Here is a 91,469-nt window from a genome sequence, read left to right as displayed (position 1 = left end):
CCGCCACGTGAGTGGACCATGGCCAAGGCCCAGTTCGCCGTCATCTTCGGCGAGCGCTTCATCAGAGCCATGGCGGCATAATATTCAAACCGCCCGCCACACACGAAATTCCTGACAGTCCCTTCGCGAAGATCGTGGAGCGCCTGGACGCAAGACAAGCAAGCTTCGTCTCGGTCACACAGGCCTTCAACACGACCACGAGCATGGGACGCCTCACGCTCAATGTCCTCCTTTCCTTCGCCCAGTTCGAGCGCGAGGTTACTGGCGAACGCATCCGCGACAAGATCGCCGCCTCCAAGAAGAAGGGGTTGTGGATGGGAGGACCGGTTCCGCTCGGGTACGAGGTGGTCGAGCGCAAGCTCGTACCTGTGCCGGAAGAGGCTGAACGCGTTCGGCACATCATGCGCCGCTACATCGAAGCGTCTTCCGCGAGCGCGCTTCTGGCCGAACTTGAGGCAGAAGGGATACGAACCAAGGTTCAGCGCAGGACGAGCGGACCGCATCGTGGCGGCATTCCGTTCCGCCGGGGCAGCCTCTTTCATCTGCTCAAGAATCCCGTCTACCGCGGAATGATCGTGCACAAGGGCAAGACCTATCCCGGCGAGCACGAGGCGATCGTCCATGAAGAGCTCTGGACCGCCGTGCAGGCCCGCCTGGCGACCAAAGCGCCTCCGAGAAAGCGCTCGACCAATGACCGGCAGGATGCGTTGCTCGCACGACTACTGACCGATCATCAAGGACGTCCGATTGTACCGACCTTCACCTGCAAGGGAACAAGGCAGTACCGCTATTACGTAACCCGGCGGGATCTGGCCCGGCCCGGCAGCCCAGCTGCAACACGGTTCGCCATGCGCAGCCTCGACCGGTATGTGATCGACGAACTTCGCAAGCTGCTGGCGGACGAACATGCACTGCGCCGCTGGCTGAAGCTGGATGAGGCGCAGACGCTTCGGAGGGTGATCGACCAGGCCGGGCAATTGAAGGACCGGCTCGCGAGCGAGGGCAACTGGCCGGAAGTCGTGCGCACGCTCCTCTGTGCGATTCGCGTGAGCAATGATCATCTGGAACTTCTTATCTCTTCCGATGCTCTCGAACTGAAAACACCGGGTGATCCCTTGCCGCTGAAGCTCCCTCTCCCCGCTCGCAAGCCATTCAGGGAAGCCAAGCTAAAGCTGAGCGGCGGCAATGCCTCAAACGCTCCAGATCGCGCGCTGGTGAAGCTCTTGAGGGAAGCCCACAAAGTGAAGCAACTACTCCTTGCTGCACCGGGAGAATCCCTGAGCACCGTCGCAGCGCGCGAAGGGCGTTGCCGCAAGCAAATGGCGAAGCTGCTTCGCGTGAGCTGGCTCAGCCCTCAAGTTGTGGAAGCGATGATCGACGGCAGGCTCGCGGATCGATTCGACCGCAAGCAGCTGCTCGAGATGGAGATCCCGTTCAGCTGGTCCGAGCAGCACACACTGTTCGGTCTGGTATAGCGTCCTCAGGAACTGCCCCAGGTACGCCCGCCCGAGTTGAGGCGGGCTTTTTGCTGGCAGAGACTGCGGGCGAAATGCTGCCTGAACGTCTCGGTTTGCCCGTATCTCCCGGCCTCAGCTGTCGATCGGCCCACCCGCAAGGGCCGCAGAACTGCGCGCCATCGGGCAGCAGCGTCGCCCGAAGGCGTAAACCTATTTTGTCAGAAGACTGTATGGTGCCCTTGCAGTAGACTCGAACTTCTTGTGTCTGCTCACCCCAACTCCGAATCCGGCAGAAATTCTCTCGCACTTTCCGCAGGTTAGACGGAGCAATCTGGAAGGCTTACGGATATTTGTATTCAGGAGACTGGTTGGATCTGTCTGTTTGCTACCCTCTCAGTCCCGCAGGCAATCCTTGGGCACCGGAGGATGATCAGCAATTGCATCGGATCGACGCTGCCAGGAGTTGAGGCGAGAATCTTTGCGCGGGAGACTTCTGGGTGAGAAACCGTTTTTGGGCGACGCCTGAGAAATCTCCTGGCCTCACCTTCCGAAAGCACCGGGCCGGAGACCCGCAGAACTGCGCGATCTCCGGCTTGGTTTCGCAATTTCTTGGTTCTAAGTCAGCTACTTAGACTGTTTGGTGCGGTCGAGAAGACTCGAACTTCCACGGGCTTTCGCCCACAACGACCTCAACGTTGCGCGTCTACCAGTTCCGCCACGACCGCATCATGCTTGCGGCGGGATGGTCTCCCGCCGGGTAGGAGGGCGCCCTTAGCAAAGCGGTCGTACGGCTGCAAGCACGCTGGTGCGAAGAATCGTCATTCCCGCCATATTGTTATCCGCGCCAGAGGGGCCCGGAAAAAAGCGGTTCGTCGAACCCCGGCGTCCGCTGGCGCCGCGCGGCTTGCAGTGCGGGAACAGCTGGCCCATCTTGGGCGCCAGAAAACCGGCCACAAATCCGGGGCGCCCGGAAAACAGAAGCGCCGGAAAACCGAAGTAGGAGCGATGAGCGCATGGCCAGCACGCCGACAGGGACCACAACTGCGACGGGAACCGACCTGAAACTGACCCCGCCCGATCCTGTCCCGCAGGTCAGCGCAGAAAAGGCCGTCGGGCTCGTGCCGGTCAGTGAGGAAAAGAAGTCCAAGCTGGACGAGAAGGTCGAAGGCTTCGTGTCCGAACTGGTCGCGCTCGATTCGAATTCGCCCGATTTCGGCAAGAAGGTCGACCAGCTGACCAACATGGGCCGGACCGAGATTGCGGCGGCGGCCAAGATGTCGAGCCGCTTCCTCGATCGGCCGGTCCGCGCGATGGACCAGGACAGCGGCGTCGGCACCGATCTTGCCGAGCTGCGCCGTACCGTGGAAGAACTCGATCCCGCGCGCCAGGGCAAGCTTTCATCGGGCCGCAAACTGCTCGGCATCATTCCCTTCGGCAACAAGCTGAAGAATTACTTCGACAGCTACACTTCCGCGCAAGGGCACATCCAGGCGATCCTTGCCCGCCTCGCCAGCGGCAAGGATGAGCTGCTGATGGACAACGCCGCGATCGATGTCGAACGGCAGAAGCTGTGGGAAGCGATGGGCAACCTGGAACAGATGATCCACATCGCCCGTACGCTCGACACCCGGCTGGAGAACAAGGCCGAGGAGCTCGACGCGACCGATCCGGCCAAGGCGAAGGCGATCCGCGAAACCGCGCTGTTCTATGTCCGCCAGCGGGCGCAGGACCTGCTGACCCAGATGGCGGTCAGCGTGCAGGGCTATCTCGCGCTCGATCTCGTCAAGAAGAACAACGTGGAACTGGTGAAGGGCGTCGACCGCGCCAGCACGACCACGGTTGGCGCGCTGCGCACCGCGGTGACGGTCGCCCAGGCGATGACCAACCAGCGGCTGGTGCTGCAGCAGATCACCGCGCTCAACACGACGACGGCCGGGATCATCGATTCGACCGGGAAGATGCTGCGCGAGCAGACCGGCAAGATCCACGAACAGGCAGCAAGCTCCACGATCCCGCTGGAAACCCTGCAACGCGCGTTCCAGAACATCTACGACACGATGGACGAAGTCGATCAGTACAAGCTCAAGGCGCTGGATTCGATGAAGCAGACCGTCGATGTCCTGTCGGGCGAGGTCGAACGGTCCAGGGGCTACATCGCCCGTGCCGAAGGGCAGGCGCAGGCCCAGAAGGCGGCCAGCGAGCCTTCGCTGCTGTCGCTGGACTAGGAGCGGCACCTTGGCCGGAGAAGCCCACCAGAGCCAGGCGATCATCGAAAGCGCCAGCCGGTCCCTGCAGCACCAGCGGCAGGGCGGGCGGCGCGCGCCTTCGATCGGGCGCGGTTCGGCCGAACTGAAGCGCCGCGCGCTGGTGCGCCGGGCCAAGCTGATCGCGGCCTCGGTCGCGGCGATCCTGCTGGCGGCGATCGCTGCCGGGCTGGTGGTCGGCGGGATCGGCCTCACGGGAGTGATGCTGGTCGCGCTGGCGATCGTCGCCGCAGTGGTGGTATTCGGCGCGTTTCCGACGGCAAAGACCCCGCGCCGGGAGGATCTCAACCGCGGGGACGTGCGGCAGATGGTCGGGCGGACGGAATTGTGGCTGGAACACCAGCGCCCCGCCCTGCCCCCGCCCGCAGTGCAGATCGTCGACACGATCGGGGTCCAGCTCGATGCCCTTGGTCTGCAGCTGGAAGGCGTCGATCCGGTTCATCCCGCTGCGATCGAAACGCGCAAGCTGGTGGGCGAAACGCTGCCGGGGATGATCGACGCCTATCGCAAGATCCCGCCCCACCTGCGCAAGGAAGAACGCGTGGGATCGACTCCCGAACGGCAGATCGTCGAAAGCCTCGGCAAGATCAGCCAGGAAATCGACGAAGTCACTCGCCAGCTGGCTGACGGAGCGCTGGACGACCTCGCGATCCGCACCCGCTTCCTGGAATACAAGTACGGTACGGGCGATGAGCCCATGGAGAATCCCTGATGCGCGTTGCCATTCCCCACGATCTCGACAAGGCGACAGTCCGGCAGCGCCTGCGGGGCAACAGCCACACGCTGGGCGATCACATCCCGGGCGCGCAAGTCGCCACGTCGTGGCCAAGCGAGGACCGCATGACGATGACCGTCAGCGCCATGGGGCAAAGCTTTGCCGGGGACGTGGAGATCGAGGAGCGGCAGGTCGTCTTCACGCTGGCGCTACCGCCCGCACTTGGGTTCATCGAGCCGATCGTGGAAGGCGCGATCCGCCAGCAGGGCCAGAAGCTTCTCGCCCCGCCCACAGGTAGTTGACCCAAGTGGCTGGAGTGCACGCATAGAGGCAGACCGCTTCCGGCGGCACGACCCTCCGGTCAATCGACCGTCAGCTGGGCGCCCTGAAGCGTAACGCGCCGGAGGAATTCCCCGAAGACCCGCAAATCGCCACGCTGGCGCGTGCGATCTGTCGTCAGCTCCATCGTGTAGATGAGCGCCGGGCCATCGTAGGTGAACAGCTGGTTGCGGGTGCGCGGCATCGCTAGAAAGGTGACCGCAACCGTATCCGGCGCGGCGTTCGCGGGAACGCAGGCGACCACGCGGCCCGCATCCTGCCGGACCTGAACCGTGAACGGCGCGGGCGCCGATCCCGCAGGGCAGGCAATCCGCGCCAGTTCATCCCAGCTGCGCCGGTCGTTGTTGAACTGCGCGGCAATAGACAAGCGGCGGCGCGCCTGCGGATCGGGACACGTCCCGCCGAGCACTTGCTCGAACCCGTATGTCCGCTCACCGGAGCGGAGCGCACACACCGGGTCGGCGGAGGGAAACGCGGCATTGAGCGCGAATTCGTCCAGCGTGCCGGTGCGCCATGCCGGCGCGGCTTCGGCCGCGCAGCCGGACAGCGCAACCGATGACAAGGCCGCCATCAGGCAGGCAACGCGCAACGACACCCGGTTCATAGCTTCCGCTCCAGCTCAAGGTAGGTTTCCGGGATGCGCAGCGCCTCGGTCGCCTGACGCACTTCGCGCAGGAACAGCAGCAGGGCCGAAACCAGCAGGATGATGGCACCGCTGAACACGCTCGCGATCATCCCCTTGAGGTTCAGCGCGGCGAATTCTTCCACGAACAGCATCATCACCACGATCCCGACGCCGAGCCCCGCCAGTACCAGCAGCAGGATTGCCCGGCCGATCAGATGGATGCGGCGATCGACCATCCGGATCTCGCGCACGATCGCGTCGTGTTCCGAGCCCTCTGTGCCGGCATGGCGTTCCTGCAGCTCGCGCGAGCGGTCCACCACCCGCCCGAGCCGGGAGGAAAGCGTGTTCATGAAGTTGCCGATGGCAACCATCAGGAACGCCGGGGCCAAGGCCAGCTGGATCGTCTGGGCAATGACCGGCGCATCCTTCATTGCCGCGATGCGCCTCCCAGCTTGCCCACTTTTTGCGCGCCGGTCATTGTGGTGACGAGCACATCGTTGCCGTCGATCACGATGGCAATGTCCTCCAGCCCGATCACGGAGACGCGCGGCCCGTCGCTTTCGACCAGCACGTTGCGGCAATCGACCAGTTCGGCTTCCCCGCGTGCGCAGTTTCCGGTTTCGTCCCGTTCGCGCGCGTCGCGCAGCGCCTGCCAGTTGCCGATATCGGACCAGCCCATCGAAGCCGGCACCGTAGCGGCGCGGTCGGTCTGCTCCATCACCGCATAATCGACCGATTCGCTTTCGATCGCGGCGAAGCTTTCCGGATCCGGATGGAACCGCAGCCCGTCCTGCCGTCCGCGACCGACTGCGGTATGCACGGCGTCGGCGATGCCCGGCCGGTGCCGGGCCAGTTCTTCAAGGAAGCGCCCTGCCTGGAAGGCGAAGATTCCGCCGTTCCAGCTGTATTCGCCGGACGCGAGGAATTGTTCCGCCCGCGCGAGGTCCGGCTTTTCCACGAACTGGGCGATGCGGAATCCTTCCTCCAGCGGCTCACCCCGGCGGATATAGCCGTAGCCCGTCTCGGGCATTGTCGGTTCGATGCCGAGGGCGACCAGCCAGCCTTGTTCCGCCAGCCGGGCCGCGGCCAGCGCCGCATTCCGGAAGGCAGCGACATCGGCAATGTGGTGGTCGCTCGGGCAGACCAGCATGATTGCGTCGGGCGCCAGGCGTTCAGCGGCCAGCGCAATCGCTGCGGCGGTGTTCTTCGCTTCCGGCTCGACGATGATCGACGCGCCATCGACGTTGCCGCCCTGCGCTTCGACGTGGGCAAGGTGGTCCTTGCCGGTGACGATGATCGGGGGGGCGAATTGCGCAGCATTGTTCGACCGGTCGAGGGTCGCCTCGAACAGGGTCATTTCCCCAACCAAGGGCAGGAACGGTTTCGGCTTGGTCTTGCGGCTGCGCGGCCACAAGCGCGTGCCGCTGCCACCGCAAAGCACGATCGGCGTGATCTTGGTCATCGTTCCCCCTGAATCGGAATATCCCTGCCGATGCTCTAGCAGATTGTGCGGCGCATCAAAACCATTGCTGGCGCCACAGGAACCGGCCCGGGATGGGATTTCCCGCTGCGTCGAGCGCGGGCCGGAACCGGAACCGCTCGATCGCAAGGCGGCAGGTAATCGCGTCGGCTTCCGGGTCGGGGCTGGGATCCGTCACGCGGCAGCCGGTCACACGTCCGTCGGTGCCGACGGACAGCTCAATTACCACATCCTGGCCCTTGCGCGCCGCGCGGCCGGAGCGCGGGTAATCGCGTGCGTCGCTGATGTTACCTGCGGTCTTCTCGAGCGGACGGGCTATTCCGCCCGATCCCGCGCCGCTCCCTGCATTGCCGCTGCCGGTTCCTTCGCCTTCCCCGCCGCCGCCGGTGCCCGTGCCCTGATCGGCCGCGCCGGAAGCGTTTTCCGACCCCGTTGAGGCGACGGGGGGAACGGGGCTGGCGCGGGAGATGGGGATCGCCGGCTCCGGCGCGGCAACTTCCTTCGGGATCGCCCGCGGCGCTTCAGGCGCGGCGGCGCCTTCATCGGGAACCGCGGCTGGTTCAGGCGTGGGCGCGGGTTCGGGAAGCGGCTCAGGCTCCGGTTCGCGCGTGCGGACCGTCACGGTGACGAGCGAGGTCGCCTGGCGGATCGCCTGAGTCGTGAAATCGGGCGCGAACGCGCGGGCCAGTCCGAAGATCGCAGCGACGTGCAGCAGAACGATCAGCGCCAGGGTGCCCCAGTTGATCTTTCGGCGGGGACCGGTCGCAGGCAGCAACGCTAAGGATTTCCGTTATCTGGGCAAAAAAAGTGAACGACCCCGCTCCCGGCCGGTTCCGAAGCCCCTTGTCCTGCGCAGCCCGATAGCCGACACTGGCGAACACGCTGAAAACAGCGAAGAGAGGATGCAATCATGAAGCCTGCGCGTCGGAGCCGCCTGGGAGTTCGCCCCAGCATTCACCTGGCTCTTCTCCCTGCCCTGCTGCTGGCACCCGCAGCCGCCCAAGCGCATCATTCCTTCGCAGTGTTCTTCGATCCGTCGAAGACGGTGACGGTCACCGGCAAGGTCACCGAATTCCGATTCACCAACCCGCACGGTACCCTGGCGCTGGAGGTACCCGGAAAGGACGGAACGATACAGCGCTGGCGGGTGGAGACCAACGCACCGGTCGTGCTGGCACGGCGCGGCTGGTCACGCGGCGCGCTCAAGCCGGGCGACACGGTGACGGTCGAAGGCTGGCCGGCGCGCGACGGCAAGCCCTACCTGCGGCTGAGGCGGGCTACCGATGCCCAGGGGCAGCCGATCGGCCAGCCTTTCGGACAAGGAGACGGATGATGCGGTCGCAGCTCCTCGTCCTCGCGCCGCTGGCGCTGATCGCCGCGCCGCTCGCGGCGCAGGACCATCCCGACTTGTCCGGCTTCTGGTCACCGGCTTCCGGCGACAACCCCGATCCGGCCCTGATGGACAAGCTGCCGCCGGAAACCGCGGTGCTGGACGACACCGGGATCGCCGAGTTCCCGAAAGGCGAATTCGGCGGCCTCAAGCTCAAGCCTGAAGCATCGGCCCGCGCCCAGCAATGGAACGCGGAGGACGAAATGACCCTGGCACGCGTCTGCGCCGCGCCCTCGATGGTCTATTCGCTTCAGGGCCCGTTCCCGTTCGAGATTCACCAGACGCCCGAACTGATCGTGTTCAAGCACGAATACTTCGATCAGGTCCGACTGGTGTTCATGGATGGGCGCGGACACTTGCCGGCCGATGCGCCCCATTCCAAAACCGGCCATTCGATCGGCCACTGGGAAGGGGACGAACTGGTGATCGACACCACTCACCTTGCCCCTGCCACGATCACCAACAACGGCCTGGATCACAGCGCGGCCGTCCACATGGTCGAACGCTACAAGCTCAGCCCCGATGGCACGACGCTGATGGCCACCCAGTGGTTCGAAGACCCCGAGGTGCTCGACAATACCGGCGCCCGCTACATCGCCTGGACGCGCAAGCCGGGGGAACACGTCTATCCCTATGACTGCGATCCGTCTTTCGCCGTGCAGTACCAGCAGGCCGGCGCGTCCGCACCCTAGCGGACGCAGGCCTTACCCGGCGGGCAGGCGGTATGCCTCTGCCGCGTATTCGTGCATCGGGCGGATCGCGCTGAAGCGCGGGCCGACGGTCGCCACCGCGTCGCGCATCATGCAATGCCACCGGTCGCGGTGCTCGTACCATTCCGGCAGGACCTGCTTTTCCAGCATCTCGAGCAGCAAGGGACCGTGTTCGTCCGGGTCCCCGCCTTCCTGGCCGATCGCCCAGCCATTGCGGCCCTCGCGGTAGCCTTCCAGCCACCAGCCGTCCCGGGTGCTGAGGTTGAGGACGCCGTTCACCGCGGCCTTCATCCCGCTGGTGCCCGACGCTTCCAGCGGAGGGATCGGCACGTTCAGCCAGACATCGGTCCCGGCGACCAGCTTTGCCGCAAGCTCAAGGCCATAGCCGGGCAGGAACACCACCGAAAGGCGCCCGCGCGAATCCCGCGCCGCCTGATGGATGCGGGCGATTTCCGCGTGACCGGTATCGTCCTTCGGGTGGGCCTTGCCGGCCACCAACACGCTGAACGGCTGCCGTTCGGCAATCTCCAGCAGCCGCTCCAGATCATGGAACAGCAGCGCGGGCCGCTTGTAGCCCGTCATGCGGCGGGCATAGCAGAGGATCGGCGCGTCCGGATCAAGGGCAATGCCGCTCAGCCGCTCGACTTCCCCGATCAAGTGCGTCCGTGCCTTGCCATGCGCCTTGGCCACTTCCTCGGGCTCGATTCCGGCAATCCGGCGCAGGCAATCGGGATCGGTTCGCCAGCCCGGTGCGTCCCGATCGAACACGTCGGCCATCGCCGGAGCCGTCCAGCGCCCGAGATGGACCCCGTTGGTCACCGCGTGGATCGTCACGCCCGGGTACATCTCCTGCGCGGTTTCGGCGTGGCGGCAGGATACCGCGTTGGAATAGCGGCTCATCCCGAGGGCGAGCAGGGTCATGTCCAGTTCGGGCTCACCCGGCACCAGCCGTTCCAGCAGGCCGCGGGTCTGTGGGCCAAGCACGCGCTCCGCCAGCGACAAGGGGAACCGGTCACGCCCGGCGGCCACAGGAGTGTGGGTGGTGAACACGCACCGATCCCGGGCCTCGTCCACGCTTGCCCCCTTTCGCACCAGCTCCACCGGCAGCAGGGCGGCATGCCCCTCGTTGAGGTGGAAGGTCGCGATCGTGCAGCCGAGTGCCTTCAGGATATGCGAGGTGGCCATTCCAAGTACGGCTTCCTGCAACAGCCGGTAGCGCTCGTCCCCGCCATAGAGGCGTCCAGTCAGCTTGCGGTCCTCTGCGCTGTTTTCCGGCAAGTCGGTGTCGAGCAGCAAGGTCGGGATGCGCGCGCCGCCTTCCCCTTGCAGCTCATGCACCCAGGCGCGCACCGCGACCTGGCGCCCTTCCAGCACGATCCGCACCACCGGGTCGAGCGGCTTCGCCCATTTTTCGAGGTCCCACGGATCGGGTACGTCGATCTGGTGCCCCTGGGCATCGATCCCCTGCCGGACATAGCCTTCGCGGCTGGCGAGGGTGACGAACACCATCGGCAGCCCGATATCGGCCGCCGCCAGGGCATAGTCCCCGGCCAGCACGCCCAACCCGCCGCTGTAGCAGCGCATTCCGGGCTCAAGCGCGATTTCCATCGTCACAAAGGCGATCGAGGCAGATTTCAGGCAGTCGGTCACAGCAGGCAAGACAAGTCCTCATGTTTGGAGAGGGAGAGGCGAATGGGTCGGATGATGACCCAATTCCTCACATTTGCTGATGTTCCGCGGCGGCTGGCACATCCGGGGCAGCAGCCGGAGCGCCGCGATCAGGCCCTGCGGCGCGCGGCGATGTCCTTGGCCAGCCAGCCGCCTTTCTGGCGGGTGTTGAGGGCTTTCAGCTCGCTTGCGGCGCGCTGGGAACTGATCCGCTCGTCAGCCAGCTCGCGGTAGATGAAATCGGCCTTCTTGCGCCGCCGGACGGCATCGCTCCCATCCAGGAATGCTTCCAGCCAGACGATCGCCCGCCGGGTACCCGCCCGGCCGGCTGGCGTCCCGCCGCTTTCCGCATCCGGGCCGCTCTGCACCCGCAGCTGTTCTTCCAGCCGCCTCTCGATCAGCCGCAGCTGCGCCTGCGCGATTTCCCCTTCGTTGCCCTGGCGGGCACGCAGTTCCCGAATTGTTGCCCCGACCAGCTCCGCTGACAGCACGCCGTACTCGCGAAAGCCCGCCAGCCCATCGAGCCCCCGGTGGACCAACGCAGGATTGTCGCTCAGCGCCTGGGCGCAGGCGCGGTGAACCGTTTCCCATGCATGCCAGCGGTAGACGAAATCCAGACCCGTCCCCTTGATGTTCTGCATCCCCATGATCCGGTTCCGAAAACCTGGCGGGGTCAGGCTGGCCAGCTGTCGGACAATCTGCTCCCCGGTGGCGTGGTAGTTCTCAACCACCACGATCTTGCGCTGAAACCATTCGCGCGCCCGCTCACGCAGTTGCGCATCGATCGCGGCCGGATCCCTGCCGGAACGCAGCGCAGCCTCCAGTGCCTGATACTCCTGCAACTGGAGCAGACATCCCCGGTAATGGTCCGCAATGCCTTCGGCTTCGGGCAAACCGCTTTGCCGCAGGAGGTCCGGCACGGCCGCCGCGTCTGCCGACTGCGCACGGTCGAGCCATTCCTGCCCGCCCGGCTGGGCGCGAAGCATGGCGAACAGCACCGCCTGCAGCTGGTCGGGCCGGTGAACCACCCGCAGCCGCCGCGCCCAACCCTCCAGTTCCTGCGCCGGATCGGCTTCCCGGTTGCCTGGCCACAAGCTGATGCCCGGGGCGAATTCCTCCCACGCTTCGGCGATGAAGCCCTGCAACCCTGCCAGGTTCGATCCGATCAGCACGTGGCGGTCGGCGGAGATATCCTTGACGATGATCGAGGCGAACACGCGGGACCGCGGGACCCGGTCTGCCCGGTTGTTGATCACGGTGGTGATCCACACGTCCGGCTCCGCAACGGGATCGTGCCGGTCGAACCCGACGCGGACCCAGTTGCCCAGCGCGCCGAACCGCTCATTCGCGGAATTGCCGAGAACGAACTCCAGCCGGCGGGAGCGGACGTGCGCCTCGGGATAGACCTTCAGTGCGCCGATGTCCTGCACCACCCGGTCGGCCATCTCCTTGATGGCGAAGTCCGGCTCCAGCCCCAGCCGCGTCGCCATTGCGGTGACCAGTGCGATGTTGGACGGGTGTTCCTCATAGGGAAAGCGAGCCAGCAGTTCATCCGGGATCAGCTCCGCTTCCAGCCAGCCAACCGAATCGAATGCGGTCTTCAGCCCATGGGCCGCATCGCGCAAGATCGGCCGCATCTGCTCCTCGCTGGTGATCAGCGCGCCGCCCGGCGGGATGAAGTTGGTCATCACCTCGGGAATGTTGCGCCCGGCGGGGCCCTGCACGTCCTCGTGATCGGGATAGGTGTTGGTGATGGTGGAGATATCGTCCCGCATCCAGTCGCGCTGCAGCACTTTCACGTAGGACGGCGTCAGCCCCATGCATTCCCACAGGAAGACCCGGGCGCGCAGCTTGCTGGACAGCAGCACCAGGTTCATCTGCTCCCAGATCGTCGCCTTGTCGTAAGGGCGAAACAGGAACAGCTCCCGCACTTCGCCGAACGGGAGCGCGAACAGGAACATCGCCTCGTTGCCCGTCGTCTTGGACACGAACGGATGGCCGAGCGCGCTGAACACCGCCGCCTTCAGCCGCTCCGTCCCTGATTTGCCGCGCGTGCCCCAGCCGCCGACCACCAGCGCGATTCCTTCGCGCGCCTTGCGCAAGGACCGGCCGCGCACGAAGTGGCTGACCAGGAAGTACGCGCCGATCGCCAGCAGGAACAGCACCAGCTGCCCCAGCGTGTTGGCATAGACGGAGCTGAAATAGGTCTGCGCCCGTTCCCAAAACGCAGGGATGGCCAGCAGCGGCGCCGGAGCGACGGAAAAGAACTGCGCCGCGTGCGGGTCCAGTTTTCGCCCGGAATGGGGCCGGATCGACAGTTTCACACCCAGCTTCGCCAGCGCCCGTGCATAGGCATCGGGCGGGGTTCCGCTGCCTCCGGCCCAATTGCGCAGGGCCGCGTAGTCGGCAAAGCGCCAGCTCAGGCGAAGCCGCGCGCGCAGCCGGTCGGTAAAGCGGCCGGGCGTGCGGATATCCGTTACGCCTTCGGCCGAATAGACGGAAACCACGCCGCCGGTGTCGATTGCCGACAGGACCATGTCCGGCAGCGGCAGCCAAGGCCGCCAGTTGCCGTCCGCCGGCTGGAACAGCGGCTCCCCCGGGACTCTGGTGGGCGCCAGCTCAGCCATAATCGCGCTCGGCGCGATCGTGCGGCCGCACCACACCCGGCCAATCCCGTGGGAAAAACCCTGCCGCTTCTCGGAGCCGGGATTGCGCCATTCGTGCAGAACGCGCCAGCTGCGGAACACGAAACGCTCCCCGCGCCGCACTTTGCCGCTTGGCAGCAGCTCGAACCCGAAGTCGCGCTGGGCCAGCACGGACAGAATGCGGCCGACGTGCTCCGGATCGCGCGCGATGTCGTCTTTCAGCCCGGGAACGGCAGCCGCCCGTCCTTCCGGCAAGATCCCGACTGCGGCCTGAATACGTGCGGCGATATCGCGGGCGGACGGATCGGCGGCACACCATAACTGCTCCGCCGCCGCGGCAGCCCAGCGGCGCACCTTCAGATCCTCGTGCCCGACATGGGCGGACGCGATCGCCGGCTGGAGCGTGTCGCGCAGGGCACCGGCGCGTGCGGTGTCGGCCCAGGCCCATTCACACGCGGCGTGCAGGGCGCTGCGCACCGCCAGCGGGCTTTCGTCCCGCTCGATCGCGTCCCGCAACAAGCCCGTCGCAGCCTGTTCACCGATTCCTTCGCACAAGCCCGGGACCTGCAGCAGCGCCATTGCCCGAACTTTCGGGTCTTCGTCGCTGGTCAGCGCAGCGGCGAGCCTAGCCGCTGCGGGTCCGATCCGGGCGAGCTGCTCGGCCACGCACTGCCGGACAGCCGCGCTTGAATCTTTCAGGGCAAGCGCCAGCAGATCGTCGCGGGCGGCTGCAAGCTGCGGGGATCGCGCCACCAATCGGACCGCGTGGCGGCGGAGGAACACGTCGTCCCCGCCCGCCGGATGGGCCAGCCGGCGCCGGATCGCTTCCATCGCGGATTCGGGAGAAGCCAGCGCGAGAGCCGAAAGGGCTTCGCACTGGGCCCAGGTCGTTTCCGCCGGTTGCAGCGCGGCGCGCTGCGCCTGCCACAGCATGGCTTCCGGGCAGCGGGCGGCATCTCCCTCCAGCGCGGCCCGCAAGCAAGCGAACCCCGCCTCCCGGACGCGCGGATCGCGCTTATAGGCCCACGCCTGCCCGATGGCCTGTTCCACGTCCTTGCGCGCCAGCTGGCCGGCCGCCGCAGCTCCGAGCGCGCGCAGCGCGAAGACGATCGCCCGCTCCTCTTCGCCGACCCGCCAGCGAACGCGCTGGATCACCGCTTCGCGGTCGAAATACCGATTGAGCGCCTGAATATCGCCCTGCAGCTGCTTGCCGGAAGCGCCGATCCGGCGGGCAAGTTCCAGGATGGCGGCTCGCCGCTCCCGCGCATCGTAAGCGGCCTGGTACCGGGTCTGGAACTCCGCCTCGCCTTCGGCCAGCTCCGCGATGTGCGCAAAGCGGGCACGGACCCAGGCGGCGATCGCCGCCGCATCGGGCGCAGCGCCAAGATCGCGGATGAAGCGGGCTTCGAGGTCCTGTTCGATCCGGCGGATTCCCGCTTCGGCTTCCCTCACAAGCCGGCCTCAAGGCATTGGCCGAGCTGCGCCCGGAGGCTGGCATCTCCGGCCAGTTCCTGCCGAAATGCGAGCGACAGTTCCACATGGACGAACCCGCCGAAACCGGCGGAACGCAGCGCCTGTCCCTGGGTGTTGGTCCGCGCCCCCAGTTCCTGCGTGTCGACCGGGAACAGCAGAACCGGATGGTTCGGCAGTTCCACCTTCAGGCAATCCCCGACCGCCTGCACTGCCGGGGTGACGCGGTCGGTCCCGCCGCTGAGGATAACGGCCGAAGCGCGCGCGGGGGCCGTCGTGCGGCGGTTCACGTCGAAACCGTGGATCTGGACCACGCGTCCTGCGGGATAGGCTTCGGCGAAAGCGCTCGAAAAGGCGGTAAAGAAATGCCGCCGGATATGGGCGATATCGCTTCCGCCCTGGCCGCATTCGCCGTCGGCCCGGCGCGGGATGCTGTTCCACGCCGCCGCCGCCGGGTTTCTTTCCAGGAACAAGCGGTAGGTGATCGTGCCGGTCAGGCGGTCCGCCCCCCGGTGCGGCGCGCCGATGAACAAGGGGAGCGGATCTTCTGCGGGGGGCCGAACGGCGTAGATGCCGCCGCCGCGGCAGCCATCCACGGTCGGCTCCAGGACGGTGCCGCTGAACGACTGGCTGAACGGCGCGACGAACGCTCGCGAGAACACTTGCGGGAACGAGGGTGGGGCCGACGGGGTAATGGACGCGAAAGCAAACCCTGTCGGCGGCACCGTGTCGCCAGCCAGGAGGCCGCGAAAGCGGGTTTTCGCAAGGTCGTAATCGCCTTGATCGATCTCGATTGCGCTGCTCCGCTCGAGTGCGTCGGGAAACAGGGCAGCGCTCATGGCCAAGGCTCCTGTGGCGAGAAGGGAAAGCGCGCGAAGCGGCATGGCTCTAATCTTTCCGGTCCAGAAGCTGCCGTCTGCGGCCGGGGCGTTCATACAGCGCACTGAGCCGGTAATCGCGCCCGCGAACGCCGGATGGCCCGACCGGATGCCACTCGCGCCTGAGGATTCTCTCCTGTTCCGCCACGCCCACGCGATCGGGGCCGAGCGGGTTTCCCGCGGTGAGGCTCTCCCGTTCGTCGGCGCTCATCCGGTCCCAGCCGACCTCCAGCTGACGCGCCGATACGGGCCGGTACTCCTGCACCCGGGCGAGTATCCGGCCTACGCCCGGTCCCAGCGCAACTTGCGCCAAGCGGATGGAAGACACCGGCCGCTCAAAATCAATCAACATCGCATCCCCTCCTGAAGGTACCAATCCACTTTCATCGCCGGTGAACGCATGGGGAAGCAGCCGCCCCTCGGACTCGCGCCCATCAGGCCCGCGAACGTAAAGCCGGACAGAACGCAGGTATATGTTACGGTCCACTACCGTGCGCCCCTGTTCGTCCCGGGCTTCGACATGGTAGGCGTAGGTCGGCTCAGGCCCCACCGGCACCGCATCGGCGTTCGTCAGCAGCCGGACGTGTTCCTGCGGGCGGCTGAAGACGAACTCCGTCGGTTCGGCTCGCAGGGGATAAACCAGGCTGGGGACCACGTCCTTGAAGCGTTCGCCCCTGTCCGGCGTGACGGACAGCCAGTCCGGCAGGCGCGCCCAAAAGCCCAGCGCCAGCGCTGCCACGACGCTGCAGACGAACAGCGCCAGCAGCAGGCGGCCCAGCAATCTCATGCGCCGTCTCCCGACGAAACCGGGACCCAGAGGATCGCCACTCGCGCGTCCAGCGCTTGCCGGGCGTAACGCAGCTGCGGCGCCGGCCCGATCTCCAGCCCGGCCGTGGCCGCACCCCAGTCCAGCAGCCGGACATCCAGGCCAAGACGGCGCAGCCTCTGCGCCAGTCGCTGTCCGAACCCGCCCACAGGCTCCATCCGGTCAGCGGCCAGCACCAGTCCGGTGGCGTCGGCACCTTCCGCAGCGCCCCCGCCTTCACGAGTGGGCCGGGCGCGGACCTGCAGGATGAATCGTTCCCCGGCCGGTTGCCGGAGCAAGGCCTGCGTGACGAGATCCGGTACCCGATTGCTGCGCTCGTCCAGCCGGTCTTCGTTCGAAACCACGATCAATGCCCGCGCATCCAGCTGGCGCAGCAGGGTGAGGGCGCGCTCCATCAATTCCGGGTCGGCGGGCACTTGCAGGACCGGGCCGGACGCGCCGGGACGCAGGAGATAGCGTTCCTCCGCCTTGCCGCGCCGATCGATCGCCACACGCTGCCTTGCTTCTCCTTCCGCTTGCGCCGTGACGGCAAAGCCAAGCGCCGCGGCGGCCGGGTTGACGGCCGGAACGGCACCGGCACCTGTCCGCAGCAGCGGGCCCAGCACCTCGAAGTCGAAGAAGGCGAGCTCATCTGCGGTCAGCGGGCGCGATTCCGCAACCCGGTTCCCGGCGGGAGCCCGCACGAGCAGGTGGCGAACCGCGTCGTGTGTCAGCAGGAGCCGGGATGATGCCGCCGCCGAAGGCGCCGCGAAGCGGAGCCGAAAGCGCGGAAAGGCCGATTGCAGCCGCGCCAGGTCCAGCCGCGTGCCCATGTCGCCTACCAGTTCCAGCGCCGCGCCGCTCCCTTGCGCCCCCGCGATCTGCAGGCAGTCCGGCACGGCTTGCCCGAACAGCCTGGCGGGCGCTCGCGCCACGTTGCGGCCGGATGCCAGATCTCCCCCGATTGCCAGCCAACGTGCCTGCTGAAGATCGGCCAGGCGAACCGCGGCCGTGCCGAGCCCCGGCAGGCTCACCGGATCGCGCAGCTGAAGGCAGAGGGAACCCGGTGCCGAAGGATCGAACAGGAACGCGGCCCCCCTCCCTGCAAGCGGGGTCACCGCCAGCCGCCCCCCGGCCACCGGTCCGACCCGGTACCCCGCCTCGCCCAGCAGGGGATCGGCTTCGGCCGCACGGCCCGCGTCGACCAGTGCGATGCCGCTGCGAAAGTCGTCGATTGCGGAAAGCGGTATCCGGCCCGCGTCGCCCCGTTCCCGCCGGGCGGCGCCGATAGCCGCCGCCGCGATCCGGCCCGGAACGGCAACGGAGCCGGAGCCGCCCGGCTGCGCGATCGCGACGTCTGTCCGGGGAAGAGCCAGTGCCAGCGCGAATCCGATGGCGCTGCCAAGCACCGCCCCGAGAAAGCTGGTCTGCACCGTCAGGCGCATGACCCGCGTCAGGATTCCCTTGTCGTGCGCCTTCAGCGCGATCAGCGTCGGCAGCAGGTAACCGAAACCGTAGTAGTCGTTGATCCGGTCCTCGACACCCGCCCAGCCGAGCGCGTGTCCCAGGACCAGCCGGTAGGCGAAGCTGATGTTGAAGAAGAGCAGGATCTTGCGCGCACCCTCGACCGTGCTGCCCGCGAACATACGGCTGGACAGCAGCGCGCTTCCCAGCCCGAAGATGATCAGCGCCTCTGCCACCGACGTCAGGATCTTCCACGGCTGATACCATTGGAGCGCCAGCAGAGCGGGGATCAGGATGCCGCTGAAGTCCCATCCGTACCGCAGGTTCAACCGCGAGGCGATCAGGGCCGTGGTGATCAGGATGATGTAGGCCTTGGGGCTGGCAAGGATCGAGCTGGCGAAATTCTCGTACAGATAGGCGACCGACCCGATCCGGAAGTTGGTGAATTCCATCAGCCCGAAGCGGACGATCAGGAACGTCGCCCCGATCGTTACCAGCGCCTGCGTCATTCCCCTTGCGAAGCCGGGCTTCCACAGCTGATTGGCCAGCAAGGCCACCACGATGAGGCCGAAGCTGTGGAGGTTGTTCCCCCAGTCGAAATCGAGGCCGTAACGGCTGTCGATCGCCTTGGCGGCAAGCGGCAGCAGCCATCCGTCCAGCAGCAGCCGCACCGCGACGCTCACCAGGATCAGGCCCATGAACCGGTCGCGGCCGAAAAAGCTGCTCCAGCGCGTCGGCCCGGAAAACCGTTCCGACAGCAGCCAGAACAGGCCGTAAGTGATCGCGCCCTCGATGATCACCACGACGCCCGATACGGGCTTGGAAATCAGCAGCGGGACGAGGTATCCCGGCACGACCAGGCCCGAAAGAACCCAGCCGAACCGCAGGTTAAAGAACGTGACCACCAGCACGCCGACCCAGACGGTGGTGATGACCGAACTGGCCAGGCTGCCGTCGGGCAGGATCGGAAGGGCGAACCCGTTCATGCCCCGCCGTTGCTTTTCCCGGCGTTGCCCGTGCCTGCTTCGCTTTGTTCACGCTCCAGCAGCGAACGCACGAGGCCGAGCAGCTCTTCCTGATCGATCGGCTTGCGGGCAACGGCCGCAGCCCCGGCCCTCAGGGCGCGATCGGTCATGTCCGGTGTGGTGCTGGCGGACAGCACAAGCACCGGCGGCCGGCGCTCTGCGCTCCGGCGGAACTCTTCCAGAAATCGCATGCCGTCCATGACCGGCATCAGCAAGTCGAGGATCACGAGATGGAACGCATCGCGTTCCGCCTGCTCCAGCCCGGCAGCGCCATTGTCGGCGCAGGCGACGGAATACCCCTCGACCTCCAGCACCATCTCGACCAGCTCTCGCAGGAGGGGATCGTCCTCTACCAGCAGTATGCGTGTCGTGCTCATGTCTTCCTCAACCGCAGAACGAACCGGTAACCCTGCCCCACGTCGCTTTGCGCGGTCAGCTCGGCTCCCCATGCGGGAAGCTGGCGCATTGCCCGCTGAAGGATCCGGAACGGAGAGCGGTGATCCTGCTGCGGCGCGTGCAGGGAGTCGGCGAACCGGGCCGCGGGAAGACCGAAGCCGCCCTGCATCGCGATTTCACTGCTCTCCTTCCGCTCGATCAGGTCGACAGCGATCTCCGAACCGCGGGAGCTGTCGCTGACGATGATCTGCAGCATCGCCTCGATCAGGCAATCGAGCTGGTCGGGCTCAGCCAGCACCAGCGAGACAAGCTCCGGCTGGTGCACGCGCACGTGCGCTCCGGCCCGTTCCGCGTCCGGCCCGATCCTGGCCAGCGCCCGGTCCAGGGCCGACCGCGGATTGAGCGGGTAGGCCCGGGTTTCATTCTCGAACAGGGAGGATTCCACCAGGTGGTCCAGCGACCGGAGCGTGCCACCTGCACGCTGAGCCGCCTGCGCGATCATCTGCAGGGCCCGGGTACGCCGTTCGGGGGCAAACCGTTCATCGGCCGCGAGCCGGGTGGCCAGCGTGATCGCTTCCAGATCGTTGCGCAGCTTCGCGTCGATCTCACCGGCCAGTTCTGCCTCGATCCGGGTCAACCGCTCCAGTTCGGTGACGTCGTTCACCTCGAACAGGAGATCCCCTTCGATGCGCGCCGCGCGGACCGTGTAGTGCCGCCCCCCGATTTGCGTGCGGGTGCCAAGGCGCGCCTGGCCGCCGTGCCGGACCAGGTATCCCAGCGTGCGGCGGGCGTCCTCCATCTCCAGCCCGGCCGCCGCCACCGCAAAGTCGACCGGAGTGGTACGGGACAGCGAAAGCCCGGCCTTCTGCAGCAACCGCTCCATACTCTCGTTCGCCTGGAGCGGAACGCCGGCCGGATCGAACAGGATGATCGCAGCCTGCAGCCCGGCAAATGCCCGCGCCACCTCGTGATTGCGCGTGATGATCCCGGACAGGGCCCGGTCGAGCCGATCCTCCGGCTCCTGCCAGTCCGCGTGGGGCCGGGCCCGGTCAAGCCGCTCAAGTGCATGGCGCGCCAGCCGTCCGGCGGCGGCCTGGACGTGGTCCCGCTCCGCCGAGGCCTGCGGAGTGGTAAAGACCCAGTAAAGCCCCGCCTCCCCTCGGGAATTGAGCCGGACGACCTGCACATCGCCCCGGCTGCCGATGCCGGACGCGATTACGGGTGCCCCCGGCACAGCGTCGGCGCGGTCGAAATCGCGCGAGCGAGCGAGGCTTCCCTCCGGACTTCCACTCTCGTGAAGGGGCGCACCGAACACCGCCAGCGGATGGAAGGCGCCCTCTGCGCTCTCGCTCAGGACCAGGCTGTTCTCCACCCCCGTCAGCCGCGCTGCGGCCGAAAAGAATTCCGCCCACCGCTCCTCGTCCGGAATGCGGTGGGGAGAACGAAGTTGGGCCGCCGACCGGTCACCCAGCAGCAGCAGCTTGCGCCGGATGGCCGCTTGTTTGCGAAAGGCAGCCCTCAGCGCCAGAACCAGAGCGATCAGGATGATTTCCACCAGCGGCAGCAGCAGTCCGGCCGTGCCGATCAGCGCCATGCCCCCCGCCACCGCAAGGGCACCGGCAAGAACAATGCCCGGCACTTGCCGCCGAAGGGGCGCCAGCCCTCCGATCGCGCCGGCGAGCAGTGCAAAGAGAACCAGCAGCACGGCGGAAGGCAGACCCCGGATCGCGATCACCGTCCGCTCGGTCAGGACGCTCTGCAGCGCCCGTGCGTGGAATTCCGCCGCGCTGACCATCGGCGCGCCCGGCAGGGTCGATACCCGGTAGCGCTCCGCATCCTGGAAAGCGGGCGGGCCGACTACTACGATGAGGCCGGTCAGGCTGCCGGGCGGCAGGTGCCCGGCAAGCACCTGCGCTCCCTCCAGCACCGGCATGATCTCACCCGGCGGCAACCCGGCCAGACGCTCCGGATGGGAGGAGATCCCGGTGGTCACGATCCCTTCCAGGGTGGGAATGGGACCGTCTTCTCCCAGCAGCCATAACAGGAACCGGCGGGTGGTCCTCTGCCCGGGCGGGACGATTTCGGCCGCTACCCGTCCGATCGGCTTCGCCGGCAGGACCCAGACTTCGCCTCGCGGGTGCTGGTCCGGCTGTACTCCGGCCACCGCGCCTTCCGGCACGGGAGCGCTGGCATCCGGCAGGACGAGCATCACGCCGTCGGCCCCGAGGCCGCGCAACCGTTCAGTGATGCGAGCCGCGTCCTCCGGTTCAGCGCGGACTACCAGCACCTGCGGCTTTTCCGGGGACACGCGGGCGACCGCCAGATCGAATAGAAATCCGTTGCCAACACGCAGCAGGCCCAGTTCGCCGATCGCGGCCACGGTCAGCCCAAGCAGGACAGGAAACAGGGCAAGGCTCAGGAAAGGATGGCGCAGCGGCCCCCACCCCTTCTCTCCCCCAGCGGCGCGTTCCACGTCTCCTGCCGTCTAGAAGGCGTGCCGGAACGTCAGCGTAAGGCGGTTGCCGTCGCGATCGAACCGGTCATCGTTGGAGCGGCGCAGGACCCTGCGGTAATCGAGATCGATCGAGTCGTCCCGGCTCAGCCCGTGCATCAGGCGCGCCTGGGGAATCCACAAACGCTCCCGCCGGGTGTCGCCACCCGGCGCGAAGCGCTGGTCCCAGGTCCAGCGACGGTGAACCAGCCCCGCCCGCACCCGCGTGCGCCGCGCCAGCGGCCGGGTGTAGTACGCCCCGGCGATCAGCCGCTCGTAATCCAGAGTATCGCGATCGGCTTCGGTCCATTCCTTGCGGACGGTCGCCACCACGTTATGCCAGCTGCCGATGCGGTAGCGGTAGCTGGCTTCGACATAGGGAGCCCAGGATTTCGCGCCGTCTTCGTACCAGCGCCGGCGCAGACCCGTCTCCAGAGCGGCCCGGTGGTCGCTGCGCTCAACCTGCAGTTGCCCCGCAAGGCTTGCCTGATCGGTGCCGCGCCGTTCCAGCGTGATGATGTCGGTCGATCCGGCCGCTTCGATGCCCAGCTGGACTCCGTCGCCCAGCCGGACGAGCTGGTCCACCGCAAGCCGGTTGGTCCAGCGGTCCTCCCGGGTGGTGTAGCCGTAATAGCCGCTGGATACCTCGATCTGCGTGGTATCCCCCGCGGGGTCGAACTGCACCCCGGCGTATGCCCGCCCGACGATGGCCGATCCGTCCAGTTCCTCATCCACCGTGCGCGCGGCATCGCTGGAATAGACACCGCCGACCGACACCCCGCCGTAAGGGTCGGGCGCAGCCAAGGCCGGGTTGGCAAGCCCCCCGGCGATCACCGCCGTCATCGCGACAATCCGAACGCGGAATCGGGGCCGAAACCCGGCTTGCCTTCCGGCCTGCGATCCGCAGCGCGGGCCTGCCGTCATTGCTGGTCTCCTTCGGCCTTCAGCAGCGCGGAAAGCCGCTGCACGGCAGCCTCGCACGTGCCCGGGGACGCGTCGGCATCCAGCGTGCGCTCGACTTCGGCTGCGGCCGCGCCGATCTTCGGATACCCGAAGCTGGGGGCCGATCCGGCCAGCTTGTGCGCTTCCTCCCGCACCGTGTCCGTGCTGCCTTTGCGCCAAGCGTCGAGCAGGGCCGTGCGGTCCCGCGACAGACGTTTTCGGAAACGCCCGCGCAATTCTTCCATGCGCCGCCGCAGGAGATCTTCCCGATCCTCGGTTTGGGTAGCCGGCTTCATGTGTCTTATGATAAGAAACTTTATTCCGATCCCGCCCATGAACGTCAGAAAATTGCTTCAAGAATGAACCTAGCGGCCGTTTACCTGTTGCCTCTCGTGCTGAAGGATGGCGACCATGGAAAATGACGGCATCGAGGAAGCGCGTCAGCGCGCGATAGAGCGGTACCGGCTCGGCGAGGGAAGAGAGGCGGAATTCGAAACCGTCACCCAGCTTGCCTGCGACATGTTCGAAGTGCCGATCGCATCCATCACCGTGCTGATGCGGGAGCGGCAGATGATGCAGGGCATATCCGGACTGGATGTGGACGAGACACCGCGCAAGATCGCCTTCTGCAACTTCACGGTGGAAGAATCCGGCATCTTCGTCGTCGAGGATGCGCGGGAGGATCCCCGTTTCTGCAACAACGTGGCGGTAACCGGTGAACCGCACCTCCGGTTCTATGCCGGGGCCCCGATCCGCGTCAAAGATGGCGTACCGATCGGGGCGCTGTGCCTGATCGACAGCAAGCCGCGAACGCTGTCGCCGGAGGACCGCCGGCGCCTGGAACTGCTGGCACAGACCGTGTCGGATCTGATCGAGCTGCGCATCGGAAGCCGGATAAGCGAGGAACGCGAACGGCAGCTGCAAGCCCAGACGGAACTGCTCTACGCCACCGTCAACCAGGCCCAGCAGGGGGTCGGTGTGTTCGGACCGGAAGGGGAACTGGTCTTGTCGAACGAGCGGCTGTTCAGCTTGCTGAACCTTGATCCGGAGCGGTTTTCGACCTGGAAGCCCTGTTTGGAAGAGCTTTTGTCCATCGCGGTCAACAGCGGGGCACTGGGAACGGAAGAACCCGAAAAGCTGGCTGCCTGCCTGCTGCTTCCCGAAGGGGCGCGGTACGAGCTGCGCGGAGCGGGAGGCCGCGTGCTGGACGCCTGGCACAGCGCAATGCCGGATGGGCGGACCATCCTGACCGTGGAGGACACGTCGGAGCGACGTCAGGCCGTACGGCTGAAGGACGATTTCATCGCTACCGTCAGCCACGAACTGCGCACCCCGCTGACGGCGATCCGGGGAGCGCTTGCGGTCCTCGGCTTCAAGACCGGCAGCACTCTTGAGCCGCAGAGCCGCCAGATGCTGGAAATGGCGACCCGCAATACGGAACGGCTGACCAGCCTTGTCAACGACATCCTGGACATCGAAAAGCTGGGTTCCGGCACTGCCGTCCTCATCCTGCAACCCATCGATCTTCGGCAGGTACTGATCGATGCCTGCGAACAGAACCAGCCGTACGCCGACGCGCACCAGGTGAAGATTCAGCTCGTCGCGGAGGAGACCCTGCCGGTCCTCGGGGATTCCCGCCGCCTCATCCAGGCGGTGACGAACCTGCTGTCCAACGCCTGCAAGTTTTCCCCGCCCGGATCGACGGTGACGGTCGCCGGCCTGCGCGAGGACGGCCGCGTCAAGGTCACCGTGGCCGACCGCGGCCCCGGCATCCCGCTTGAATTCCGGCAGCACATCTTCCGCCGGTTTGCCCAGGCTGATCCGGAACACCGGTCCGGCACGTTCGGCACCGGCCTGGGACTGGCGATCACCCGGACGATTGTGGATCAGCACAACGGAGAGATCGGATACGACAGCGAACTGGGCAAAGGGACCTGCTTCTGGTTCGCTCTCCCGCCCGAAACCACGGGGGCAGACGATGCGCGAGCTTGAGCGGGTCCTCCTGGTAGAAGACGATGCCGACATCGCGGAACTCGCGCGGATCGGGATCGAAGGCATCGGGGAGCTGATCTTTACCCACTATGCCTCAGGCGCCGACGCACTGGCGCACATCGAACAGGATGAGCCGGACCTGATCGTCCTCGACTACCGGATGCCCGGAATGAACGGCATCGAAGTGCTGGCGGAGCTCCGCACGCTGCGTGGCTGCAGGGACACCCCCGTAGTGTTCATGACCGCAAGCGTGATGCCCCAACATGTTGCGAGACTGCTTGGACTCGGCGCCGCCGCCGTGATCGAAAAACCGTTCGATCCGATCACGCTGGCCGATCGGCTGCAGGCGATCTGGCGGGAGCAGGCCTGACTGCCCTCATCCGGCTGACGCGGAGTGCGCCGGGACCCTTCCCGCATGTTGCGCGCCAGTGTTCCGGTCATGCCTTCGGCCGATCGCGAAGCCCAGCAGGGCCCAAATGCCGGCCAGTGCCGCGCCCCCGACCGCGGCGGCCGATGCCGTGCCGATGAGCAGAATTGCCGAATTCAACCAGGCGCTGAGCATGTCCCCGCCGCGATAGACCACGGTGTCGATCGCGTTCTTGGCCTTGTACTTGGCTTGTGGATCGAGGCTGGCGAACAGCATCTCACGTCCCGGGCGCACCAGCGCGTATTCTCCCACCCGGCGCAGGATCACCACGCCGGCCAGCACCGGGAACGTCGCCGTCACCGCCAGAAGACCGAAGCCGAGGATCATCAGCAAGGGGACGATGCCCAGCAGCACGCCCACCCCCAGCCGCTTCGCAATCCGGCCGGTGACGAACAGCTGGATGCCGATGGTGAGGGACTGCACCGCCGCGTCGATCGTGCCGAAGACTTGCGTCTGGCGTACCGGATCGGGAAACGTCGCATCGACGATCCGCGCCTGCTCCATGTAAAGGAAGGTCGATACGGACGCGAGCAGCAGCACGAAGCCGCTGATGCCGATCAGATACGGGGAGCGGGCGATCAGCGTCAGCCCGGCCCACACGCTGCCGCCGACAGGGCGCTGCGCGGGCTGGTCCACCGCTGCGGATGCGCCGCTCCACCGCAGCAGGAAGCGCACGCACACAAGGGTACCGAGCAGCAGCGCGGTGGACAGCAGCAGCAATCCCGCATGGCCCACCGTGCCCACCAGTCCGGCACTCAGCAACGGTCCGGCCAGTCCGCCCAGGCTGGCCCCGGCGGCGATCTGCCCGAACAAGCGGTGCGCCTGATCGGCCCGGAAAAGATCGGCCATCAGGCTCCAGGCAATCGAGATCACGAACAGGTTGAACACCGACAACCAGATGTAGAACGCTCGCGCGACCCACACGTTCAGCGGATCGAGGTACAAGGCGGCGGCGAACCCACCCATCACCATGCCCGAAAACCCATAAGTCACCGGCACCAGCGCCCGGCGCGCAACCGTGCGGCTGATCCAGCCGTACACCGGCACCACTGCAAGCGTGGCGACGAACGTGCCCATGAACAGCCACTGGATGTTCTCCACCCCGCCCGCGATGCCGAACGTCTCGCGCACCGGCCGCAGCATGAAGTAACTGGCGAACAGCAGGAAAAACAGCAGGAACCCGCCGATCACCGCCGGGATTTCCTCCGGCTCCGCAACGATGATCCGGGAAAGGGGCCGCGTCCGCCGCTTGCCCCCCGCGTTCATCCTGTCAGAGCGCGTCAATGAACCGCTCCATCCGCTGCCGCATCGCGGCATCGGGGAGCGGACCGCGCGCGGCGGCCAGGTTGTCGTCGACATAGCGCGTCTGCGCCATGCCCGGGATCGCGATGGGCCGCGACGGGTGGGAAACGATGTACTTCAGGAACACCTGCGCCCAGCTGTCCGCGCCGATTTCCGCCGCCCAGGCCGGCAGCGGCTTGCCGCGCGTCGCTTCGAACAAGCGGCCCCGGCCGAACGGGAGGTTGATCATCGGGGCAAGCCCCAAGTCCTGCGCCAGCGGCAGGATGCGCTCGCCCGCGTTGCGGTTGTCGAGCGCGTAATCGACCTGGATAGCGTCAATCGGCTCACGCCGTATCAGCGCCTCGAAATCCGAATACTGCGGATCAAAGGACGTCGTCACTCCGATTGCGCCGATCCGGCCCGCCTGTTTCAGTTCGCGCAAGTACGCCAGCTGGTTGGCGGAATCGCGCAAGTTGTGGACCGCAATCAGGTCGATGTACCCGGTGCGCAGCTTGCGGAAGGAATCCGCGATCTGCGCCCGGCCTTCCTCCGGACTGTCCGCGCCGACCTTGGTCGCCAGGAACAAGCGGTCACGCACCCCAAGCTCCTCGATCAGTTGCCCGATCACCTCTTCTGCCCGGCCATAGGACGGCGCCGTGTCTATCACCTTGCCGCCCAGTTCCGCAAACCGGGCGATGGTGGCGCGCAACGGAGCCCAGTCCTCCGGCGCCTGCGGGTCCTGGTAACTGCGAGCCGTGCCCATGCCGACCAGGGGCAGTGCGCCCGCCCGGCCGATCGGCCGCGTGTGATACGGCAGGTCGGGAGAAACGGCGAACAGCGGCGCCGAATGGGCAAGGATCGGAAGCGATGCCAGCGCGGCGATGAAGGTCCGGCGGTCGGTACAAGTCATCGAATGCTCCTTTCGCGATTTGCGCAGAAACGGGCGTGCGGAACGGAAGACTCGCGGCAGCTTACTCCAACCGCTGCTTTTGCCTAGCCGGCATCAAGATTGGTATCTGATTGAACACTCTGGCGATTTGCGCGTTAGGTCTACATATCGCCCGTTACGCCAGGATTATCGCCCATAGGAGAAACCTTTCCGCAGTGCCCTTTGCCCAGATTTCCCGACCCATTTCCCTGCTCCTCGTGCTCCCGCTGATGCTGGCCGGCTGTGCCAAGGAGGAAACGGACGAGCAGAAGCTGGCCGCCTCGGCCGTGTCCAACACCTCCACGCGGAGCGGTCCCGCAAGGCAGGAGCCGAAGCCTCCGCCCGAACCGGTCCTCCCGGACCCGCCGCGCAAGCCCCAGACCGAAGCGGAAAAGAACCTGCAGCAGCAGATCAACCAGCTTGGCCGCCAGTTTGACGGCAAGGTCGGCATTGCGGTGCGCGATGTGCAGAGCGGCTGGACCGCGGCCTACAACGGGCGCGAATGGTTTCCGCAGCAAAGCGTCAGCAAGCTGTGGGTCTCCCTCACCGCGCTCGATCAGGTGGACAAGGGCAAGCTCAACCTTTCGAAAGAGGTGACGGTCGAACGCAAGGACCTGGCCGTTTTCTTCCAGCCGATCCGCACGCTCGTGCTGCGCGACGGCGGCTACGAGACCACGCTGGATGACTTGATGGAGCGCGCGATCACCCGCAGCGACAACACCGCGAACGATTTCCTGCTGTGGCGCACGGGCGGGCCGCACGCCGTGCAGGACACACTGGCGGACAAGAACATCAAGGGCATCCGCTTCGGCCCCGGGGAACGCCTGATGCAAAGCAGCATCGCCGGGCTGGAATGGAAGCCGGAATATTCCATTGGCAGCGCGTTCTGGGACGCGCGGGACAAGGTGCCGCTGGACCAGCGCCGCGAGGCGTTTGAGGACTACATCGCCGATCCGGTCGATGGCGCCACCCCGGTCGGGATGGTCAACGCGCTCGCCCGGTTGAAGCAGGGCAAGCTGCTCTCCTCCGAGTCGACCGAAAAGATGCTGGATATCCTGCACGAAACCCGCAGCGGACCGCGCCGCCTCAAGGGCGGAGTCCCGGGTGGCTGGAAGATCGGCCACAAGACGGGAACAGGTCAGGTCCTGGAAGGCGAGCAGGCCGGGTACAACGACGTGGGGATCGTCACGGCCCCTTCCGGCAACAGCTATGCCGTGGCCGTCCTGATCGGCCGCACCAGTGTTCCGCTTCCCCAACGCATGGACATGATGCAACGCACCGTCCGCGCGGTCGTGAACTACGAACGGCAGATCGACTGAGCTCAAGGCGCCGGCGTGCTCGGCCGACGCCTTGCTGGCTTCGCATCATGGCAAGTACGTCAGGCCGCAGCTGCGCAGGAACTCGAACGTGCCATCATAGAACCGGGATGGACGTGTCCAATCGTCCCCTCGTCCTTCTGGCACAAGGATAACCATGCCCTGACGCGCACGGGTCAGCAGCACGCGATAGGCATTTTTAAGGTAAAGCTTCCGACTTTCGTCCTCTGCCGGCACCCGTGGTCCACGACGGCGAGTGGCACATTACCTCAGAGCAGCCATGCTCTGGAGAACTGCCGCGTAGTAGTCCGACGAAAGGGAACTGCCCGCAGGAGTTCCGGTGACGAGCGATACGATGGCCAACACGCCTTCCGACGCAGAGTACTCGGCCACCTCGCCTGTTTTGACATCGACCCAAGCGGGGACGAACGCACCGGCCGCGAGCCGGCTGCGCCAATATTCTGTCACGGGACGGGCAAGGCCGGACCTGCCGGCGAGGGCGGCATAGAGTGGCACGCGTACGGCATCGAAGCCGAAGCGCGGCTCCCGGTCGGGCGCGGGGCGAACTTCCCCGGTGTCCAGCATCTCCACCCAGTCGGTTGGAAGCCCCGCGGGCCCGAAACGGGCTCGCGTCAGAAACGCGGAGCCATCGATGATGATCTGCTGCCAACCTTCTCCGGGAGCCACACGGGCGAACGACTCCAGGGCCGGCCAGACATAGTATGAGGGGTTCAAAGTAGCTGCCCCCTCCCGCAAGAAGCCCTTCTCCCCCGGCAGGAGCAGCTTCAGACCGCCAAGATCGACGGTAAGTCGAGCCAGAACCGCTTTCCGGATGACCCGCGCTTCCGTGAGGAGGGAGGGGACACCCCAAACCTGGCCAGCTTCCCCTAACGCCCAGGCAATCAGAAGGTCGCCATCTGTTGCGTTGTTGGGATCGGAGACCGGTTGCGGGAGGCGCGGATCGTAGCGCCAGGCGAAAAGCGGGTTTCCGCCCTGCCGCAGGTTGTTCTTCGTCCAGCGCCAGATCTTGTCGAAAGCTGGTCTGTCTCCGGCTTTGACAGCGAGAACCATCCCGTAGCCCTGGCCTTCGCTGTGGCTGATCCGGTTGTTTCCGGTGTCGACGATGCGCCCCGAAGAATCCAGAAAACGTGTCTTGAACAGCGGCCAATGCAGCGACTCTTTCGCCGCAGTGGCGCGAGGCGCGCCGATGGTACAGGCAGTCGACAGCCCGGCCAGAAGGAAGGTTCCAAACTTTCGTCTGCCGATGCGCATTGGTGCAGTCCAGGCCATTGGGTTCAGCAATTCAAGCTGGCGCACTGCAGATTGCTCGAGCTGGCGCCCGCCATTCTGCCGTCTTCGCTGCCGAACGTCTGCTTGATGCCGATCCAGGATTTCAATTCGTCGTACCTCCCGAAGGTGTTCACGTCGGCGGACCAGATCAGACTGGTCTGCGGGCCGACATCGTAGCTGGCTCGGGCACGTCCGGAGAAGGCCAGGCCGGTCTTGCTGATCGCGTCGTAGCCGGTACGTACGTCTGTGTTGGAGAGCTTGAGGAAGTCCAGCCCGGCTTGTGCAGCCGCATCTGTCGGATAAAGCGCGGCGGCATCCTGCTCGAAGCTCTGGAAGCCGGGAGTGCCTTCGATTTCAAGCTCGAGCTTGTCCCCCATGAAGGCGTAGCGGATCGGAAAAGCGGCCGCCAGGAACATCTGCGGGCTGAAATAGCCGCCGTGCCCGAAGGTGAAGAAGTTCTGGTTGTTCGCAAAATCCTGGTAATTGATGTTCGCACCGGCAGTCAGTCTCGATCGACCTTGCTCGTGCAGCAGGAAGTAAGCGCCAGCGTTCAAGGCAAACCCTGAGTTGCGATTGACGTTTTCACCCGAGTAGCGATGGAACGAAGCATCGCCATAGATGCCGGTGCCTCCCTCGTCATAGGAAACGGCGACGCCGCCTCCGACCTTCATCACTTGTCCCCAATACGCTCCGCTCTCGGGGTCGCGCATGCCGGCATAGGACAGGACGCTATCGGTGACGGGCTTCCTTTCGAACCATGCCCGGCTATTCAGGCCCACGGGTGACGAAGGATGCGCTTCAACCCGAAAGGTGACATCCTTCTTGTCGAAGCCGAGGGGCGTGCTGCCGATTTCAGCGTCAACGAGATCACTTCGATACGTGATCGACGGAGCAACCCCGGAGGCGTGCTGGATCCCCGCTGGCGCCAGTTCGGCGGGCGCCTCATCAACGATCGCTTGCGCCTCACGGGTGGCATTGCGGCCCAGGCGCGCAAGGGCCGATCGGTCGGGCGTCCCTGCATCGAGCACGACAGCCTCGGCCCGCAGGCCAATTCTGCCGGCCCCGACGTGAGTCGAGATTTCGGCCTTGGCAGACACTTCGTCCAGGGCGCTGAGCCCATTCTCGCCCGACCGTTGCCGGTAGCCGGTGCTTATCTCCGCCTGCGGGCCGCGCCGTCCTGACAGCGACGCGATGTCCTGTTGGATCCGCACCAGCGTGGAGTCAGGCTGGCCAGCTTGAAAGGCGGCACCCTCAGCCGCACCAGGCAATCCCGGAGCGCGGCGCCCGACCGGGTCCAATTCCACGAGTCCGGACCGCGAGGCAGGCGAAGCAAAGGCATCCGCGCTCGCGCTCACCCTCTGGGGCAATCGCGTGTCGGCTCCCAAAGCGAAAGGATTCACGGCTTCCGCCCGGGAAACCGCTGGGCGGAAGGGGTTTGCATCTGCCAGTCCTGTGGCGAACGGGTTCTTCGCGGAGAAGGCGCCCGCGCCAGAGGCGGTCTGGCGCGCGTAGAGCTCCCGGGCCTTTTCAAGGTAGCGCAAGGCGCGGCCTTCACGCCCTCTTGCTTTCTCGATGTCAGCTCCGGCGAGGTAGACTTCGTAGTCCTCGGGCGCGGCCCGGACTGCCCGTCCGAACGCGTTGCCGGCAAGATCGTGGTCCTTTGCTGCCGCTGCCGTTCGGGCGAGGCCGAGTAAAGCCCCCTTGTTGTCCGGCTCTTTCTGCAGGAACAGCTGGTACGTTTGCGCGGATTTCGCCGGAAGTGAGCCCGCCTGGTAAAGTTGGGCCAGCTCAAACAGGATATCAGCGCTTTCGGGAGCGCTCATCCACGCGGACTGAAGCAGGTCGAATGCGGCTGCATACTGCCCGCCCTCCCGCAACGCTCCGGCCTGCGTGACCGCGAGAACGGCGGAAAGCCGATCCACGAGCGCCTGGTCCTGCTTCGACGAGCTCGCCTGTTCGCGAGCGGTCTGAAGGGCCATCCTGGCTTCGGCCTGCATCCCTGCCTTGGCGAGCACCCGGACAACAGGTTCGTAGGCCTGAAGATCGGCCAACCCCGAACTGAGCGCCGACCGCGCTGCCGCGACGGCGTTTTGCTCATCTCCCAGTTCGAGGAGAGCGTTCGCAAGAGCGGCCGACTTTGCAGCCGGCAGGGCTGCCCCCTCCCTTAGCTCTTGCAGACGAGCCACGGCTTGAGGCGCCCTTCCCTGCGCGGACAGCTCCCTTGCCCATTCGATCTCGCGATCCACCACCAGTCCCTGCGCGAAGGATGTAATCAGGTCGTCTCGCTCATCGTCCGGGATGCGATCGATGAAGGCCTGCGATTGGCGGAGATCGCCTCTCTGGTGGCTCAGAAGTGCGGCTGCGTAGAAAGCGTCCGCACTACCGATTGCCGAGAGAGACGCGACCATGGAATCCGCCTCGGCAATGCGCCCTCGATCGGCGAGGTAGCGGCCGAATTCGTATCGGATCCAGGGGTCCCGCTCGTCGAGCATGAGCCCGGCGACGAACTCCTGCTCGGTCCGATTGTCGTCCCCGAACTGGGCTGCCTGAAGCGCACGGTTGCGTGCCGCTCGGCTTCGCAGACGATCCCGTTCCTGCGATCGCATCCCGCTTGCGTGTTCCAGGACTTTGGCAGCATCAGCGAAGCGACCCTGCTTCTCGTAAACATCCGCAAGCAGGAGGAAGGCCGATGAGCTGTCTTCGAAGCTGGACCCGACGAGTTCCTCCGCCAGCCCCTCGGCCTGCGCCAGATTCCCCGACCGGAGCGCCCCAAGAGCCTCTTTCATCCCCGCGTAGAACCGGGCGGCCTCCAGGGCTGGGCTCCACTGGGAAGCGTTCCCGAGCGTCGTCGCGCGCTCAAGCAGGTCTCGGGCTTCTCCGAAGCGCTCCTGCCGAAGCCGAACGATCCCGAGGCCGCCGAGGGTTTCAGCGTCCGAGGGGCTGCGGGAGAGGGCCGCCTGGAATTGCCGGGCAGCCCCCTCCAGGTTCTCCTGATCAAGATACTGGAAGCCGGCCGCTCGATAATCGGCCGCAGCAGGCTTTGCGGCTGCAGGCCTTGAAGCAGCGGGCGTTGCGCCGCCGGTTCGCGCCGAACTGCCGAGCGATAACGGGGCAGAGGGTTTCGCGGTGACGGCTCTTCGTGGCTGCGCCTGTACCGGTGGAGCAGGCGAGGGCGCCGGCCGCGCCAGCGCCTGGCGCGCTTTCCGGTTGCCCGGATCAAGCTCCAGCACCCGTCGGTACGCCTCCCTGGCCCTGTCTTGCCGGCCCCGTTCGGACCAGTATCGCCCTTGTTCGAGCAGCGCGTCGACACCTGTGGCCTGCGCAAGCGCCGGCGTCCCGGATCCCAGCAGCTGTACAAACCCGATCCCGACGAGAAGAGCCGCCTTGCCACGCATTCTAGAGTTCGCTTTCAGAATTGAGCCGTCGTTCCGCCTGCCGCTTGAGAAGCAGGTAGGCCGGGCCGGACACGAAAAGTGCCACGAGAATTGCCGCGGCCGCCAGCAGGAGGGGATGTGTGCTGAACCAGTGCGCAACCCGGATCCAAAGCGGCAGAGAGCCCACCCAGTAGCCCGGCCCGACTGCGAAGCTGCGAATGCCGGAACCGTCGAACACGGCCAGATCGCCTTGAATCTGAGCGTTGACCCGCAAGTTGGCCATGCTCTGGACCAGGGCCGGGAGATCGCCCGGCCTGTCGGCAAGCACGGCAACGACGGTTCGTCCCTGCTCGAAAGGCGATTCGAATTCCAGAATGCCCTGGAACTTCCGAACGCCTGTCGTGAATTCGGCGGCGCTCCGCTCATCGCTCGCGAACGGGGACACGGCATGGAACATCCGGGCGATCGGAGACCGCTGGGTGACGGTCAGCTGGCCGCCCCGATTGGCCAGGGGAGCATTGCTGAACAAGGCTTCGTTCCCCATCAGCCCCAGATCACCGATCACGATGAGGTCGTTGTTCGCGAACGCCTGCGGGTCCTCGCCGCGGACGACGTTGACGCGCGTCGCCGCAGCCCCGGTGGAGTCGCCGAAGCGGCCCATCAGGATCAGAAACGCGCGGATCTCGTCATCGCTCGGGTCAGGACCCAGCAGGACCGCGGTCTGCGCAAGGTCCGGGTAGATAGTGAACGGATACCCTCCGTTGGCGAAAGTCGCCAGATTCGGCATCTGCAGCGCGTGATAGGCCCCGGTGAGGTCGATCGTGCTGTCGGGCAGGATGCTGGTGTGAACATCCTGCGGCACCATGCCGCGGCATTCCTGCTTGTCGGCAAGCAGCATCTGGTAATCGAAGACCAGGTTGTTCTGCCCATACAGATAGTAGCGCGGGAGCAGGACGGAGTCGGACGCGTCCGCCGATGCCGCACGCGGCGTATCGAAGAACCAGTTCCACCAGTGAGCGCTGCCAAGCGGGAGCGTGCGCTGGAACTCGCCGTTCAGCGAGACGTCGAGGCGGGAAGCACTCTTGTCCAGCCATTTGGCAACCGGATAGCGGTAGTGCAGATCGAGCTGTCCGCCCTGACGGGGCCAGAAAAACAGGTCAGGGGCGGCCTGGAACTGCACGCTGAGCGGGCCCGGCCGGATGCCCGACCCCTGCAGGAAAGTCGGCTGGGTCAACTCGCCCAGCTTGACCGGCCGGTCGGTTCGCAACCAGCGCGGCGCTCCGTAAGCTGGGTAGTTCGGTATCTGGGCCGACGAAAGAGTGACGTGTTCCCCTTGGAAGACGCCTCGCCCGCTGGCGATCGCCGCCGCTGCCAGCCTGAGTTCCTCATCGTCCCGCCCCATGATCACCAGTATCTGGCCCAGGGAATCCGCGGGGTTTCGCATCACCTGGGCCGAAGGGCCGGTGATGTTCAGCGGAAGACCGGCAAAGGACGCACCGGACTTCAGGAAAACGATCGCGTTGCCCTTCGGCAGCTGCCCGATGACCGGCTGGAAGTCGAAACCCCGATAGCTCGCCTCGCTGCCAAGCCACGAAGCCATGCTCGCGGCTGCCTCAAGCTCCGAATTGTCGGGGCGCTTTGCAAAAACGAACGGGATGCGAACGGGGAGACTCTCATCGGGATCGAAGAAGGGGCGCGGCAAGCGCGCCAGATCCGGCCCGAGGGGCAGCTTCTGAAAGGTCAGCTGGAAGCGCGACCGCAGGTTGCTGACGTTCGCCCAGAGCGAACTGTGGAAAGGATCCTCGCAACCGCGGCTGTAGTGCCCCAGGAGGCGAAGGTTGAGCCGGTTGTCGCCCGGAAGAAAAAGGGGTGAATCGACCGGGAAGGTCACCGTGGTCCCGCTCGCTCCCTCGGGGGTCAGCCGGATGGTATGGATTACTTCGTCGTTCAGAAGGATGACAAGCTGGCTGACGTCACCAAGCAAGGCCGGGGACCAGGACAAGTCGAGCGTCAGGTTGGCGCCGGTGACGACCTCATCGCGGCGCATCCCGAAAGGAATCCCGATTTCACCGCGGACGCCTTCAAGCCGGACCGGTGATCGGACACCCAGGTTCCGAAGCGTGACCTCGCGCCGCCAGCGCTCCCCGCTTGCCGACTTTGCTGCCGCTGCCGGTGCATCGTTCTGCGCGTGCGCGGGAGAGGGGGCGTAGAGCAGCGCCGGAACAAGCAGCAATCCAAGCAAGGCCGCCGCCTTGTTGAGGCGCTTGATCGGCTTCTGCACCCGCTTCCGGGCACCGGGGATCTCCGCGATGGCCGCGGTCTCAAGACGAACGGCGGCGACCTTCGGGACGCGCGGCGTGGCGGAGCCCCTGCGCTTCGCGGCGAAGGCTCGCTTCACGGTGAGGAAGCAGATACGCACGATGTCGATGAACGAGCGCAGCCCGGTGACGCGCTCAAGCGGCTTGTCGGGAACCCATGCGTCGGCTCGCCCCATGACGGCGCGGATCAATTGACGTTCCTGCAGCAGGTTCAGTGCCTGGAAGCGCAACGTGATCACCTGGTTGCGTGTGCGGAGGGCATCGGCTTCAACCACCAGGGTCTCGCTCCCCATCGACAGCGATATATGCGTCAGGCCCCAGTCGGTCAGATCCAGGCTTGGGTCGAAGCGGGCGCTGAGGCCGCCCATCGAAACCTCTTTCGTGCGGGCATCGACGATGTGCCCGTTGGAGAAGTGAAGGGTAACGGGAAGGTCCACCGGGATCCGCACGTGCTCACGGCGCTGCCGCGATTCGTTGGCGACCGCCACCGAGGCGATCAGGATCAGGAGGCTGAAGGTGGCCCATGCCGTGTTCAGCACGAACGTGTCGAGCTGGATGCCGAAAAACTGCGGGAAGAAGGCAAGCTTGATCGCCCCCACCGTGATCCCGAGCAGGACGAGGCCTATGCAGATCAGGTGCGGCTTTACGATGTGGGCATCGAAGTAGCTGTGCTCGAGCTGCTCGCCCTTGTCGGTTACGTTGAATTTCCCCTTCCGCGGGCTGAACCAGGTCAGAACCGTCGGCTTCACCAGATGGAACGCCAGGAGGGTCTCGTAAATCTCGCTCCAGAACGGACGACGGTCATGGCCGTGCGACCGGGTACCCGACACCATGGAGCAGTAGAGGTGCGGGAGCGCGTAGGCGAAGATCATCAGAGCCGGAGCCTGGATGATGTTGGCTCCGAAGAGGAGAAAGGCCAGCGGACTGGTAAGAAACACGATGCGGGGCAGCGGGAATTGAAAGTGAAGCATCGCGTTGAGGTAGGAGAGTCGCTGCGGAAGCCTTAGTCCCCGGCCGAACAGAGGGTTATCGATCCGCAGGATCTGCGTCATTCCCCGGGCCCAGCGTATCCGCTGGCCTACATGCAAGGCCAGCCTTTCGGTTGCGAGACCCGCCGCAAGCCGAACGCCGAGATAGCCGGTGTTCCACCCCATCCGCTGGAGCTTCAAAGCGGTATGGGCGTCCTCCGTGACCGTTTCACCCGCAAAGCCGTTTGTCTGCTGCAGGGCTTGGCGCCGGATGACGGCGCAGGATCCGCAGAAGAAGGCTGCATTCCACAAGTCGTTGCCCTTCTGGATGGGACCGTAAAAGAGATCGCCTTCACCGGGCTGCTCGTCGATCACATCCAGGTTCCGCTGGACGGGATCGGGTGAATAGAAGTGGTGCGGCGTCTGCAGCAGCGCCAGCTTCTGGTCCTTCTGGAACCAGCCTACCGTCATCTGAAGGAAGGCCCTGGTCGGGACGTGATCGCAATCGAAGATCGTCACCAACTCGCCCGAGGTCTTGCCGAGAGCGGTGTTGAGATTGCCTGCCTTTGCGTGCGTGTTATCCGGCCGGGTAAGATACCCGCAGCCGACTTCGTGCGCGAATTCCCTGAACTCGGGACGGCGGCCGTCATCCAGAATATAAACTCTGAAGCGGTCCTCCGGGTAGTCCATGTCCATGGCAGCGAAGACCGTGCCGCGAACGATCGCGAGGCTTTCGTTGTAGGTCGGGATGAAGACATCCACGAGGGGCCACGTCTCCGGCTCGCCTTCGATCTCCACCGGGGGGCGTTCCAGCGGCCAAGCCGTTTGCAGCAGGCCGAGCGCCAGGATCAGCCACGCGTAAAGTTCGGCAATGTACAGGCCGGACCCGAGGATCAGGGCCGGCACGTTCTGGAAATCCAGCGTCTGGGTTGTTCGCCAGAAGATGTAGCGCGACGACACTATCAGCGACAGGATGCCCAGCGCGATCAGGCTTTGCCTGGTGTTGCGGCGGGCGAGCAGCATCCCAGCGACGATCGTCAGGCCCGCGAACAGCCACTGTGACTGCAGATCCAGGGGAACTACGATCACCAGCACGCAAAGCAAAGCGATGACGACTCCTGTGGCCGCCGTTCTCAGGAGGTGAAGTTGCCTAATCATCCTTCCTCGCCTTCCTTCCGGGGTCCCAGGTTGCAGTGCTCCTCAAGGGCCGTGACCACGGCGCGAACATCGGCAAGAGCAGCGCTCGTCGGGCGGAACCGTTCAAGAGTCTCGAACTTCGCAACCGCCTCGTTGACCGCTTCGTCCTGGCGCACCGTGCCGGCGAGCAACCGCTCGAAGGCAGAGTGAAGAAAGATGTTGGAATGGCGTGCCAGCGTGCGCGTATCGTCGAGCAGGTTGACGACGATCAGCGTCTTCTGGAGTTCGGCAAGCGGCTGTGCCGGATCGACTTTCGTCAGCGAAGCCAGCGCGACCGGCCCGGGCGTTATCGTGCAGACCTGCAGGACTGCATGCGGAAGCAGCGCCTGCTTCAATGCGTGATCCGCGGCAGCCACATCAGCGATGATCAACTTGTCCGACGGGAACGGCGACGCGTCCGGATCGGCCAGCATCTTGAGAAAGGCGGCTTTCCTGCCGAGACGGTAACCGTCCAGCAGCTCCACCCCCGCGGCAACCAGTTCTTCCTCGCTGTCGTCGCCCGCCCTCACGATCGGCTGGTCCGGCAGAAGGCCGAAGAACAGCTTCAGCGAACCCTGGTAGGTGAAGTCGATCGCGATCGGCTCATGACCCCGGGCCGCAAGTTCCATCGCGCAATGAGCCGCAAGAAAAGTTGAGCCGACGCCGCCTTTGGGCGAGTGGAACAGCAGCAAGGGCAAGGCGCTATCTCCCGGGAGTCATGCGGCCGAGGAAAGCGTCGAGCTCACCATCGCCGATCGGGTGCGTTTCGCCAGCGGCGACGTCGAGCGCCGGAGTGACGCGGTCTTCTTCGCTGCTGGCTTCGGGCTTTTTCGGCAGGGGATGCACAGTGGCGAGCGCAGCTCTTTCCCTGGTGACCCGCTTGGCGTCGATCCGGGACACCGGGCGCCCGACCAGCCGCTCATCCTGGAGCAGGGCTTCGAAAAGCGGCCACAGTTCCGTATCTCCGAAACGATCGGCGAATTCCTGGTACCGAAAATCCTTCTGCCCAAGTTTCTTGAGCAGGGCTTCCGCGTCGCTACGCATCATTGTCCCCTAACCTTTGTTATCAATTCTAGGATTCTTCAGTATCGCCACCAATTGACGACCTGATCCATTTCGGATGTAGGCTCAGAGAGTCTGAGATCGGCTCAATGATAGGAGGCAGGTCGCTGCCGTTACGGGACTTGCCCGCGCCTCTGGCAGAGCAGCCCTGCCAACCGGGATCAGGGTGTCCCGACGCGGCAAGTCCCGCGAACAATGCTCACGTGAGCCGCCTGCACGGGAGCGGCCCGAGCAATTCAGCCTGCACCGGGGAAGAATGCGAGGGGAAGGGATGCGGGGTGCCGCCGGTAATCGAGCGCGAGGTATTTGCAGCCCGGCAAGCTCGCCCTGCTGTCGTTATCCCGCTCGTCCGGTCACCGCCTCCACCGCCAGATCAGCCCCGCGGGGCTGCTTGCCACTTGGATCGAGGAGCCTGGGAGAGACCGGAGTGCGCCTGCACGGCACCAGTGGGCGCAGCACAGCAGTCCCACCCGCCAGTTCCCATCGCTGAAGGTCAGAAATCTCCAGCCGTCAAACGCCTGACCGCCGCAGACGCGGCAGGCTTCAACCGAACGCGGACCGGGCGAGCCTCATCACCTCATCCGATGCCTGCGGCGGCTCCGAAGGCGTTACCGGAGCCAGACAATCGTAAACCGCCTGCAGGACCGCGATCCGCGCCGACTTCTTCTTGTCGCCATTGATGATGATCCATGGGGCAACAGCCGTGTCCGTCCGGTCGAACATCTCCTCCATCGCCGCGAGATAACCGGCGCGCCGCTCTCGATTTCGGAAGTCTTCCGGGCTCACCTTCCACCGCTTCCACGGGTGAGCAAGCCGAGCCTTCAGCCTTTCATCCTGCTCTTCCACCGATACGTGCAGGAACAGCTTCACGACCGTGGTTCCGTCCGCCGCCAACTGCGCTTCGAACTGGTTGATCTCGTCATACGCCCGGCGCCATTCCGCTTCGCTCGCAAAGCCTTCGACGCGCTCCACCAGAACCCTGCCGTACCAGCTGCGATCGAACACGGCGATTTCACCCGTCGCAGGCAACCGCGTCCAGAACCGCCAGAGAAAATTGTGCGCCTTTTCTTCCTCCGTCGGCGCGGAAATCGGCCAGACCGAGAATGCGCGGGGATCCCACTCCGCGGTGAGACGCTTTATCGCTCCGCCCTTCCCGGCCGCATCCCACCCCTCGAAAACGATGACGCTCCGCTTCTTGTGCACGATGTGGCCGACCATCACCGCCGCGAGCTTCTTTTGTAGCTCCTCCAGAGCTTCGTCGTACGGCCGGTCCAGCGGCTCGGGAGCTTCGTGCCTCGCGAGCCGGGTCACGGGCAAAGGACTATGGCTCGATTCAGCAGCCGGGATAGGGGTGTTGGTCATCGATCCGGTATAAACCCTTTGAGCGCCGGGCGCGACGGCAATGCCGATGCTGAGGACTCGTCAGGCAGTCTCCAGCCCCGGCCGGACGGTCTGGCTCGAATCCGAAACGCGTGAACCAAAAGCGGCGGCCATGAACTGGGTTTGGAACGGCAGAACTTGCCAGCCAGCAGCAATGCGCCCCATAGCCTCAGGTCAGGAGTGGGCTGAAAGCCACGCAAACAAGGAGCAAAGAATGAGCATTCGCCGGATCGAACCTGGACCCCGCATGTGTCAGGCCGTGGTTCACGGGAACACGGTGTACCTGGCTGGACAAGTCGGCGCCCCCGGCGAAAGCGTCGCCGCACAGACCAAGGCCGTTCTGGAGCAGATCGACAGATTGCTGGCAGAGGCTGGAACGGACAAGTCCCGGATTCTGTCCGCTACGGTCTTGCTTGCGGACATGGCCGACTTTGCAAAAATGAACTCGGCCTGGGACGCTTGGGTGGATGCTGGAAATCCGCCGGCCCGCGCCACGGCCGAGGCAAGACTTGCCGCCCCCGACTACAAGGTGGAAGTCATCATCGTTGCGGCAGTAGCAGAGTAGCGGGATCTACCGCAGTGCCATGCAAGGCACTTGCAGCGATGGTGAGCCCTGCTGGGTTCGAACCAGCGACCTACTGATTAAAAGTCAGTTGCTCTACCGACTGAGCTAAGGGCCCGCGCACCACGCGACGCGATGGAGGTCACCTAGGCAGGGGGCGCGAAGTGGTCAAGCGTGGCTTGAGGTGACGCAGGCAAAGTCCGGTCACGGGATCGCGCCAATCGGGCGCAATCGTGGCGGCCGGGCCAAGCACGAAATCGCGGGTCCGGAACAAGCGGTGCGGGATCGCAAGATTGCGCGAGGCGTGGATTCCGCCGCTCCACAGCACGATGTCGAGGTCGAGCACCCGGGCACGCCAGCGCTGCCCGCGGCTGCGGCGGCCGAACGCGTGCTCGATCCGCTTCAGCACCCGGAGCAGCTCTTCCGGTGCCCATTCACTCTCCACCAGCGCAGCGGCGTTGGCGTAGCGGCGCAGCGACGGGCCGACCGGCGCGCTGCGGATCATCGGGGAAACCGCCAGCACGCGGACGCCATCATCCTCCCCATAATCCTCGAGCGCGGCAAGACTCGCGCGCAGCACATCCTCCGGCGCGCCGTGACGGACGTGCCGCTGGTTGGAACCGAGCGCGATCAGGTAGCGGTGGATCAGATGTCCTCGCAGATCCGGCCATAGAGCTGCGGGCGGCGATCGCGGAAGAACCCCATCCCGGCACGGTGCTTCGCCGCCTGGCGAAGGTCGAGCCTGGAAACCAGCACCCCGGTTTCCTCCGCCCCGTACTCCGCGACGAAATCACCCCATTCGTCGGCGATGAAGCTGTGGCCGTAGAACCGCTGCCCGCACTCGGTGCCGATCCGGTTGGCGGCGATTACCGGCATGCAGTTCGATACCGCGTGGCCCAGCATCGCCCGGCGCCACATCCGGCTGGTGTCGAGTTCGGGATCGTAGGGCTCGGATCCGATCGCGGTTGGATAGAACAGCAATTCCGCGCCCAGCAGGGCCATGACCCGGGCGGTTTCCGGATACCACTGGTCCCAGCAGATGCCGACGCCGATCCGGGTGCCGAACACGTCCCACACCTTGAACCCGTCGTTCCCGGGGCGGAAGTAGTACTTTTCCTCGTATCCCGGCCCATCCGGAATGTGGCTTTTGCGGTAGGTGCCCATGATCTCCCCGTCCGGGCCGATCATCGCCATCGTGTTGTAATAGTGGTGCCCTTCCCGCTCAAAGAAGCTGGTCGGAATTGCGATCTTCAGCTTCTTCGCCAGATCGCGCATCGCGATCACGCCGGGATGTTCCTTCACCGGGCGGGCAAGCTCGAACAGGGTTTCGTCCTCCAGCCGGCAGAAATATGGGCCGGAGAACAATTCGGGCGGCAGCACGATCTGCGCGCCTTCCCGCGCGGCTTGTTCAACCAGCGCGGAAACGGCGGCGATGTTCTCGCGCTCATCCTCGGACCCGAGGGGGAGCTGCAGGGCGGCAACGGTGATTTCAGCCATGCGCCGCCCTATAAGGTCTCAGACCCGCATTTTAAAGGACAGGCGATCAGGCGCGCTTGCGGAAGAGCAGCGTCATCCGGTCGCTTTCCCCGATTGCCTGCATCTGCGCCCGGGTTGCATCGGTCGCGCCGCGCAGGCCCGGGGGAAGCATCCAGACGCCGTCCGGCCAGTTCTTCGTATCCTTCGGGTTGGCGTTGATTTCAGACCGGCCGACAAGGTCGAATCCATAGACGTCCATCAGCGCGATCACGTCCTTTTCGCGCATGTAGCCCTTGCTGCCGTCGGCCATCGCATAAGGCGCGTTCTCGTTCGCCCGGTGCTCGACAATCCCGACCATGCCATCGGGCTTCAGCAGCTTGCGGATCGCCATCATGTCATCGTGCAGCCAGCCGAAGCGCAGCTGGTTGTGGATTTCGCGCATGATCAGCACGCGGTCGACGGTGCCTTCCAGTCCTTCGGGCATCTGGTCGACGTTGAACGCGGTCATCCGCGCGCCCTGGCCCAGGTTCCACTGCGCGGCCTGCTGCGGGAATTTCTCCGCCAGCCCGCCCATGTAGTTGCGCATCCGCTCATTCGCGTTGCTGACGTCCGGGCCCATCGCGATGTAGTGCCCCTGCGGTCCGAGGTAAGGCGCCAGAACCCGCGTGTACCAGCCGCTGGCCGGCAGATAATCGACGACCGTCATCCCCGGCTTCACCTGAAGGAAGGCCAGCGTTTCGGCGGGGTTGCGGTACTGGTCGCGCGCGCGATCCTCTGCCCGGCGCGGATCGGCGAGAATCGGCGCCAGCGCCGGGTCGGTGGGCGCGTGCCCCAGCACATGCCCGGAAACGGTCTGGGCGGCAGCCATCCCCGGCAGCCCTGCGCCAAGGGCAAGGCCGAACACGGCGGCAAGAACGATCGAACGCATCGGCAGGCTCCTCTGTAATATTTTGCGCCAGCTTAGCGTACCCGGCGGCGGTGGCAATCGGCTGTCCGCTTCCTATCTCAGGCCGCAGAAGGAGACTGAAGAATGGCGGACAAGCAGACGGCAATCCTCGCCGGTGGGTGCTTCTGGTGCACGGAGGCGGTGTTTCGCGACGTGGTCGGGGTCGATCAGGTCGAAAGCGGCTATATCGGCGGCGCGGCCGAAAACCCGACCTACAAGCAGGTCTGCTCCGGCAGCACCGGCCATGCCGAGGCGATCCGGGTGACTTTCGATCCCGAGCAGATTTCCTATCACGACATCCTTGAGGTGTTCATGGCGACCCATGACCCGACCCAGCTGAACCGGCAGGGCAACGATGTCGGCACGCAGTACCGCTCCGCCATCTTTCCGCTCGACGAAGACCAGCGGATCGAGGCCAATGCCGCGATCGAGCGGGCCGGCAAGGTCCACCCCGCGCCGATCGTCACCACGATCGAAGGCCCCGCCCCGTTCTACGTCGCGGAGGACAACCACCAGGAATACTGGCAGGGCGAAGGCCAGCGCAATCCCTACTGCCTCGCGGTTATCCCGCCCAAGCTGCAGAAATTGCGCAAGAGCTTCGCCAATCGGATCAAGCAGCAGGCCTGACCGTCAGCGGCGGAAGCGCGCAACGAAGAACCCGTCCATCCCGCCGTGCTCCGCAAGCAGGCCGGGATCGGTCTTGAGCCAGCCTTCCCGCGAAAGCGGCAGGTCCAGCGAAAGATCGGCGGGTGTGATGGGATCGGGCGTCAGCGATACCTGCGCCGCCCGTTCCTCGCCTTCCTCGCGCTCCAGCGAGCACACTGCATAGACCAGCTGCCCGCCGGGTTTCAGCCACCCGGCGGCACGGTCCAGCAAGCGGGCCTGCACGTCGGCCATTTCCGCGATCTGCCGGTCCGAAATCCGGTAGAGCACGTCCGGATGGCGGCGGCAGGTGCCGGTGGCGGTGCATGGCGCATCGATCAGAATCGCATCGAACGGCTCCGCCGGCTCCCACTTCATTGCATCGGCGGTGACGATTTCGGCCGAAAGCCCGGTGCGCTTGAGGCTTTCCCGCAGCAGATCGAGCCGCCGCGCGCTGACATCGAGCGCGGTCACGTTCCACCCGCTTGCGGCCAGCTGCAGCGTCTTGCCCCCCGGCGCGGCGCACAAGTCCAGTACGCGGCGCCCTTCGCCGGCGCCGAGCAAGCGAGCCGGCAAGCTCGCCGCAACGTCCTGCACCCACCACGCCCCTTCCGCGAAGCCGGGCAGATCCTCGACCGAGGATCCCCGCGCAAGCCGCAACTGCCCGGGCGCAAGGACGTCCGCCCCCAGCCGTTCCCGCCATTCATCGGTCTGCGCCGGATCGCGCAAGGTGAGATCGAGCGGGGGCGGCACGGCCAACCCTTGGGCGATGGCTCCTGCCCGTTCATCCCAGCGCGCGGCGACATCGGCGGGCAGCGTAGGGGCCTCCGGCAGCGTGACCTGCTGTTTCACCAGTGTCGAAAACACCCCGTGGGCCAGCCGGCGCGGTCCGCCGGTCAGCAGCGGCAGCGCCGTGGCGATCACCGCGTGGGGCGGCGTATCGAACCGCAGCCACTGGACCAGCATGATCCGCAGGACGATGCGCGCCTTGCTGTCATCGGGCAGCGGCTTCTTCATTGCGCTGTCGATCAACGCGTCGAGATCGATCAGCCAGCGCAGACTTTCGGCGGCAATCGCGCGGGCGAGCGCCATGTCGGAAAAGGTCAGCAAGCCGGATGTGGCGGACGGAGCCGCCTGATCCAGCGTCTCTCCCCGGCGCAGCACCGCGTCGAGCAACCTGAGCGCCGCGCGGCGGGCGGGAAATCCTTGCACTTCAGCCATCGGCATCCCCTATCCGCAATTGCAACCGGCCGCCAGCCGCCCCATGTTGAACCCATGACCCAGCGCGAGACGAAACGGCCCGAGACGTTCCAGAAGCCCGACTACTGGACCAATACTCCGCCGCCGAAGCCAAAAGCGCCCGAGCCGACGGAGGACCCCCAGGGCCTCAGCCCGACTCGCTACGGCGACTGGGTGAAAGACGGGATCGCGGTCGACTTCTAACCCGGTCAACGCTTGCCCAGGACCGAGCCGAGCATTCCGCCGAGCCCCCCGCTTCCCAAAGCTCCGCCACCCGCGCCTGAACCCAGCCCGCCGACCACGGAGCCGAGCACGCCGCCAAGGCCGCCCTGCTGCCCGCCCGCGCGCTGGCTCAGGTGACCGGCGACCAGCATCGTCAGCACCGGCAGCATCCGCTTCAGCAACCCGGCATCGAGCCCGCTGGTCTGCGCGGCCTGCCCGGCCACTTGCCGGCTGGTGTCCTTGCCGCCGAACAAGCTGCCGAGCAGGGCATTTCCCTTGGAAACGTCGGTCGGCTGCGGCCCGGTGACGTTGTGCGCCAGTTGCGCCCCGCCCAGCGAATGCACTTCGCTCTCCAGGTTGCCTGCGCCGCCGGCCCGCTGGTTCATGCCGGACAGGATCGAAGGCAGCAGCGCCGCCGCACCTGTCCGCGCCTTGTCGTGCGAGATGCCCAGCTGGCCCGCCAGTGCATCGATGCCGCCCGGCGGCAGCAGTTCATCAAGGTTCATTTTCCGGTCTCCATGTCCTTCGGTTTTCCGCCGACAACGGCCGCTCTCCCAAAAAAGCTCCCTTCGTTGACCAGCCTGCGCCAATTGCCCCCGCGGAACCCGGCTCCCCGGCCACGCGTTGTTTTGGCAAAAGAAGTTACGATAGGTTGTTGAAATGAAACAGTTAGCGCGCGCGTTTGCGCTGACGGGTGCACTCGCCCTCGCGGTTCCGGCCGCACCCGTCCACGCCGCCCCCAGTCCTCCTGCGAAGGCTCCCGCCAAGGTGCCGGGCCAGACCTGGGATGAAAGCTACGAAGCCCGCCAGTCCGCCGCCATTGCCGTACGGCAGGCGCGGGAAGAGATGCGGGACGCCTTCGGCCGGGACACGCTCAAAAACGGCGACTACGTGTGGAAGAAGGATGCGGAAAAGCGGGTGACGAAGGTCGTCATCAGCCGGCCCGACCAGATGGCCTATGCCTATCAGGACGGGGAGATGATCGCTGCATCGACCATCTCCAGCGGCAAGGAAAGCAAGCCCACCCCGCCCGGGATCTTCCCGATCATGGAAAAGCGGCGGCATCACCGGTCGAACAAGTATGACGACGCGCCGATGCCGTACATGCAGCGGCTGGACACGTACGGCATCGCGATGCACGCCGGGCACTTGCCGGGATACCCGGCCTCCCACGGCTGCGTACGCCTGCCGGAAGAATTCGCGGCCAGGCTGTTCGCTGCCACCAGCGTGGGAACGCCCGTACTGATCGCTTGACGATCAGTACCGCTATAGGCGCCGATCGCTTGACGATCAGGACCGCTACAGACGCTGATCGCTGACGATCAGCCGGGAATCCAGCCGGAAAGCTCCCGCCGGACGATGGCTTCCAGCATCGCCATGCCCGTCGGGCCTGCGTTGAGGCAGGACAGCGTGGCGTAATCCTCGCCGCCTGCCTCGACGAATTGCTCGCGCCCACGGATCGCCAGCTCCTCCAGCGTTTCCAGGCAATCGGCGGAAAACCCGGGTGCGGCCACCGCGAGGCGTTTCGTGCCCTTGCGCGCTTCTTCCGCCAGCACGACGTCGGTCGCCGGCTCCAGCCATTTCGCGCGTCCGAAGCGGGACTGGAAGGTGGTCACCACCCGCAGGTTCGGGCGGGTCCCGGAAGCGGCCAGCGCGACTTCCAGCAGCCGGGCAGTCTTGCGGCAATGGCAGTGGTAGGGATCTCCGAGATGGAGCGTGCGCTCCGGCATTCCGTGGAAGCTCAGCAGCAGGACTTCTGGCGGGAACGCCAGTTCATCCAGCTGCGCGCCCAGATCCCGGGCCAGCGCATCGATATAGGCCGGATCGTCGAAATAGGGCGGCAGCACGCGCAAGGCGGGCTGCCAGCGCATCTTGCCCATCGCATCGGCCGCCTTGTCGAACACGGTCGCATTGGTCGCGGCGGAATACTGCGGGTATAGCGGGGCCAGCAGGATCCGCTCACACCCGGCATCCTTCAGCGCGTTCAGCCCTTGGGGAATCGAAGGAGTGCCGTAGCGCATGCCCCATAGAACCTTCACGTCCTCCCCCAGCCGGTCCTGCAATCCGGCGGCCTGATCGGCGGTGATCACCGCGAGGGGGGAGCCTCTCTCGGTCCAGACCTGCTGGTATGCGTGGGCGGATTTCTTCGGCCGGGTGTTGAGGATGATCCCCCGCAGGATCGGCTGCCAGGCAATCGCCGGGATCTCCACCACCCGGGGATCGGACAGGAATTCCGCCAGATAGCGCTTCACCGCCCCCGGCTCCGGCGCGTCGGGCGTGCCGAGGTTGACGATCAGCACGCCGACACCGCCGGATTTCACCGGGGGATGATCGGACGGCCGGTGGGCTTCGGACACGCTCATCGCGCGTTCGCATCCAGCCAGTCGGCCACGCGCCGGGCAATCCGCGTGAAGGCCTGGCCTTGCGGGGTGTCACCGGCCGCCGGGGGCTGGCCAGTGTCGCTCGCCACGCGGATTTCCATCGCCAGCGGCACCCGGCCCAGGAAATCCTCGCCCAGAGTGCGCGCCGCCGCCTCGGCCCCGCCGGCGCCGAACGGATCGCTGACTTCGCCGCAATGCGGGCAGACATAGCCGGTCATGTTCTCGACCACCCCGATCACCGGCACGTGGGTCTGGCGGAACAAGTCGATCGCCCGGGTCGCGTCGATCAGCGCCAGATCCTGCGGAGTGGAGACGATCACCGCGCCGGCGGGCTTGAACTTCTGCATCATGGTCAGCTGCACGTCGCCGGTGCCCGGCGGCAGGTCGACCAGCAGCAACTCGGTATCGCCCCAGTCCGCTTCCATCAGCTGGCCCAGCGCGCCGCCGATCATCGGCCCGCGCCAGGCGATCGCCCGGCCCGGCTCGATCAGCTGGCCCATCGACAGCAGCTTGACCCCGAATTCGGTTTCCACCGGGATCAGCGTCTGCTCGCGCGCTTTCGGGCGCTGACCTTCGATGTCCAGCAGGGTAGGCTGGGACGGGCCGTAGATGTCGGCATCGACCACCCCGACCTTGCGCCCCATCCGCGCAAGCGCAACCGCGAGATTGGCCGTCAGGGTGGACTTGCCGACCCCGCCCTTGCCCGATCCGATCGCCACGATCCGGCGCTGGACACGCTCGGCGGTCATCGCCACGCGCACTTCCTCGATCCCCTCGATTTCGCCAAGTGCGGCGCGCAAGTCCTTTTCCAGCGCCTGCGCGGCATTGCGGCCAAGACCGCTGGCATCGATCACCAGGGTGGCGTTCGCACCGGTCACGCGGACCGACTGGACGCGGGGTTGAATCGGGCCGGGTATCCGGCTGCGGATGGTTTCTTCGGTACTCATGGCGGCCCTGCTAACGCCTCTGCCCCCCGGATGCAGCGAAAACTTGCCGGATCGCCCTGTTTTTATCCGCTTTCGTCCCTATTATCGGAACCATGCGAAGATTGGGCGGGTTGGAAAGGATTAAACTGGCAATGGCTGGCAGCCCCTGGGGCAAACCCCCGGCTGGTGACGATGGCGGCAGACGCCCGCCGGAACGCGGTCCGGAACGAAACGACGATCCGCCCGCGCGCGGACCCCGCAACCCCTGGCTTCCCGGCGGGTCGGACAAGCCGCGCCGTTCGGCCAGCATCGAAGACATCTTCCGCTCCCGCGGCCCTGAAGGCCCGCGGCGGACCGGCCCCGGCGGGCCGAACTTCCGCCTGCCGGATGGTCCGCTCGGCAAGATGCTGATCCCGATCGTCATCGGCCTCGCGCTGCTGGTCTGGCTGGGGCTGACCAGCGTCCATCAGGTCCAGCCAACGGAAGAAGGTGTTGTCACGACGTTCGGGAAGTACACCCGTACGCTTGAGCCGGGCCTCAACTTCACCCTGCCCTGGCCGATCCAGCAAGTCGCGGTCGAACCGGTGAGCGAGATCCGCAGCTTCCGCATCCCGCAAGGGGAGCAGGAAAAGCTGATCCTGACCGGCGACCAGAACCTGGTCGACCTCTCCTATCTGGTGCGCTGGTACATCAAGGACCTGAAGCAGTACCAGTTCCAGCTCGCCCAGCCGGAAGAGACGGTGCGCGAAGTGGCCGAAGCCGCCATGCGTTCCGCCGTGGCCGAGCACACGCTCAACGATACCCTCTCCGGTGCGGGCCGTGCCGCGATCGAACAGCAGGTGTCGACGCGGATGCAGGCGCTGCTGGATGCCTACAACGCCGGCATCGCGGTGCAAGGCGTGGAAATCGACAAGACCGATCCGCCCGCCCGGGTGGTAGAGGCGTTCAAGGACGTCTCCGCCGCGCAGCAGGACGCCGATGCGGCAGTGAACCGGGCGCAGGCTTATGCCCAGCAGGTTCTCGCGCAGGCGCAGGGCGATGCGACCTCGTTCAACAAGATCTACGAACAGTACCGGCTGGCTCCCGAAGTAACGCGGCGGCGGCTGTATTATGAAACCATGGAAGGCGTGTTGGGCAAGACCGACAAGACCATCGTCGAAACTCCCGGTGTGCAGACGTATCTGCCGCTCCCGGAAATCCAGCGGCGCAACGCGCCTCAGGCGGAGGGCCAGTGATGGACCGCGTGTGGCATAATTATAAGACCTGGATCGTCGCGGGCGTCGTCCTGCTGGTGATCCTGCTGCTGAGCGTGATCGTGGTGCCGGAAAGCCAGCAGGCGGTGATCGTCCGTACCGGTGAACCGGTGCGCGTGGTCAACCGCTACCGCGCCAACGTTCCCTTCGGGGAAACCGGCGCCGGCATGTCGTGGCGCATCCCGGTGCTGGAAACCGTGCAGATGGTCGACAAGCGGGTGCTGGACCTCGACATGGAGCGCCAGCAGGTGCTTTCCGCTGACCAGCAGCGGCTGCAAGTCGATGCCTATGCCCGTTTCCGGGTGATCGATCCGGTGCGCCTGGTCGAAACCGTGGGCACCGAACGCAATGTCGCGGAACAGCTCCGCCCGATCCTGACTTCGGTCCTGCGGCAGGAACTGGGCCGCCGGACGTTCGCTTCGCTGCTGACGGCGGAGCGCGGCGACGCGATGACCAACATCCGCAACAACCTCGATGAACAGGCCCGCGAATACGGCGTGCAGGTAATCGACGTGCGGGTGAAGCGGACCGATCTGCCCGATGGCACCCCGCTGCAGGCGGCGTACACCCGGATGGAAACCGCCCGCCAGCAGGAAGCGGCGACGCTCCGCGCGCAAGGTGAACGCAACGCCCAGATCACGCGCGCCGATGCCGAAGCGCAGGCGGCGAGGATCTATGCCGATGCCTATGGCAAGGACCCGCAGTTCTACGATTTCTACCGCGCGATGGAAAGCTACCGGCGGACGTTCCAGACCGGAGAGGGCGACAGTTCGATCGTCCTTTCGCCGGATAACGAATATCTCCGCCAGTTCCGGGGGCAACCGCGCTGAAACATTCGTGCCGCTGATGCATTCAATGTGCGTTCAGCCCACGCGGTCTGAATCGGCGCGGCATTCATGGCGCGCGATGCGCCCAATCGAGAGGAACAAGAGGACGTGAAGCCCGTGCGCTATTCCTATGGCATAACATCGGTCCTGCTTGCGGGCGGGGCGGCGGTGACGCTGATCACCGGAATCCCCGCTGGCGCCCAGGTGGCCCAGAACGACGAATCCCAGATCAACCGCGTGATGCCGCGCGGCTCCGGTCCGGCCAGCTTTGCCGACCTGACCGCGCAGTTGCAGCCGGCGGTGGTCAACATTGCCACGCGCCAGCGGGTGACGGTCAACACCAACAACCCCTTCGCCGGGACCCCCTTGTCGGACTTGTTCGGCGGCGGACGCGGCGGGCAGCCGACCACGCGGGAAGCGCAGTCGCTCGGCTCCGGCTTCATCATTTCGGCCGATGGCTACGTCGTGACCAACAATCACGTGATTACCGCGGAAGGCCAGGGTGAGGTTGAGGAAATCACCGTCACCATGCCGGACGGCACGGAATTCCCGGCCGAACTGGTCGGCAACGATGCCGCATCCGACCTCGCCGTGCTCAAGATCCAGCGCGGGACGCCGTTCCCCTTCGTCCGGTTCGGCGATTCCACCCAGTCTCGGGTGGGCGACTGGGTCGTCGCAATCGGCAACCCCTTCGGGCTTGGCGGAACGGTGACCGCAGGGATCATCTCGGCGGTGTACCGCGCCACCAACACCGGCGGCGCCTACGATCGCTACATCCAGACCGACGCGGCGATCAACCGGGGCAACTCGGGCGGTCCGCTGTTCGACATGGAAGGCAACGTGATCGGGATCAACAACGCGATCTTCTCGCCGTCAGGCGGCAGCGTCGGGATCGGCTTCGCGATCCCCGCGGATATCGCCGCGCCGATCGTGCGCAAGCTGATCGCCGGCGAAGAGATTGAGCGCGGCTATCTCGGCGTCCGGATCCAGCCGGTAACGGACGACGTCGCAGCGGCCCTCGGCATCCCCCGGAACCGGGGCGAATTCATCCAGTCGGTCCAGCCCGGCGAGGCCGCGGATCTGGCCGGCCTGCAGGCCGGCGACGTAGTGGTCAGCGTCAACGGGGAGGAAATCACCCCCGACCAGACGCTGTCGTTCCTTGTCGCGAACATCGCGCCGGGAACGACCGTGCCGGTGCAGATCATCCGCGACGGCCGCCGCCAGAACCTCAACGTGCGGGTGGGCGAACGCCCGACCGAGGAAGAGCTGGCGCGGCAGGTGTTCAACCCGGACAGCGAAGCGACCCCCGGACCGCGCAACACCGCTCCCGGCGTGCTGGAAAACTCGCTCGGGGTGCAAGGCATCGCCCTCACGCCCGAGATCGCACCCCAACTGGGGATCAGCGCCGGCGCGAACGGCGTGGTGGTAACGGCCGTCGATCCCAGCTCCGACGCCGGGCAGAAAGGCCTCCAGCGCGGCGACGTGATCCTGTCGGCCAATTACCGCGACGTGGCGAGCGCAGAGCAACTGGAAAGCGTCATTGCCCAAGCCAAGAGCGAGGGCCGCGACGCGGTCCTGCTGCGCGTCCAGCGCCGCGGTCAGCCGCCGCTGTTCCTGCCCGTACGGCTGCGCTGACGGGGCACTGCCCCAAAGGACATGGCCGGCTGAATGAGAAAGGCCCTCCCGCAAGCGGGAGGGCCTTTTCCTTTGTCGTAGCGGGGTAGGGCCAAACCGTGAAACCTGCCCTGCGCCGGGCGCACCGGTCGCCTTACAACTGCCCGCCGGTTGCCCGTTCCAGGAAGTCGTCGGTTGCCGCCGGCGGCCCCGGCAGCGGCGGCGGAGCGTCCGGCCCGGCAGGCATCGGAGCCTCGCCGGGGAACGGTTCCTGCGCCGGGAACGGCTCCAGGCCCGGATCGCCGAATCCCGGCTCGACGGTCCCCTGGTCCATGTAGAAATAATCATCCGGATCGCCGTAGTAGTACTCTTCGTCCGGTTCGAGCTGCCACTGCGGCAACTGCACTTCGGTATCGAACGGTTCCACCGGGCGGTCCGCCACGGCCTTGCGCATGTAGGAAGCAAAGATCCGCGCCGGGGCAGCCCCGCCTGCGAGGCCGGCAACCGGCTCGGCATCGTCGCGGCCGACCCACACGCCCGTGGTGATGCCGCTGGAAAACCCGACGAACCAGCCGTCCTTGGACGACGTGGTCGTGCCCGTCTTGCCCGCCACCGGACGGCCGATCTGCGCGGCCCGTCCAGTGCCGGTGCTGACTGCGGTCTGCAGCAGGTCGGTCATTTCCGATGCGACGTATTCCGGCACCAGCTGCGTGGGGCGGGACGGTTCGTGGGCGTAGAGCAGTTCCCCGTCGGACGTCGCTACCTTCAGGATGCCGTACGGCTCGACCGAATGGCCGCGTGCAGCGATGGAGGCGAATGCTTCGGTGAGTTCGATCACCCGCACTTCCGACGTGCCGAGCACCATCGAAGGAAACGTGGAAATCGGCGTGGTGATGCCGAAGCGCCGCGCCATCGAGGCCACGGTGTCGAACCCGACTTCGTTGCCCAGCTGGGCCGCGACGGTGTTCTTGGAATAGGCGAAGGCGGTGCGCAGGTCGATCGCGCCGGCATAGGAATTGCCTGAATTCTGCGGAGACCAGCCCTGGATCGTCACCGGCGCGTCCACCACCCGGTCACTGGGCCGGTATCCGGCTTCCAGCGCGGCAAGATAGACGAACAGCTTCCAAGCCGATCCCGGCTGACGCACCGCGCTGGTTGCACGGTTGTAGTTGCTGGACACGTAATCGGTGCCGCCGACCATCGCCAGCACTGCCCCGTCCCGGTCAAGGCTGACCAGCGAGGCTTGCGCGCCGTTCGGCACGTTTGCCTTCACCGCGGCCGTGGCCGCACGCTGCTTTTCGATGTCGAGAGTGGTCCACACCTGCAGCGGCTCGAACTGGGCGGTTGCGGGCAGCAGGGTATCGAGCTGCGGCAGGACCCAGTCCGTGAAGTAGCGAACCGAGTTCTGCCCCTGCTCTTCCTTCAGCTTGACCGCCGAAACGTCGACGTCGGCGGCTTCCCCGGGATCGAGCGCGCCGTACTTGCGCATCTGGTCCAGCACCACGTTGGCCCGGCCGACGGCGGCTTCGACATCGGCAGTCGGCGAATAGCGGGAAGGCGCCTTGACCAGCCCGGCGATGATCGCGGCCTCGGCGGTCGAAAGGTCCCGCGCCGAATGGCTGAAGAACTTCCGGCTGGCCGCATCGATGCCGTAGGCGCCGCCGCCGAAATAGACCTTGTTGAGATACAGCTCCAGGATCTGCTGCTTGGTGAACTTGTTCTCCAGCGCAATCGCCAGCACCGCCTCGCGCAGCTTGCGGTCGACGCTGCGGTTGGAATTGAGGAACAGGTTGCGCGCCAGCTGCTGGGTAATGGTGGAGGTCGCCTTGGCCGGCTCGCTGTGGATCAGGGACACGGCCACCGCGCGGACAAGGCCCAGCGGATCGATCCCGAAGTGGGAATGGAACCGCCGGTCCTCCACCGCGACCATCGCCGCCTTCATGATCGGCGGGATCTCGCTTGCGGAAAGCCACTCGCCGTAGCTTGGCCCCAGCGTGACGATTTCGGTCCCGTCGCTGGCGCGCACGACGATCGTCTGCCCGGTCTGCCGGTTCTGCAGCGCCGAATAGCTCGGCAATTCGCGAGTGGTGAAGAACACTGCCGTACCGACGGCGACGGCCAGAATCAGCGTCAGCGCCACCAGGCCGATCAGGACCCGCTTGATGATCCGCCGGAAAGTACCGCCCGAATCGCGCGGCTCTTTTCTGGTAGGGGCCCGCTTGCCCCGTCTTTTCGCCATCTACCCCCGCCGGTCCTGTGCTGGCCCGCCTAATGTACCAATTCCGCGTCCACGAAGCTCGTGTCCGCTGCGTGCGGCCGCCTGATGGGCGCAGTCCGTGCCTAGGGCAAGCCTAACTGCGCCTGAACGTGCACGGAACCGCGCAAGACCCCTTAGGCGCCGTCTTTGGGCTTGAAGTCCAGCGACGCGCTGTTGATGCAGTAGCGCAAGCCGTCCGCCCCCGGCCCGTCCGGGAACACATGGCCCAGATGGCCCTCGCACTTGGCGCAGCGCACTTCGGTGCGGATCATCCCGTGGGAAAAATCGCGATGTTCGGCAACCGAACCTCCCGCGGCAGGCTGGGTGAAGCTGGGCCAGCCGGACCCGCTGTCGTACTTGTGGTCGCTGTCGAACAGCGACTCCCCGCAGCCCGCGCAGCGGTATTCGCCGGAATCCTTGTTCTTCTCATACTTGCCGGTGAACGCGCGCTCGGTCCCGCTTTCGCGCAGGATGCGGTACTGTTCCGGGGTCAGGCGCTCACGCCATTCGGCATCGCTGAGCTTGATCTTGTCGGCCATGGGGTTCTCCTTTGCCAAAGGATATGGGCCCTGACGCAGCGGACGCAACCGGCCCGTTCAGCCATCCACGTCGGCATAGTGGCTCGGCGGTGCAAGGCCCTGCATCTTTTCGGTCAGCAGCGGGCGAAAGCTGGGCCGGCTCTTCATCACCCGGTACCACGCGTTCGCGCCTTCGTGCCCGGCCCAGTCGATCCCGCCGAGGTAATCGGCGACGGAAACCTGCGCCGCGGCGGCGAAATCGGCCAGGCTCATCTGCGCGCCGGCCAGCCAGCGGCGGTTGTCGACCAGCCATTCGATATAACCGAGATGGTTCTGCGCCAGCCGCATCGCCTCACGCAATGTCCTGGAATCCGGCGGCGCGCGCAGGACCAGCCGCTTCTTCATCCGCTCATGCAATAGGGGATGAGTGACTTCGGCGAAGAAGTTCTGGTCGAACATCGCCACCAGCCGCCGGATCTCGGCCCGGTTTTCCGCCGTGCCAAGGATCAGCGGGGTCTTTTCGACCGTTTCCTCGAAATACTCGCAGATCGCCTGGCTATCGACGAGGGTGACATTGCGTTCCTCGTTCCGCAGCACCGGCGTCTGCCCGATGTGGTTGAGATCGAAGAACGCCTCGCGCCCTTCCCACGGGTTTTCCCGCAGGAGTTCGTAGGCGACGCCCTTCTCGCTCAGCGCAAGCCGGACCTTGCGGCTGAAGGGACAGAGCGGGAAATGGTAAAGCTGCCACATTCCTCCCGCTCATGCCCCACGCAAGGCCCGGCGTCCACCGTTACGCCCACACCTTTACGCAGCCTCGGCAATGTCCTCGGCCAATTCGGTGCGGATCAGGTAGTCGAAGGCCGAAAGCGCCGCCTTCGATCCCTCGCCCATCGCGATCACGATCTGCTTGTACGGCACCGTGGTCGCGTCCCCGGCCGCAAACACGCCCGGCAGGTTGGTGGCCGCGCGCCCGTCGATCTCGATCTCGCCGAACTTGTTGAGCGCCAGCCCTGATTCCTTCAGCCACTCGGTGTTGGGGACCAGCCCGATCTGGACGAACACGCCTTCCAGGTCGATGCGATGCTCCTCCCCGGTTTCGCGGTTCTTGTAGACGAGACCGTTCACCCGCTCTCCGTCGCCGGTCACCTCGGTGCTCTGGGCCGAGACGAGGATGTCGACGTTCTTCAGCGACCGCAGCTTGTCCTGCAGCACCTGGTCGGCGCGCAGCTTGCTGTCGAATTCGATCAGGGTCACGTGGCCGACGATGTTGGCAAGGTCGATCGCCGCTTCCACGCCGGAGTTGCCCCCGCCGACCACTGCGATCCGCTTGCCCTTGAACAGCGGCCCGTCGCAGTGCGGGCAATAGGCGACCCCGCGGTTGCGATACTCGAACTCACCCGGCACGCCGAGGTTGCGCCACCGCGCACCCGGCGCAAGGATGAGGCTGCGCGCCTTGAGCGAGGCGCCGTTCTTCATCCGCACTTCGTGGTATCCGCCCGGTTGGCTAGCCGGGATGAGCGCTTCGGCAGTCTGCAGGTTCATCACGTCGATGTCGTAATCGGCGACGTGCGCCTCCAGCGCCGCGGCAAGCTTCGGACCTTCGGTGTACTGGACCGAGATGAAGTTCTCGATCCCCATCGTATCGAGCACTTGCCCGCCGAAGCGTTCGGCGGCGATACCGGTCGAAAAGCCCTTGCGCGCGGTATAGATCGCCGCCGATGCCCCGGCGGGACCGCCGCCGACCACCAGCACTTCGAACGGATCCTTGTCGGCCAGCTTCGCCGCGGCGCGCGCTTCCGCACCGGTATCGAGCTTGGCGAGGATTTCCTCCACGCCCATCTTGCCGCTGCCCCACATCTCGCCGTGGAGGAACACGGCGGGCACGGCCAGCACGTTGCGCTCCTCGGTTTCGGCCTGAAAGGTGCCGCCTTCGATCAGGGTGGCCGAAATGCGCGAATTGTTCAGCGCCATCAGGATCAGCGCCTGCACGACATCCGGGCAGTTGTGGCAGGAAAGCGAGAAGTACATCTCGAATTCGTAATCGCCTTCCAGCGCGCGGATCTGCTCCAGCACGTCTTCGGAAACCTTCGGCGGATGGCCGCCGGCCCACAGCAGCGCGAGGACGAGGGAGGTGAATTCATGCCCCATCGGCAGACCGGCGAAGCGGACCCACTTTTCGGCGTCCGATGCGCGGCGAATGATGAAACTGGGCTTGCGTTCGTTGTCGCCGTCGAAAGAGGCGGTGACCTTGTCGCTCAGTTCGGCGATCTCGGTCAGCAACGCGCGCGTGTCGGCGGAACGCTGGTCGTCGCCAAGCGAGGCGACAAGCTCAATGGGCTCGCGCAAGTTGCCGAGGTATTGCTCAAGCTGTTGCTTCATGTTGGCGTCGAGCATGAAAAATCTCCTGCTGGAATGAAAAACGGCCCGGGGCGGTACGGATCGCCCCGGGCCGTTCATGCGCCCGTGATACGGGCTCGGGGGGTTCGTTAGATCTTGCCGACGAGGTCGAGCGAGGGGGCCAGCGTGTCGCCGCCTTCTTCCCACGCAGCCGGGCAAACCTGGCCGGGGTGTTCGCGGACGTACTGGGCAGCCTTGATCTTGCGGACCAGTTCGTTGGCGTTGCGGCCGACGCCTTCGGAGGTGATTTCCATCAACTGGATCACGCCATCGGGATCGACGACGAAGGTCGCGCGGTCGGCCAGGCCCATTTCCTCGCGCAGAACGCCGAAGTTGTTGGACAGGCGGTGCAGCTGGTCACCCAGGAACGGGTATTCGAGCTTGCCGATCTTGTCGGACGTGTCGTGCCAGGCCTTGTGGCTGAAGTGCGTGTCGGTGGACACGGCGAAGACTTCCACGCCCATCTTCTGGAGGTTGGCGTACTGCTTGCCGAGGTCTTCCAGCTCGGTCGGGCAGACGAACGTGAAGTCGGCCGGATAGAAGAAGAAAATCGCCCACTTGCCCTTCACGTCCTCGTCGGTGACGTCGAAGAAGTCCTTGCCTTTCTGGAAGGCGGTGGCGCGGAACGGCTTTAGCTGGCTGCCGATGATACCCATGGATGAGTGCTCCCGTTGTTGGTGAATTCGAACACCGCCCAGATAGGCGGGCCCGGCCATTCAGGCCAATGGGAACTCTCGATGGCATTGATAGAGTAAATCAATCAACGAGGCCGGGAACCATCCATAAATCCGAACACTGATGTCCTTACGCGCCCGCGTTCCCGTGCGGCCTACGCGCCTGAATTGCTGGCCTGAATTACCGGCCGCCGGGATTACCTGGCCGGATCATCCACACTGGGCGCGGTGCAGCAGCTTGTGGTCGGCCAGCACCAGCGCCATCATTGCCTCGGCCACCGGCACGCCGCGAATGCCGACGCACGGGTCGTGCCGGCCCTTGGTGGCCAGTTCGGTGGCCTCGCCTTCCCGGGTGACCGTCGGCTGCGCAATCAGGATCGAACTGGTCGGCTTGAACGCCACGCGCACCACCACCGGCTGCCCGGTGGAAATCCCGCCCGCGATCCCGCCGGCGTGATTGGCGGCGAAGCGGACCGAGCCGTGGGCGCCGGGATGCATCGGGTCGGCGTTCTCCTCCCCCCGCAGCCGCGCGGCGGCAAACCCGTCGCCGATCTCCACGCCCTTCACCGCGTTGATCCCCATCATCCCGGAGGCGAGGTCGGCATCCAGCTTGGCATAGATCGGCGCGCCCCAGCCGGGCGGAACCCCTTCGGCCACGCATTCGACCACCGCGCCGAGCGAGGACCCGGCCTTGCGCGCTTCGTCCACCAGCGCTTCCCAGCGCTTCGCCGCCGCAGGATCGGGGCAGAAGAACGGGTTGTTGCGGATTTCGCCTGCGTCGAATGCCTCGCGGTCAATCGCGTCGCCGCCGATCTCGGAAACGTAGGCGGTAATCGCCACTTCGGGGATCACGAGCCGCGCGACCGCCCCGGCTGCGACCCGGGCCGCGGTTTCCCGGGCCGAACTGCGCCCGCCGCCGCGATAATCGCGAAATCCGTACTTCGCGTCATAGGCATAGTCGGCATGGCCCGGACGGTACGCCTTGGCGACGTCGGAATAATCCTTGGACCGCTGGTCCGTGTTCTCGATCATCAGGCTGATCGGGGTGCCGGTGGTCTTGCCCTCGAACAGGCCGGACAGGATGCGGACTTCGTCCGGCTCGCGCCGCTGGGTAGTGAAGCGGTTCTGCCCCGGCTTGCGGGCATCGAGGAACGGCTGGATCGCGGCTTCGGACAATTCCAGTCCCGGCGGGCACCCATCGACCACCGCGCCCAGCGCGGGCCCGTGGCTTTCGCCCCAGGTGGTGAAACGGAACACGCGGCCAAAGGTGTTGAAGCTCATGCCCGCAAGCTTTTGACGATAACGCGCGCCCTGTCCATGCTCCCCGTCGCCCTCCCGTATTCCTTCGCCCTGCCCTCCTTGGCCATCCCCGCGAACGCGGGGATTCAGCAGGGCACGCGCCGCCGACCGGCAAGGGCGATTTCCTACTCGGTCCCGATCTGTCAGCCCAACCGGATGTCCGCGCCCCAGCCCGCTCGCGTCCTAAGTATCCGGCACCCGGCTCACGCACCGAAGCAGGCGCAACTTTGTTTCACGGCCGGGATAGAACATTTTATTTTCCCGGAAGCCGGAAAGTGTCATCAGGCGGGCGTTAAACCCCTGATTGCAAAGCGGATTTCATGGGTTACACCGCCCAGTCCATTTGTCAGGTGTGTAAACCTCACCCGCCCGGGTTTCCAACAGCGCGGCGCACGGTCCTGCACCCGATTGCCTCTAGCCAAAGAGGCCGCGAGGCGGCAGGAACAAACCATGATTGCAAAGCTGAAAGGGCGGCTGGACGAAACCGGCGTGGACTGGGCGGTGCTGGACGTGAACGGCGTCGGCTATCTCGTCCACTGCTCGGCCAAGACGCTGGCCGCGCTCGGGAACACCGGGGAAGCCTGCACCGTGTTCACCGACATGCAGGTGAGCGAAACGGACATGCGCCTGATCGGCTTCGCCTCGGCCGCCGAACGCGACTGGTTCCGCCTGCTGCACGCGGTGCAGGGCGTCGGCAGCAAGGTCGCGCTGGCGATCCTGTCCGCCCTGACGATCGAGGAACTGCAACGCGCCTGCGCCAACCAGGACGCAGGCCAGGTCTCCCGCGCCAACGGCGTCGGCCCGAAACTCGCCACCCGGATCGTCAACGAACTGAAGGACAAGGCCGGCGCCTTGCCCGCCGCGCCCGGCACGCCCAGCTTCATCCCGGCAGGCGGCGCGAGCGCGGACGCGGTCTCCGCCTTGCAGAACCTCGGCTTCAAACCCGCCGTAGCCGCCAGCGCCATCGCGCAGGCCCAGGCCGAACTGGGCGAAGACGCCGCGCTGAACGACTTGGTGCGAATCGGCCTGAAAAGGGCTGCGGGCTAGATCCCATGACCGACAACCCCACCCTCACTCCGATGCGTCAGCCAGAAGATCCGGACGCGGCCCTGCGGCCCAAGTCGCTCACCGAATTCGTCGGACAGGCCGCCGCGCGGGAAAACCTGCGCGTGTTCATCGAAAGCGCGAAGTCACGCCGGGAAGCGATGGACCACGTGCTGTTCTTCGGCCCGCCCGGCCTCGGCAAGACCACGCTGGCCCAGATCGTCGCCAAGGAACTCGGCGTCGGCTTTCGCGCCACCAGCGGCCCGGTGATCGCCAAGGCGGGCGATCTTGCCGCCCTGCTGACCAACCTCGAATCCGGCGATGTCCTGTTCATCGACGAGATTCACCGCCTCAGCCCGGTGGTGGAGGAAGTGCTCTATCCGGCGATGGAGGACCGCGCGCTCGACCTGATCATCGGCGAAGGGCCTTCGGCGCGCTCCGTGCGAATCGACTTGCCGCCGTTCACCCTGATCGGCGCTACGACCCGGCAGGGCCTGCTGACCACGCCCTTGCGTGACCGGTTTGGCATTCCGGTGCGGCTCAATTTCTACACCGAAGCCGAACTGGAACGAGTCGTCGCCCGCGGAGCCAAGCTGCTCGGGGTGACGATGGATTCCGGCGGCGCGCGGGAAATCGCCCGCCGCGCGCGCGGAACCCCGCGCGTCGCGGGCCGGCTGCTGCGCCGGGTGCGCGATTTCGCGCACGTCGCGGGCAACAAGGTCGTCACCGCCGAGATCGCCGACCAGGCGCTGACCCGGCTGGAAGTCGATTCGCTCGGCCTCGATGCGATGGACCGGCGCTATCTCCACATGATCGCGGGCATCTACAAGGGCGGCCCGGTCGGCGTGGAAACCCTCGCCGCCGGCCTCGCCGAACCGCGCGACACGATCGAGGACGTGGTGGAGCCTTACCTGATCCAGCTCGGTCTGGTCGCCCGCACCGCGCGCGGGCGCTGCCTCAACGATCGCGGCTGGCAGCACCTCGGCCTTGCCCCGCCCACCGGCACGCAAGGCGGCTTGTTCGCCGGCAAGTAGCCGCGAATCCCGGACCGGCGCCAACCGGCTTACGGCTTACGCCGAATCGACCAGATGAGCGTCGCCAGCGCGCTCATGAACGCCGCCAGCGCCGTCAGCACCGCAGGTTCGAGGATGAACATGGCACATCTCCACGCAAAGAATCACGATCTGTTTCTGTTTCGTTCCATATCTGTTCTACCAAAAAGTCTCGCCTCGGCAACTCCCGGCACAAATTTCGCCGAGCTGCGAATCGGCGATTCCGCAAAAAAGTCAGGCCACCGTCCGGAACTCTCCGGAAGATGGCCTGTTTGCGCTTCTATAATTGGTAACTGTTTTCTGGCCGCTGCCAGCACCACCGGGCCTTTGCAGGCTCACGGTGGGAAAATGGCAGGAGTGGAGGGACTCGAACCCACGGCCCTCGGTTTTGGAGACCGATGCTCTACCAGCTGAGCTACACTCCTACAGGCGGTTCGGGCTGTAGTACGGTGTCTTACGCTTGGCAAGCGAGGAGGCAAAGAGCATCAGGAGCACCATGAGTACGCTTGCGGAACCGCCGCAGATCATTCCATCGGACCTGCTGCTGCTGGCTTACCGCAGCGGCATCTTTCCCATGTCCGATCGGCGGGATGATCCGGAAGTCTTCTGGGTGGAACCTCGGGAAAGGGCGATTCTCCCGCTGGACAATTTCCGCTGCTCCCGCTCCCTTGCGAAAGCCGTGCGCCAGGATCGCTTCCGCGTCACCTTGAACACCGCGTTCGAAGACGTGATCGCGGCCTGCGCCGCTCCGCGCCCGAACTATCCGGAAAGCTGGATCAGCGGCCGAATCGGCGCGAGCTATCGCGCGCTGCACATGATCGGCCACGCCCATTCGATCGAATGCTGGCAGGGGGACGATCTGGTCGGCGGCCTCTACGGCGTATCGTTTGACCGGGTATTCTGCGGGGAAAGCATGTTCAGCCGCGCCTCCAACGCTTCGAAAGTGGCGCTGGCCTGGCTGGTCGCGCTGATGCGCCGGGGCGGGTACGAATTGCTGGACTGCCAGTTCATTACCGATCACCTCGCCTCCCTAGGCGCGGTGTCGCTGTCACAGCGGCTCTATCTCGAGCGGCTCCGGCATGCGACGACGCCGGGACCTTCAGGCGATCTGGCGGGCGCCTATTCCGGGGTTGTGGAGGAAGCGGGTGCTTCCTCTCCCGGGAAGCTCATCGCGCAGTCCTTGACCCAGACATCGTAAATCGGGTGCTCTAGCACGTTGAGGCTGGGCGAGTTCTTGAACAGCCAGCCGGAAAATACCTTGTTCCAGCGCAGGCTCTCACGCACGCTCGCCCTTTCATTGACGAAGACCTGGACGAACGCCCCGGTTTCCGGCGTGTTCTCCCACGGCGCGGTGCGCTCGCAACTTGCCAGGCGGATCACGACATTACCGATCCGGCGCGACTCGCCGGGCTTGAGCTGGATGTCCTGGGTAAGATCGTTCCGCTTGTTCAGCAGACCCAACGTGGCGACTCGCTCAGCCAGCGGTGTCCCCACCGAGTCGCCCGCAGCCTGCGGAGGCGGAGGCGCCTGGGTGGCAAGGTCTTCCGGCACCTGCGTTTCAACCGGCTCGGGCGGCGGCGGCTCCTGGGCGCAAGCAGCCAGCAGCAACGGCGCGAGAAGGGCCAATGCCCGCATGATCAGGCGTCCGGTGTCCAGGCTTCGTAATCCCCGGTGGCGCGGGCCCGCTTGCCGCCCCGCTCCAGCGCGCCTTGCGGCCGGTAAGCGGCGGACGTGCCGGTGGCGTTGGGAGTGAAGTCAGCCTCCCAGACGCGCGCAGCCGGAAGGTAGCTTTCCGGCACGCCTTCGTGGGTGCCGTGGAGCCAGCCATGCCATTCGGGCGGCACCCGGCTGGCATCGTTGGCGCCGGTGTAGATCACCCAGCGCCGTTCCCGCCCCGAAGCAGTGCGCGGATGACGGTAGTAGCGGTTGCCTTGGGCATCCGTGCCGACATGCTCGCCATGGCGCCAGTTGACCAGGGCGGTGCCGATCGTCGCGCCGTCCCACCAGGTGAAGATCTTGGAAAGGATTCCCATGGACAGCGCGTTAGCCACAAGTCCCGCGCGCGCGCAAGCGGCGCATCACCATTCCACCTTCGATCCCGGTACGATTCCCAGCTCGGCCGCCCGCCCGCCGTTCAGCTCCAGCACGGCTGCGGTCAACCCGGCCGACTCCCGCGGGTCGAGGGAATGGGGCACGGCGTCGGCTGCGATGTTGATCACGCGCCGGTCGGCACCGATGAAAATGATGTCGAGCGGGATGAGCGTGTTCTTCATCCAGAAACTTGCTGGACCGGGCGGGTTCCTGAGGAACAGCATTCCCTCGTTCGTCCCCATCCGTTCGCGGAACATCAGCCCGCGGGCCTGCTCCTCCGGGCTTTGCGCAACTTCGACCTTGAAGGTGTGCCGTTTCCCGTCCTGAGCAGCCACTGTCAACGGGATGACCTCCAGCCCTGAAACGGGATGCCGGACTGCCTCCGCAGATGTCGCGTTCGCTTGCGGCAAAGCTTGGGGGGAGCACGCGGTGAGCGCGAGGCAGGCTATTGGCAGCAGACGCATGGTTCAGTTCTCTCCGGCTTCGGCCACCCACTGCTCGGCCGCATCCACGTTCGGGGCATCGATCATTTCACGCGCGCTGTCGAGCGGATGCCCGGCGCGCATCATGGCGGCGATCTGCTTTTCACGGGCCGGCCGGTCAAGCGGCTGCAAACCGAACGGGCCGAATCGGCGTTTCCGCGCCAGCGCCAGCGCGGCCTGACGCTGGCCTTGCTCGTTCGTCCCGATTCGCTCCCGGATGTCTTCGGAGATCCCCGCCTCCGCCAGCGACTGGCGAATCCGGCGGACGCCGTACCCGCGCCGCAGCAGGCTGCCGGACTTTGCCCGCGCAAACCCTTCATCGTCGACATAACCCAGATCGACATAGCGGGCGACCAGCGTGGCGACGGGGGGCTCGCCTTCGCCGTCCCAGCCCCGTTCCCGCAGCTTGCGCACCAGATACCGCTCCAGTTTAGAGGCCGAAGTAGCAAACCGGGCGACGTAGGCGAGCGCCAGTTCCTCCAGCCGCGCGCGGTCGAGAGGTTTCGGCGTGCGCTTGCGGCGGCCGTGGGATCGTGTATCGCGCTCCATCGGCCATATTCGTGCCACACTGGCACGCAATGAGAAACCGGCCTATGGGAGCGCCTGCGAAAAACGGTCAGGCTGCGTTCAAGAGCGGGGGAGAGAACCTGCGGTTGAGGCAACAACGGACAGGTTCTGCAACAAAGCGCACATGGATAAGGCACACACTCCAACCCCCAACACTTGCGGCCTGGAACGGCGCTTTTCGGACTTTGCCACCTTTGGCGAAGCGGTCGATTACGCCGCCAGTGGATCGCGCGGACTCAACCTCCACGATCCGCGGGGCAATCTGGTGCGCGCGTATCCATTCGCGGAGCTGAGGGAAGACGCGCTTGCCGCGGCCCGCCGGCTGATCGCGCGGGGCGTCTGTCCGGGGGACCGGGTAGCCCTCGTCGCCGAAACCGGACCGGAATTCGCCGCCTTGTTCTGCGGAACCGTGTATGCCGGTGCCTGGCCGGTCCCGCTGCCGCTGCCGACGAGCTTCGGCGGCAAGGAAAGCTACATCGATCAGATTGCGGTCCAGCTGGACAGCTCCGATCCCGAGCTTCTGCTGTATCCGGCCGAATTGTCCGAAATGGCCGGCAAGGCCGCGCAGCGACATGGCTGCTCTGCGATGAGCTACGCCGAGTTCGCTACTCTTGCGCAAGGCGACGCCCCTCTGCCGGAACAGCGCCCGGACGATATCTGCTACCTTCAGTACTCATCCGGATCGACTCGCTTTCCGCACGGGGTCGCCGTCACCCACCGCGCCCTGCTCAACAATCTGCGTGGCCACGGAATCGGGATGGAACTGGTGGCGGAGGACCGCTGCGTCAGCTGGCTGCCTTGGTATCATGACATGGGGCTCGTCGGCTGCTTCCTCTCGCCGATCGCGAACCAGGTTTCGACCGATTACCTGAAGACGGAGGATTTTGCCCGCCGTCCGCTCGCCTGGTTGGACATGATTAGCCGCAATCAAGGCACGACGCTCTCCTACTCACCTACGTTCGGGTACGATATCTGCGCGCGGCGCATATCCAGCCAGTCCTCGGTGGCCGAACGATTCGATCTTTCACGCTGGCGCATCGCCGGAAACGGAGCGGACATGATTCGCCCGGACGTGATGCAGAGCTTCGTCAATGCCTTTGCCGAGGCCGGTTTTTCCGCCAGTGCCTTTCTGCCGAGCTATGGGCTGGCCGAAGCGACGCTTGCGGTTACCATCATGCCGCCGGGCGAAGGCATCCGGGTGGAACTGGTGGAAGAGGAAAGACTGTCCGGCCGTCCGCGCGACTTGTCTCGACCCGCCCGCTACCGCGCGATCGTCAACTGCGGCAAGCCCGTGCTCGACATGGACGTCGAGATTCGAGGAGAGAGCGGGAAGCCCAAGCCGGACCACCAGATCGGCAAGGTCTGGTGCCGGGGGCCGAGCGTGATGCATTCCTACTTCCGCGATCCGGAGGCGACCGAGGCCTGTCTGGTAGACGGGTGGCTGGACACCGGCGACATGGGCTACATGGCCGATGGGTACTTGTTCATCGTCGGGCGGGCGAAGGACATGATCATCATCAACGGCAAGAACCACTGGCCGCAGGATATTGAGTGGGCGGTGGAGCAGCTTCCCGGATTCCACCAAGGCGACATCGCAGCGTTTTCCGTGGAGACGGAGAATGGCGAGGAAGTGCCCGCCGTACTGGTCCATTGCCGGGTCAGCGATCCCCAGGAGCGGCTGAGGCTGCACGATGAAATCCGGGACAAGGTCCGCTCGATCACCGGGATGAACTGCGTGGTCGAACTGGTTCCCCCGCGCACGCTGCCGCGCACCAGCTCGGGCAAGCTTTCTCGCGCCAAAGCGAAGAAGCTTTACCTTTCAGGCGAAATCGAACCGTTTGAACTCGCCGCCTGAATAGGCGCTCCCAAAGCAGGTCAGTCGGGTTTCCAGCCGATTTCCGCCACCGTGGCGGACAAGGGAATATCGGCCATGGCTTCGTTGACCGCGATCGTTTCGCCCGGGGCCAGGCTGCGTTTTGGCGAGATGACATCCCAGCGATAGACGATACGCTCTTCCGCATCCCGCAGCACGATCAGGATTGGCGGCACCCGGCGTGTCGTGCTGCCGGTGTTGGTGATGGTGCCGCTCGCGTTGAAGAACTCGGTTCCATTTGGAAGCCGGTGCCGTTCCTGCCGGGCGGCCGGGAAGTCCAGCCGCAAGCCGGGCTGGTCCTGCGCAAACGTGTTCGCGCCGGCTGGAGCCCAGCCAGGCAATCCCAGATAGTAGCCGGCCGCAACAGTGGCCGCGGCTATCAGCAGCACGATCCCGACAACCCAGGCCCAGAACCGGAGCGGCGCCCTGCGCGATGCGAACAGCGGCTTCGGATCGAAACGGGACCCGGCTGCATCGTCTTCGGAGATATCCGCCGCCCTTGCCGCGGTTTCGTGTTCGGATCGGAGTTCCGCCACGGGCCCCGGATCGACCGGCGGTACCGCCGGCTCCTCCGTGGGAGCAGGCTCGGCTGCCGCTTCGGAAACAGGGGCATCGTCAAGCGCGGCTTGCGGCCCCTCCTGAAACCAGCTGTGTCCGCACTTGGCGCAGCGGACGGTCCGCCCTTCCGGCCGGATTGCGCTATCGGCCACGGCGTACCGCGTATTGCAATCGGGACAAGCGATGATCATGGCGGACCGACACTAAGCATGGCACGGCAGCGGCAACAAGACAGGATGGAAGACAGCGAAGGGGCGGATGGGTTTTTTCCGCGCCGATCGGAGGCTATAGCTGCATGCTCATGGTTCGTCTCGGTCACCCGTCCCGTTCGTCCATCCGGGTGTCGCTGATGAGGCGGGGCCTGTGATCCGGCGCCTGCTTGCCACGTTGCTGGTCGCGTGGGTATTCGGCTTCCTGTGGTTCGCGGTGGCCTTGCCGCTGCCAGCCGGGCTGCAGGAGACCGACGCGATCGTGGTTCCGACGGGCAGCGGCGGCCGCATCGAGCGCGGGCTGTCTCTCCTCCGGCAGGGAACTGCCGATCACATGCTGGTCACCGGGGTTGGCCTGGACGTGAAACCTCAGGAATTCGCGGCGATTTACGGCGCTTCCGATACGCTGATGGACTGCTGCATCACCTTGGGGTTCGATGCCCTCGACACCCGGGGCAATGCGCGGGAAACGGCCGCATGGATGGACCAGAAGGGCTTCCAATCGCTGCGCCTCGTGACTTCCGACTGGCATATGCGCCGAACGGCCCTGGAACTGGAGCAAACGCTTCCTTCCGGAACCGGTATCCTGCTGGACGCCGTACAGACCCAGCCTTCGCTGTGGATCCTGTTCCTGGAATACAACAAGCTGCTCGCTGCGGCCGCCGTCTGGGCCCTGGACCGGATCTGAGGCGTGGCAGTCCTGCGCAGCCTCTTGTTTTACGGCGTGTTCTACGGCGGAACACCGCTTTATCTGATCGCCGCCTTGATCGCTCCCCGGCTGAGTGACGAGGCGCTGCGCCAAGTCGCCGACGGCTGGTCTCGCTTTCACCGTTCATGCGTGCGGCGCATCCTCGGAATTCACGTGCGGCAAGTGGGAGACAGGCCGGAAGGCGCGGCGCTCTACGCCTTCAAGCATGAAAGCTTTTTCGAGGCGATCGATCTTCCGACCACGCTCTATCGCCCGGTGATTTTCGCAAAGCAGGAATTGTTCACCTTACCCGGCTGGGGCCGCGCCGCACGGGCGTATGGCGGCGTGCCGGTGGCCCGAAACCAGGGTGCCAAGGCGCTGCGCAGCATGATGGCTGAAGCTCGGCGCTTCGCGGCAACCGGCCGGCCGCTGGTGATTTTTCCTGAAGGCACGCGCGTGCCGCATGGAACAGAGCCGGAGCTTCGGTCCGGCTTTGCCGGCTTGTACAAGATGCTGGGGCTGCCGGTAATCCCGGTGGCGGTCGACAGCGGGCCACTGTATCAGCGCAAGTGGAAACGGAAGGGCACGATCACGCTGCACTTCGGAGAGGCTATTCCCCCCGGCCTTGCGCGAGAGGACGTCGAAGCCCGGGTCCACGCTGCAATCAACCGGCTGAACTCCTGACGCTCAGCTGAGGCTGGCGCGGCCGAAATCGGGCCGTGCGTCGTCCTGGCCCAATTCGATGATCGATCGGCGCACCGCCCGCGTCCGCGTAAACAAGTCGAACATCGTCTCGCCATCGCCGGCGCGGATTGCCTCGCGCATGTGCGCCAGATCGGTCAGGAACCGATCAAGCATTTCCAGCACCGCTTCCCGGTTGTTGAGGAACACGTCGCGCCACATCGTCGGATCGGACGCGGCGATCCGGGTGAAGTCCCGGAAGCCGCCGGCGGAGTACTTGATGACCTCGGACCGAGTGACATCTTCAAGGTCGGACGCAGTGCCGACGATCGTGTAGGCGATCAGATGCGGAATATGGCTGGTGACGGCCAGAACCAGATCGTGATGTTCTGCGTCCATCGTTTCGACTGTCGCGCCCAGTCCCCTCCAAAAGGCCGCCAGCCGCTCCACCCGGTCCGGATCGGCGCCTGCAGGCGGAGTGATAATGCACCAGCGATGGCGGAACAGAGCGGCAAAGCCCGCATCGGGTCCGCTATGCTCCGTCCCCGCAACGGGGTGAGCCGGGATCACCGCGTGATTCGGCAAGGCTTCCCCCAGCACTCGCGTGATGCCTTGTTTCGAGGACCCGACATCGCTGATGAGCGCATCTGCGGGCAGGACGCCTGCGATCCCGCGCGCTGTCTCGCCCATCGCGCCCACCGGCACGCACAGGATCACCAGATCGGCTTCGCGCACTGCGTCGGCGGCTTCATCGCACACTTCGCCCACCAAGCCGATTTCGCGAGCGCGCTGGCGCACGTCGGGATCGATATCGAACCCCCGGGTGGAGACATCCGGGAGATACCGCGCCACGGCCAGCCCGATGGAGCCGCCCAGCAGGCCCAGCCCGATGATGGCGACCCGCTGGAACGTCACGCCGCGTTCCCGCTGAGGTCCCGCAAGGCCGCGGCGATGTCGTCCATCTGCTCTCGCGTGCCGACCGTGATGCGCAATCCCTGCGGCAGGCCCTGCCCGGGAAGCCAGCGCGTCGCATAGCCTCGCTCCATCAGCGCCTCATGTGCTGCTTCGGCACTCAGCGCGCCTTCGAACAGCACGAGGACGAAGTTCGCCTCGCTCGGCAGCGGGCGCAACCCGCGATTGCTCAAGCCTTCCAGCGCAGCGACGAAGCGGGCGCGTTCCACCCGGTTATGTTCGCGTGAGGCAGCGACGAAGCCTTGATCCGCAACAGCCGCGATTGCCGCTGCCTGTCCGCTGTTCGTCACGTTGAACGGGCCCCGGATGCGGTTCAGCGCGTCGATCAGGTGCGGCGCGCCGGTTCCCCAGCCGATCCGCTCTCCGGCGAGACCGTAAATCTTGGAGAAGGTCCGCGTTACCAGAACATTTTCGCTGCTGGCCGCAAGGTCCAGCCCGCCATCCTCGTCGCCTGGCTGAAGGTATTCGGCATAGGCCTGATCGAGCACGAACAGCACGTCGTGCGGGAGCGCAGAATGAAGGCGCTGCAGTTCTCCCTTCGGCAGGAAGCTGCCGGTCGGGTTGTTGGGATTGGCCAGGAACACGACCCGGGTCCGCTCGGTCACGCACGCCAGCAGCGCATCCACGTCGGTGCCGTAATCCCGGTCCGGCGCGATCACCGGAATAGCGCCGCAGCGGCGGGCGGCGATGTCGTAGACCGAAAAGCCGTAGCGCACGTAGGCGACTTCATCCCCCGGCCCGGCGAAGGCCTGGGCGGCGAGGTTGAGCAATTCGTCCGAACCGGTCCCGCAGACGATTCGCGCCGGATCGATGCCGTGAACGCGGCCGATGCTCTCCCGCAAGGCGACCGAGTCCGGATCCGGATACCGGTCGGGCGCGGATGCGCCAGCCCGTGCTTGCAGCGCCAGCGGACTGGTGCCAAGCGGGTTTTCGTTGGCGGAAAGCTTGATGAGTTCGCGGCCATCGGCGGATTTTGCCTTGCCGGGGACATAGGCATGGATACCTGCGATCCATTCCTTCACTTCGGGCCGGGTCTGGGAGGGCTTGTCGGTCACGGCGCGCGCATAGCCGCTGTTCGCCCCGATTGACAGCCCGCTTGGCCTCCCCCAAGTCCTCGGACCGAATGGCCACCCTGCTTGCCCCCCCATCCACGAGCCTCACGCTTCCCGCCCCGCTTGCACTCGACAGCGGGCAGCGGCTCGAGAACGTCACCATCGCGTACGAGACATACGGCGACCTTCACGCCGACAAGTCGAACGCGATCCTGGTCTGCCACGCGCTGACCGGCGACCAGCACCTTGCCAGCCCGCACCCCATCACCGGCAAGCCCGGCTGGTGGAACCGGATGGTCGGGCCCGGCAAGCCGATCGACACCAGCCGCTATCACGTGATCTGCGCCAACGTGATCGGCAGCTGCATGGGATCGACCGGCCCGGCGAGCCCGGCTTCGGACGGCGAGCCTTACGGAATGCGCTTCCCGGTGATCACCATCCGCGACATGGTGCGCGCGCTGATCGGGCTGCTGGATACGCTGGGGATCGAGCGGCTGCACGCCGTCGTCGGCGGGTCGATGGGCGGGATGCAGACGCTGAGTCTTGCGGCCAATTTCCCGGACCGCGCCGCCCGCGTGCTCGCGATTGCGACAACGGCGCGCCATTCGGCCCAGAACATCGCCTTCCACGAAGTCGGACGGCAGGCGATCATGGCCGATCCCAACTGGCAGGGCGGCAGCTATTACGGCACCGGCTCGATCCCGGACAAAGGCCTGGCCGTCGCGCGGATGGCGGCGCACATCACCTATCTGTCCGAAGCCGGGCTGACCGAGAAATTCGGGCGCAGGCTGCAGGATCGGCCGGATGGGACGCGGGGGGCGAAAAGCTTCGGGTTCGATGCCGATTTCCAGGTCGAATCCTATCTGCGGTACCAGGGCCTGAGCTTTTCCGACCGGTTCGACGCCAATTCCTACCTCTACATCACTCGGGCGATGGACTATTTCGATCTTGCGGAAGAGCATGGCGGGCGGCTGGCGGATGCCTTCGCCGGATCGAGTGCGCGGTTCTGCGTGATCAGCTTCGATACCGACTGGCTTTACCCGACAGCCGATTCGCGGGCGGTGGTCCACGCGCTGAACGCGGCCGCGCTTCCGGTCAGCTTCGTGGAGCTGTCCGCTCCGTTCGGGCATGACAGCTTCCTGCTCGATGTTCCGGCGCTGGACCGGGTGGTGGGAGGATTCCTCGGATGAGCTTGCGCCCCGACCTTGCGGTGATCGCGCAGCATGTCGCGCCCGGATCGCGGGTGCTGGATGTCGGCTGCGGCGACGGCGAACTGATGAGCGTGCTGCGGGATGATCGGCAGGTCGATGCCCGCGGGCTGGAAATCGATCCCGCCAAGGTCGAGCGCGGCGTCAGCCGCGGCTTGTCGGTGGTGCAGGGAGACGCGGACCGGGACCTGGCCAACTATCCGGATGACGCGTTCGATTACGCCATCCTTTCGCAGACACTGCAGACGGCCGAACGGCCGGACCGGATGCTGGACGAACTGCTGCGGATCGGGCGGCGAGCCTTCGTCAGCTTTCCCAACTTCGCGCACTGGCGCGTGCGGCTGGCCCTGCTGTGGCGCGGCCGGATGCCGGTGACCTCCCGCCTGCCGGTCACCTGGTACGAAACAGAGAACATCCACCACCTGACCGTGGCGGATTTCCACGAGCTTCTGGCCAGCAAGGGCGTCAAGGTGGAACGCAGCTGGTTCTTCGCCGGGGAGCGCGAGTCCGGCTCCGCGGGAGCCAACTGGCGCGCCGAACACGCGGTCTACCTGCTGCGGCGCTGACGTTCGGGCGCCGGCATGGCGCAGGCGCGAGGTTGACACACCTGACAGACCGCTGACTCGGTGTCAGGCGCCAGAACCTCAGGGTTTCTGCGGCTCTGCGCCCCGTCGCGCGACACTTTACGCGTTCCGGAAAAAAGAAATGTTCTTTCCTACTTGAGATCGAAAGTTGCGCAGGAGCCGGAACCCGCCTCGGCCTGCGGGAAACCGGAACGTTCGGAACGGACGGACAATGGCAAAGAGCGAGGGCCGGGGGTAAGCTGTCCCTGTTCCTGTAGGAAACCCGCGCCGGGCATGCCCGCTGTCAGCCGGCCGTCGCCATTTCGGCCTGGAGGAACGGCGCGACCACGTTCACGGCCTGCTTAACGAACAAGGCCTTCTCTCCCACCGGAGCGACGTAGTGCATTGCTTCTTCGGCATCGCGCATTGAAGCGCCCCGCGCGATCATCCAGGTCGCGAGGTACATCGAGGCAAGACAGCCGCCCGCCGTCGCCACGTTGCCGTGGGCCGCGAACGGCGCATCGATCACGTTTGCGCCCGCTTCGATCACCCAGGGCTTGGTGGTCAAATCGGTGCAGGCCGGCAGATCGCCCAGCAGCCCAAGCTTTGCCAGCAGCAAGGTGCCCGAGCATTGCGCACCGACAAGCTGGCGCGACGGATCCAGCCTGATGCGGGACAGCAGCGCGCGATCGGCGGCGATGTCCCGCGTCCGGATCCCGCTGCCGACGATGACCGCATCGGCATCGGCCGCGAATTCCAGCGGCTTTTGCCGCTGGACGGTGACCCCGTTCATCGACGTGACGTATTCGGCCGGCGAGGTAATATGCGCGGCCCACCCGCGCGCCTTCATCCGGTTCAGGATCGCTGCCGCGACGAACGAGTCCAGTTCGTTGAACCCTTCGAACGTCAGAACCGCAATCTGCATGGATATCTCCTGTGGCACCGGATTGCAGCCTGCATAGACCGGGTGACGCGGCTGGCAACAGGATGGCGCGGCATTTTGCGCGCTTCGTGCGCGGGGACAGCCGGCAGACCGGCTGAAGCGGATCGCGGGCGATCCTAGCTCCCTCTTACCCCAAGCCGCATGAGATGATCGATTCTCTTGCGCTCGATGCCCCAGGCAGCAGGATCGACCTCAGCCAGGATGCAGCCCTCGTCCGCGAAGAAAAGTTCGCTGCGGATGAATTCCCGTTGAGGAATGGAATAGAACGCCAGCACCCGCGGCGTCGGTGCCTTGCGGCCGCCCTGAACAACGACGCCGAGCCGATCGTCTCGCAAGTGCACGACCGTGCCCAGCGGAAGCACGCCGATGCTGATCATGAACGAGGACAGGAGCTGCGGGTCGAAGTGCCCGGACCATTGCCGCATCCGCGTCATGGCTTCCACCGGCGACCACGCATCCTTGTAGGGCCGATTGGACGTGATGGCATCGTAGACGTCGCAGATCGCCCCCATGCGCGCTGCCACGCTGATCTGATCGCCGCAAAGCCCGTGGGGATAGCCGGTCCCGTCGATCTTCTCATGGTGATGCAGACACACATCCAGGGCCATCGCCGGAATGCTGCCGACCCTGGACAGCAGGTGGTAGCCTTCCAGCGAATGGGTCCGAACCAGCGCGAGTTCTTCGTCCGTCAGCTTGCCCGGCTTGTTCAGCACGGTTGCAGGGATCATTACCTTGCCGATGTCGTGCAGCAGGCCCGCAGTGCCAAGGTGTGCCACCATCTCTCTGTCGAGTCCGACCTGACGGCCCAGATTGACCATCAGGGCACAGACGGTGACGGAGTGCAGATAGGTATATTCATCCTTCGACTTGAGCTTCAGGACCTTGAGCAGGGCACGCCGGTTACACTCGATCGATGCAGCGACATCGCCGACGACGGACGTCACCGCCTCGGTTTCGATGGCATTTCCCAGCCGCGCAGAGTCGAAGATCGCGCGCATCGCCTCCGCGGAACGGTTCACGACCTGCTCCGCAGCGGTGATTTGCTCGTCCTGTGTGAGGGGGGCTTCAAGCGAGGCCTGCACCGTCGGTTTCCTCGGGCTGGCCCCGGCTTTCGCCGGAAGCAACGTGTCGCTGCCTCTGGATGTGTCGATCAGCACCGTTACGATGCCGCTATCGAGCAAGCTGTCCAGATCGCTTTGCTGCCGAAGCAGGAAGCTGCGCCTCCAGAACGGGTGGTTGAACCACGAGCCGTCGACGGCATGGACATACATGCCCAGCCTGAGCTGATTACGCCCGACGCGCTTCAGCTTCGGGGCTTTCCCCCTTGGCCCATCTGTACGCGAGCTCAGATCCGTAGCTCCATTCACAAACCTATCACGGCATCATAGAGGGCAGTGACGCCTGTGGGGGTGCGATCCGGAAAAAATACGGAAGGTTCGTCTTGGGCCTCCGGTGACGGGTGAGCGCCCGGTCACGAACATCCGGCGAATTTCCGCCACCCCTTGCAGCGCAGCGCCGGTTCGGCTCGACCCGTTTTCCCCGGAAGCGCGCCAAGTCCAGGGGGTCGGCGAGGGCTCCCCTTCTGCCGGAGCCGTGCCCCGGCGCGCAGCTAATCGGCTTTGCGGCTCGCCACAGGGCGAAGCTCCACCGCTGCAAGGGACGCTATCCAGAAGCAGATCGTGACGAAGATGTGGGGCGTCGGGCGCGGGCCATGGAACGCCGCCGCGCCGATGTCGTGGACCAGCAGCACGTAGAGCCCGCCTGTCAGCACCAGCAGATGCGCCAGATTGCTCCAGCGCCGGGTGCCGACAGGGTAGAGATGGATGTACAGCACGATCAGGCAGATGATCGCGATGATCAGGGTGTAGTCGCGCAGGACCAGTTTCTCGATCGTCCCCAGGTTGGCACCGGTCAGGGCACCGAAAAACAGGGAGATCGCGCTCAGCGCCGCTCGCTTCTCGCTCGCGGTTTGCTCTTCCAGGCCCAGTCCGCGTCGCCACTGCATGCTTTCGCCCTCCCTGCCCGCCGGGTTCGATTTGCGCAGATGCCGGCGATCCTGTCCTAGCGGGTTCCGCAGGAGAGGGCGATTGGCTGAAATCGCCACTGCGCAGCGTCCGCTGCTTCGCAAAAAGGCCGTTGGGTGGATGCCGGAAACAGCCTACTGCCCGTGCGGGTGTCCAGAGGTAAGGTTCCATTTGCATGGCGATAACCGAGAACACGCGGCGGGATGAGCGCGGGGGCTTCCTCCTGTTCCTGGCCCTGATCACGCTGGCGCTGGTGTTCGTCGCCTGGCCGTTCGCTTCCGCCTTGCTGTGGGCGGTGCTGGCCGCGATCATGTTCCAGCCGCTTTACTGCGCGATCCTGCGCACGGTGCGGGGCGGGGAAAACCGCGCGGCCATCATCACCCTGCTGATCCTTACCGTGGCGATCATCGTGCCGGCCGTGCTGATCGGGGAAGTGATCCTTGACCAGGCGACCGACGTCTATCTCGCTATTCAGGAGCAGAGGATCGACGCCTCGTTCTATTTCGACCGGATCCACGATGGATTGCCGCTTCGGCTGCGCGAGATGCTGGATGCGTCCGGCTATGGCGAGTTCGAGGCGCTGCAGGAGCGGGTGTCGCAGTTCCTGCGCGACAGCCTGGGGGCAATCGCCCAGAGGGCGCTGGCGATCGGCGGCAATGCGTTCGCTTTCGTGCTGTCCTTCGGCCTGGGCCTTTACGTGACCTATTTCCTGTTGCGGGACGGGCGGCGGATCGGCGCGGTCGTGGCGCAAGCCCTGCCGCTGGAGCCGGCGATTGCCGGTCGGCTGGTCGAAAAGTTCGTCGCCATCGTGCGGGCGACGATCAAGGGATCGATCGTTGTCGGCCTGGTTCAAGGCGCGCTGGGCGCGGCCACCTTCTGGATCGTGGGCGTGCCGTCCGCCGTGCTGCTTGGCTTGCTGATGGCAATCTTTTCCCTGCTGCCTGCACTGGGCCCGGCGATCATCTGGCTTCCCATCGCGATCTACCTGCTGGCCACGAGCGCGATCTGGCAAGGGCTGGTGGTGATCGCTTCCGGAGTGCTGGTGATCGGCCTTGCCGACAACGTCCTGCGCCCGATCCTGGTCGGCCGGGACACGGGCATTCCGGACTGGATCGTGCTGGTCAGCACGCTGGGCGGGATTGCCACGCTGGGACTGGGCGGGATCGTGATCGGCCCAGTGATTGCGGGCTTGTTCCTCGCAAGCTGGTCCCTGTTCCGCGAGCAGCGCGAGGCCGCGCGGGACGCTGCCTAGAGGGGCGCGTCCGAGGGTCCGGTAACGCGCAGCACGCTGTCATCGCGGGCGAGCGACCAGAGGCCAAGACCCGCCGCCGTTGCCCGCTCCACCGCGAGGCTGGTGGGCAGCGAGACGGTGACCAGGCGGGTCGCCCCGGCGCGTACGGCTTTCTCGACGATTTCGTAGGAGCAGCGGGCGGTCGACAGAATGAAGCCGCCTTGCGCATCCTGCCCGGCAGCGGCGAGTGCGCCGATCAGCTTGTCGAGCGCGTTGTGGCGGCCGACATCCTCCCGCACATGCAGGATCGCGCCGCTCTCACCGCAGAACGCCGCCGCGTGGGCGGCGCCCGTGCGGCGGGTGAGCGGCTGATGGTCGCGCAAGCTGCCCAAGGCGGCGAAGATCGCCTGCGGGTCGAGCGGCCGGTGCGCGGCGACGCGGGGCAAGGGCTTGGCGACAGCTTCGAGATTCTCGATCCCGCACAAGCCGCAGGAGGATTCCGCCACGCGGGCACGGACACGCTCCGTCAGCTGGCCGATCCCAAGGCCGGAAAGAGTGGCGCGGACGATCCAGCCCTTGTCCACTTCGGCGACGGCGATCTCGGTCACGTCGCCGGGCGTCTTCGCCAGCCCTTCGGTCAGCGCGAAGCCGCGGGCGAAGTCTTCCAGGTCCTGCGGGCTGGCCATCATCACCGCGTAGGACAAGCCGTTGAATTCGAGCGCGATGGGTGCTTCCGGCACCCATTCGCGGGTGCGCAGACGAACGGTGCCGTCGCGGGTCACCTCATCGATGCGGGTGCCGCCCGGCGCGAGGTCAGCGGGAGGCGGCACGGGCCGCCTACCCTGCGTCGACGTGGCCGACTTCGTCCACCGCGTTGAACACGGTGGCGCGGGTCTGGTGTTCCGGCTCGATCCCGGCGGCGAGTTCGTCGATCGCGGCGCGGGCGATGGGGGTAAGCCCTTCCCGATTGGCGAAGATCGCGTCCTTCATCCGCGGGTCCCAGAACATGTTGATGTGATCGGCCGTGGCTTCCACGGCCGATTCCACACCCATGTGCTGGAAATTGCGGGCGATCTGGTCCGCCATCCGGTGCAGGGTATCGATGGTGCTGCTCACTCGGCCGGCTCCATTTCCTCACCCTCAATGCGGCGGGAGCGTTCGGACAAGTCGGAATATTCCTCCTGCCATTCGCTCGGGCCGTTGGACGGCATGACCTGCACCGCGGTGACCTTGTATTCCGGGCAATTGGTCGCCCAGTCGGAATAGTCGGTGGTGACCACGTTGGCCTGCGTCGCCGGGTGGTGGAAGGTGGTGTAGACCACGCCGGGAGCGACCCGGTCAGTCACCCTGACCCGCAGCGTCGTTTCGCCGGTGCGGCTGGCAAGCTTCGTCCAGTCGCCGTCGTTGAGCCCGCGGTTCTCGGCATCGGTCGGGTGCATTTCCAGCACGTCTTCCGCATGCCAGACGGTGTTTGCCGTGCGGCGGGTCTGCGCGCCGACGTTGTACTGGCTGAGAATCCGCCCGGTGGTCAGCAGCAGGGGGAAGCGCGGGCCGGTCTTTTCGTCGGTCGGCACGTATTCGGTGACCACGAACTTGCCCTTGCCCCGCACGAAGCGGTCCTGGTGCATGATCGGCGAACCGTCCGGATACTCCTCGTTGACCGGCCACTGCAGCGAGTCTTCGGCGCAGAGCCGTTCCCACGACACACCGGCGAAGCTCGGCGTCAGGCGGGCGATCTCGTCCATGATCTCGCTCGGGTGGGTATAAGTCCAGTTGAGGCCCAGCGCGTTGGCGAGCAGCTGGGTGACTTCCCAGTCCTCATAGCCATTGGCCGGTTCCATCACCTTGCGCACCGGCTGAATCCGCCGTTCCGCGTTGGTGAAGGTGCCGTTCTTCTCAAGGAAGGTCGAACCCGGCAGGAAGACGTGCGCGTAGTTCGCGGTTTCGTTGAGGAACAAGTCGTGGACGATCACGCAGTCCATTGCCGACAGCCCGGCCGCGACGTGCTGGGTGTTGGGATCGGACTGGAGGATATCTTCACCCTGGATGTAGATCGCCCGGAAAGACCCGTCGACCGCCGCATCCAGCATGTTGTTGATGCGCAGGCCCGGTTCCGGATCCAGCGCCACGCCCCAGTCCTTTTCGAACAGGGCGCGGGTCTCGACGTCCGAGATGTGGCGGTAGCCGGAAAGCTCGTGCGGGAAGCTGCCCATGTCGCAGGCGCCCTGCACGTTGTTCTGCCCGCGCAAGGGATTCACGCCCACCCCTGGACGGCCGATGTTGCCGGTGACCATCGCGAGGTTGGCGATCGCCATCACCGTGGACGAACCCTGGCTGTGCTCGGTCACGCCGAGGCCGTAGTAGATCGCTGCGTTGCCGCCGGTGGCGTAGAGCCGGGCCGCTTCGCGCAAGTCCTGCGCGGGGACGCGGGTCACTTCCTCAAGGAATTCGGGCGAATGCTTCACGTCGGAGACGAAGCTGGCCCAATCCTCGTACTCGTCCACTTCGCAGCGTTCGCGGATGAACTGGTCGTTGGCGAGGCCCTCGGTCACGATCACGTGCGCCATCGCGGTCAGCACGGCGACGTTGGTACCGGGCTGCAGCGGCAGGTGATGCGCGGCTTCGATGTGGGGAGAGCGGACGAGATCGATCCGGCGCGGGTCGATCACGATCAGCTTCGCCCCTTCGCGCAGGCGCCGCTTCATGCGGGAGGCGAACACCGGGTGCCCGTCCGTCGGATTGGCGCCGATCAGCAGGACCACGTCGGTGTCCATCACCGAATCGAAGTCCTGCGTGCCGGCCGAAGTGCCGAACGTGGTCTTCAGCCCGTAGCCGGTCGGCGAATGGCAGACGCGCGCGCAGGTATCGACGTTGTTCGATCCGAACCCGCCGCGCACCAGCTTCTGAACGAGGAACGTTTCCTCGTTCGTGCAGCGGCTGGAGGTGATCCCGCCGAGCGCGCGGGCGCCGTACTGCTGCTTGATGCCGTTGAGCTTGTTTGCCGCGAACGACAGCGCTTCGTCCCAGCTGACTTCGCGCCACGGCTGGTCGATGCTGTCGCGGATCATCGGGCTGGTGATCCGGTCCTTGTGGTTGGCATAGCCCCATGCGAACCGGCCCTTGACGCAGGAGTGGCCGCGGTTGGCCTTGCCGTCCTTGTACGGAACCATGCGGACGAGCTGCTCACCGCGCATTTCGGCGCGGAAGGTGCAGCCGACGCCGCAATAGGCGCACGTGGTGACGACGGAGCGTTCCGGCAGGCCGACGTCCTTGACCGCCTTTTCCTGCAGCGTCGCGGTGGGGCAAGCCTGCACGCAGGCGCCGCAGCTGACGCATTCGGAGGACAGGAAGTTGTCGCTCGCCTGGCTGGCGCTGACCATCGAGGCGAAGCCGCGTCCGTCGATCGTCAGCGCGAAGGTGCCCTGCACTTCGGCGCAGGCCCGCACACAGCGCGAGCAGACGATGCACTTGGACGGATCGAACTGGAAATAGGGATTGGACGTGTCGGTCGGCAGGCCGAGATGGCTGGTGCCTTCATAGCCGTAGCGCACATCGCGCAGGCCGACATTCGCCGCTTCTTCCTGCAGTTCGCAATCGTTGTTGGCGCTGCAGGTCAGGCAATCGAGCGGGTGGTCGGAAATGTACAGTTCCATCACCCCCCGGCGCAGCTTCTGCAGGCGCGGGGTCTGGGTGTGGACGACCATTCCGGGCGTGGCCGGGGTGGTGCAGCTCGCCGGTGTGCCGCGCGCGCCTTCGATCTCCACCAGACACATGCGGCAGCTGCCGTAGGCCTTGAGGTTATCGGTCGCACAGAGCTTGGGGATCGATCCGCCCGATTCCGCCGCGGCGCGCATCACGCTGGTGCCGGCGGGCACGGTGACTTCGCGCCCGTCGATGGTCAGCGTGACCGGTTCATCGGAGGTGGCTTCCGGCGTGCCGAAATCCGCTTGGCGTTCATAACCCATAATTCTTCTCCGCGGCGGCAAGATCCGCCAGCGTGTTGATATTAACAGACTTCTGCGCGCTTTTCACCGGGGTGGCGGAAATCGCTTCGGCCAGAGCCATCATCGAGTGCTTGCCATCCCCGTGCAGGATCGATTCCACCGTGGAAACTGCGCCGACCGGCCAATGGCCGACTACCGGCTGGCTTTCGAGGTAAGCGGGCGCGGGGCTGAGCATCTCAAGGAGATTGGGTGGCAAGCCCACCGAATCAACGCCGCAGGTGAGCACGCTGGCAAAATCTTCATCCTGCGCATAGCGCAAAGCGGCAGCCAGCCCGCCAAGCGGGCCCATTCCCGGCCGCGGCCAGTCGGGCACCGTCGGGGCCGGCGCCTGTGCGCGGCCCGCGACGATCACGAAATCGCACCAGCCGGACAAGGCATCGACGCCGCGAGCCAGCAGGGTTTGCCCGCCGAGTTCGGCCAGCGCCTTGTCGCTGCCGAACCGGCTCGACTGGCCGCCGGCCAGGACTACGCCCAGAATCATGCGCCCTTGCCTCCCGGCACCGTTCCCAGTTCGCGTTCGGCGACAGCTTCGCCGGTGAAATCCTGCGGCCAGTGCTTCAGCGCGCTGAGCACCGGATAGGGTGTGAACCCGCCAAGCGCGCAGAGCGAGCCGAACTTCATGGTTTCGCACAAGTCGGTCAGCAGTTCGATTTCCTCTTCCGCCGTGCGTCCGCGCTTGGGCGCGTTCTGCATGACCGGCGAGAGCTCGATTCGGTCAGGCTGCCGCCCGCCTCCGGTTTCCTTGCCCGCCAGGATGCGGTCGATCAGCTCGATTCCCCGGACCGAGCCGATCCGGCACGGGGTACACTTGCCGCAGCTTTCCGCCGCGCAGAATTCCATCGCGAACCGGGCCATCGATCCCATGTCGGCCGTGTCGTCGAACACCGTAATCCCGCCATGGCCGATCAGCGCGTCGGCGGCGGTGTAGGCTTCATAGTCGAATACGATGTCGAACTGCTCGGGCGGAAGGTAGGCGCCAAGCGGACCGCCGACCTGCACCGCCTTGACCGGACGGCCCGAGTGCGTTCCGCCGCCGATGTCGTTGACCAGTTCGCCAAGGGTGACGCCGAACGCGGCTTCGTACAGCCCGCCGTGCTTGATGTTGCCGGCGAGCTGGATCGGCATCGTGCCCTTCGAACGGCCCATGCCCAGCGCTTCGTAATCGTTCGCTCCGCCTTCGCCGAGGATGTGCGGCACGGCGGACAACGTCAGCACGTTGTTGACCACTGTCGGGCGGCCGAACAGCCCCCGGATCGCCGGCAGCGGCGGCTTGGCGCGGACTTCTCCCCGCACGCCTTCGAGCGAGTTGAGCAGCGAGGTTTCCTCCCCGCAGACATAGGCGCCCGCGCCGACGCGGATTTCCACTTCGAACGGAGCGATGATGTGCGCGCACAGCTGGGCCGCGCGTTCCATCTTGCGGATCGCATCGGGATATTCGCTGCGGATGTAGACGAAACCCTTCAGCGCGCCGACGGCTTCACCGGCAATCGCCATGCCTTCGATCAGGGCGTAGGGATCGCCTTCCATCATCATGCGGTCGGCAAAGGTGCCGGAATCGCCTTCGTCCGCATTGCAGACGATGTACTTGCGATCTCCGACAGCGTTCGCGACCGTGCGCCACTTGATGCCGGCGGGGAAGCCCGCCCCGCCCCGCCCGCGCAGGCCGGACCGGGTCACCTCCTCGATGATCGCGTCCGATCCGATCTGGCGTGCGCGCTTCAGGCCGGACCAGCCGCCGGTCCCCTCGTAATCCTCAAGGCTCAAGGGGCGGGTCTTGCCGGCGCGCGCGAACGTCAGGCGCTGCTGGCGGGCGATGAACGGGTGATCCTCGATTGCGCCAATAGCGCGGTCGCTGGTGCCCGAAAGGATCGCATCCACATCGGCCAGCGTCGCGGGGCCGAAGCCCTTGCCGTCGATCTCGACCAGCGGTTCCAGCCAGTGCATTCCCCAGCTGGAAGTGCGCTGCACGTCGCAGCCCTGCTTCTCGAAGGCGGCGGCCAAGGCGTCGGCTCCTACCGCGCGGGCAAGGGCATCGTCGGAAATGCGGACAATCGTCTGGGTCATGCGTTTTCGATCAGGCTGGCCAGGCTTCCGGTGTCGAGCCGGGCGTGGAGAGTTTCACCCATGCGCGCGGCCGGGCCGGCGCTGCACAAGCCGAGGCAGTAGACGGCCGACAGCTTGACCCGGTCTCCCGCCGCTTGCTGCGCTTCGTCCATCATGCTTTCGATCCCGCGCGCCTTGCAGGCTTCGGCGCGGCAGATCTGCACTTCCGGCCGGGGATCGGGATTGGCGAGGAAATCGTGGTAGAAGCTGACCACGCCGTGCACGTCGGCCCGGCTCCAGTTCAGCGCCTTGGCAATCAGGGCCTCGGATTCGGCATCGACGCAGCCGAATTCCTCCTGCACTTCATGCAGGATCGGCAGCAGCGGGCCTTCGCGATGGAAGTGGCCCGCGACGATTTCTCCGATGCGTAGTTCCTTGCTCACGATTTCAGCCGTTCCGCGTGCCAGGCGATGTGATCGCCCATGAAGGTGGAAATGAAGAAGTAGGAGTGATCGTATCCCTCCTGCATCCGAATCTGGGCTGGGATGTCGGCCTTGCGGCACGCTTCGTCCAGCAAATGAGTCTTGAGTTCGGTATCAAGGAAGTTGTCCGCCTGTCCCTGGTCGACCAGCAAGTCAGGCAAGCGGGCGCCGTTCTCGATCAGCGCGCAGGCATCGTATTCCCGCCATGTATCGCGATCCGGACCGAGATAGGCGGTCAGCGCCTTTTCGCCCCACGGGCAGTGCAGCGGACTGACGATGGGAGCAAACGCGCTGGTTGAGCGGAACCGGCCAGGATTGCGAAGGGAGATCGTCAGCGCGCCGTGGCCGCCCATCGAATGGCCGGTGATCCCCTGCCGGTTCATGTCGACCGGGAAATTCTGCGCGATCAGATCGGGCAGTTCCCGTTCGATGTAGGACCGCATGCGGTAATTGGCCGCCCACGGCTGCTCGGTCGCATCGACGTAGAAGCCCGCGCCCTTGCCGAGATCATAGCCTTCCGCATCCGGCACCTCGTCACCCCGGGGCGAGGTATCCGGCGCGATGAAGACGATCCCGTGTTCCGCGCAGGCGCGGCGGTATTCGCCCTTCTCCACCACGTTCGCATGGGTGCAGGTGAGGCCTGAAAGATACCACAATACCGGCAGCTTTGCGCCCGGAGCGTGGTCAGGCACGAAGACTGCAAAAGTCATCTCCGTGCCTGTTTCACGTGAAACATGGCGGCAGACAGTCTGCCTGCCGCCATGGCTCAGGTTCTGGCTGACAGCCTCCACGCTCAGCTTACCGCGGACCGACGTTCGGCGCGAAGCAGCAGATCTTGTGGCCGTCCGGATCGCGCAGGTACGCGCCGTACATGTTGCCGGGCGAGCTGGCGCGGAAACCCGGTGCGCCTTCATCGGTGCCGCCCGCCTCGAGGCCAGCCTTGTGCCAGGCGTCGACCTGATCGTACGAGGCGCCCTTCAGCCCGAGCGTCGCGCCGTTGGAAGCGTTGGCCGCCTCCCCGTTGGCGGGACGAGCGACGATCACCGTGCCTCCTTCGCTCGGGTACGCGGTGCCGTGGGGCAGCTCATGACCGGCATGGCCCAGCTTGCCCATGGTGGAGTTGTAGAACGTGCGGCTCTTCTCGATGTCGTTGGTGCCGAGGAAAACGTGGTTCAGCATGGCGTGTCCTTCTTTTTCAGTCGTGATGGTCAGGCTTCGACGGCAATCGTGGCAGTCGCCGGATCGCCAGTATTGGGCATATCGGCCGGATCGATCAACAGCGCCTTGACCTCGCCTTGGCGGGCGCAAGGCCGGTGCTCGGTTCCGCGCGGGACAACGAACAGTTCCCCCGGATTGAGCGTGACCGTTCGGTCGCGCATCTCGATGTCGAGCGTTCCATCAAGGATCAGGAACAGCTCATCGGTGTCGGTGTGGCAATGCCAGACGAACTCGCCCGAAAGCTTCGCCAGGCGCACCTCGTTTCCGTTGTAGCGCGCCACGATGCGCGGCGCCCACTGTTCGGAAAAGGTCGCGAACTTATCGGCCAGGTTGACCTTTTCGCCCATCAATAAACCACGACCGAACGAATGCTTTCGCCCTTGTGCATCAGGTCGAAGCCCTTGTTGATCTCTTCGAGGGAAAGCACGTGGGTGATCATCGGGTCGATCTCGATCTGCCCGTTCATGTACCAGTCGACGATCTTGGGCACGTCCGTGCGGCCCTTGGCCCCGCCGAAAGCGGTCCCGCGCCAGTTGCGGCCCGTGACCAGCTGGAACGGACGAGTGGCGATTTCCTTGCCCGCTTCGGCGACCCCGATGACGATCGAGGTGCCCCAGCCGCGGTGGCAGCATTCGAGCGCGGTGCGCATCACTTCCGTGTTGCCGGTGCAGTCGAACGAATAGTCCGCGCCCCCGTCCGTCAGCTCGATCACCTTGGCGACGATCTGGTCCCGGTTCATGCCCCTGGTGTTGAGGAAGTGGGTCATGCCGAACTTGCCGCCCCACTCTTCCCGGTCGGAATTGATGTCGATGCCGATGATCTTGTCCGCGCCGGCCAGCCGCGCGCCCTGGATCACGTTGAGGCCGATCCCGCCGAGCCCGAAGACGACCACGTTGTCGCCGACCTGGACCTTGGCCGTGTTGACCACCGCGCCGACGCCGGTCGTCACGCCGCAGCCGATGTAGCAGCTGGTCTTGAACGGCGCGTCCTCCCGGATCTTCGCCACCGCGATTTCCGGCAGCACCGTGAAGTTGGAGAACGTGGAGCAGCCCATGTAGTGGAAGATCGGCGCCCCCTTGTAGGAGAACCGGGTGGTTCCGTCCGGCATCAGCCCCTTGCCTTGCGTGGCGCGGATCGCGGTGCACAGGTTCGTCTTGCCCGACAGGCACGACTTACACTGACGGCACTCGGGCGTGTAGAGCGGGATAACGTGATCGTCCGGCTTCACCGAGGTCACGCCGGGGCCGACCTCGCGCACGATCCCGGCGCCTTCGTGGCCAAGGATGCTGGGGAAGATCCCTTCCGAATCCAGCCCGTCCAGCGTGTAGGCATCGGTGTGGCAAATGCCGGTCGCCATGATCTCGACCAGCACTTCGCCTTCCCGCGGCCCTTCAAGATCGACTTCGATGATCTCGAGCGGCTGCTTGGCTTCGAAGGCTACGGCTGCACGGGTTTTCATCGTCTCTCCCCTAAGGCTGAATCGCTTCGGTTATAATGTGCGCCATGCCGCAAGACGGCGCGCGGCGCCACCCCCGGAGGGGCGCAGCCGCGCTCCTGTCAGGCGACCGTTCTTACCGGCACTCCCGTCTCCGGATCGTTCAGGGGCAGCGGCGCGGTTTCGGCCGGGGCTTCGTCCGCGTCGCTGACCGGCAGGAACCACAGCAGGATCGCGCCCGCGATCGAGCCGAGGCTCATGATGAGCGACACGGTCAGCAAGGCGTCGTCGCCCAAGGCTCCGAACAGGAAGCCCGCGATAATCGGCGATCCCGCCGCGCCGGCCCGGCCAACGCCGAGAACGAACCCGGTGCCGGTCGCCCGGGCATAAGCCGGGAAGCCGCGCGCGAACGCGGCGTAGTACCCAACAATCGCGGAGTTCAGGAAGAACATCGTGAAGAAGGCGGCAAGGCGCCAGGTCCACAGCGTGTCATGCCCGGTGCCGAACCACGCCACCGCGACCACGCCCAGCAGCAGCACCGTGATCGTCGGCCCCTTGATGTCCCATTTCTTGAGCAGGAACCCGAACAGGAAGCCGCCCAGGGCTCCGCCGATGTTGGCGTACGTCAGGCTGCTCGCCGCATCGGGCTGGCTGAACCCGGCATCGGCCACGATCGTCGGCGCGAACTTCAGGATGTAGTAGAACGTCAGCGTGTGGAACATGTAGCCGAAAGCCAGCAGCCACGTGACCTTGCGCAGGCCTGGCTTCGACAGGATGTCGGTAACCTTCGGCTTGGGGCCATCGTTCGGAATTTCGGGCAGCGCGTCGATTTCCGGCTTCTTGAACGCCCTCAGCGACCGGTTGATCTTTTCCAGTGCCCCTTCCGGGCGGCGAGCTACGTAATAAGCGGGGGTTTCCGGCACCAGCAGGTACACGAGCGGGATCATCACCGCCGTCGCGACGGCACCGAACAGGAACACCGCGCGCCAGTCATACTCCACCAGCAGCCATTCCTGGGCCGCAAAGCCGCCGATCACGCCGCCCAGCGGATACCCGATGACGTAAAGCGCCATGGAAATGCTCCGCCCCGAACGATTGCTCGTTTCCGCGACCACGGCGTTGGTCGCGGCCAGCATGCCGCCGATGCCGAGGCCCGTGATAAAGCGCCAGATCGTGATCGTCATGACCGAGCCGGCCAGATGGGCGAACCACATGCCCGCAGCCATCACCGCCAGGCAAATCAGCATGGCCGGTTTGCGCCCGATCTTGTCCGCCAGGCTGCCCAGCAGCACAGAGCCGAAGCCCATGCCCACGAGTTCGGCCGACAGGACGATGCCGAGTTCGGAGCGCGGGATACCCCACTCAGCCGAGATGCCGGGGGCGGCAAATGCGCTGGACAGCACGTCGAATCCATCGAGCGCATTCAGCAGGACCATCAGGAAGACGACCACCTTCTGGCGAACGCCCATTGGGGTGTCATTGATTACGGCGACGGGATTGGACCCGCCCGATGCTCCGGCCATGTTGTTACCCTCTCTCCCGTTCGATGCCCCTCAATCGTGGATTCGCGCCAGCATTTCCACCAGTATTTTGACTTCGTCCGGAGTGAACCGCCGCTTGAGCCAGGCTTCGTGGGCGACGATGCAGCTCTTGGCCTCGTCCAGCGCGGCTACGCCGCCGCTCGTCAGGAACACCGCCTGCTTGCGCCGGTCGCTTTGGGAAGCTTGGCGGCGAAGAAGACCGCGGGCCTCCAGCCGGTTGACGATCGTCATCGTCGTCGCGCGGTCCATCTGCAACCTGCGACCAAGTTCGACTTGCGCCAGTCCGGGATGCTCGCTGACCAGCCACAGGACGGAAACCTGCTTCTGCGTCAGGTCGATGTCCGAGAACGTCTCCGTGAAGTGACGGTAGACCGCGCCGTGCGCCAGCCGGATGTGGAAGCCGAGGATATCGCCCAGCCGATCTTCCCCGTCATCCTTGTTCTCGGTCAAAGTCTGAAGTCCCCGGCAGCGTCTATCAGGCCGTCCTCGTAGCTTGCCTATTCGTTAGTGAAGCATACAATCCGTGGCAAGGAGAGGACAAGCATGGCAAAATTTCCCGACACACCGAACTTCACCGGATTCAACACCCCCAGCCGGATCGAGGCGGACATTCGCGACCTCGCTCACGAAGGGGAAATCCCGCAGGAACTGGACGGCGCCTTCTTCCGCGTGCAGCCCGATCCCCAGTTCCCGCCGCGCCTCAGCGACGATATCTCCTTCAATGGCGATGGGATGGTCAGCCGGTTCCATTTTCACGATGGCCGGTGCGATTTCCGCCAGCGCTGGGCGCAGACCGACAAGTGGAAGCTGGAGAACGAAGCCGGCAAGGCGCTGTTCGGCTCCTATCGCAATCCCCTGACCGACGACGAAAGCGTCAAGGGTGAGATCCGCGGCACCGCCAACACCAACGCCTTCGTCTTCGGCGGCAAGCTGTGGGCGCTGAAGGAGGACTCTCCCGCGCTGGTGATGGACCCGGCGACGATGGAGACCAAGGGGTACGAGAAGTTCGGCGGCAAGATGACCGGCCAGACTTTCACCGCCCACCCCAAGATCGATCCCGACACCGGCAACATGATCGCCATCGGCTACGCCGCGTCGGGCCTGTGTTCCGATGACGTGACCTATTACGAAGTCAGCCCGGAAGGGGAGCTGATCCGCGAGAAGTGGTTCAAGGTTCCCTACTACTGCATGATGCACGATTTCGGGGTCACGCCCGATTACCTGGTGCTGCACATCGTCCCGTCCATCGGCAGCTGGGACCGGCTGGAGCAGGGCCTGCCGCACTTCGGGTTCGACACGACCAAGGAAGTGTATCTCGGCATCATTCCCCGGCGCGACGACGTGACGGACAAGGATATCCGCTGGTTCAAGCGGGGCAACTGCTTTGCCTCCCACGTGCTCAACGCCTGGCAGGAAGGGACCAAGATCCATTTCCTGACCCCTGAGGCGAAGAACAACATGTTTCCCTTCTTCCCGGACGTTCACGGCGCGCCGTTCAACGGGATGGAGGCGATGAGCAAGCTGACCGACTGGACGGTCGACATGGCCAGCAACGGGGAAGACTTCGACGCGATCACCCAGCTTACCGAGACGGCGGGCGAGTTTCCCCGGATAGACGACCGGTTCACCGGCAAGAAGACGCGCTATGGCTGGATGCTGGAGATGGACATGCGCCGCCCGGTGGAGCTGAAGGGCGGCAGCGCGGGCGGGCTGCTGATGAACTGCCTGTTCCTGAAGGACCTTGAGACGGGGGCCGACCAGCATTGGTGGTGCGGGCCGACCAGTTCCCTGCAGGAGCCGTGCTTCATTCCGCGCAGCAAGGATGCGCCCGAAGGGGACGGCTGGATCGTACAGGTCTGCAACCGGCTGGAAGAGCACCGGTCCGATCTGCTGCTGTTCGATGCGCTGGAGATCGAGAAGGGCCCGATCGCGACGATCCGCGTGCCGATCCAGCTGCGTTTCGGCCTGCACGGCAACTTTGCGCCGAGCGACGAGATCGGGCTGGCCTGACCGGCCTTGAGGAAGCAGCGCGCCTGTACGGCTGAGCCGTCAGGCGCGCGCTTTCGATCAGTCGAAGATTTCCTCAAGCCAGCTTTTCCGCTTCTTGTGCGGTTTTCCGTGGCCCGAATGACCGTAGCCATGGCCGACGCCGCCGTGGGTATAGGCGCTGGCCGCCCACGGGCTTTCCCCGCCGCCCGCATGGAGCGGGGCCGAGGGCTGCGGTGCGGGCGCGTTCTGGGCCGGGGCGTTCTGGGCCGGAGCACCTTGGGGAGCGCCGGTGTTCTGGACCTGCGGGGCGCTGCGTTCGATGATCTTGTCCAGTTCACCGCGATCGAGCCACACGCCGCGGCACTGCGGGCAGTAGTCGATCTCGATTCCCTGGCGGTCGCTCATGGCGAGCGGCACCCGGCAGACGGGGCACTGCATTCCGGCGACTTCATCGTGCGTGCGCATGGCATTCCTCTCCTGTGCGGCGTTACTGCGTGATCGGCTCCGACGCGTTGCCCGGCTCGGCGGCGGCGCTGTCGGCCGGGATGTTGTCGGTTTCCACGACCGGGGCGACGGTGCCGTCTTCGAACGGGACGATGCCGGTCTGTTCGGTTGCGGTGTCCTGGGCGGCGATCGCCTCGCTCGCGTCGTCGGCATCCGCCATGACGAAGAGGTACATCACCAGCACGACCGCCAGCAGGGCGATCAGGGCAAGCCAGATCCACTTGGTATTGGGACGGGAAACGGGGTCGGCCATCGCTAGGCTCCTTTTCTTCCGGGTTGCAGAACCAACGGGGCGGACCGGCTGGTGTTCCAGTCGGGCCTGAGGGTGACACACCTGACACGTGTCATGCCCGGTGTCTGCCGGGTTTTTCTGTTTTGTTTCAAAGGCTTGAGCGGTCAGAAATGACAAATCGGCGCGTATGAGAAAATAAAATGCTCTTTCGCCCCTGCGCAATAATCCTGCGCAGGCGAGACGGCGCGCGGGCGCTGCGGTGATCCGGGGAGAATGAGGTAACGCGCCCATCCCTTCCCGCTGGCAGAGTGCGCCGGATGTAGGGAAGACGTTCATGCCTTGCGCCCTTCTTCCCCCCTCCCGCTTGCGGGAGGGGCCGGGGGTGGGCAGACCGGACGCCATGCCCGACTGGAAACCCCGTAACACCGAGCGCGCCCGGGATCTGCGCCACGCCGCCACCCCGGCGGAACGCTTGCTATGGCGCTATCTCGCCCGGTCCCAGCTTGGGGCGAAGTTCAGCCGCCAAATCCCGGTCGGGCCGTATTACGCGGACTTCCTGTGCCGGTCCGCCCGGCTGGTGGTGGAACTGGACGGCTTTTCCCGCGATGCGCAGCCGGGGCGCGATGCGGTCCGGGACCGGTGGTTTGCCGAGAAGGGGTGTCGCACCGTGCGCTTTGCCAACGAGGCGGTGCTCCGCGATCCGGAAAGCGTCGCGTGCGCGATCCGCGAGGTTTTGCGGGACATAGAGGAAGGCAGCCTGCGGCCGCTGGCCCGCCCCTAGCCGCGCGCAAGCGGGTTGCGCAGCAGGCGCTAGTCGCGGCGGTGTGGACGAGATGTCGCGTTAGTGGAGTGCTGAGTAGATGCAAGCTAAGGCTTCACTCAGCTTGGCGCGGGCTCGCGCCACTCCCGAAGAAGTCAGCGAAACGGCCGACACCTCGTTCGGTTTCTTGGAGCGCAGCCTTTAGAAACGGTATTAGGGGGCGTTTATCTGCGGGCTTTTGTAAGCACAAAATCAACTCACACGACACGCTAGATGTCTGGTCAAGATAAATGGGGCCAAAGGCCGGACTGCCGATGATCCCGTTATCGTCGGGAAAATTCACTATTCCGCTGTTCGTAAGCTTGATTTCGATGCCTTGGCCGTTGAATCGGGCGTCCTCGAAATGGGAATGCTGAATAACAAGCATCAACATGTTATGCTTGTTCCAATTATCCACTTGGGCGATAAACCAAAGCGTCTCGTTTCCGTTTTTGAAAGGCTTGAGTTCACTTAA

General features: G+C 65.6%; 87 protein-coding genes and 3 tRNA genes (1 of these 90 running past the window's edge). 27 read left to right on the top strand and 63 right to left on the bottom strand.

Annotation, left to right across the window (positions count from 1 at the left end):
- The first annotated feature begins 134 nt into the window (after positions 1-134).
- The gene (locus ELY13_RS08350) at positions 135-1,475 is read left to right on the top strand and encodes a recombinase family protein (protein ID WP_164549747.1); all 1,341 of its coding nucleotides are present in this window, start codon (positions 135-137) and stop codon (positions 1,473-1,475) included.
- A 620-nt stretch (positions 1,476-2,095) separates the two neighbouring features.
- Here the strand turns inward: ELY13_RS08350 and ELY13_RS08345 are convergent.
- A tRNA-Leu gene (locus tag ELY13_RS08345) sits at positions 2,096-2,182 on the bottom strand.
- Positions 2,183-2,470: 288 nt separating this feature from the next.
- Between ELY13_RS08345 and ELY13_RS08340 the strand changes: the two genes are divergently transcribed.
- Genes ELY13_RS08340 through ELY13_RS08330 form a run of 3 tightly spaced genes read left to right on the top strand, consistent with a single transcriptional unit; the run spans position 2,471 to position 4,738 of the window.
- Positions 2,471-3,682: a toxic anion resistance protein gene (locus ELY13_RS08340; protein WP_126173428.1), complete on the top strand. Its 1,212-nt coding sequence runs from the start codon at positions 2,471-2,473 to the stop codon at positions 3,680-3,682.
- A gap of 10 nt (positions 3,683-3,692) precedes the next feature.
- The gene (locus tag ELY13_RS08335) at positions 3,693-4,433 is read left to right on the top strand and encodes a hypothetical protein (RefSeq protein WP_126173427.1); all 741 of its coding nucleotides are present in this window, start codon (positions 3,693-3,695) and stop codon (positions 4,431-4,433) included.
- Positions 4,433-4,738, top strand: a complete 306-nt coding sequence (locus ELY13_RS08330; RefSeq protein ID WP_126173426.1) for a polyhydroxyalkanoic acid system family protein — start codon at positions 4,433-4,435, stop codon at positions 4,736-4,738. Before ELY13_RS08335 ends, ELY13_RS08330 begins: the two co-directional genes overlap by 1 nt.
- 59 nt (positions 4,739-4,797) lie before the next feature.
- Here ELY13_RS08330 and ELY13_RS08325 read toward each other — a convergent pair whose 3' ends face one another.
- From ELY13_RS08325 to ELY13_RS08310, 4 genes are read right to left on the bottom strand one after another with little or no spacing between them, the layout of a single operon-like run.
- Complete coding sequence (locus ELY13_RS08325) at positions 4,798-5,379, bottom strand: hypothetical protein (protein WP_126173425.1); 582 nt, start codon at positions 5,377-5,379, stop codon at positions 4,798-4,800.
- Positions 5,376-5,831, bottom strand: coding sequence for a DUF2721 domain-containing protein (locus ELY13_RS08320; RefSeq protein ID WP_126173424.1), 456 nt, complete (start codon positions 5,829-5,831; stop codon positions 5,376-5,378). The genes ELY13_RS08325 and ELY13_RS08320 overlap by 4 nt, the downstream gene beginning before the upstream one ends.
- Positions 5,828-6,862, bottom strand: a complete 1,035-nt coding sequence (locus tag ELY13_RS08315) for a mannose-1-phosphate guanylyltransferase (protein ID WP_126173423.1) — start codon at positions 6,860-6,862, stop codon at positions 5,828-5,830. The genes ELY13_RS08320 and ELY13_RS08315 overlap by 4 nt, the downstream gene beginning before the upstream one ends.
- Before the next feature lie 55 nt (positions 6,863-6,917).
- Positions 6,918-7,655 carry a TonB family protein gene (locus ELY13_RS08310; protein WP_126173422.1) on the bottom strand — a complete coding sequence of 246 codons (738 nt, stop codon included), beginning with the start codon at positions 7,653-7,655 and terminating at the stop codon, positions 6,918-6,920.
- Between the two features lie 135 nt (positions 7,656-7,790).
- Between ELY13_RS08310 and ELY13_RS08305 the strand changes: the two genes are divergently transcribed.
- Together ELY13_RS08305 and ELY13_RS08300 are read left to right on the top strand one after the other, a co-directional pair.
- Complete coding sequence (locus ELY13_RS08305) at positions 7,791-8,213, top strand: DUF6152 family protein (RefSeq protein WP_126173421.1); 423 nt, start codon at positions 7,791-7,793, stop codon at positions 8,211-8,213.
- Positions 8,213-8,962 (top strand): hypothetical protein, encoded by a 750-nt coding sequence (locus tag ELY13_RS08300; protein ID WP_126173420.1) that lies wholly within the window; start codon positions 8,213-8,215, stop codon positions 8,960-8,962. Before ELY13_RS08305 ends, ELY13_RS08300 begins: the two co-directional genes overlap by 1 nt.
- A 12-nt stretch (positions 8,963-8,974) precedes the next feature.
- Here the strand turns inward: ELY13_RS08300 and glgP are convergent, their stop codons facing one another.
- From glgP to ELY13_RS08255, 9 genes are all read right to left on the bottom strand, one after another.
- Complete coding sequence (glgP, locus tag ELY13_RS08295; RefSeq protein ID WP_241233601.1) at positions 8,975-10,630, bottom strand: alpha-glucan family phosphorylase; 1,656 nt, start codon at positions 10,628-10,630, stop codon at positions 8,975-8,977.
- Between the two features lie 128 nt (positions 10,631-10,758).
- The gene (locus tag ELY13_RS08290) at positions 10,759-14,745 is read right to left on the bottom strand and encodes a hypothetical protein (RefSeq protein WP_126173419.1); all 3,987 of its coding nucleotides are present in this window, start codon (positions 14,743-14,745) and stop codon (positions 10,759-10,761) included.
- Positions 14,742-15,602, bottom strand: coding sequence for a hypothetical protein (locus tag ELY13_RS08285; protein WP_126173418.1), 861 nt, complete (start codon positions 15,600-15,602; stop codon positions 14,742-14,744). The genes ELY13_RS08290 and ELY13_RS08285 overlap by 4 nt, the downstream gene beginning before the upstream one ends.
- A gap of 49 nt (positions 15,603-15,651) precedes the next feature.
- A complete protein-coding gene (locus tag ELY13_RS08280) occupies positions 15,652-16,428 on the bottom strand; it encodes a hypothetical protein (RefSeq protein ID WP_126173417.1) in 777 nt (258 codons plus the stop codon).
- Complete coding sequence (locus ELY13_RS08275; RefSeq protein WP_126173416.1) at positions 16,425-18,896, bottom strand: poly-gamma-glutamate biosynthesis protein PgsC/CapC; 2,472 nt, start codon at positions 18,894-18,896, stop codon at positions 16,425-16,427. The genes ELY13_RS08280 and ELY13_RS08275 overlap by 4 nt, the downstream gene beginning before the upstream one ends.
- Entirely contained in the window at positions 18,893-19,312 is a 420-nt protein-coding gene (locus ELY13_RS08270; RefSeq protein ID WP_164549746.1) for a response regulator, read from the bottom strand. Before ELY13_RS08270 ends, ELY13_RS08275 begins: the two co-directional genes overlap by 4 nt.
- Complete coding sequence (locus tag ELY13_RS08265; protein ID WP_126173414.1) at positions 19,309-21,804, bottom strand: HAMP domain-containing histidine kinase; 2,496 nt, start codon at positions 21,802-21,804, stop codon at positions 19,309-19,311. The genes ELY13_RS08270 and ELY13_RS08265 overlap by 4 nt, the downstream gene beginning before the upstream one ends.
- A 12-nt stretch (positions 21,805-21,816) precedes the next feature.
- Complete coding sequence (locus ELY13_RS08260) at positions 21,817-22,746, bottom strand: hypothetical protein (protein WP_126173413.1); 930 nt, start codon at positions 22,744-22,746, stop codon at positions 21,817-21,819.
- Positions 22,743-23,060, bottom strand: a complete 318-nt coding sequence (locus ELY13_RS08255; protein ID WP_164549745.1) for an Hpt domain-containing protein — start codon at positions 23,058-23,060, stop codon at positions 22,743-22,745. Before ELY13_RS08255 ends, ELY13_RS08260 begins: the two co-directional genes overlap by 4 nt.
- A gap of 115 nt (positions 23,061-23,175) precedes the next feature.
- Between ELY13_RS08255 and ELY13_RS08250 the strand changes: the two genes are divergently transcribed.
- Positions 23,176-24,756, top strand: coding sequence for a GAF domain-containing sensor histidine kinase (locus ELY13_RS08250; protein ID WP_164549744.1), 1,581 nt, complete (start codon positions 23,176-23,178; stop codon positions 24,754-24,756).
- On the top strand, positions 24,743-25,126 hold the full coding sequence (locus tag ELY13_RS08245) for a response regulator (protein WP_126173410.1): 384 nt from the start codon (positions 24,743-24,745) through the stop codon (positions 25,124-25,126). Before ELY13_RS08250 ends, ELY13_RS08245 begins: the two co-directional genes overlap by 14 nt.
- 6 nt (positions 25,127-25,132) lie before the next feature.
- Here ELY13_RS08245 and ELY13_RS08240 read toward each other — a convergent pair whose 3' ends face one another.
- Positions 25,133-26,467, bottom strand: coding sequence for an NTP/NDP exchange transporter (locus ELY13_RS08240; protein ID WP_206436011.1), 1,335 nt, complete (start codon positions 26,465-26,467; stop codon positions 25,133-25,135).
- Positions 26,454-27,374 carry an aldo/keto reductase gene (locus tag ELY13_RS08235; RefSeq protein ID WP_126173409.1) on the bottom strand — a complete coding sequence of 307 codons (921 nt, stop codon included), beginning with the start codon at positions 27,372-27,374 and terminating at the stop codon, positions 26,454-26,456. Before ELY13_RS08235 ends, ELY13_RS08240 begins: the two co-directional genes overlap by 14 nt.
- Before the next feature lie 236 nt (positions 27,375-27,610).
- Between ELY13_RS08235 and bla the strand changes: the two genes are divergently transcribed.
- Complete coding sequence (gene bla, locus ELY13_RS08230; RefSeq protein WP_241233600.1) at positions 27,611-28,711, top strand: class A beta-lactamase; 1,101 nt, start codon at positions 27,611-27,613, stop codon at positions 28,709-28,711.
- A gap of 45 nt (positions 28,712-28,756) precedes the next feature.
- Here bla and ELY13_RS08225 read toward each other — a convergent pair whose 3' ends face one another.
- The 7 genes from ELY13_RS08225 to ELY13_RS08195 form a co-directional block, all read right to left on the bottom strand.
- Entirely contained in the window at positions 28,757-28,945 is a 189-nt protein-coding gene (locus ELY13_RS08225; RefSeq protein WP_126173408.1) for a DNA/RNA helicase domain-containing protein, read from the bottom strand.
- A 27-nt stretch (positions 28,946-28,972) separates the two neighbouring features.
- On the bottom strand, positions 28,973-29,980 hold the full coding sequence (locus ELY13_RS08220; protein ID WP_126173407.1) for a family 8 glycosyl hydrolase: 1,008 nt from the start codon (positions 29,978-29,980) through the stop codon (positions 28,973-28,975).
- 23 nt (positions 29,981-30,003) lie between these two features.
- A complete protein-coding gene (locus ELY13_RS08215; RefSeq protein WP_126173406.1) occupies positions 30,004-33,393 on the bottom strand; it encodes a cellulose synthase subunit BcsC-related outer membrane protein in 3,390 nt (1,129 codons plus the stop codon).
- A gap of 1 nt (position 33,394) precedes the next feature.
- The gene (bcsA, locus tag ELY13_RS08210) at positions 33,395-37,816 is read right to left on the bottom strand and encodes a UDP-forming cellulose synthase catalytic subunit (protein ID WP_126173405.1); all 4,422 of its coding nucleotides are present in this window, start codon (positions 37,814-37,816) and stop codon (positions 33,395-33,397) included.
- Entirely contained in the window at positions 37,813-38,532 is a 720-nt protein-coding gene (locus ELY13_RS08205; protein WP_126173404.1) for a cellulose synthase operon protein YhjQ/BcsQ, read from the bottom strand. Before ELY13_RS08205 ends, bcsA begins: the two co-directional genes overlap by 4 nt.
- Before the next feature lie 4 nt (positions 38,533-38,536).
- Entirely contained in the window at positions 38,537-38,881 is a 345-nt protein-coding gene (locus ELY13_RS08200) for a hypothetical protein (protein ID WP_126173403.1), read from the bottom strand.
- A 558-nt stretch (positions 38,882-39,439) separates the two neighbouring features.
- A complete protein-coding gene (locus ELY13_RS08195) occupies positions 39,440-40,258 on the bottom strand; it encodes a polyphosphate kinase 2 family protein (RefSeq protein WP_126173402.1) in 819 nt (272 codons plus the stop codon).
- Between the two features lie 232 nt (positions 40,259-40,490).
- Between ELY13_RS08195 and ELY13_RS08190 the strand changes: the two genes are divergently transcribed.
- Positions 40,491-40,841 (top strand): RidA family protein, encoded by a 351-nt coding sequence (locus ELY13_RS08190; RefSeq protein WP_126173401.1) that lies wholly within the window; start codon positions 40,491-40,493, stop codon positions 40,839-40,841.
- Positions 40,842-40,880: 39 nt separating this feature from the next.
- Here the strand turns inward: ELY13_RS08190 and ELY13_RS08185 are convergent.
- The 4 genes from ELY13_RS08185 to ELY13_RS08170 all read right to left on the bottom strand — a co-directional run bounded on the left by ELY13_RS08185 (position 40,881) and on the right by ELY13_RS08170 (position 43,242).
- Positions 40,881-40,956, bottom strand: a tRNA-Lys gene (locus ELY13_RS08185).
- Between the two features lie 24 nt (positions 40,957-40,980).
- Positions 40,981-41,499, bottom strand: a complete 519-nt coding sequence (gene folK, locus ELY13_RS08180) for a 2-amino-4-hydroxy-6-hydroxymethyldihydropteridine diphosphokinase (protein ID WP_420897420.1) — start codon at positions 41,497-41,499, stop codon at positions 40,981-40,983.
- Positions 41,484-42,335, bottom strand: coding sequence for an N-carbamoylputrescine amidase (aguB, locus tag ELY13_RS08175; protein WP_126173399.1), 852 nt, complete (start codon positions 42,333-42,335; stop codon positions 41,484-41,486). The genes folK and aguB overlap by 16 nt, the downstream gene beginning before the upstream one ends.
- A 46-nt stretch (positions 42,336-42,381) precedes the next feature.
- Complete coding sequence (locus ELY13_RS08170; protein WP_126173398.1) at positions 42,382-43,242, bottom strand: class I SAM-dependent methyltransferase; 861 nt, start codon at positions 43,240-43,242, stop codon at positions 42,382-42,384.
- Positions 43,243-43,344: 102 nt separating this feature from the next.
- On the opposite strand from ELY13_RS08170, the gene msrA reads away from it, so the two are divergent.
- Complete coding sequence (gene msrA, locus ELY13_RS08165) at positions 43,345-43,887, top strand: peptide-methionine (S)-S-oxide reductase MsrA (RefSeq protein WP_126173397.1); 543 nt, start codon at positions 43,345-43,347, stop codon at positions 43,885-43,887.
- A 3-nt stretch (positions 43,888-43,890) separates the two neighbouring features.
- Here the strand turns inward: msrA and ELY13_RS08160 are convergent, their stop codons facing one another.
- Complete coding sequence (locus ELY13_RS08160; protein WP_126173396.1) at positions 43,891-45,123, bottom strand: RsmB/NOP family class I SAM-dependent RNA methyltransferase; 1,233 nt, start codon at positions 45,121-45,123, stop codon at positions 43,891-43,893.
- A gap of 54 nt (positions 45,124-45,177) precedes the next feature.
- Between ELY13_RS08160 and ELY13_RS08155 the strand changes: the two genes are divergently transcribed.
- On the top strand, positions 45,178-45,345 hold the full coding sequence (locus tag ELY13_RS08155; protein WP_126173395.1) for a DUF1674 domain-containing protein: 168 nt from the start codon (positions 45,178-45,180) through the stop codon (positions 45,343-45,345).
- 5 nt (positions 45,346-45,350) lie between these two features.
- Here ELY13_RS08155 and ELY13_RS08150 read toward each other — a convergent pair whose 3' ends face one another.
- Positions 45,351-45,869, bottom strand: a complete 519-nt coding sequence (locus ELY13_RS08150; RefSeq protein ID WP_126173394.1) for a DUF937 domain-containing protein — start codon at positions 45,867-45,869, stop codon at positions 45,351-45,353.
- A 154-nt stretch (positions 45,870-46,023) separates the two neighbouring features.
- On the opposite strand from ELY13_RS08150, the gene ELY13_RS08145 reads away from it, so the two are divergent.
- The gene (locus ELY13_RS08145; protein WP_126173393.1) at positions 46,024-46,617 is read left to right on the top strand and encodes a L,D-transpeptidase family protein; all 594 of its coding nucleotides are present in this window, start codon (positions 46,024-46,026) and stop codon (positions 46,615-46,617) included.
- A 68-nt stretch (positions 46,618-46,685) separates the two neighbouring features.
- Here ELY13_RS08145 and hemH read toward each other — a convergent pair whose 3' ends face one another.
- Together hemH and ELY13_RS08135 are read right to left on the bottom strand one after the other, a co-directional pair.
- Complete coding sequence (gene hemH / locus ELY13_RS08140; RefSeq protein WP_126173392.1) at positions 46,686-47,726, bottom strand: ferrochelatase; 1,041 nt, start codon at positions 47,724-47,726, stop codon at positions 46,686-46,688.
- Positions 47,723-48,691, bottom strand: a complete 969-nt coding sequence (locus ELY13_RS08135; RefSeq protein ID WP_126173391.1) for an Mrp/NBP35 family ATP-binding protein — start codon at positions 48,689-48,691, stop codon at positions 47,723-47,725. Before ELY13_RS08135 ends, hemH begins: the two co-directional genes overlap by 4 nt.
- Before the next feature lie 131 nt (positions 48,692-48,822).
- Between ELY13_RS08135 and hflK the strand changes: the two genes are divergently transcribed.
- From hflK to ELY13_RS08120, 3 genes are all read left to right on the top strand, one after another.
- Positions 48,823-49,905 (top strand): FtsH protease activity modulator HflK, encoded by a 1,083-nt coding sequence (hflK, locus tag ELY13_RS08130; RefSeq protein ID WP_126173390.1) that lies wholly within the window; start codon positions 48,823-48,825, stop codon positions 49,903-49,905.
- Positions 49,905-50,753, top strand: a complete 849-nt coding sequence (hflC, locus tag ELY13_RS08125; protein ID WP_126173453.1) for a protease modulator HflC — start codon at positions 49,905-49,907, stop codon at positions 50,751-50,753. The genes hflK and hflC overlap by 1 nt, the downstream gene beginning before the upstream one ends.
- Before the next feature lie 66 nt (positions 50,754-50,819).
- Positions 50,820-52,385 (top strand): Do family serine endopeptidase, encoded by a 1,566-nt coding sequence (locus ELY13_RS08120; RefSeq protein WP_206436010.1) that lies wholly within the window; start codon positions 50,820-50,822, stop codon positions 52,383-52,385.
- Between the two features lie 133 nt (positions 52,386-52,518).
- On the opposite strand, the gene ELY13_RS08115 is transcribed toward ELY13_RS08120, so the two are convergent.
- From ELY13_RS08115 to aroC, 6 genes are all read right to left on the bottom strand, one after another.
- Entirely contained in the window at positions 52,519-54,603 is a 2,085-nt protein-coding gene (locus ELY13_RS08115; protein ID WP_126173389.1) for a transglycosylase domain-containing protein, read from the bottom strand.
- A gap of 152 nt (positions 54,604-54,755) precedes the next feature.
- Positions 54,756-55,160 carry a peptide-methionine (R)-S-oxide reductase MsrB gene (gene msrB, locus ELY13_RS08110; protein WP_126173388.1) on the bottom strand — a complete coding sequence of 135 codons (405 nt, stop codon included), beginning with the start codon at positions 55,158-55,160 and terminating at the stop codon, positions 54,756-54,758.
- A gap of 57 nt (positions 55,161-55,217) precedes the next feature.
- The gene (locus ELY13_RS08105; RefSeq protein ID WP_126173387.1) at positions 55,218-55,889 is read right to left on the bottom strand and encodes a glutathione S-transferase family protein; all 672 of its coding nucleotides are present in this window, start codon (positions 55,887-55,889) and stop codon (positions 55,218-55,220) included.
- 54 nt (positions 55,890-55,943) lie between these two features.
- Positions 55,944-57,533, bottom strand: a complete 1,590-nt coding sequence (ahpF, locus tag ELY13_RS08100) for an alkyl hydroperoxide reductase subunit F (protein ID WP_126173386.1) — start codon at positions 57,531-57,533, stop codon at positions 55,944-55,946.
- Positions 57,534-57,625: 92 nt separating this feature from the next.
- Positions 57,626-58,192 (bottom strand): alkyl hydroperoxide reductase subunit C, encoded by a 567-nt coding sequence (ahpC, locus tag ELY13_RS08095; RefSeq protein WP_126173385.1) that lies wholly within the window; start codon positions 58,190-58,192, stop codon positions 57,626-57,628.
- A gap of 228 nt (positions 58,193-58,420) precedes the next feature.
- A complete protein-coding gene (gene aroC, locus ELY13_RS08090) occupies positions 58,421-59,491 on the bottom strand; it encodes a chorismate synthase (protein WP_126173384.1) in 1,071 nt (356 codons plus the stop codon).
- Positions 59,492-59,959: 468 nt separating this feature from the next.
- Between aroC and ruvA the strand changes: the two genes are divergently transcribed.
- The gene (gene ruvA / locus ELY13_RS08085; protein ID WP_126173383.1) at positions 59,960-60,556 is read left to right on the top strand and encodes a Holliday junction branch migration protein RuvA; all 597 of its coding nucleotides are present in this window, start codon (positions 59,960-59,962) and stop codon (positions 60,554-60,556) included.
- Between the two features lie 5 nt (positions 60,557-60,561).
- Positions 60,562-61,587 (top strand): Holliday junction branch migration DNA helicase RuvB, encoded by a 1,026-nt coding sequence (gene ruvB, locus ELY13_RS08080; protein ID WP_126173382.1) that lies wholly within the window; start codon positions 60,562-60,564, stop codon positions 61,585-61,587.
- Positions 61,588-61,954: 367 nt separating this feature from the next.
- On the opposite strand, the gene ELY13_RS08075 is transcribed toward ruvB, so the two are convergent.
- Positions 61,955-62,030, bottom strand: a tRNA-Trp gene (locus ELY13_RS08075).
- Positions 62,031-62,101: 71 nt separating this feature from the next.
- Here ELY13_RS08075 and aat point away from each other — a divergent pair.
- On the top strand, positions 62,102-62,803 hold the full coding sequence (gene aat, locus ELY13_RS08070; protein WP_164549743.1) for a leucyl/phenylalanyl-tRNA--protein transferase: 702 nt from the start codon (positions 62,102-62,104) through the stop codon (positions 62,801-62,803).
- Here aat and ELY13_RS08065 read toward each other — a convergent pair.
- The 4 genes from ELY13_RS08065 to ELY13_RS08050 all read right to left on the bottom strand — a co-directional run bounded on the left by ELY13_RS08065 (position 62,725) and on the right by ELY13_RS08050 (position 64,727).
- The gene (locus tag ELY13_RS08065; RefSeq protein ID WP_206436009.1) at positions 62,725-63,240 is read right to left on the bottom strand and encodes a DUF2155 domain-containing protein; all 516 of its coding nucleotides are present in this window, start codon (positions 63,238-63,240) and stop codon (positions 62,725-62,727) included. The two genes, aat and ELY13_RS08065, sit on opposite strands and share 79 nt — an antisense overlap.
- 2 nt (positions 63,241-63,242) lie before the next feature.
- A complete protein-coding gene (locus ELY13_RS08060; protein WP_126173380.1) occupies positions 63,243-63,638 on the bottom strand; it encodes an NADH:ubiquinone oxidoreductase subunit NDUFA12 in 396 nt (131 codons plus the stop codon).
- Positions 63,639-63,683: 45 nt separating this feature from the next.
- Positions 63,684-64,031, bottom strand: a complete 348-nt coding sequence (locus tag ELY13_RS08055; RefSeq protein ID WP_338142324.1) for a DUF192 domain-containing protein — start codon at positions 64,029-64,031, stop codon at positions 63,684-63,686.
- A 132-nt stretch (positions 64,032-64,163) separates the two neighbouring features.
- The gene (locus ELY13_RS08050) at positions 64,164-64,727 is read right to left on the bottom strand and encodes a regulatory protein RecX (protein ID WP_126173378.1); all 564 of its coding nucleotides are present in this window, start codon (positions 64,725-64,727) and stop codon (positions 64,164-64,166) included.
- 142 nt (positions 64,728-64,869) lie between these two features.
- Here ELY13_RS08050 and ELY13_RS08045 point away from each other — a divergent pair, with 142 nt between their 5' ends.
- Positions 64,870-66,600 carry a fatty acyl-AMP ligase gene (locus ELY13_RS08045; RefSeq protein ID WP_126173377.1) on the top strand — a complete coding sequence of 577 codons (1,731 nt, stop codon included), beginning with the start codon at positions 64,870-64,872 and terminating at the stop codon, positions 66,598-66,600.
- Positions 66,601-66,620: 20 nt separating this feature from the next.
- Here the strand turns inward: ELY13_RS08045 and ELY13_RS08040 are convergent, their stop codons facing one another.
- Positions 66,621-67,367 carry a zinc-ribbon domain-containing protein gene (locus ELY13_RS08040; protein WP_126173376.1) on the bottom strand — a complete coding sequence of 249 codons (747 nt, stop codon included), beginning with the start codon at positions 67,365-67,367 and terminating at the stop codon, positions 66,621-66,623.
- 172 nt (positions 67,368-67,539) lie between these two features.
- Here ELY13_RS08040 and ELY13_RS08035 point away from each other — a divergent pair, with 172 nt between their 5' ends.
- Together ELY13_RS08035 and ELY13_RS08030 are read left to right on the top strand one after the other, a co-directional pair.
- Positions 67,540-68,073: a YdcF family protein gene (locus ELY13_RS08035; protein WP_126173375.1), complete on the top strand. Its 534-nt coding sequence runs from the start codon at positions 67,540-67,542 to the stop codon at positions 68,071-68,073.
- Positions 68,074-68,076: 3 nt separating this feature from the next.
- Positions 68,077-68,757 (top strand): lysophospholipid acyltransferase family protein, encoded by a 681-nt coding sequence (locus ELY13_RS08030; RefSeq protein ID WP_126173374.1) that lies wholly within the window; start codon positions 68,077-68,079, stop codon positions 68,755-68,757.
- A 3-nt stretch (positions 68,758-68,760) separates the two neighbouring features.
- On the opposite strand, the gene ELY13_RS08025 is transcribed toward ELY13_RS08030, so the two are convergent.
- Both ELY13_RS08025 and hisC read right to left on the bottom strand, forming a co-directional pair.
- The gene (locus ELY13_RS08025; RefSeq protein ID WP_126173373.1) at positions 68,761-69,669 is read right to left on the bottom strand and encodes a prephenate/arogenate dehydrogenase family protein; all 909 of its coding nucleotides are present in this window, start codon (positions 69,667-69,669) and stop codon (positions 68,761-68,763) included.
- A complete protein-coding gene (gene hisC, locus ELY13_RS08020) occupies positions 69,666-70,781 on the bottom strand; it encodes a histidinol-phosphate transaminase (RefSeq protein WP_241233599.1) in 1,116 nt (371 codons plus the stop codon). The genes ELY13_RS08025 and hisC overlap by 4 nt, the downstream gene beginning before the upstream one ends.
- Before the next feature lie 68 nt (positions 70,782-70,849).
- Between hisC and metX the strand changes: the two genes are divergently transcribed.
- Both metX and metW read left to right on the top strand, forming a co-directional pair.
- Positions 70,850-71,968, top strand: coding sequence for a homoserine O-acetyltransferase MetX (metX, locus tag ELY13_RS08015; protein WP_126173371.1), 1,119 nt, complete (start codon positions 70,850-70,852; stop codon positions 71,966-71,968).
- A complete protein-coding gene (gene metW, locus ELY13_RS08010) occupies positions 71,965-72,552 on the top strand; it encodes a methionine biosynthesis protein MetW (RefSeq protein ID WP_126173370.1) in 588 nt (195 codons plus the stop codon). Before metX ends, metW begins: the two co-directional genes overlap by 4 nt.
- A gap of 301 nt (positions 72,553-72,853) precedes the next feature.
- Here metW and ELY13_RS08005 read toward each other — a convergent pair whose 3' ends face one another.
- The 3 genes from ELY13_RS08005 to ELY13_RS07995 form a co-directional block, all read right to left on the bottom strand.
- A complete protein-coding gene (locus ELY13_RS08005; protein WP_126173369.1) occupies positions 72,854-73,474 on the bottom strand; it encodes a DJ-1/PfpI family protein in 621 nt (206 codons plus the stop codon).
- 134 nt (positions 73,475-73,608) lie between these two features.
- Entirely contained in the window at positions 73,609-74,859 is a 1,251-nt protein-coding gene (locus ELY13_RS08000; protein ID WP_277600646.1) for a cyclic di-GMP phosphodiesterase, read from the bottom strand.
- Between the two features lie 242 nt (positions 74,860-75,101).
- Complete coding sequence (locus ELY13_RS07995; RefSeq protein ID WP_126173367.1) at positions 75,102-75,497, bottom strand: hypothetical protein; 396 nt, start codon at positions 75,495-75,497, stop codon at positions 75,102-75,104.
- A gap of 194 nt (positions 75,498-75,691) precedes the next feature.
- Between ELY13_RS07995 and ELY13_RS07990 the strand changes: the two genes are divergently transcribed.
- On the top strand, positions 75,692-76,768 hold the full coding sequence (locus ELY13_RS07990) for an AI-2E family transporter (RefSeq protein ID WP_126173366.1): 1,077 nt from the start codon (positions 75,692-75,694) through the stop codon (positions 76,766-76,768).
- On the opposite strand, the gene fdhD is transcribed toward ELY13_RS07990, so the two are convergent.
- The 12 genes from fdhD to ELY13_RS07930 all read right to left on the bottom strand — a co-directional run bounded on the left by fdhD (position 76,765) and on the right by ELY13_RS07930 (position 87,920).
- The gene (fdhD, locus tag ELY13_RS07985; RefSeq protein WP_241233598.1) at positions 76,765-77,577 is read right to left on the bottom strand and encodes a formate dehydrogenase accessory sulfurtransferase FdhD; all 813 of its coding nucleotides are present in this window, start codon (positions 77,575-77,577) and stop codon (positions 76,765-76,767) included. The genes ELY13_RS07990 and fdhD overlap by 4 nt on opposite strands.
- A gap of 7 nt (positions 77,578-77,584) precedes the next feature.
- On the bottom strand, positions 77,585-77,863 hold the full coding sequence (locus tag ELY13_RS15560; RefSeq protein WP_277600645.1) for a formate dehydrogenase subunit delta: 279 nt from the start codon (positions 77,861-77,863) through the stop codon (positions 77,585-77,587).
- A complete protein-coding gene (gene fdhF, locus ELY13_RS07975; RefSeq protein ID WP_126173365.1) occupies positions 77,860-80,712 on the bottom strand; it encodes a formate dehydrogenase subunit alpha in 2,853 nt (950 codons plus the stop codon). The genes ELY13_RS15560 and fdhF overlap by 4 nt, the downstream gene beginning before the upstream one ends.
- Positions 80,702-81,232 (bottom strand): molybdenum cofactor guanylyltransferase, encoded by a 531-nt coding sequence (mobA, locus tag ELY13_RS07970; RefSeq protein WP_126173364.1) that lies wholly within the window; start codon positions 81,230-81,232, stop codon positions 80,702-80,704. The genes fdhF and mobA overlap by 11 nt, the downstream gene beginning before the upstream one ends.
- Entirely contained in the window at positions 81,229-82,815 is a 1,587-nt protein-coding gene (locus tag ELY13_RS07965) for an NADH-ubiquinone oxidoreductase-F iron-sulfur binding region domain-containing protein (RefSeq protein WP_126173363.1), read from the bottom strand. The genes mobA and ELY13_RS07965 overlap by 4 nt, the downstream gene beginning before the upstream one ends.
- Positions 82,812-83,237 carry an NAD(P)H-dependent oxidoreductase subunit E gene (locus ELY13_RS07960; RefSeq protein WP_126173362.1) on the bottom strand — a complete coding sequence of 142 codons (426 nt, stop codon included), beginning with the start codon at positions 83,235-83,237 and terminating at the stop codon, positions 82,812-82,814. Before ELY13_RS07960 ends, ELY13_RS07965 begins: the two co-directional genes overlap by 4 nt.
- Positions 83,234-84,073 (bottom strand): S-formylglutathione hydrolase, encoded by an 840-nt coding sequence (gene fghA, locus ELY13_RS07955; protein ID WP_126173448.1) that lies wholly within the window; start codon positions 84,071-84,073, stop codon positions 83,234-83,236. Before fghA ends, ELY13_RS07960 begins: the two co-directional genes overlap by 4 nt.
- Before the next feature lies 1 nt (position 84,074).
- Entirely contained in the window at positions 84,075-84,455 is a 381-nt protein-coding gene (locus tag ELY13_RS07950; RefSeq protein ID WP_126173361.1) for a VOC family protein, read from the bottom strand.
- A 29-nt stretch (positions 84,456-84,484) separates the two neighbouring features.
- Positions 84,485-84,841 carry a cupin domain-containing protein gene (locus ELY13_RS07945; protein ID WP_126173360.1) on the bottom strand — a complete coding sequence of 119 codons (357 nt, stop codon included), beginning with the start codon at positions 84,839-84,841 and terminating at the stop codon, positions 84,485-84,487.
- A complete protein-coding gene (locus tag ELY13_RS07940; RefSeq protein WP_126173359.1) occupies positions 84,841-85,953 on the bottom strand; it encodes an S-(hydroxymethyl)glutathione dehydrogenase/class III alcohol dehydrogenase in 1,113 nt (370 codons plus the stop codon). Before ELY13_RS07940 ends, ELY13_RS07945 begins: the two co-directional genes overlap by 1 nt.
- A gap of 98 nt (positions 85,954-86,051) precedes the next feature.
- Positions 86,052-87,452 carry an MFS transporter gene (locus ELY13_RS07935; RefSeq protein ID WP_206436008.1) on the bottom strand — a complete coding sequence of 467 codons (1,401 nt, stop codon included), beginning with the start codon at positions 87,450-87,452 and terminating at the stop codon, positions 86,052-86,054.
- A 30-nt stretch (positions 87,453-87,482) separates the two neighbouring features.
- Entirely contained in the window at positions 87,483-87,920 is a 438-nt protein-coding gene (locus ELY13_RS07930) for a Saro_0803 family transcriptional regulator (protein WP_241233597.1), read from the bottom strand.
- 93 nt (positions 87,921-88,013) lie between these two features.
- On the opposite strand from ELY13_RS07930, the gene ELY13_RS07925 reads away from it, so the two are divergent.
- A complete protein-coding gene (locus tag ELY13_RS07925) occupies positions 88,014-89,480 on the top strand; it encodes a lignostilbene-alpha,beta-dioxygenase (protein WP_126173357.1) in 1,467 nt (488 codons plus the stop codon).
- 57 nt (positions 89,481-89,537) lie between these two features.
- Here the strand turns inward: ELY13_RS07925 and ELY13_RS07920 are convergent, their stop codons facing one another.
- Both ELY13_RS07920 and ELY13_RS07915 read right to left on the bottom strand, forming a co-directional pair.
- Positions 89,538-89,924, bottom strand: a complete 387-nt coding sequence (locus ELY13_RS07920) for a zf-TFIIB domain-containing protein (protein ID WP_126173356.1) — start codon at positions 89,922-89,924, stop codon at positions 89,538-89,540.
- Between the two features lie 22 nt (positions 89,925-89,946).
- Positions 89,947-90,216 carry a hypothetical protein gene (locus ELY13_RS07915; protein WP_126173355.1) on the bottom strand — a complete coding sequence of 90 codons (270 nt, stop codon included), beginning with the start codon at positions 90,214-90,216 and terminating at the stop codon, positions 89,947-89,949.
- Between the two features lie 379 nt (positions 90,217-90,595).
- Here ELY13_RS07915 and ELY13_RS07910 point away from each other — a divergent pair, with 379 nt between their 5' ends.
- Positions 90,596-90,976 carry an endonuclease domain-containing protein gene (locus tag ELY13_RS07910; RefSeq protein ID WP_126173354.1) on the top strand — a complete coding sequence of 127 codons (381 nt, stop codon included), beginning with the start codon at positions 90,596-90,598 and terminating at the stop codon, positions 90,974-90,976.
- Positions 90,977-91,070: 94 nt separating this feature from the next.
- Here the strand turns inward: ELY13_RS07910 and ELY13_RS07905 are convergent, their stop codons facing one another.
- Positions 91,071-91,469, bottom strand: partial view of a hypothetical protein gene (locus tag ELY13_RS07905; RefSeq protein ID WP_164549742.1) — the final stretch only. Its footprint extends 402 nt past the window's final position; only the last 399 of its 801 coding nucleotides appear in the window; its start codon lies beyond the right edge, outside the window; it ends in the stop codon at positions 91,071-91,073.

It is taken from the genome of Altericroceibacterium xinjiangense, assembly GCF_003958635.1.
Classification (GTDB): Bacteria; Pseudomonadota; Alphaproteobacteria; order Sphingomonadales; family Sphingomonadaceae; genus Altericroceibacterium_A; species Altericroceibacterium_A xinjiangense.
This window is presented reverse-complemented; position numbering and strand designations above follow the sequence as displayed.

Coding starts and splice junctions, on each gene's coding strand:
- metW (WP_126173370.1), top strand. CDS start 71,965: ATGAGCTTGCGCCCCGACCTTGCGGTGATCGCGCAGCATGTCGCGCCC.
- ELY13_RS07920 (WP_126173356.1), bottom strand. CDS start 89,924: ATGCGCACGCACGATGAAGTCGCCGGAATGCAGTGCCCCGTCTGCCGG.
- ELY13_RS08300 (WP_126173420.1), top strand. CDS start 8,213: ATGCGGTCGCAGCTCCTCGTCCTCGCGCCGCTGGCGCTGATCGCCGCG.
- ELY13_RS08105 (WP_126173387.1), bottom strand. CDS start 55,889: ATGTGGCAGCTTTACCATTTCCCGCTCTGTCCCTTCAGCCGCAAGGTC.
- ELY13_RS08135 (WP_126173391.1), bottom strand. CDS start 48,691: ATGAGTACCGAAGAAACCATCCGCAGCCGGATACCCGGCCCGATTCAA.
- ELY13_RS08325 (WP_126173425.1), bottom strand. CDS start 5,379: ATGAACCGGGTGTCGTTGCGCGTTGCCTGCCTGATGGCGGCCTTGTCA.
- ELY13_RS08200 (WP_126173403.1), bottom strand. CDS start 38,881: ATGATGCGTAGCGACGCGGAAGCCCTGCTCAAGAAACTTGGGCAGAAG.
- ELY13_RS08270 (WP_164549746.1), bottom strand. CDS start 19,312: ATGAGCACGACACGCATACTGCTGGTAGAGGACGATCCCCTCCTGCGA.
- ELY13_RS07995 (WP_126173367.1), bottom strand. CDS start 75,497: ATGCAGTGGCGACGCGGACTGGGCCTGGAAGAGCAAACCGCGAGCGAG.
- hemH (WP_126173392.1), bottom strand. CDS start 47,726: ATGAGCGTGTCCGAAGCCCACCGGCCGTCCGATCATCCCCCGGTGAAA.
- ELY13_RS07950 (WP_126173361.1), bottom strand. CDS start 84,455: ATGCTGAACCACGTTTTCCTCGGCACCAACGACATCGAGAAGAGCCGC.
- ELY13_RS08280 (WP_126173417.1), bottom strand. CDS start 16,428: ATGAGATTGCTGGGCCGCCTGCTGCTGGCGCTGTTCGTCTGCAGCGTC.
- ELY13_RS07990 (WP_126173366.1), top strand. CDS start 75,692: ATGGCGATAACCGAGAACACGCGGCGGGATGAGCGCGGGGGCTTCCTC.
- ELY13_RS07945 (WP_126173360.1), bottom strand. CDS start 84,841: ATGGGCGAAAAGGTCAACCTGGCCGATAAGTTCGCGACCTTTTCCGAA.
- hflC (WP_126173453.1), top strand. CDS start 49,905: ATGGACCGCGTGTGGCATAATTATAAGACCTGGATCGTCGCGGGCGTC.
- ahpC (WP_126173385.1), bottom strand. CDS start 58,192: ATGGGTATCATCGGCAGCCAGCTAAAGCCGTTCCGCGCCACCGCCTTC.
- ELY13_RS08115 (WP_126173389.1), bottom strand. CDS start 54,603: ATGGCGAAAAGACGGGGCAAGCGGGCCCCTACCAGAAAAGAGCCGCGC.
- ELY13_RS08235 (WP_126173409.1), bottom strand. CDS start 27,374: ATGACTTGTACCGACCGCCGGACCTTCATCGCCGCGCTGGCATCGCTT.
- ELY13_RS08315 (WP_126173423.1), bottom strand. CDS start 6,862: ATGACCAAGATCACGCCGATCGTGCTTTGCGGTGGCAGCGGCACGCGC.
- ELY13_RS08060 (WP_126173380.1), bottom strand. CDS start 63,638: ATGGGAATCCTTTCCAAGATCTTCACCTGGTGGGACGGCGCGACGATC.
- ELY13_RS08340 (WP_126173428.1), top strand. CDS start 2,471: ATGGCCAGCACGCCGACAGGGACCACAACTGCGACGGGAACCGACCTG.
- ELY13_RS08320 (WP_126173424.1), bottom strand. CDS start 5,831: ATGAAGGATGCGCCGGTCATTGCCCAGACGATCCAGCTGGCCTTGGCC.
- ELY13_RS08050 (WP_126173378.1), bottom strand. CDS start 64,727: ATGGAGCGCGATACACGATCCCACGGCCGCCGCAAGCGCACGCCGAAA.
- ELY13_RS07935 (WP_206436008.1), bottom strand. CDS start 87,452: ATGGCCGGAGCATCGGGCGGGTCCAATCCCGTCGCCGTAATCAATGAC.
- ELY13_RS08170 (WP_126173398.1), bottom strand. CDS start 43,242: ATGCGTTCGATCGTTCTTGCCGCCGTGTTCGGCCTTGCCCTTGGCGCA.
- ELY13_RS08040 (WP_126173376.1), bottom strand. CDS start 67,367: ATGATCATCGCTTGTCCCGATTGCAATACGCGGTACGCCGTGGCCGAT.
- ELY13_RS08245 (WP_126173410.1), top strand. CDS start 24,743: ATGCGCGAGCTTGAGCGGGTCCTCCTGGTAGAAGACGATGCCGACATC.
- msrB (WP_126173388.1), bottom strand. CDS start 55,160: ATGGCCGACAAGATCAAGCTCAGCGATGCCGAATGGCGTGAGCGCCTG.
- ELY13_RS07940 (WP_126173359.1), bottom strand. CDS start 85,953: ATGAAAACCCGTGCAGCCGTAGCCTTCGAAGCCAAGCAGCCGCTCGAG.
- ELY13_RS08285 (WP_126173418.1), bottom strand. CDS start 15,602: ATGAGCGCTGCCCTGTTTCCCGACGCACTCGAGCGGAGCAGCGCAATC.
- ELY13_RS08150 (WP_126173394.1), bottom strand. CDS start 45,869: ATGAACCTTGATGAACTGCTGCCGCCGGGCGGCATCGATGCACTGGCG.
- ELY13_RS08215 (WP_126173406.1), bottom strand. CDS start 33,393: ATGCGTGGCAAGGCGGCTCTTCTCGTCGGGATCGGGTTTGTACAGCTG.
- ELY13_RS07965 (WP_126173363.1), bottom strand. CDS start 82,815: ATGACCCAGACGATTGTCCGCATTTCCGACGATGCCCTTGCCCGCGCG.
- ELY13_RS08005 (WP_126173369.1), bottom strand. CDS start 73,474: ATGCAGATTGCGGTTCTGACGTTCGAAGGGTTCAACGAACTGGACTCG.
- ELY13_RS08145 (WP_126173393.1), top strand. CDS start 46,024: ATGAAACAGTTAGCGCGCGCGTTTGCGCTGACGGGTGCACTCGCCCTC.
- ELY13_RS08275 (WP_126173416.1), bottom strand. CDS start 18,896: ATGAACGGGTTCGCCCTTCCGATCCTGCCCGACGGCAGCCTGGCCAGT.
- hflK (WP_126173390.1), top strand. CDS start 48,823: ATGGCTGGCAGCCCCTGGGGCAAACCCCCGGCTGGTGACGATGGCGGC.
- ELY13_RS08250 (WP_164549744.1), top strand. CDS start 23,176: ATGGAAAATGACGGCATCGAGGAAGCGCGTCAGCGCGCGATAGAGCGG.
- ELY13_RS08045 (WP_126173377.1), top strand. CDS start 64,870: ATGGATAAGGCACACACTCCAACCCCCAACACTTGCGGCCTGGAACGG.
- ELY13_RS08330 (WP_126173426.1), top strand. CDS start 4,433: ATGCGCGTTGCCATTCCCCACGATCTCGACAAGGCGACAGTCCGGCAG.
- ELY13_RS08305 (WP_126173421.1), top strand. CDS start 7,791: ATGAAGCCTGCGCGTCGGAGCCGCCTGGGAGTTCGCCCCAGCATTCAC.
- ELY13_RS08190 (WP_126173401.1), top strand. CDS start 40,491: ATGAGCATTCGCCGGATCGAACCTGGACCCCGCATGTGTCAGGCCGTG.
- ELY13_RS07915 (WP_126173355.1), bottom strand. CDS start 90,216: ATGGCCGACCCCGTTTCCCGTCCCAATACCAAGTGGATCTGGCTTGCC.
- mobA (WP_126173364.1), bottom strand. CDS start 81,232: ATGATTCTGGGCGTAGTCCTGGCCGGCGGCCAGTCGAGCCGGTTCGGC.
- ELY13_RS08120 (WP_206436010.1), top strand. CDS start 50,820: ATGGCGCGCGATGCGCCCAATCGAGAGGAACAAGAGGACGTGAAGCCC.
- ELY13_RS07910 (WP_126173354.1), top strand. CDS start 90,596: ATGCCCGACTGGAAACCCCGTAACACCGAGCGCGCCCGGGATCTGCGC.
- metX (WP_126173371.1), top strand. CDS start 70,850: ATGGCCACCCTGCTTGCCCCCCCATCCACGAGCCTCACGCTTCCCGCC.
- ELY13_RS08255 (WP_164549745.1), bottom strand. CDS start 23,060: ATGAAGCCGGCTACCCAAACCGAGGATCGGGAAGATCTCCTGCGGCGG.
- fdhF (WP_126173365.1), bottom strand. CDS start 80,712: ATGGGTTATGAACGCCAAGCGGATTTCGGCACGCCGGAAGCCACCTCC.
- ELY13_RS08220 (WP_126173407.1), bottom strand. CDS start 29,980: ATGCGCATCGGCAGACGAAAGTTTGGAACCTTCCTTCTGGCCGGGCTG.
- ahpF (WP_126173386.1), bottom strand. CDS start 57,533: ATGCTCGACGCCAACATGAAGCAACAGCTTGAGCAATACCTCGGCAAC.
- ELY13_RS07925 (WP_126173357.1), top strand. CDS start 88,014: ATGGCAAAATTTCCCGACACACCGAACTTCACCGGATTCAACACCCCC.
- aroC (WP_126173384.1), bottom strand. CDS start 59,491: ATGAGCTTCAACACCTTTGGCCGCGTGTTCCGTTTCACCACCTGGGGC.
- bcsA (WP_126173405.1), bottom strand. CDS start 37,816: ATGATTAGGCAACTTCACCTCCTGAGAACGGCGGCCACAGGAGTCGTC.
- ELY13_RS08155 (WP_126173395.1), top strand. CDS start 45,178: ATGACCCAGCGCGAGACGAAACGGCCCGAGACGTTCCAGAAGCCCGAC.
- ELY13_RS08160 (WP_126173396.1), bottom strand. CDS start 45,123: ATGGCTGAAGTGCAAGGATTTCCCGCCCGCCGCGCGGCGCTCAGGTTG.
- ruvB (WP_126173382.1), top strand. CDS start 60,562: ATGACCGACAACCCCACCCTCACTCCGATGCGTCAGCCAGAAGATCCG.
- ELY13_RS08195 (WP_126173402.1), bottom strand. CDS start 40,258: ATGACCAACACCCCTATCCCGGCTGCTGAATCGAGCCATAGTCCTTTG.
- aat (WP_164549743.1), top strand. CDS start 62,102: ATGAGTACGCTTGCGGAACCGCCGCAGATCATTCCATCGGACCTGCTG.
- msrA (WP_126173397.1), top strand. CDS start 43,345: ATGGCGGACAAGCAGACGGCAATCCTCGCCGGTGGGTGCTTCTGGTGC.
- ELY13_RS08065 (WP_206436009.1), bottom strand. CDS start 63,240: ATGCGGGCATTGGCCCTTCTCGCGCCGTTGCTGCTGGCTGCTTGCGCC.
- ruvA (WP_126173383.1), top strand. CDS start 59,960: ATGATTGCAAAGCTGAAAGGGCGGCTGGACGAAACCGGCGTGGACTGG.
- aguB (WP_126173399.1), bottom strand. CDS start 42,335: ATGGCTGAAATCACCGTTGCCGCCCTGCAGCTCCCCCTCGGGTCCGAG.
- ELY13_RS08260 (WP_126173413.1), bottom strand. CDS start 22,746: ATGACGGCAGGCCCGCGCTGCGGATCGCAGGCCGGAAGGCAAGCCGGG.